The sequence below is a fragment of the Streptomyces tauricus genome, assembly GCF_014650955.1.
GTDB classification, from domain to species: Bacteria; Actinomycetota; Actinomycetes; order Streptomycetales; family Streptomycetaceae; genus Streptomyces; species Streptomyces tauricus.
Genome location: NZ_BMVY01000014.1, coordinates 57,672 through 173,014, shown reverse-complemented (window position 1 = coordinate 173,014; position 115,343 = coordinate 57,672). Strand labels below are relative to the sequence as shown.

The following is a 115,343-nucleotide window of genomic DNA, read 5'->3' as shown; positions in this document are numbered from 1 at the left end:
CAGATCGGCGAAGGACGCGTCGTGGTTCGAGGTGAAGCAGACGACCTCGCACCGCCCGGAGTCCCCGGCCAGCGACGGGAAGCGGTTCTCGAACACCGCGACGTCGTACGAGGAGTCCGGGATCTCGCTCAGCCGGTCGCCCTGGGACGGGCACAGCGGACATTCGTCGGCCGGCGGGTGGTAGATGCGGCCCTGGCGGTGCGAGGCGATGGCCACCGCGTCACCGAGCAGCGGGTCGCGCCGTACCTCCGAAGTGGTGACCGTCCGATCGAGCGGGCGCCGGTCCACCGCGTCGCGCACGGTGTCGTCGCGCGAGTCGTAGTAGATGAGCTCACGACCGTCGGCCAGCCGGGTCGAGGTCTTCTTCACGCCGGACTCCCCATCCCTAACCCGATCAAACCAATAAACAGAATCAAACACATCAAACCACAAACCCCCACGTACGTCACCACCACAACCGAACAAAGAACACCAAGGTGAAGTGAGAGCAGGATGCAGACCCCCACAAACCTGACCACAGACCCGGCCGCACACCTGGCCGCAGACCTCGCCGCGGAGCTGCGGCTCCCCACCAACTGGCTCGACTACACGATCCTGGCGATCTACTTCGTCGTCGTGCTCGGCATCGGCTTCGCCGCCCGGCGCTCGGTGAGGACCAGCCTCGACTTCTTCCTCTCCGGGCGTTCACTGCCCGCCTGGGTGACCGGACTGGCCTTCGTCGCCGCCAACCTCGGCGCCACCGAGATCCTGGGCATGGCCGCCAACAGCGCGCAGTACGGCGTCTACACCGTGCACTGGTACTGGATCGGCGCCATCCCCGCCATGGTCTTCCTGGGCCTGGTGATGATGCCCTTCTACTACGGATCGAAGGTCAGATCCGTCCCCGAGTTCCTGCTGCTGCGCTTCGACAAGGGCGCGCACCTGCTCAGCTCCGTACTGTTCGCCTTCGCCGCCGTCCTCATCGCGGGTGTGAACCTCTACGCGCTCGCCATCGTCGTCGAGGCGCTGCTCGGCTGGCCGGAGTGGGTGTCGATCGTCGTCGCGGGCGCCTTCGTGCTCGCGTACATCACCCTCGGCGGTCTGTCGTCGGCGATCTACAACGAGGTCCTGCAGTTCTTCGTCATCCTCGCCGCGCTCATCCCGCTCACGGTGCTCGGCCTGAAGAAGGTCGGCGGCTGGGACGGTCTGACCGACTCCCTCACGGCGAGCCACGGCAGCGACTTCACCACCGCGTGGGGCGGCACCGGCATCGGCAGCGACAACCCGCTCGGCGCGAACTGGCTGACCATCGTGCTCGGCCTCGGCTTCGTGCTCTCCTTCGGCTACTGGACGACCAACTTCGCCGAGGTGCAGCGTGCCCTGTCCGCGAAGAACCTCTCCGCGGCCCAGCGCACCCCGCTCATCGCCGCGTTCCCGAAGATCTTCATCGTGTTCCTGGTCATGATCCCCGGGCTTGTCGCGGCCGTGCTCGTACCGAAGATCGGGACGCCCGGCTCGGACCTCCAGTACAACGACGCGATCCCGTACCTGATGGAGGACCTGCTCCCCAACGGCGTCCTAGGCATCGCGGTGACGGGCCTCCTCGCGGCGTTCATGGCGGGCATGGCGGCCAACATCTCGTCCTTCAACACCGTCTTCACCAACGACATCTGGGGCAAGTACGTGAAGCGGGACGAGGAGGACGCGTACTACGTGCGCTTCGGCCGTCTCATCACGGCGATCGGCGTGCTGGCGTCGATCGGCACGGCGTTCCTCGCCTCGTCCTTCTCGAACATCATGAGTTACCTCCAGACGCTGTTCTCCTTCTTCAACGTGCCGATGTTCGTCGTCTTCATCGTCGGCATGTTCTGGAAGCGCGCGTCCATGAAATCCGGCTTCTGGGGCCTGCTCGCCGGCACGACGGCCGCGATGGTCAACTACTTCGTCCTCTACAAGCAGGACATCATCGGCATCCCCTCCGACCAGGGCGCCAACTTCGTCTCCGCGATCGCCGGTTTCGTGGCCGGCGCGGTCGTGATGTTCGCCGTCTCCCTCTTCACCGCGCCGAAGCCGGAGGCGGAGCTGCGCGGGCTGGTGTACGGGACCAGCTCGCCCGGCATGGAGGAGCCGGCCGGGTCGGGCGACGAAGCCTGGTACCGCAGCCCGGCGCTGCTTGGCTGGGGCGCCATCATCCTGGCCGCCGCCTGCTACATCCCGTTCTCGTTCTGACCACGGACCACGGACCACTGACAACCGACAACCGATCACCGACCACTGACACTGACACTGACACTGACCACTGGAGGATCGGCAGCACATGAGCGAGCACTCCGAGCGTGACGTCCACCGCGAAGTCACCGATCTGCAGGGCAAGTCGGCCACCGCGGCCCGGCTCTTCGACATCCGCCGCATCATCGGCGGCCTCTTCGTGGTCTACGGGATCATCGTGACGATCGCCGGGATCACCGCGTCCGACGCCGACATCGACAAGGCCGAGGGCGTCAACATCAACCTCTGGACCGGGCTGGGCATGCTGGCCCTCGGGCTGTTCTTCCTGGGGTGGCTGTGGCTGCGGCCTACGGCACCCCCGGTGCCGGACGAATCCTCCGCGGACGGGCCCACGGCGGTGTGACGTTCGGCGGGGGCCCTCCGCCGTCCGGCCCTCCGCCGTTCGTCTTACGCAGGCCGGTGAGGCTGAGCGCACAGTTCCCCGCGCCCCCTCGGGGGCGCGGTTGCGCGCCGGCCTCAACCGCAACCCCGACCCCAGCCCCAACCCCGGCCCCAACCGCAGCCCGGGTGCTCAGAGGTCCTGGGCCTGGCCCGTCTCCGAGTGCTGGGAGACCGGGCCCGCCCGGTCCAAAAGGCCCGTGCGGGCCGCCAGGGCCGCCGCCTCCAGTCGGGAGCCCACGCCCAGCTTCATCAGTACCCGCTGCACATGCGTGCGGGCGGTGCTCGGCGCTATGCCCATACCGGCCGCGATGAGCCGCGTGTCCTCGCCGTCGGCCACCCGCACCAGCACCTCCACCTCGCGGGGCGTCAGCATCTGGAGCAGCCGCTGCCCCTCGTCGTCGGGCTGCGCGGCCGGGTTGAGGAGCTCGCTGAAGGCACCCTGGAGGAGCTGCGGCGCCACCGCGGCCTCCCCGGCGCGTGCCTTCATGATGGCGCGCTCGACACCCTCTATCCGCTCGTCGTGCCGTACGTAACCGGAGGCGCCGGCGGCGAACGCGGCGGCGATGCCCCGCGGGTTGGGCACCGGCCCGAGGACCAGCACCGCGACCTGCGGGCGCTCCCGTTTGATCTTCACCACCGGGTCGAAGATGCCCGGTTCGGCAGGCGTGGCCGTGCCGATCAGGCACACCTCCGGCGCCCTCGTGATGACCAGCTCCGCCGCTCCCGCGGCAGGCGCGGCCGCGGCCAGCACGCGGTGCCCGCGCAGTTTCAAGGCCGAGGCGAGCGCCTCGGCGAGCAGTCGGTGGTCGTCGACCACCATGAGCCGCACTCCCATCGAGCCCAACCCCCCAGTCCCCCCAGGATCCCTACTGGTACCCCATGGATAGGAGCCCCCCGGCTCTCCATCCCCCGGAAGCTACACGCTTGTTCGACGTTGCGCTCCCCCCAGTGAGGAGAAGTGCCCCGGATTGTCAATATTCATCTCTTTTGTGGAACGCCGCACAGGGAGACAACCTCCCCGCGCCGACACACGGGTATACACCCGGAGTTTCCTTTGATCATGGGTCGCCGTCGAGAGCGGAGGAGCAACTTGCCACACTCCGCAGCGAACACGTCTGACCCGGATCACTGCGTGACCGCCCCGTACCGCCCTGTATCGCCTTTGGACCATTTCACGGCTGCCTTTTTTCCCCGTGAATCACCCGAATCGGATCAGCCGGAGCGGATCAGGCGGAGCGGATGAGGCGGACCAGACGGATCTGCGCCGGGGGCGGCGCGAGAAACCCGGAACGCCCCTGCCACCCGGTGGGCGGGTGACAGGGGCGTTCCGTGGACCGCGGCCGGTGACCGCGGACCGTGGACCGCGGGGGCGTCGCGCGTCCTACTTCGCGCCGAGCCCGATCGCCACGTAGTCCTTCTCGTCCTTGGAGTACGGGGCGCTGACCAGGTCCTCGGCCATGAAGAGCCGGCCGCCGGTGTACAGCATCTCCGACGACTTGGGCACCATTCCGCTGATCGCGCTGCGGACCTGGTCGGTGGCCGGGGTCTCCAGGAGCTTGGTCTCCTTGAAGGTCTTGCCGTCGATGGAGACGACCTGGGAACCCTTGTCGTAGGGGCCGTTCTTGTACGCGATGATGTCGGTGCCGTCCATCCGGACCGGCCAGATCTCGTAGCCGTCACCGGCGTCGGCCCGGTCGCTCGTGGACTTGCCGGTGGCCAGCGAGAAGGACACGATCTCGTTGACCCTGCTGTACTTCTCGGTGCCCTCGTGCTGCTTGGTGGGCACGTACAGCTTGTCGTTGCCGACCGAGATCGCCTTGCAGTCGTGGACCTTGTTCACAGCGCAGTCGTGCTCGTACTTGCCGTCCTCCAGCGTGATCTTCGCGCGCAGCTTGCCGCTGTCGTCCAGCGAGAAGACGTCCGTCGCGCCGGACGCGGTGATGGAGTCGAGTCCGTCACCGGAGTCCACGCCGAAGACGACCGGCTTGGTGGAGATGATCTTGGCGTTGTTGATGCCCGTGGGGAGCTTGAAGCTCCACTTGACGGTGCCCGTCTTCGGGTCGAGCCGCTGGACCTCGTACGCCTCCTTGCCGTAGGCGCCGCACTTGCGGACCGCGACCAGCTGCTCGCCGCCCGCGTAGCCGACGTCCTCGCACGTGCCGACCTTCGGCTGCCACAGGACCTTGCCGTCGGCGATGTCGAAGGCGGCGCCGCCGTCGAGGCCGGAGCCCACGGCGACCGTGGTGCCGGAGATGCTGGCCTCCTTGAACTTGGCCTTCTCACCGCCCCCCGGAGCCACGGACTTCGTCCACAGGGCCTTGCCCGTGTTCACGTTGAAGGCCGTGACCTCGGTGCACGACGGGTACGGGTCGGCCTTGGTGCGCTTGGCGTCCTCCGCGACCACCACGGCGACACCGTCCTTGGTCACCTCGGGCGAACCGGCGCAGGTAAGGCCCGTCAGCGGCAGGGACCAGATCTCCTTGCCGGTGTCCGGGTCGTGGCCGACGACCTCGCGCACGCCGGCCTTGGCGTACACCTTGTCCGTCAGCCAGGAACCCTCCACGCTCCAGACGTCCTTCTTGGGGACCTCGGGCGCGGGCAGCTGGAAGAGGACCTTCGCGCTGGTGCTGGACGGCACCTTCTCCGAGCCGCCGCCACCGCCCGCGCCGTCGTCGCCGCTGTCGCCGTCCTTGCCCTCGGTGCCGCCGGGGCCCGCGGAGGTGTCCCTGTCGTCGTCCTTGGACGAGTTCGCGTAGTAGACACCGCCGCCGACGATCAGCGCGATCGCCACCACGGCCGCGACGATGATCGCCGCCTGGGCACCGAACTTCTTGCCGCCCTGCGGGGCCTGCGGCTGCATCGGCATGGTGTTCGGCTGCGGATAGCCGTACGGGGGCTGCTGCCCCGGGTAGCCGTACCCCTGCGGCGGCTGCTGGCCCGGGTAGCCGTAGCCCGGCTGGGTCGGCGGCTGCGGGGGCCCCTGCGGGTAGCCGTACGGCTGCTGCGGCGGTCCCTGCGGCGCTCCGGGCGGGCCGGCCGGGGGCGGCGTCTGAGGGGGCGACTGAGGCGGCGGCGCCTGCGGGTAGCCGTAGCCGGGCTGCGGCTGCTGCGGGGGTCCGGCGGGCGGCGTGGGCGGACCGAACCCACCCGGGGGCGGGTCCTGCGGGGCGCCGAAACCGCCTCCCTGCGGCGGCTGGTTCGGCGGCGGGGGCGGCGGCTGGCTCATGACGTGAGTACCTCGATACGAAGGGGACGGAAGGGAAGCGGGAGGCGCGAGAGACGCAGGTGGGACGGACGCGGACGTGCACGCGACACGCGCAGAGGTCGGAGGCGGAGGCGGGCACGGTCACTTGCCGTAGGCCAGCATCAGCTTCTCCTTCGACTCGTCGTTGCCCGTCAGCCGGGTGGTGGAGAGGTAGAAGCGCCCGTCCACGTAGTCGACGGCCTTCGAGAAGAAACCGTTCTCCACATCCGCCGCGCCCTGCGGGTTCTGCAGCAGCGTCTTCGGGGTGTGCGAACCGCCGCCGGTCGGGACCGAGACGATCCGGCCGCCCGCGTCGTACGAGGGCTCCACGTACGCGACGAGGTTCGTGCCGTCCATCCTCAGAGGCAGCATCGTCTCGTCCGCGGGGGACTTGACGCGCCACTTCTCCTTGCCGGTCTCCAGGCTGACCGCGACGACCTCGTTGGCCCCGCTCTTCGCCTCGGTGGGCAGATAGAGGGTGTTGGCGTCGGCCGCCACGCCCACGCAGCTCTGGAGGTCACGCGAGAGGATCGCCCAGCCGCACTGCGGCGCGAACGACTCGTCGACGTCGAGCTGCGAACGGGCCGTGCCGTCGTTCTTCAGCGTGGTGACGTTCCACTGCTTCTTGTCCGCGTTGGTGAGGTAGAGGACGACGGGGTCGACGGAGTAGGCGCGCTCCACGCGCCAGCCCTTGGGGATCTTCTTGGTCCACTTGGCCTTGCCGGTCGCCGGGTCGAGCTCCTGCACCTCGTCGTGCTCGTCGTCGCCGCCCGCGCCGCAGGAGGAGACGGAGAGCAGCTTGGCGCCGCCCGCGAACGCCGACGGGAAGCAGGCGTTGCTGTACCTCTTCTTGTCGAAGAGCTTGTCGCCGCTGTCCGTGTCGTAGCCGAGGCCGGACTGGGAGCGGCCGACCATCAGGGTGTCCCCGGAGATGTTCAGGCTCAGGGAGAGGGAGCTGTCGAACAGCTCACCCTTCGGGATCTCCTTCGTCCAGCCCTTCTTGCCGGTGGCGAGGTCGATCTCCACGAGCTGGTTGCACTCGGCGGTGTCCTTGGTGCCTTCCTTGTACGCCACGAAGACCTTGTCGTCGGACGTCTTCTGGGCGGACGCGGCACAGATCGGCTGCTCGAACGTGATCGCGGGCCAGCTGACCTTGCCGTCGTCGACGTTGTAGGCGAGGAGCTGCTTGTACGCGGCCTTCACGGCGACCTTGTCCGTGATCCACATACCGGGGGCGTCGGCGCCGGAACCGGGCGCGTCGGGCGCCTCCTTGTACCAGAGCACCTTCGACTCGCCCGCCTGGCGGCCCGCGTTGAGGTCCTCGGAACCGGCGTTGCCGTCGCCGTCGCCGTCGCCGGGGTTGATGGGCGCGTCGGACCCGGAGGGCTTGGCGTCCTGGCTCTTGTCGGCGACGGGCTTCTTCTCGCTGCCGCCGTCGTCACCGCCGGTGAGGGCGACGACCGTGCCGCCGACGACGAGCACCGCCGCCAGCGCGGCCCCGATGATCACGGCGGGCTTCCCCTTGAAGGGACCGCGTGAGCCACCGCCGGGCGGAGTACCGGGCCCGCCCGGGAACTGCGGCTGCGTCGGGTAGCCGTAACCGGGCTGCTGCTGGCCGTAGGGGCCCGCCTGCTGACCGTAGGGCCCCGGCTGCTGCTGACCGTAGGGACCGGGCTGCGCGTACGGGCCCGGCTGCTGCGGATAGCCGTACGGCCCCGGCTGCTGCGGCTGTCCGTACGGGCCGGGCTGCTGCTGCTGCTGCGGATAGCCGTAACCGGGCGCGGGCGGCGGCGGGGAGCCCGGCGCGCCCTGCGGAGGCGGGGGCGGCGGTGTCTGCGGGGCGCCCTGGGGTGCTCCGTGCGGGGGCGGCGGGCCGGCCGGCGGCTGAGCGGGCGGCGGAGGCGTGGCTCCTTGCGCATCCCGCGGGTCCTGCGGGCCTTGCGGAGGCCCGAAGCCGCCCTGCGGCGGCGGATCCTGCGGCGCTCCGAACCCGCCCTGCTGCGACGGCTTTTCAGGCGGCTGAGTCATCAGCGCGTTCCCCCTCTTCACTGATTTTTAGCCATGCCCTGCAGTACGCACCGCAGCGGGCGATGCACTCACAGTGGTTGTCATAGAGCCTGAGAGTGTTCCCAGACGGCTCTTTCTATCACCCTGGAGCGCTCGAACACCGGGCCGGTTCTTCCCTGTTTCCAAGGGAGAACCGGCCCGTGATGCCCTCGTTACGCTTGTTCACGCGCTCTTCACGCGTCGTCGGCGAGCTCCAGCCAGCGCATTTCCAACTCCTCGCGCTCGGTGGCCAGTTCGCGCAGCTCGCTGTCCAGTTTAGCCACCTTCCCGAAGTCCGTGGCGTTATCGGCGATTTGAGTGTGGAGCTTGCTCTCCTTCTCGGAGATCTTGTCCAGCTGCCGCTCGATCTTCTGGAGTTCCTTCTTCGCGGCGCGGTCCTCCTTGGCCGACGCGGCGGCGGGGGAACCACCCTTTTCCGCCACCGGGGCCGAGGCCGCGGCGGCCTCCTCCATCTTGTGGCGTCGCTCCAGGTACTCGTCGATACCGCGCGGCAGCATCCGCAGGGTCGCGTCGCCGAGGAGCGCGAACACCCGGTCGGTGGTGCGCTCGATGAAGAACCGGTCGTGGGAGATCACGATCAGGGAGCCCGGCCAGCCGTCGAGGAGGTCCTCCAGCTGGGTGAGGGTCTCGATGTCGAGGTCGTTCGTCGGCTCGTCGAGGAAGAGGACGTTCGGCTCGTCCATCAGCAGCCGCAGGATCTGCAGCCGCCGGCGCTCACCACCGGACAGGTCACCGACGGGCGTCCACTGCTTCTCCTTGTTGAACCCGAAGGTCTCGCAGAGCTGGCCCGCGGTCATCTCCCGGCCCTTGCCGAGGTCGACCCGGTCGCGGACCGCCTGGACGGCCTGCAGCACGCGCAGGTTCGGGTCGAGTTCGCCGACCTCCTGGGAGAGGTAGGCGAGCTTGACGGTCCGGCCGGTGACGACCCGGCCCGCGGCGGGCTGCGTCTCACCGTCGGAACGGGCGGCCTCGGCCATGGCGCGCAGGAGAGAGGTCTTCCCGGCGCCGTTCACCCCGACCAGACCGATCCGGTCGCCAGGACCGAGCTGCCAGGTCAGATGCTTGAGGAGCACCTTGGGCCCGGCCTGCACGGTGACGTCCTTCAGCTCGAAGACCGTCTTGCCGAGCCGGGACGAGGCGAACTTCATCAGCTCGCTGCTGTCGCGGGGCGGCGGCACGTCCGCGATCAGCTCGTTGGCGGCCTCGACGCGGAAGCGCGGCTTGGACGTACGGGCGGGGGCGCCGCGGCGCAGCCAGGCCAGCTCCTTGCGGACCAGGTTCTGCCGCTTGACCTCCTCGGTGGCGGCGATGCGCTCCCGCTCGGCGCGCGCGAAGACGTAGTCGGTGTAGCCGCCCTCGTAGTCGTAGACGGCACCCTTCTGCACGTCCCACATGCGGGTGCAGACCTGGTCGAGGAACCACCGGTCGTGGGTGACGCAGACGAGGGCGGACCGGCGCTCGCGCAGATGCTGCGCCAGCCAGGCGATGCCTTCCACGTCGAGGTGGTTGGTGGGCTCGTCGAGGATGATGAGGTCCTGCTCCTCGATGAGCAGCTTGGCCAGCGCGATGCGCCGCCGCTCACCGCCGGAGAGCGGTCCGATCACGGTGTCGAGGCCCTGCGGGAAGCCGGGCAGGTCGAGCCCGCCGAACAGGCCCGTGAGTACGTCCCTGATCTTGGCGTTGCCCGCCCACTCGTGGTCGGCCATGTCCCGGATGACCTCGTGCCGGACGGTGGCCGCGGGGTCCAGGGAGTCGTGCTGGGTGAGCACGCCGACATGCAGGCCGCCCGAGTGCGTCACACGCCCGGAGTCGGCCTCTTCCAGCTTCGCGAGCATCCGGATGAGCGTGGTCTTGCCGTCACCGTTTCGGCCGACCACCCCGATCCGGTCCCCTTCGGACACGCCGAGGGAGACTCCGTCGAGCAGCGCACGGGTTCCGTACACCTTGCTGACCTGCTCGACATTGACCAGATTGACGGCCATCGCACTCCTGACAAGGGGGATCGATCGACCTTCCAGGGTAGTCGCCCGGAAGGATGATCCTTCCGCCCTCCCAAAAGGGACGGCGGCACACGGTGGGGAACGCCCCATGGAGGGCGCCCGATAGGGGCGCGGGGAACGGCGCAGTCTTTCGCCTTTAGGGGCGCGGGGAACGGCGCAGTCTTTTAGGGGCGCAGCCCCAGGGGCGCGGGGAACGGCGCAGTCTTTGCCTTCAGGGGCGCGGGGAACGGCGCAACCGGCCCCCACCGACCCACAGCCGACACGACCGTGCAGGTCACAGCACGACGGCTCCCGGCACGGGCCCCACAGCCACGCGCGCAGCGCGACAGACCCCGGACGCCAGCAGCGCCTCCGCCACCTTCCCCGCCGACTCCCCGTCCGAGACAAGAAACGCGGTGGTGGGCCCGGACCCGGAAACGATCGCGGCCAACGCCCCGCCCTCGACCCCGGCGGTCAACGTCGATTCCAAGGACGGCCGCAAGGACAACGCGGCACCCTGCAGATCATTGGACACGGCCCCGGCCAACGCCAGGGCGTCCCCCGAGGCCAACGCCTCGAGAAGCGCCCCGGAGGCAACCGGCTCAGGCACCGCCACCCCCGCATGGAGCCGGTCGAACTCCCCGTACACCGCCGGCGTCGATAGCCCCCCGTCGGCCACGGCGAACACCCAGTGGAAGGTCCCCCCGACCTCCAGAACCCGCAGTTTCTCCCCCCGCCCGGTCCCGAGCGCGGCCCCGCCGACGAGGCTGAACGGCACATCGCTGCCGAGCTCGGCGCAGATCTCAAGAAGCTCGTCCCGCGAGGCCCCCGTACCCCAGAGGGCGTCGCAGGCGACGAGCGCGCCCGCGCCGTCGGCGGAACCGCCCGCCATGCCTCCGGCGACCGGGATGTCCTTCGCGATGTGGATGTGCACGTCGGCCCGGCGCCCGTACCGCGCGGCCAGCTTCTCCACGGCCCGCGCCGCCAGATTCGTACGGTCGAGCGGCACCTGGTCCGCGTCGGGCCCCTCGCAGGTCACCCGGAGGGCGTCGGCGGGGGTCACCGTCACCTCGTCGTAGAGCCCGACGGCGAGAAACACATTGGCGAGGTCATGGAACCCGTCGGCCCGCGCGCCCCCCACGGCCAACTGAACATTGACCTTGGCGGGAACCCGTACGGTCACGCCACCCCGCACGTCACCCGTCACAGCACCCGTCACGCTCACTGCTTGTTCTCCGCGATCCGTGCGAACTCCTCCACCGTCAGGGACTCGCCCCGCGCCTGCGGCGAGACCCCCGCGGCGACCAGCGCGGCCTCGGCGGCGGGCGCCGAACCGGCCCAGCCGGCCAGCGCGGCCCGCAGCGTCTTGCGCCGCTGGGCGAAGGCGGCGTCCACGACGGCGAAGACCTCGCGCTGGGAGGCGGTCGTCTTCACCGGCTCCGCGCGGCGGACGAGCGAGACGAGCCCGCTGTCGACGTTCGGGGCGGGCCAGAAGACGTTGCGGCCGATGGAGCCGGCCCGCTTGACCTCGGCGTGCCAGTTCGCCTTCACGGAGGGCACGCCGTAGACCTTCGAGCCGGGCGGCGCGGCGAGCCGGTCGGCGACCTCCGCCTGCACCATCACGAGCGTGCGCTCGATGGTGGGGAAGGTGTCGAGCATGTGCAGCAGCACGGGCACGGCGACGTTGTACGGGAGGTTCGCGACCAGAGCCGTCGGGGCGGGGCCCGGCAGTTCGGTGACCTGCATGGCGTCCTCGTGGACGAGCGAGAAGCGCTCGGCGCGTTCCGGCATGCGGGCGGCGATCGTGGCGGGCAGCGCGCCCGCGAGGGTGTCGTCGATCTCGACGGCGACGACGCTCTCGGCCGCCTCCAGGAGTCCCAGGGTCAGGGACCCGAGGCCCGGTCCGACCTCGACGACCACGTCCTCGGGACGGACGCCGGCGGTCCGGACGATGCGCCGCACGGTGTTGGCGTCGATGACGAAGTTCTGACCGCGCTGCTTGGTGGGCCGTACGCCGAGCGCTGCCGCGAGTTCGCGGACGTCGGCGGGACCCAGAAGGGCGTCGGAGGCGGGGCTGGTCACGCCCCAAGGGTAAGGGTGCCCACCCCCACCCCCCGCCCACGGGTGTTACGCCCGCACTGCAGAGCCGGGCCACACCCCCCCTCGCCAGGGACGCGGGGACCGGCGCGCCCAGCCCTCACCGCACGCGCGGACAAAACCCCGCCCACCCGCGGCACAGCCCGCTTTCAAGGGGCGCGGGGAACTGCGCGCCCAGCCCTCACAGGGCGCACGGGCAAAACCCCGCCCACCCAGGGCGCACCCCGCTTTCAAGGGGCGCGGGGAACTGCGCGCTCAGCGCTCACCGCGCCGCGGACAAAACCCCGCCCACCCAGGGCGCAGCCCCGCCTTTCAGGGGCGCGGGGAACTGCGCGAACGCCCCCACCGGGCCCGCGGACGACGGGGGTTCGGGGGCGGAGCCCCCGTAGCGATGCCCCCTACAAGCGCCCTCCACAGTGGGGCCACGGACTCGCCCCCCGCCGCACATACAACTTCTTCGCCCGAAACGTCTGCTCCGCCGCGGAAGCGTCCTGCGGCCTCCCCACCCCACCCAACGCCTGCCAGGTCCGCGTATCGAACTGATACAGCCCCCCGTACGTCCCGGACGCGTCGACCGCCCCCGGCCGCCCCCCGGACTCACAGTGGGCGAGCCCCTCCCAGTTCAGGCGGTCGGCGCCCTCCACGGACGTGGGAAGCGGCTTCGTCCCCACCTTCACCACCTGCGCACGCGGCTCGCGCACCACCTCGGACCGCAGCCGCCGCGGCTTCTGCTCGACACCGTTGACGGTCCGCAGGGAGTACGTGACGCGCCGCAGCCCGGGCCGCCCCGCCTGCTCCACCACCTCGGTGCCCCGGAACAGCCCGGGATCCTCGGTCCGCCGTACCTCGAAGGGCAGCGACTCCTCACGGATCTCCTTCGTGCCGGTGATCCGCATGACCGTCACCGTCTGCCCGTCACGCGGGAAACTGTCGGCCGGGACGGAGAGGGTGTCCTGGCCGTGCAGCGTGATCCCGGCCTCGTCCACGGTCTCGCGGACCGTCGCCGCGTTCGTACGGACCGTCCGCGCCTGTCCGTCCGCCATGACCGTCACGGTCCGCTCGGTACGGACGTCGAGCGCGAGCCCCGCCCGCCCGATCCGCCGGGCGCGCGGCACCGACAGGTACGCGCCCTCCGCGCGCACCCCGAGTTCCCGCAGCGCCTCGTCCACGGTGTGCGCGGTGGTCCACTCGTGGCTCGACCGCCCGTCCAGGGTGAGCCGCAGAGGCCGCCCGTACCGTACGGCGATCTCCTCACCGCTGGTCAGCGCGGTGCCGGGGGCGGGGGCCACCACGTCATGGGCGCCCACCCGGACCCCTTCGTCGGCGAGCAGCTCACCCACGTCGTCCGCGAAGGTGTGCAGGGTGCGGGGCTTGCCGTCGACGGTCAGTTCGATCGCCTTGTCGTCGGCGACGAAGGCCGAGGTGCCGCCCGCGAGGAAGGCCACGACCAGCGCCTGCGGGAGCAGTTTCCGTACGTCGGGCCGCTCCGCGCTCCTGCGACGCCGCGCGGCCCGCCGGGCCTCGGCACGCCCACCGGACCGGCTCGACCCGCCGAACGGTTCGCCGAACAATTCCGTGGCCGGTTCCGTGGCCGGTTCGGGGGACGGATCCACGGGCAGTTCGGTGGTCGGCGCGAGAGGCACCGCCTGCCGCGGAAGCGTCGGCGCGTCCGGGAACCAGGCCTCACCGGGGCGCACGTGACCGTAACCGTGCCCGTACTCGTGTCCGTACGCGGGCCCGTGATCGAGCTCGTACGCGTACACAGGCCCGTGCCTGCTCCCGTGCTCGTACGCGGGCACGTGCTCATGCTCGTGCCCCTGCTCGTACGCGGGCCGATACGTGTCCGGATATCCGTGGCCGTACGGCTCGTGGCTGCCGTACTCGGCGTGCCCGTGCGCCGAATTCAGGTACGGGTTCGAACTCAGGCTCGGACTTGGGCTCGGACTCGGGCTCGGACTCGGACTCGGGCCATACGTCTCGTACTGCGGACTGCTCACGACGACACGCTCCAGAAGACCGGTGGAGAGAGGTACGCCCGCGGGGCTCCTTCGGGTTGAGGGGAGGCGGGTGGGCGGACAGAACCTAGCGGAGCGTTCGTCACTCTCCAAAGCAGCGCGACTACAGCGGGTGGCGAAGCGCCCTGGGCCGGGCCCTGGGAGCGCGATGTCCGTTATGGGTCAGTAATCGAACGCCCGGGCAGTGTTCGCCGAGAGCGCCGTCGCCAGCACGTCCTCGTCGAGCCCCCGTACGGCGGCCATGGCGCGGACCGTGACCGGAATGAGATAGGGGGCGTTGGGCCGTCCGCGGTACGGGACGGGAGTCAGGAAGGGCGCGTCGGTCTCGACGAGGACGAGTTCGAGCGGCGCCACGGCGAGGGCGTCGCGCAGCGGCTGCGCGTTCTTGAAGGTCATGTTCCCGGCGAACGACATGTAGTAGCCGGCGCGGGCGCAGACCGCCGCCATCTCCGCGTCCCCGGAGTAGCAGTGGAAGACGGTCCGCTCGGGCGCGCCCTCCTCCTTCAGGATCCGCAACACGTCGGTGTGGGCGTCCCGGTCGTGGATGACGAGTGCCTTGCCGTGCCGCTTGGCGATCTCGATGTGCGCCCGGAAGGACCGCTCCTGCGCGGCCATGCCCTCGGGTCCGGTGCGGAAGTAGTCGAGGCCGGTCTCGCCGACGCCCTTGACCTGGGGCAGGGCGGCGAGCCGGTCGATCTCGGCGAGCGCCTCGTCCAGCGCGCCCGCGCCACCGGCCACCCTGGCACCCTGCCGGGACCATCCGTCGGGATCGCCATGCACGATCCGCGGCGCCTCGTTCGGGTGGAGGGCGACGGTCGCGTGGACGGCGTCGTACGCGGCTGCCGTCTCGGCCGCCCAGCGCGAGCCCTTCAGGTCGCAGCCCACCTGCACGACCGTCGTCACGCCGACGGACGCGGCCTTGGCGAGCCCTTCCTCGACCGTGCCGGACTGCATGTCGAGATGGGTGTGCGAGTCGGCCACCGGTACCCGCAGCGGGTCCGGCAGGGGCGGGGCTTCGGCGTTGGAAGGCATACCCCGATCCTACGAAGGGGCCCTCCCGGCGACGGAACGCCGGGTCCCGCCTCGCGGGGAAGCGGTCCGCGAGGCGGGAACCCGGCGCCCGTGCCGCGGGGTTGCCGCGCTCCCGGGATGCCGTGCCGCCGGGCGCCCTGGAGTCACCCCGCCTTGCGGTGGTGGAACGGGTGCAGCAGATCGGAGAGGTGCCAGTGGTGCGCGGCCTTGGGCATCGCGCCCGCCTCCGGCAGCTGGGCCGCGCCCGGCGACTGCGCCGCGTCCGCCGGCATCGCGGCAGCCGTGGCGGAGGCCGTGGTGGCGGGGGCCTTCGCGGCGGCCGGGGCGCGCTTCATCGGCGGTACGGACAACGCGCGGCGCATCGAGTTCTGCGCCGAGGACACCTGGCCGGCCCGCATGATGCGCAGGATGTGCCCGTCGCAGTTCACGCAGCTCGGCCGGCTCAGCGGCGACGGCACGACCAGGCCGTCCGCCACGTACGTCACGAACTCGGCTCCCTCGGCGTCGAAGTGGTGCTCGATCTCGTACGACTGCTCCCAGCCGTGCCCGCAGCGCATGCAGGCGAAGGAGTACGACTCGTGGACCGTGTCGGTGGCCGTGACGGCGTCGGCGCGGTGTGCGGGTCCGCCGGTGATCCGACCGGGCTGTCCTGCGATCTCGCTCATGCCGGCTCCTCTTGCCGCTGGACGAGGACGGGTCTGTCCTTCCTCCAGTGGACGCCTCCGCCGACGTGAACGCACCGGACCTGTCGAGTGTTGGAGCCGTCTTGGCCGTTCCTTGTCGGAGGGCCCCCGATACCCGGTCCGGGCTTTGCCTTGGACGGCGGTCCTTTGCCCGCGCATGGGCCGGTGCGCTCCCCTGTGAAATCGTGCGCTCCCCTGAGGACCCGCGCGCTCCCTCAACTGGGCCGGCCCCGCCCTCTCTCAGCAGGTCACGCCCTCATTCGCGCGCTCGTCGCGGGGGTCGCTCAGAAGGTCGCTCCGGGGGCGCGGGGCGTCGCTCCCGGGGGGCCTGGGCGGTCAATTGGGACGCCGCCCCCGGGGGCGCCGGAGGTCGATCAGGACGCCGCTCCCGGCGGGCCCAGCGCTCGGATCAGTGCGCCGCTCCGGAAGGGCACAGAAGCTCGATCAGGGCGCCGCGCGTTCGGCGTTCTTCGCCGCGACGACCGCGTCGAAGACCTCCCGCTTGGGTACGCCCGCGTCCGCGGCGACGGCGGCGATCGCCTCCTTGCGCCGCTCCCCCGCCTCCTCGCGCACCCGCACCCTGCGCACCAGTTCGCCGGCGTCCAGCACCTCGGTCTTCTCCGGGGCGCCCTCGACGACGACGGTGATCTCGCCGCGTACGCCCTCGGCGGCCCAGACGGCCAGCTCCCCGAGGGGCCCGCGCTTGACCTCCTCGTACGTCTTGGTCAGTTCGCGGCAGACGGCGGCCCGCCGCTCGGCCCCGAACACCTCGGCCATCGCGGCGAGCGTGTCGTCGAGCCGGTGCGGGGCCTCGAAGAAGACGAGCGTGCGGCGCTCGTCCCCGACCTCCCGCAGCCGCGACAGCCGTTCGCCGGCCTTGCGGGGCAGGAAGCCCTCGAAGCAGAACCGGTCCACGGGCAGCCCGGACAGCGCGAGCGCGGTGAGTACGGCGGACGGCCCCGGTACGGCCGTGACCTTGATGTCCTTCTCCACGGCGGCGGCGACGAGCCGGTAGCCGGGGTCGGACACGGACGGCATCCCGGCGTCCGTCACGAGCAGCACGCGCGCGCCGCCCACCAGCGCCTCGACCAGTTCGGGCGTACGGGCGGACTCGTTGCCCTCGAAGTACGAGACGACCCGTCCGGTCGGCTGTACGTCGAGGCCCTGGGTCAGCCGGCGCAGCCGCCGGGTGTCCTCGGCGGCGATGACGTCGGCGCCCGCCAGCTCCGCCGCCAGCCGGGGCGGTGCGTCCGCGATGTCCCCGATGGGCGTGCCTGCGAGTACGAGGATTCCTGCCGCGGTTCCATCGGTTCCTGTCACGGTTCCATCCTCGCAGGGGCGGCCCGCGGGACTCACACAGACCTGTTCCCTACGATGGCGCGGTGACAAGTACCGCGTCCTCCACGGACACCCGGCAGGGACAGGGCGTCGAAGAGCAGCGGCCGCCGTGGCAGCAGCGGCTGCGCAGGTTCGGCTACGCGGCCGGATCCAGAGACGACGTCCGCGACCGCCTCGTGCCCGCGTACACCGAGCCCGGCCCACGTCTGTGGGCGGCGATCGGGCTCCGCCAGGAGGCCGCCGAACGCATCGTCCGCTGGTCGGCATGGGGCGGCCCGCTGCTCATCACGCTGCTGGCGGGCCTGATGCGGTTCTGGAACCTGGGCAGCCCGAAGGCGGTGATATTCGACGAGACGTACTACGCCAAGGACGCCTGGGCGCTCATCCACCGCGGATTCGAGGTCAACTGGGCCAAGGACGCCAACGAGCTGATCCTGCAGAACGGCGGGGACGTCCGCATCCCGACGGACGCCGCCTACGTGGTCCACCCCCCGGTCGGCAAGTACGTCATCGGGCTCGGCGAGTGGATGTTCGGGTTCACGCCGTTCGGCTGGCGGTTCATGACGGCCCTGCTCGGCACGCTGTCCGTGCTGATGCTGTGCCGGATCGGCCGGCGCCTGTTCCGCTCGACGTTCCTCGGCTGCCTGGCCGGCGCGCTGATGGCGGTGGACGGCCTGCACTTCGTGATGAGCCGCACCGCGCTGCTCGACCAGGTGCTGATGTTCTTCGTCCTCGCGGCGTTCGGCTGCCTGGTCGTCGACCGCGACAAGACCCGAGAACGGCTGGCCGCGGCGCTTCCGCGGGACGCCGACGGAGTCGTACGCCCGAACGCGGAGGCAGCCCGGAACACCCTTCTCGGCCGCCGCCCCTGGCGCCTGCTCGCGGGCCTGATGCTCGGCCTCGCCATCGGCACCAAGTGGAACGGCCTGTACGTACTGGTCGCGTTCGGCCTGATGACGGTCCTGTGGGACGTCGGCTCACGCCGCGTGGCGGGCGCCCGCCGCCCCTACCGGGCAGTCCTCAAACACGACGTGGGCTGGGCGTTCCTCTCGACGGTCCCGGTAGCGGTCATCACGTACCTCGCCTCCTGGACGGGCTGGTTCTTCTCGGCCACCGACGGCAAGGGCGGCTACTACCGGAACTGGGCCACGGCCGACGGCCGCACCAGCGACTGGGGCTGGCTGTTCCCCGACTGGTGGCGCAGCCTGTGGCACTACGAGACCCAGGTGTACGACTTCCATGTCGGCCTGCACTCGCCGCACACGTACCAGTCGAACCCGTGGAGCTGGATCGTCACGGGCCGCCCGGTCTCGTACTTCTACGAGTCGCCGCTGCCCGGCAAGGACGGCTGCCCGACGGACGCGGGCGAGAAGTGCGCCCGCGAGGTCCTGGCCCTCGGCACCCCGCTCCTGTGGTGGGCCGCGGCCTTCGCGATCCTCTACGTCCTGTGGCGCTGGCTCTTCCGCCGCGACTGGCGGGCGGGCGCGATCGTCTGCGGCATCGCGGCGGGCTACCTCCCGTGGTTCCTCTACCAGGAACGCACGATCTTCTTCTTCTACGCGGTGGTCTTCCTCCCCTTCCTGTGCCTGGCGGTGGCGATGATGACCGGCGCGATGCTGGGCCCCCCGGGCGCGACGGAACGCCGCCGAGTCATCGGCGCGGCATCCGCGGGCGTCCTGATCCTCCTGATCGCCTGGAACTTCATCTACTTCTGGCCGATCTACACGGGCGAGGCCATCCCGATCGACTCGTGGCGGGCCCGGATGTGGCTGGACACGTGGGTGTAGCCGGCCCATTACCCCCGGAGTAATCGACCCCTCCTCCCGCCCCCGGCAGGATCGGACACATCGACGGGGCCCCGCTCGGGGCCCCGGGATCCGGTCGCAGCAGCGAGGAGATCGTCATGTCCGTCACGTCTACTGCCGGCGACGCGAGTTCGGGTGTCAGTGACTCGTCCGTCGCCGACGCCACCCGGGCCTGTGTGCAGGAGTATCTTGCCGCTCGGCTCGCCGGGGACACCGGGCGGCTGGTCGCGCTGTTCGCCGATCGGGTCGACTGGCAGCTCGCCGCGAATCCGGTCGTGCCGTGGATCCGGCCGCGGTCCACGGCCGTCGAGTGCGGCGAGCAGTTCGAGGACATCATGAAGTACACCGTGCCCGAGGACGCGCGGGCCTCCGTCGACGTTCTCCTCGTCGACGGCACGGACGCCGTGCTGATGGGGCAGCTGTCGGGGACCGTGCGGGCGACGGGGAAGTCCTTCGAGGGGCCGTTCGCGCTGCGGCTGACCGTCGAGGACGGCCGGATCACCCGGCACCACCTCTACGAGAACAGCCTGTCGATCGCCGAGGCGTGCACCGCCTGACAGCCGGGCCCGTGCCGTCCGGCGCGGTCCTGCAGCCGAGGTTCGCGCGTTCGACGCGTCTAACGATCGGGGAACACCGCCCCCATCCGTCACTCTCCCCGCATACAGTGCGACGCAGGGACACCATTCTGAACGCGTTCAGAACGGTGCGCGGGGAGGATCGGGGAGGGGACGCGAGATGCGGAACGGGGTCAAGGTCGGCATCGTCGGCGGGGTGTTCGCCGTGATGGTGGGGGGCGCGGGGTACGGCGCGTACAACATCGTGAGCGCCGTCAGCGGGGACGGCGGATCGGCGGCGGCCGGTGCCGAGAAGACCGGGCCGCCCTCGGACGACGAGGTCGCGGAGACCTCCGAGAAGTTCTTCACGGCCTGGGAGCAGGGTGACGCCGCCACCGCCGCGGACCTGACCGACAACGCCCTCGCCGCCAAGGAACTGCTCATCGCCTACGGCGGCCAGGCACACATCGGGAAGGTGAAGATCACGCCCGGTACGGCAACGGGCGCGTCCGTGCCGTTCGAGGTGTCGGCCACCGTCTCGTACGAGGGCAGGAGCAAACCGCTCACGTACAAGAGCGAGCTGGGCGTCGTACGCGGGAAGACCACCGGGCGGGCGCTCGTCGACTGGCGGCCCTCCGTCCTGCACCCGGATCTCAAGACCGGTGACACCCTGCTCACGGGCGAGGCGGCGAGCCCGCCCATCGAAGCGGTGGACCGTGACGGCACCGTCCTGACGAAGGAGAAGTACCCCTCCCTCGGGCCCGTGCTCGACACCCTGCGCGACCGGTACGGCGACAAGGCGGGCGGCTCCCCCGGGGTCGAGCTCGCGATCCGGCACGCGAGCGAGGAGGCCGGTGACAGCCCGCTGGTGACGCTCGCCAAGGGCAAGGCGGGCAAGCTCCGTACGACGATCAGCGCGGGCGCGCAGGCCGCCGCGGAGAAGGCCGTCACGCGGTACGCGGAGTCGTCGGTCGTCGCCGTGAAGCCGAGCACCGGAGAGGTGCTGGCGGTCGCGAACCACCGCGGGGACGCCTTCAACGCGGCGTTCCAGGGCAAGGTCGCCCCCGGCTCCACCATGAAGATCGTCACCGCGGCGATGCTGATCGACAACGGCGTGACCGCGATGAACAGCCCGGCGCCCTGTCCGGCGACCGCCACCTGGCAGAGCCAGACATTCAAAAACCTCACGGGCATGGCGCCCGACGAGAAGGCCACGCTCGCCAACAGCTTCATGCGCTCGTGCAACACGGCCTTCGTGAAGCTCATCGACGGCTCCGACGAGCGGCCGCTCACGGACGAGTCGCTGACCACCGAGGCGCAGGAGCGGTTCGGTCTGGGCAAGGACTGGAAGACGGGCATCGTCTCCTTCGACGGGAGCGTCCCCGCCTCCGGCGGCCCGAACCGCGCCGCCAACGCCATCGGCCAGGGCGAGATCCAGATGAACCCGCTGAACATGGCGTCGGTCACGGCCACCGCTATCACGGGCACGTTCCGCCAGCCCTACCTCGTGTCGCCGAAGCTCGACGACCGTACGCTGGCCACCGCCCGCGGGCTGCCGTCCGGCACCGCCGCCCAGCTGAAGCAGATGATGCGCCTCACCGCGACCAGCGGCACCGGCGCCCAGGCCATGTCCGGGCTCGGCGGTGACATCGGCGCCAAGACCGGCTCCGCGGAGGTCGACGGCCAGAAGACGTCCGACAGCTGGTTCACCGGTTTCCGCGGCGACATCGCCGCCGCCGCCATGACGGAGGAGGGCGGCCACGGAGGGGACGCGGCGGGTCCGATTGTCGCAGCTGTGCTACGGACAGGTGGCTGAACTCACCCGCACAGGCCGGGACTCTAGGGTGGTGGCTCTCGTTCTAGTAGAGCCGGTGGGGATGCGGGAACCGTGCGGGGACTCGTGGAGCCGGCGAAGACTCGTAGAGAGCCGTTGAGGACGTCGGGGAAGCAGCGAAGGAACGGAAGCCGTGGGGAACAGAAGGCGCGCGACTGAGCGCGGCAGGACGAAGCCCGCCGTCATCGGCGGGATGATCGCCGTTGTCGTGGGCGGTGCGGGGTTCGGCGTCTACGCGCTGTACGGCGGCGGAGCGGTGGCCGACGCGGGTTCGGCCTCCGGCGCGAAGGCCGTGAAGAGCGGCCCGCTGTCGGCGGCCGAGGTGAAGTCCGCGGCCACCGCCTTCCTCACGGCCTGGCAGAGCGGTGACGTCGACAAGGCCGCCGCGGCGACGAACGACACCACGGCGGCGCGCGCCCTGCTCACGGGCTACGGCAAGGAGGCGTACGTCGAGGACGTGACGCTCACCGCCAAGAAGCGCTCCGGTGACACCGTGCCGTTCTCCGTCAAGGGCACGGTCGCGTACAAGACCCTGACCAAGCCTCTCGCGTACGAGTCCGAGCTGACCGTCGTGCGTCGCGCCAAGGACGGGAAACCGCTGGTCGACTGGCATGCGGCGGTCGTGCACCCGGAGCTGGAGGACGGCGACAAGCTGGTCACCGGCGAGGCCGGGACACCCCCGGTCAAGGCCCTGGACCGGGACGGCGGCGAGCTGACCACGGCCGAGTACCCCTCCCTGGGGACGGTCCTGGACGGTCTGCGGGAGAAGTACGGCAAGAAGGCCGGCGGCAAGGCGGGTGTCGAGCTGCGGGTGGTCCGCGCCGGCTCCGAGGACGCCGAGGACAGCAAGGGCACGGAGAGCACGAAGAAGACCGGCTCCTCCGACAAGAACCCCGACAAGACGCTCCTCGAGCTGAGCGAGGGCACCCCGGGCACGGTCCGTACGACGCTCAGCCCGGCCCTCCAGGCGACCGCCGAGAAGCAGGCGGCCGCGAAGTCCAAGGCGTCGGCCGTCATGATCAAGCCGTCCACGGGCGAGATCCTGGCCGTCGCGAACTCGGGGCACGGCTTCAACACCGCGTTCCAGGGCTCGCTGGCCCCCGGCTCGACGATGAAGATCGTCACGGCCTCGTTGCTCATCGAGAAGGGGCTCGCCTCGGTGAACAAGGAGCACCCCTGCCCCAAGTACTCGACGTACGGCGGCTGGAAGTTCCAGAACGACGACAAGTTCGAGATCAAGGGCGGCACGTTCAAGGCGAGCTTCGCGCGCTCCTGCAACACGGCCTTCATCAGCCAGGCCAAGAAGCTGAGCGACGACGACCTGACCAAGCAGGCCCAGCAGGTGTTCGGCCTCGGCATGGACAACTGGGCGATCGGCGTGCCGACCTTCGACGGCTCGGTGCCGGTGCAGTCGCAGGCCCAGATGGCGGCCTCGCTGATCGGGCAGGGCGGGGTGCGGATGAACCCGCTGAACATGGCGTCGGTCGTCGCCACGGCCAAGACGGGCACGTTCCACCAGCCCTACCTGGTGCCTCCGACCGTCGACGACCGGACCCTCGCGAAGGGATCCCGCTCGCTGTCGGCCGACACACAGGCCCAGCTCAAGGAACTCCTCCAGTACACGGCCGCGGCCGGTACGGCGGCCGAGGCCATGGCGGGGCTCGGTCCCGACTTCGGGGCCAAGACCGGTTCCGCGGAGGTCGACAACCAGAAGAAGCCCAACGGCTGGTTCACGGCCTGGAAGGGCGATCTGGCCGCCGCGGGCGTGGTCCAGCAGGGCGGCCACGGCGGCGAGACGGCGGGTCCGATCGTGGCGGCGCTGCTGAAGGCGGGCAGCTGACGGGCGTACAGCGGCTCAGCTGGTCACGGGGGTGGCCGTGTACGTCCGGCGCAGGAAGCGGATCAGCGTCTTCGCCTCGAACTGCACGACCGCCACTCCGTTCGCCGAGTGGAACTCCATGACGGCCTGGACCCGGCCGCAGGGCCAGATGCGTACGTCACCGGCGGCGGCCGGCGCCCGTAGCCCCCGTTCGAGCAGGTCGCGGGCGAACACCCACTCGTGATGGCCGGGCAGCATGATGTGCACCCGTCGGGGGTCGGTCTCCGGGTCGTATCGAAGGGCCACCGGCACGGCGGGCGGATCCTGCGCCTCGTCCGTCACGATGTGGGCGCGCGCGTACTGCTCAACGGCGGACATCGATCGCTCCCTCTTTGAACTGATCCTTATCTAATGTCGCATATTTTCCGATATGCACCCCCAGATGAGTCGTCGTCGCATTCAGGGTCACCTCGCTCTTGCAAACTGTTCGCATTAAGCCACTATCATCGAACGGTTATCGCCAGTCGGCCTGCCCCCGGAAGCGGAGCCCTCCATGCACGTGCCCGACGGATTCATCAACGCGCCCGTCTCCGTCGCCGCCGGCGTCGTGGCCGCCACGGCGGTCGCGGTGAGCCTGCGCGGCGCCCGCCGTGAACTGGACGAGCGCACGGCACCGCTCGCGGGTCTGGTCGCCGCGTTCATCTTCGCCGTGCAGATGCTGAACTTCCCGGTCGCGGCCGGGACCAGCGGACATCTGCTCGGAGGCGCGCTGGCCGCGATACTCGTGGGCCCCTTCACCGGGGTCCTGTGCGTGTCGGTCGTGCTCCTCATGCAGGGCATCCTCTTCGCGGACGGCGGCCTCACCGCGCTGGGCGTGAACATCACGGTCATGGCGGTGGTCACCACGGTCGTGGCCTACGCCGTCTTCCGCGGCCTCGTAAAACTCCTGCCCAGGAAGCGTCGGTCCATTACCGTCTCGGCGTTCGTCGCCGCTGTGATCTCCGTCCCGGCCGCCGCCGTCGCCTTCACGCTGATCTACGCGGTCGGCGGCACCACGGACGTCCCGATCGGGCAGGTCTTCACCGCCATGGTCGGCGTGCACGTCCTCATCGGCATCGGCGAGGCCGCGATCACCGCCCTGACGGTCGGCTCCGTCATCGCCGTACGCCCGGACCTCGTGTACGGGGCCCGCGGCCTGACCACGCCCCTGAAGCTGCGGGTCAACGGCGAACTGGTCGACACCCCCGCCGCCGGACCCGCCCCCGCCCCGGTCGCGGCCCGGTCCCACCGCAAGGTGTGGCTGGCGGGGCTCGCCACCTCCCTCGTCCTCGCCGGCTTCGTCAGCTTCTACGCCTCGGCGAACCCCGACGGCCTGGAGAAGGTCGCCTCCGACAAGGGCATCGACTCCAAGGTCGAGGACCACGCCGCCGCCGACTCGCCGCTCGCCGACTACGGCGTCGAGGGCCTCACCGACAGCCGGATCTCCGGCGGCCTCGCGGGCGTGATCGGCGTGAGCGTCACGATCGTCGCGGGCACGGGCGTCTTCTGGGCCGTCCGCAGGCGCCGTACGCCCGAGACCTCCCCGTCGCAGACGTCGTCCGCGCGGCTCGGGAAGTCCCTCTGACATGGGGGCAGGCCACGCGCACCGGCTCTACCGGCACGGACACTCGCCCGTGCACGGCCTGCCGCCGCACACCAAGCTCGCCGCCGTCTTCGCCTTCGTGCTGGTCGTCGTCTCGACCCCGCGCGAGGCGATGTGGACCTTCGGGCTGTACGCGCTGCTGCTGGCGTGCGTGGCGTACGCGGCCCGGGTCCCGGCCGGCTTCGTACTGAAGCGGCTGCTGATCGAGGTGCCGTTCGTGGCCTTCGCCGTGCTGATGCCGTTCGTGGCGCAGGGTGAGCGGGTGGACGTGCTCGGTCTTTCCCTGAGCGTGAACGGCCTGTGGGGCGCCTGGAACGTCCTGGCCAAGGGCACCCTCGGCGTCGCCGCGTCCGTGCTCCTCGCCTCGACGACCGAGCTGCGCGAACTCCTCCTCGGCCTCCAGCGGCTGCGGCTGCCACCCCTCCTCGTACAGATCGCGTCCTTCATGATCCGGTACGGGGACGTCATCGCGGACGAGATGCGGCGGATGAAGATCGCACGGGAGTCGCGCGGCTTCGAGGCCCGGGGCGTCCGTTCCTGGGGCGTCCTCGCCAAGTCCGCCGGCGCCCTGTTCATCCGCTCCTACGAACGCGGGGAGCGGGTGCACCTCGCCATGGTCAGCCGGGGGTACACCGGTTCCATGCCCGTCATCGACGAGGTGACCGCGTCGCGCGCGCAGTGGTCGTACGCCTTCGCCCTGCCGTGCGCCGCGCTCGTCGTATGTCTGCTGGGATGGACCCTGTGACCTCGCCCTCTCCCGTGCCCCCGCGTCCCGCCCCCTCGCTTGAAGTGGCTGGGCTGGCCTTCGCCTACCCGGACGGCCATCAGGCCCTCTTCGGGGTGGACTTCTCCGTCGGCCGGGGCGAGCGCGTGGCCCTGCTCGGCCCGAACGGTGCCGGCAAGACGACCCTCGTACTCCACCTCAACGGCATCCTGACCGGCGGCGCCGGCACGGTGACGGTCGCCGGGCTGCCCGTCGGCAAGAAGCACATGGCGGAGATCCGGCGGAAGGTCGGCATCGTCTTCCAGGACCCGGACGACCAGCTCTTCATGCCGAGTGTGCGTGAGGACGTGGCCTTCGGGCCCGCGTCCGCCGGTCTGAAGGGGCCCGAGCTGGAGGCCCGGGTGCGTACGGCGCTGGAGCGGGTCGGCATGGAGGCCTTCGCCGACCGGCCGCCGCACCACCTCTCCTTCGGCCAGCGGCGCCGGGTGGCCGTCGCGACCGTACTGGCGATGGAGCCGGAGATCCTCGTCCTGGACGAGCCGTCGTCCAACCTCGACCCGGCCTCGCGGCGCGAACTCGCCGACATCCTGCGCTCGTTGGACGTGACCGTGCTGATGGTCACGCACGACCTGCCGTACGCCCTCGAACTGTGCCCCCGCGCCCTGATCCTCAGCGAGGGCGTGATCGCGGCGGACGGGCGGACCGGCGAGCTGCTCTCGGACGACGAGCTGATGCGCGAGCACCGCCTGGAGCTGCCGTTCGGCTTCGATCCGCGCTCGGTGACAATGGGCGCGTGACGCTCGCGCGGCGAAGGGTACGGACGTGGTGAAGGTGAACGGCACAGTGGCCGAGGGCTTCGAGCCGGTCGAGGCGGCGTTCGTACGGAACTTCGAGACGCTCGGGGACCGGGGCGCGGCGGTCACCGTGTACCGCGACGGCCACAAGGTCGTCGACCTGTGGGCGGGCACGAGGGACATCGACGGCAGTGATCCCTGGCAGCACGGCACCGCGCAGATCGTGCGCTCGGCGACCAAGGGCGTAGCGGCGGCGGCGCTGCTCCTCCTCCACCAGCGGGGGCTGCTGGACCTGGACGCGCCGGTGGGTGAGTACTGGCCGGAGTTCAAGGCGGCGGGCAAGGAGCGGGTACTGGTCCGGCACGTGCTCTCGCACCGGGCCGGACTGCCGGTCCTGGACCACCCGCTCACCCCTGAGGAGTCGCTGGACCCGCTGCGGGGCGCGGAGGCGGTCGCCCGCCAGGCCCCGGTGTGGGAGCCCGGCACGGACCACGGCTACCACGCGCTGACGTACGGCTGGCTGGTCGGCGAACTGCTGCGACGCGTGACGGGCGCCGGCATCGGTGACTGGATCGCGCGGGAGACAGCGGGGCCCGTGGGCGCTGACCTGTGGGTCGGGCTGCCGGAGAGGGAGGCGGGCCGGGTGGGCAGGGTGGGCCGCGTGGAGACTCCGGAGAACGGCGGCGGGGCCCTGCGGGCACGCCCGAAGCGGTCGGTCACGGAGGCCTACGAGGATCCGGCGTCCCTCACCCGACGGGCCTTCGCGGCGATCACCCCGTTCCCGGACCAGAACGACCCGGCGTACCGGGCGGCGGCGCTCCCCGCGACGAACGGCATCGCGACGGCGGACGGGCTGGCCCGCTTCTACGCGTCCCTGATCGGCGAAGTGGACGGCGGTACGCGCCTGTTCACCGCGTCGACCCTGGCGGCGGCCCGCACGGAGGAGTCGGCCGGCCCGGACCGCGTCCTGGTGATCAACACCCGCTTCGGCCTCGGCTACATGCTCCACGGCTCGGCCTCCCCGTTCCTGTCCCCCGGTTCCTTCGGCCACCCGGGCCGAGGCGGCTCCCTGGGCTTCGCCGACCCGGAGTCGGGCATCGCGTTCGGCTACGTGACGAACGGCTTCCGCAAGACGGTGACGGCGGACCCGCGGGCGCAGGGGCTGGTACGGGCGGTACGGGCGGCACTGCAGGCGTAGCAACTCCCGTATTTCACGAGCCCTCCCGGTGGACGGTCGGCTACCTTCTGCACATGACGGTCGAACGGGTGGGGGGCGTCTTCGTCGCGTCGATCACGGGCATCCTGTGCCTGCTCTTCGCATCCATGACGCTGATCCGCTGCCTGCTGAGGCGGCGCGGTGTCAGCACGACGGCGGAGCTGGTGAGGTTCCGCACGAAGGTGGCGGAGGACGGCGAGTTGCTGTACTTCCCCGTGGTGACCTTCACGCTCCCGAACGGCGAGAAGGTCAGAGCGGAGGGGGAGGGCATGTCCCACCCGCCCCGCGGCACGGGCGAGGGCGACCACACAGAGGTGGTGTACGACCCGGTGGCCCCGACCAGCATGACCCTGCCCTCCCTCCAACCGGGCAGACTCAAGACGGGCGAGATCCTCGCGCATGGCAGCGCGTCGCTGGCCTTCGCATTCCTGACGTACCAAATCCTCGCCGACACGTTCTGACGACGGACGCCGGACGACGCCGGTGGATCACTGGTGAGTCCTGCGGCCTCGCGAAGCAGCCGGAGGCGGTGGCGGCGACGGAGGCGTTCTCGGTCTGGAAGAGGCGGTACAGGTGACTGCGTGAGATGTGGTGCGCGGCGGCGATTTGGGCCGGGGTCAGCTCCGGGTCCGCCAGGTGCCGGTGGACGTACGCCTTGACGCGCAGGGACAGCGTCCGGTCGTGGGTCTCGGGCGGCAGCCGGATGTCCTCGTCCACGGCGTGCGCGAAGACCGCGGTGACCAGGTCGGCGACGACCGTGCCGAGCCGGGGCGCGTCCGAGGGCCGGTACGGGTTGGTGTCCGCGGCCAGTTGTACGAGGAACTGGGCGAGCAGCGCGCCGGTCCCCTCGCGTCCCGATATCCGGCGCCCGATCGCCTGATCGGCGTGGCCCGTCGGCAGGGCCACGAGCGTCCGCGGTATCTCCACCCCGACGATGGTGACCGGGTCGGGGCCGGTGGTGATCTCGTACGACCGCGAGGAGCAGTTGATGTGGAAGTCGCGTATCCCGTACGCGGCTTGCTGTCTGCCCCAGGCCGCTTCGCCCTCGCCCCGCAGCAGCAGGGAGAGGTGGAAGGCCTCCGGGTCGGACTGGCGGACGAGTTTCGGGGTCCGGCGGAAGACGAGGTGGTCGAAGGTCGCCGGCCACACCGTCACGTCGCCGAGCCCGATCACGCGCTGGTGCCCGCGGTAGTCCGCGGCGCGGTCGCTGGCCAGGTCCATGGGCGCGTGCGTGTGCCCCAACTGCTGCGTCCACGCCTCGAACCGGTCGGCCACCGGCAGATCCAGGGTCCGCAGGACCGATTCATGCAGCATGCAATCAGTCAATCACAGAGGTTTCCGGTGGGTGTTGCCCGCGCGACGGCCACTTCCTCCGCGTGGCCGGTGTCGAAAAACGGAGTGCTGGGCGCGTACCGCACGGGAGATGATCCGGCTCGTGAAGAAGCCCGTGAAGGAGACAGCAGAGGCGGGTACTGGCAACGACCGTGCGTGGATCGAGCGTTCCTCGTGGGCTTATGGACTGGTGTCGCCGGATCCCGTCGTACGTTCCGCCGCGCTCGACCGTCAGGCCAGGGGGCAGAGGGAGGTCGAGGCCGCTTTCGACCGGATGTACCAGGGCCCTTCGCTCGCCAGGATGCTGCTGTTCCCAGTCAGGAACCGGGCGCGCACCAGGGCCATCGACCGTTGTCCGCCGGGGGCGCTGGGGAGCGGGAGCGGGTACTCGTACGCCCGCGGGAGCATCAGTTCGTGGCCTCGGTTGCCCCTCGCGTTGCTCTTCCTGGAGTGGGAGGCCCGGTATCCGCGGGAGTGGACCGAGCACGCCAAGAGCTGGGGCGTGAAACAAGCCCTGATCCGTGACCTGGCCGCCACCGATCACGATCAGCAGCTGAGAACGGAACTCGTCGAGCTGGTCGACCTGGTGGTCCGGCGGGCCTACCGGTGCAAGGACCGCGAGTACGTGCGCGTCGCCCGCGCCGTGGACGGGGACGAGCTGCGCGAGAGGCTGCACGACGCCCGGGGCTCGGAGGACCCCACGGCGCGGCTGCACGCCGGCTACGTACTCCGGCTCCTCGATCGTCCGGAAATCCCGAACACGCGGCATGTATGGCGTACTTGGCTGGCAGGAACGCTCTAACCCGCGTGCAGCATCAGGCCTATGCCGATCACCAGCAGGCCCGCCGCCGCGATGCGTGGTGCTCCGAACCGTTCCTTGAAGAACACCGCTCCTATGGCCGCGCCGACGATGATCGACGATTCGCGCAGGGCCGCGACCGGGGCCAGTTCCGCTCGGGTCTGGGCCCACAGGACCAGGCCGTACGCGGCTACCGAGAGGGCGGCGCCCAGGAGGCCGACTCCGGCGAACGGCCGTAGTACGCGGAGGAGTTCGCCTCGCCAGCGGTACAGCGCGTACGCTGGGACGGCCACCCCCTCCACCGCCATCAGCCAGGCGATGTAGCCGAGGGAGGATCCCGAGGCGCGTACGCCCAGGCCGTCGACCACCGTGTAGGCCGCGATGGTCAGGCCCGTCGCCAGTGCCGCGACGATCGCCGCCCAGTTCGGCCGGTTGCCGCGCAGGCCCCACAGGGCGACCCCGGTCAGCCCCGCGCACGACACGGCGATGCCCGCGGCCGCCCAGCCGTCGGGGACCTCATGGGCGAAGAGGGCCGCGAGCAGCGTGACCACCAGGGGCGCGGTGCCGCGCGCGATGGGGTACGCCTGGCCGAAGTCACCCAGCCGGAAGGACCGCATGAGGAGGACGTAGTACGCGACATGGATGACCGCCGAGGCGATCAGGTACGGCCAGGCCCTCGCGGCGGGGAACGGCACGAACGGCACCATCGCCAGGCCGATGAGCGCTCCCCCGCCCGCTATCAGCGTGAACCCGACCAGTTTGTCGGTGATCCGGTGGGCTATCGCGTTCCAGCCGGCGTGGGTGACCGCCGCGACCAGGACGGCCGCGGTGACCAGCGGGGTCACGCGGTCTGCTCGCGGACGTCCACGAGGGTGCCGCCGGCGTGGTCGATCAGGGTCCTGGGGGCCATCGGGAACACGGAGTACGGGGTGCCCGCGGCGGCCCACACGATGTCGTGGTCCAGCAGCGAACGGTCGGCCAGGACACGGGTCTTGCTGCGGTGCCCGAAGGGCGGCACGCCGCCGATCGCGTACCCGGTCGTCTCCCGTACGAGATCCGCCCTCGCCCGGGTGACCTTCTCGGCGCCCAGCGCGTGCTGGACGAGTTCGACGTCCACGCGGGAGGAGCCGTCCATGAGGACGAGGACCGGGACGCCGTCCGCGGCGAAGATCAACGACTTGCAGATCTCGCTGAGTTCGCAGCCGAGTGCCGCGGCGGCCTCGGCGGCGGTGCGGGTCGCCTCCGGGAAGCGGCGGATCCGCGGGAGCAGGTCGTCCAGACCCAACTTCCGCACGGCGTCGGCGAACAGGGGGTGGGCTGCGGTTGGTTCTTCGGCGGCGGTCATGAACAGCACGCTAGTGGGTGGGGGCGGGGCCGCGCCGGTGCGTCGAGTCCGCCGCCCCCGGGCATACGGCTGCCTGCTGCCCTGGTGAGGCGGGTCGGGAAGGGCTACGCGGCGGACTCGACGTACCGGCACGGCCCCTTCCGTCCGTACGTTCCGCTCCCGTGACGGCCCCTTCCGTTCGTATGTTCCGCTCCCGTGACGGCCCCTTCCGTCCGTACGTTCCGCCCTCGTGAGAGAGGAAGCCGGTGAGGGGCGCCCGTCCCCACGGGCCCCTCACCGGCTGGTCATGGCCGACCTCGTCGGCCGGCGGTCAGGCGGTCAGGCGGTCAGGCGGGGATCAGTTCCCGGTCCTCGTCCGCCGTGCCCTTGGGCCGGTTGTCGTCGAGTGCCCGCAGGCCCTCGCCCTCGACGTCCACGTTCGGCAGGGCGCGGTCCAGCCACCTCGGGAGCCACCAGGCCTTCTTGCCCAGCAGGGCCAGGACCGCCGGGACGATCGCCATGCGGACCACGAACGCGTCGAAGAAGACGGCGATCGCGAGCCCGAAGCCGATCATCTTGATCATGGAGTCGCTCGCACCGATGAATCCGCCGAAGACCGCCATCATGATGATCGCCGCCGCGACCACGACGCGGGCGCTGTGCCGGAAGCCGGTCACCACCGCCTGGCTCGGGGACTCACCGTGTACGTACGCCTCCCGCATCCGCGTCACGAGGAACACCTCGTAGTCCATCGCCAGGCCGAAGACCACGCCCACCATGAAGATCGGCATCATCGACATGATCGGGCCGGTCTCCTCGACGCCGATCAGTCCGGCCAGCCAGCCCCACTGGAAGACCGCGACCACCGCGCCGAGCGCGGCGAGCACGCTGAGCAGGAAACCGAGGGCCGCCTTGAGCGGGACCAGGATCGAGCGGAAGACCACGATCAGGAGGAGGAAGGCCAGGCCCACCACCAGGGCCAGGTACGGGACCAGGGCGTCGTTGAGCTTCTGCGAGAAGTCGATGTTCATCGCGGTGGTGCCGGTGACCAGTACCTCGGCGTCCGTGTCCGCCTTGATGTCGGCGCTCTGGCCGCGGATCGCGTGGACCAGGTCCTCGGTCTGCGTCGAGGACGGCTTGGAGTCCGGGATCACCGTGATCGTCGCGGTGTCGCCCGCCTTGTTGGGCGTCGGCGGGGTGACCGTCACGACGTCCTTGAGGCCCTTGATGCCGTCCGCCACCGACGTGAAGGCGGCCGTCGGGTCGTCGCTCTTCTTCGCGTCGACCACGATCATCAGGGGGCCGTTGAAGCCGGGGCCGAAGCCCTCCGAGAGGAGGTCGTACGCGCGGCGCTGTGTCGTGGACGTCGGCTGCGAGCCGTCGTCGGGCAGGCCCAGTTCCAGCTGGGTGGCCGGCACGGCGATCACGCCGAGACCGACCACACCGAGCAGCAGTACGGCCGCCGGGCGGCGGATGACGAAGCTCGCCCAGCGCGTACCCATGTTGGGCCTGGCCGGCTTCTTCGGGCTGCCGGTGACCTTGGCCTTGTTCTTGTCCTCGACCTTGGCCTTGTCCTTGCGCTTCTCGTTCGCCGGGCGGATCTTGCCGCCCGCGTAGCCGAGCATCGCCGGGATCATGGTCAGCGCGATCAGGACGGCGACCACGACCGTGCCCGCCGCGGCGAGGCCCATCTTGGTGAGCATCGGGACGTTGACGACCGCGAGGCCCGCCAGCGCGATGACGACCGTCAGACCCGCGAAGACGACCGCCGAGCCTGCGGTGCCGGTCGCGCGGCCCGCCGCCTCCTCGCGACCGCGGCCCTCGGCCAGTTCCGCCCGGTAGCGGGAGACGATGAACAGCGCGTAGTCGATACCGACCGCGAGGCCGATCATCAGCGCGAGCGTCGAGGTGGTGTCGCCGAGGTCGAGCGCGTTGGCGAGCGCGGTGATGGTGGAGACACCGATGCCGACGCCGATGATCGCCGTCAGCAGCGGCAGTCCGGCCGCGACCAGCGAACCCAGGGTGACGACGAGGACGACCGCGGCGAGGGCGAGGCCGATGACCTCGCCGGTCGCCCCCATCTCCGCCCCGGCCTCCAGCGCGTCGCCTCCGACGTCGACGGTCAGCCCGGTGTCCCGGGCGCTCTCCCCGGCCGCCTCCAGGGCGTCCCTGGTCGAGTCCGCGAGTTCCATGCGGGGGACGTCGTACCGCACCGACGTGTAGGCGACCGTGCCGTCCTTGCTCACGGCGTTCGTCGTGTACGGGTCGGTGACGGAGACGACCTCGGAGCCGTCGCCCAGTGCCTTGACGGTCTTCGCGACGGTCGCCTTGTTGTCGGCGTCCGTCATCTTCTCGCCCTCGGGCGCCTTGAAGACGATGCGCCCGGTCGCTCCGTCGGCGCTGGCGCCGGGGAAACGCTGCTCCAGCAGGTCGAAGGCCTTCTGCGCCTCGGTGCCGGGGATGGAGAAGGAGGTGGTGCCCGCGGCGGGCGCGGAGGCCGCGCCGACGCCTGCGAGCGTCAGCAGCGCCACCCATATCAGGACGACGAAGTGCCGTCGCCTGAAGGCGAGCCGGCCGAGTTTGTAGAGGAACGTTGCCACGAGGGCGTACTCCCGATCAGGTCGGTGATGCGGATCGTGATGCGGGTCGTGACGCAGGTGGGGTGATGGCTGGCATCGGCGTCGGCATCAGGGCAGGGATCATCGGCCCGACGACGTGAGCGATCGCGTCAGGTGCGTGTGCGTGTGCGTGTACGGGTGTGGGTGTGGGGCGGGTGCGTGTGGGGCTGGGGGTGGCCGGGGGTCAGGCGACGAGGGCGGGGATGACCACTGCGTCGATGTACGAGGCGAGGAAGGCCTGCGTGGGTGGTTCGTCGTCGATCATCGTCCGGGCCGCGAAGGCACCGATGATCATGTGCAGCAGGTAGCCGATCGCCGGGTTGTCCGCGCGGACCTCGCCGCGGTCGACGGCACGCTGCACCACCTGGCGCATCTCATCCAGTTCCGGTTCGACCAGCCATTCCCGCAGGGCGGCCAGCAGGTCGGGGTTCGTGTGGACCGCCGTCCCGAGGGCGCGCATGAGGGAGGAGTTCTGCTCCATCTCGCAGTCGTCCTGGCGGGTCGTCATCGCGTGGAGGTCACCCCGCAGGGAACCGGTGTCCACGCTGGCGATGTCGACCGGCTTGTGATGCCGGACCGACCTGGCGACCAGTTCGGCCTTGCCGCCCCACTGGCGGTAGAGCGTGGCCTTGCTGGACCGGGTGCGGGCCGCCACGGCGTCCATGGTCAGGGAGTCGTAACCGACCTCCCGGAGCAGTTCGAGCACGGCCTCGTACAGCTCGGCCTCGCGCTCGGGCGTGAGCCGGCTGCGACGCGTCGTTGCTGTCTCAACCATCTCGTTCACCGCTTCCGCCGTTGCGAAACTGTCTCGTACTCCTCTGAAGATACCCTGCGCGTCAACGAAACGAAACCGTTTCGTACGTGTGCTGGGTCACGCGTTTCCGGACGACCACGAGTTGCCGGGCCCCGCCCACCGGAAAAGCATGGGTGAGTGAACGACGAGGACGAGCACGAGCACGAGGACGAGCCCGCGTACGAGGAGAGGGCGGCCTCGTACGCCGAGACGACGGCCGCGTACGAGGGGACGGCGGCCGCGCACGCCGAGACGGCGGCCGGGGTCCGGTCGGCCGCCCGCGAACCGGCCGGAGGAGGCAACGGCGGCGGTTGCCCCTCCTACCTGCGGTTTCCGCATCTCAGTGGGGACCGGCTCTGCTTCGTGGCTGAGGACGATCTCTGGGTGGCACCCCTCGGCGGGCCCGGCCGCGCCTGGCGGGTGACCGTCGACCGGACCAAGGTGAGCCACCCGCGCTTCTCCCTCGACGGGCGGCACCTCGCGTACACGACCTGGCGCAGTCTCGTCCCCGAGATCCATCTCGCCCCGGTCGACGGCGGCCCGGCCCGGCGGCTCACCTACTGGGGCAACGCCGACACCCAGGTCTGCGGCTGGTCGCCCCCCGACGCCGAGGGCAACTGCGACATCCTCGCCGTCGCCTCGCACGGCGAGCCCTTCTCCTACTTCACCTGGGCCTACAGCGTGCCGATCGGCGGCGGCCCCGGCCGCAAGCTCCCCTGGGGCCCGGTCTCCGACCTCGCGGTCGCGGACTTCGACGGTGAGCGCAGGACGCTGCTCCTCACCGGTACGCCCCCGCACGAGCCCGCCGCCTGGAAGCGCTACCGCGGTGGCGCCACCGGGCGGCTCTGGCTGCACGGGCAGCGCCTCCTCGCCGACCTCGACGGGCATCTGGACTCGCCGATGTTCGTCGGTGACCGGATCGCCTTCCTCTCCGACCACGAGGGCGTCGGCAACCTGTACTCGTGTCTGCACGACGGTTCCGGCCTGCGGCGCCACACCGACCACGACTCCTTCTACGCCCGGCACGCGTCCAGCGACGGCACCCGGGTCGTCTACCAGTGCGCGGGCGATGTGTGGATCGTCGACGATCTGGCCGCGGACGCCCGGCCCCGCCGTCTCGACGTCCGGCTCGGCGGGCCCCGCGCGGGGCGTCGCCCCTACCAGGTGCCGGCCGCCCAGCACGTCGACGGGATCTCCGTGGACGAGACGGGCCGGGCCGGCGCGGTCGTCGTCCGCGGCAGCCTGTACTGGCTCACGCACCGCGACGGCCCGGCCCGCACCATCGCCGACACCCCGGGCGTCCGCGTCCGGCTGCCGGAGATGCTCGGCTCCGGCGGGCAGGTGGCGTACGTGACCGACGCGGAGGGCGAGGACGCCGTCGAGATCGCTTATCTGCCCCGCGCGACGGGCGCGCGCGAGCCCCGCCGGCTGGCCGCCGGAAAACTGGGCCGCGTCCAGGAACTCGTCTCCGACCCGCAGGGCGACCGGCTCGCGATCGCCTCGCACGACGGCCGCCTGCTGCTGATCACAGTGAAAGGGGAGGAGGAGAGTGAGGGGGAGGGCGAGGAAGCGGGCGCGGCGGGCGCATCCGATGCCGGTGCGGTGGTCACGGAACTCGTCCGGTCCGTCAACGGGCCCGTGCGCGACCTCGCCTTCTCCCCCGACGGGACCTGGCTGACCTGGTCGCACCCGGGTATCGGCCGCACGCTCCGCCAGATCAAGCTGGCGCGGATCGAGGGGCCGGGCGCCCGCACGGTCGTCGACGTCACCAACGGCCGCTTCGAGGACGAGAACCCGGTCTTCACCCGGGACGGCCGCTTCCTCGCCTTCCTCTCCTGGCGCGGCTTCGACCCGGTGTACGACGTCCACACCGGCGACCTCTCCTTCCCGCTGGGCTGCCGCCCGTACCTCGTACCGCTGTCCTCGGCGACGCCGTCCCCGTTCGCGCTGACCCCCGAGGGCCGTCCGGCGGCGGGGGGTCTGGACGACGAGGGAAGCGGCGACGAGGGCGCGGGCGGCGGCACGGTGACCGTGGAGACCGAAGGGCTGGAGAGCCGGGTGACGCCGTTCCCTGTCACTGCCTCCAAGTACTCGGCGCTGTACCCGGTCGCGGGCGGCGGCCTCGTCTGGCTGCGCTGGCCGATCTCGGGGGCGCTCGGCGAGACGTTCGCGAACCCGGACGACACCAGCGGCAGGCCGACCCTGGAGTACTTCAACATCTCCAAGGCGAAGAAGTCCGAACTCGTCGAGCACCTCGACTGGTTCGCGCCCAGCGGCGACGGCAGCCGGCTCGTCGTGGTCGACGAGGGCGAGCTGCGGGCCGTCCCGTCCACCGAGTCCGGCGACGGCGACTCGACCGTCTGGATCGACCTGCGCCGCATCCTGCACGAGGCCGACCCGGCCGCGGAGTGGCGCCAGGCGTACGCCGAGGCGGGCCGTCTCATCCACGCGCACTTCTGGGAACCCGGCATGTGCGGCATCGACTGGCCGGGCATCCTGGACCAGTACCGTCCGCTGGTCGAACGGGTCGCGTCCCCCGACGAGTTCGCGGACCTGCTCCGCGAGGTACTGGGCGAACTGGGCACCTCGCACGCGTACGTGGTCGCCGCACGACGCAACGAAGGACCCCCGCACTATCAGCGGCCGCAGGGGCTGCTCGGCGCCAACTTCGTGTGCAGGGACGGTGATTGGATCGTCAAGCGCATCCTCCCCGGGGACTCCTCCGACTCCAAGGCGCGTTCCCCGCTGGCCGGTACGGGCATCCGCGAGGGCGCGCGGCTCACCCATGTGGACGGCCGCCCGGTGGATCCGGTCACCGGTCCGTTCCCGCTGCTCGCGGGGGCGGGCGGTACGACGGTGGAGCTGACGTTCGCCCCGGCGGAGGGCTCGGGGAGCACCGGGTGTTCGCGCCGGGTCGCGGTGGTCCCCCTCGTCGACGAACGGCCCCTGCGCTACCAGGACTGGGTGGCCAAACGCCGTGAGGTGGTACGGGAGCTGAGCGGCGGCCGGTGCGGCTATCTGCACATCCCCGACATGGGCGGCTCCGGCTGGGCCCAGTTCAACCGCGACCTGCGGATGGAGGTGTCACGGCCCGCGCTCATCGTCGACGTACGCGGCAACGCGGGCGGCCACATCAGCGAGCTGGTCATCGAGAAACTCACCCGTACGATCATGGGCTGGGACCTGACCCGCGACGCGCAGCCGGTGTCGTACATGTCCAACGCCCCGCGCGGGCCCGTGGTCGCGCTGGCCGACGAGATGACGTCGTCGGACGGGGACATGATCACGGCGGCCTTCAAACTGCTCGGGCTGGGGCCGGTGGTGGGGCAGCGCACATGGGGTGGGGTGGTCGGGATGACCGGGCGCCATGTGCTGGGTGACGGGTCGGTCATCACGGTTCCGATGAACGCGGCGTGGTTCGACGCGTACGGGTGGTCCGTGGAGAACCACGGCATCACGCCTGACCTGGAGGTCCTTCGCACGCCGCTGGACTGGGCGGAGGGCCGCCACGCCCAGTTGGACGACGCGGTCCGCCTTGCCCTGGACCTGCTGGCCCTCCACCCGGCGGCCACACCCCCGCCTTACACCAACCTCCCGAACCGCTCCCGCCCCCGGCTACCGCCCCGACGCTGACGGGCGTCGCCCGGCGGGGGACGCCCCCGGCTGTCGCACCGTGACGCGCGCCGCCCGGCGGCCGCCTCCGGCGGGAGTGGCAGGACTGACCGAGGTGTGTACGGCCCGCCGCGCCGTCGTGGTCGTCGCGCAGTTCCCCGCGCCCCTGAAAGCCCGGGCCGGGGCCCCGTCAGGGGCGCGGGGAACTGCGCAACCAGCCACGACGCGACCGCAGCCGACAACGAAACGTCGCCGACGGCAGCAAAAAGCGTGGGGCGCCCCAGAGAAGAGGGCGCCCCACGTCAATTCCGGCCAAGGCCGAACAAGGCGGTGGCTCAGACGTCGAACTCGTCGAGCCGCTCCCGCGCGCCTTCAGGCGAACGCCGCTCCGGCCGCTCACGGTCCGGACGCTCGCGGTCCGGACGCTCCCGCTCGGCGGGCCGCTCACGCTCCGGCATCTGCTGCCCACGCTCGCTCGCCTGGTCGCGACGCTCGTTGAGCCGCTGCTTCGCGTTGCGCTGAAGCTCTTCGGTCTTGTCCTGGAACTGGTCCTTCATGGCCATGAGGTTCACTCCCGTTTTTGGGTGAGGGGATCGGGCCTCGACCAGCGTGACACGCCCGGACATCAGACGCATTTCGGACAGTCACGGTCGGTGACGCACCGTGTTCCGACCCGCCTCGTCAGCCTCCCCACCTGCACCGACGAGCCCCGTACCGACGCTCCCCAGCCGTGCACCGAACCGCTTCATCTCCCGCTGCCCGACCGTTCCGATGAGCGCGGGAAGATATCCTCGTACGCCCTGCATGCCCCGCAGCCACCACTGCCCGTACACATGGCTGGAGCGGCGCTCGATCCCCGCCACGATCCGGTCGACGGCAGGACCCAGCGGGTACGTCTTGTTGGCGGGCCACGGCAGCCGCTGGCGCAGCTCCCGCATGACGTCGTCCTGGTCGGCCCCGCGCACCATGTCGGTGTCGGTCCAGGAGAGGTACCCGACCCCGACGCGTACGCCCTGGTACCCGACCTCGGCGCGCAGGCTGTGCGCGTACGCCTCGACGCCCGACTTGGACGCCGTGTACGCGGTCATCATCGGCGCGGGCGTGATCGCGGCGAGCGAGGCGATCTGCAGCAGATAACCGCGGCTCTCCATGAGGGCGGGCAGGAAGGCCCGCGCGGTGACGGCCGATCCGATGAGGTTGACCTCGATGACCCGCCGCCAGGCGACCGGGTCGGAGTCGACGAACGGCCCGCCGTTGGCGACCCCGGCGTTGGCGACGACGATGTCGACCTTCCCGAACCGCGCCTTCACCTCCCGCGCGACCTCCGCCATCGCCTCGTGGTCGGTGACGTCGGCGTGCCAGTACCCGCTCTCGCCGTGCAGCCGCTCGGAGACGGCCTTCAGCTCCTCGGGCTCCAGGCCGACGAGCGCGACGGTGGCGCCCCGGGCGGAGAGTTTGCGGGCGAGGAGTTCCCCGACCCCTCGCGCGGCCCCCGTGACGACGGCGACCTGTCCTTGAAGTCCGACCCTGCTCATGCGCCCTCCTTGATCACTGCGTATGTGGCGACGAGTTCCCGTATCCGGGTGGTGACGAGGTCGGGTGCCTCGATGGGGGTCATGTGCCCGATCCCGGGCAGCTCGGTGGAGCCCACGCAGTTCGGCAGCGCGGCGACCAGGGAGCGGGCGTGCACGGCGGGCGTCAGCCGGTCGGCCGTCCCCACGACGACCGCGGTGGGCACGCGCAACTCCCTTACCGCGTGGTCGAGATCGAGCAGGTCGAGCACCTTCGACCAGGAGTACCGCACCTGCCGGGGACACGCGTGCACGATCCGCGCGCACGCCTCGACCATGGCCGGCGCCGAACCGGGCCCCATGGTCCCGTACTTGAGGATCCGCCGGGCGAGCGGTGTGACCGGCCCGAGCGGCGCCCGCGACCCGAGGATCTGCTTGGTGAGCCAGGTACGCGCCCGTCCGGCCCGCATCGGCAGCACCAGCGACTCGGCGACCAGCCGTGAACTGCCCGTGCTGCACAGGAGTACGGCGGCGGCGTGCTCCCGGAACCCGGCCCGCTCGGACGCGGCGATGAGTGTCATCCCGCCCATGGAGTGCCCGACGAGGACGGCCTTCTCGCCCGGTGCGAGGGTGGCCGCGAGCACCGCCTCCAGGTCGTCGGCGAGCCCGTCCGTGCTGCACGCGGGACTCGCGGGGCTGCGTCCGTGCCCGCGCTGGTCGTAGACGATCACCCGGTGGTCGGCGGCGAGGTCCTGGATCTGCGCCGCCCAGAAGGCGGTCGAGCACGTCCAGCCGTGCGCGAGCACCACCGCGGGGGCGGTGGGGTCGTCCACGGCTCCGTGCACCTCGACGTGCAGCCGTGCCCCGTCGGCGGAGACCGCCGTCAGCTCGCGCGCGGGAACGGGCGGCGCGTAGGGGCCGGAAGCCTCGCGCGTCAGTCGGCTCATGCGTCTGCCTCGGCTTTCTTCTTCGTAGGGCGGTGTGCGGGGTGCGCGACGGACGCCGGTTCCGGTTCCGCTGTCGGGGCCGGTACGGGGGCCGGGGCCCGCAGCAGGTCGTACTCCGCCAGGTCCACGTGCCTGGTCGCGCCGCGGAACTCGGTGGTGGTGCCCGGCCAGACCGTCGTGTTGACGCCGTTCTCGTCGAGGTACCAGCTGTTGCAGCCGCCGGTGGACCAGACCGTGCGCTCCATGCGCTTCTGGACGCGGTCGTTCCAGGCGTCGACCGCGGCGGGGCGGGCGTCGAGGGCGGCCCGGCCGCCGAGCACGTCCAGCTGCCGTACGTAGTCGGCCAGGTAGTTCAGCTGGGACTCGATCATCAGGATCATGCTGGAGTTCCCGAGGCCCGTGTTGGGGCCGATGATCGTCATCCAGTTGGGGAACCCGGCGGCGGTCGCGCCCCGCAGCGACCTCATGCCCGACTCCGACCACGCCTCGGCGAGCGTTCTGCCCTCCGCGCCGACGACCCGGTCGGCTATGGGCATGTCGGTGACATGGAAGCCCGTACCGAAGACGATCGCGTCGACCTCGGCCTCGCTGCCGTCGGCGGCGACGACCGTGGAGCCGCGGACCTCGCGGAGTCCGCTCGCGACCACGTCCACGTTGGGCTGCGCGAGGGCCGGATAGTACGTACTGGAGAGCAGGATGCGCTTGCAGCCGATGCGGTAGGACGGGATGAGCTTGGCCCGCAGGCCCGGGTCCTTGATGGCCCGGAACATGTTCCGCTTGGCGATCTGCTCGACCAGGCCCAGCTCGTTCGGACGCTTCGTGAACGCCTGGACCTGCAACTCCCGGATGCCCCACAGCAGTCCGCGCCGCAGCCGGGCCGTGACGGGCAGCGTCCGGTGCAGCAGGCGCTCGGCGCCGCTGACGGCCCGGTCGACGCGCGGCATCACCCAGGGCGGGGTGCGCTGGAAGAGGGTGAGCTTCGCGACGTCGGGCTGGATCGCCGGCACGATCTGGATGGCCGAGGCCCCCGTGCCGATCATCGCGACCCGCTTGCCGCGCAGGTCGTAGTCGTGGTCCCAGCGCGCCGAGTGGAAGACCTTGCCGGGGAAGGTGTCGAGCCCGGGCACGTCCGGCACCTTGGGGTCGGAGAGCGGCCCGGTGGCGGACACGACGAGGTCGGCGGTGAGGGTCCCGCTACTGGTCTCGATCACCCAGCGCAGCCGCTCGCCGTCCCAGGTCATCAGCTTGACCTCGGAGTTCAGCCGCAGATGCGGCCGCAGTCCGAAGACGTCGGTGACGTGCTCCAGGTAGGCGCGGATGTGTTCCTGCCCGGAGAAGGTGCGGGGCCAGTCGGGGTGGGGCGCGAAGGAGAACGAGTAGAGGTGGGACGGCACGTCGCAGGCGCAGCCGGGGTAGCTGTTGTCCCGCCAGGTCCCGCCCACGCTGTCGGCCCGTTCCAGGACGACGAAGTCGGTGACGCCCTCGCGGCGCAACCGCACGGCGGCTCCCAGCCCGCCGAAACCGGAGCCGATCACCGCCACCCGTACATGTTCGTGCTCGGCCATCCCGATGCCTCCATGCCACGTACGACCGCGCCAGTGAACACTGGCACAATGGGGAGACTAGAACAGCTCCGTACTGATGGGTAGGGGTTGCACGCAGGAAAGTTACCGGCGGTACGACATAGGGTGCCGATGTGGCGGACAAGCGGGAGTACCGAATGGAGGAGCTGGCCCAGAAGGCCGGCATCACCGTGCGCACCCTGCGCTTCTACCGGGAGCGGAAGCTGATACCGCCACCGCGCCGCGAGGGCCGCATCGCCTGGTACGACGAGGACCACCTCGCCCGGCTGCGCACGATCGCCGCCCTCCTGGAGCGCGGCCACACCCTCAGCGGCATCGCGGAACTGGCCGAGGCGTTCGACCACGGCCGTGACGTGGGCGAACTGCTCGGCCTCGGCGCGCCCACCGAGGAGACCCCGGTCCGCCTCTCCCCCGAGGAACTCGCCGACGTCTTCGCGGGCCAGGCCACCTCGGAGAACCTCGCCGCGTCCCTGGACCTCGGCTACCTCGCCACCGACGGCTCGGACATCGTCCACATCAGCCGCCGGCTCCTGGAGACCTCGGCGGCCCTGGTCCGCGAGGGCATCCCGCTCGCGGACATCCTCTCGGCCGCCCGCCGCGTACGCGAACACGCCGACGCGCTGGCCGAGTTGTTCACCGACGTGGTCCTGACCGCCGACCGCACCCCGGAGGACCTCCAACGCCTGCGCCCCCTGGCGAAGAGCGTGGTGGAGGCGGAGCTTTCGATGGCGCTGGACCGCCGCCTGCAGAAGCGGCCGTAGGCGCCTCGGGCACCCTCGGCCGTCATGGCCTCCACGAGCGCGCCGCGCGGGTGATCGGCCGCGTCCCGCCGATGATCGGCCGCGCCGCGCCGGTCATCGGTCGCGTCGCGCGGGTGGTCGGCCGCGCCCCGCCGGTCATCGGCCGCGCGTCACCTGTCGTAGACCACGGTCACCGGCGCGTGGTCGGACCAGCGCTCCCCGTGGGTCGCCGCCCGCTCCACGAAGGCCTTGACGGCCCGGGCCGCGAGTCCGGGCGTGCAGACCTGGTAGTCGATCCGCCATCCCGAGTCGTTGTCGAAGGCCCGCCCGCGGTAGGACCACCACGAGTACGGCCCGTCCACGTCGGGATGGAGCGCGCGCACGACATCCACGTACCCGCCCCCGCCCGCGCCCCCGTTGCCATCCCCGTCCCGGTCCCCGTCCTTCGCCGCGTCGTCGAAGACCCGGCCCAGCCACGCCCGTTCCTCCGGCAGGAAGCCGGAGTTCTTCTGGTTGGCCCGCCAGTTCTTGAGGTCGGCCGGCTGGTGGGCGATGTTCCAGTCGCCGCACACGACGACCTCGCGCCCCTCGGCGGCGGCGCGCGTACGCAGCCCCTTCAGATAGGGGAGGAACTCGTCCATGAACCGGATCTTCTCGTCCTGCCGCTCGGTCCCGACCTCACCCGAGGGCAGGTAGAGGCTGGCGACGGTGACGCCGGGCAGGTCGGCCTCGACATAGCGCCCGCTGCCGTCGAACTCGGCCGACCCGAAGCCGACCTGGACGCGGTCGGGCTCGCGGCGTGTGTAGAGGGAGACGCCGGCCCGCCCCTTCGCGGCGGCGGGCGCGTGCACGACATGCCATCCGTCGGGCTGCCGTACACCCGCCGGGAGCTGCTCGGGCTCGGCCCGTACCTCCTGGAGGCACAGGACGTCGGCGGAGGTCTCCGCCAGCCACTCCACGAAGCCCTTCTTGGCGGCGGCCCGGAGCCCGTTTACATTCACAGAGGTCACAGTGAGCACCCGGGCACGATACCGGCACACTGGACGAGCACAGCGCACCCCTCCAGTCCCGCCTACTGCATAGAAGTACGATACTCAGCATGGATATACGTCCGGTCGCCTTCGACCATCCCGACGCCGTCAAGCTCAACGACGAGGTGCAGGCGGAGTACGCCGTGCGCTACGGCGACGAGGGCGATGTCACCCCGCTCGACCCGACGATGTTCGAGCCGCCGCTCGGCCTCTACCTGATCGCGTACGACGCCGAGGACAGGCCCGTGGCCACCGGCGGCTGGCGCACCCAGGACGAGAACGACGAGGGCTACTCGGACGGCGACGCCGAGCTGAAGCGCATGTTCGTGATCGAGGGGGCCCGCGGCAACGGCCTCGCCCGCCGCATCCTGGGGGCCCTGGAGGCCGACGCCCGGGCGGCGGGCCGCACCCGCATGGTCCTGGAGACCGGCAACAAGCAGCCCGAGGCCATCGCCCTGTACGCGTCCAGCGGCTACGAGCCCTGCGTCAAGTTCGGCCACTACCGCTTCCACGAGGACAGCCGCTGCTTCGCGAAGCGTCTGTAATCGGACGATGTCGCGATCAGTGGACGGGCACACCGCCGACCCGTGCCCCCGGTGCTCCGTGGAGGCGGTCCGCCTGGGCCGCCCGCTGTCCGTCGGGGGACGCGACATGGTCGGCCACACCTGCGACCACTGCGCGCACACCTGGTCCCGCCCGGTGGAGACCGACGTGGAGGTCTACGACATCGTCAGGGTGGACCTGCCGCACGCCACGCTCTACGGCACCGTCTGGCAGGTCCAGACCGACCGCATCCAGGTACGCGGCTCGGGCGGCGAGTGGCTGCGCTGGGTGGAGCGCTGGAGAGTCATCATCTACTGACACCGCCGCACCCCCACACACCGAAGGGCACGCTCAAAGACACACCAAAGAACCCCCGCCGGATCTCCCCGGCGGGGGTTCTGAGCTGCGGTGGACCTGTGGGGATTTGAACCCCAGACCCCCTCGATGCGAACGAGGTGCGCTACCAGACTGCGCCACAGGCCCTTGCAACGAGTGAAACTCTAGCATCCCGATCCGGGTGCTTGGAAATCCGTTCCCGGTGGCTCTCCCGCTGGTCAGGGGCAGGGCCTCCGGGGGCGTTCTGAGGTGTCGTCACTCGTTGGCGGCGCGCGGCCGGTCGCCGTCCTCGTACTGGTCGAAGAGCGGCGTGCGGCCCCGTTCGCGGGCCCGGCGGGCCGAGGCCGCGCGGCGGGCGTCCGCGGCGCTGTCGGAGGTGTCGCCGCAGTCGTCCCCGTCGTCGGCGTCGGACTCGCCCAGCTCCTCCCGCGCCTCGGCCGCCCCCGCTGCGTCGGCCGCCGTGCGGTCCGCGTTCGGCTCGGCCGTGCTGGACCGGGCCGAGCTCCACGCGTCGGGCGCGCCCAGGTCGACGTCGGACGTCGCCCGCGGGGCGACCGGCGCCGTCACGTACGTCGGCAGGGGCACCGGCACCGGGTCCCAGCTCTCGCCGCGGGCGGGGCCGTTGCGGCGCTCGCGCTGCTGGTCGACCCACTCCGCGTGATCGGTCTGCTCGACGAGGGCACGGCGGTCGGCGGCGAGCGCCGACACACCGGGATCCGTGTCGGGCTCGGGTCCGTCCTCCGGCTCGTCGGCGGCGCCCGGGTCGGCCGGGGGCCGCCGGCGCGGCTGGCGCTCGCGCAGCCGCTGCGCCGCGGCCTCGGCGTGCCTGCGGTCCATCACATAGGTGAAGCGCCGACGCTCCTGGGAGCGCAGATACGCGATGTAGATGCTCAGCATCACGGCGGGCACCCCGGGCGCCCACAGGAACGCGAGTCCGCCGACGGCCGCGACGATCGCGCCGAGCGTGAAGGCGATGAAGAGCATGACGGTCGTACGCCGTCGGCGCGCGAGCACCTTCGAGCGCCGGGCCCGGGCTGCGGCCTCCGCCGCGGCCGCCCGGCGCGCGGGGGACGACCCGGCCGAACCGTTCGACGTGTTGGACCCGTTCGACGCCTTGGACGCCTTCGAGCCGTTCGCCGACGGCTTGGTGGCCTGCTGGGGCACGGGCCGGCCGCCCGTCGCGCGCCCCTGCTTCGGCGCCGCGTGGGTCCCGGACTGGGACTGGGCGCCGGGCTTGGGGGCCGTCGCGGCCGCCTGCCGTGCCGCCTGCCTGGCTTCTTGTTCCGACGCCTGCCTCGACGCCTGTCTGGAAGCCTGCTGCGCCTGCGCCTGGGCCTGCTGCGCCTCGGAACGCGCGTCGCGCGCGTCCCGCGCCTCGTCGACGTTCGCCCGTACTTCACGGCGCGTCGGAGGCATGGCGAAGGCCCGGACGTCCACCGAGTCGGTGACGCCGTCCGGGTCGGCGCGGTGCTCCCCCTCTTCGGCGGAGCGCGCCTGCAGGTCCTTGGCGTATCGGCGCTCCATACCCGCTCGTCCGGACAGAAGCCGGATGGCGGTGCTGAAGCGTTCCGTCGGACGGGCCTCATTCAGCTCGTCCTGCCTACGGAGCCACATCGGCACCAAGTAGGCGGCCCAGGCCCCGACAATGACTGCGTAGATGAGGCCGCTGCTGCTCACGCCTCACACGGTAGAGGGGTTTGCATGAGGCCATCTGCCAATTGAGCCGGTGTGTCGCACGATCTGGCTGATATTTCGAGCTTTTTTTGTGACCGATGCGATCAGCAGGCTGCCGAGAGCACGAAATTAATGCCCGAGGATGGTCGATCCCCGATCATTTTCGAACACCTATTTCATTTACGCGGTGTTCCGGGGTGTGTCCCGTGGTGAGTTTTCGGACGCGTTCCTCGTGCGTGTCCGGCGCCAGCGGGCCAGCAGTCCTTCGGGGATCTCCTCGGCCGTGAGGGCGAAGACGAGGTGGTCGCGCCAGGCTCCGTCGATGTGGAGATATCGCGGACGGAGACCTTCGTCACGGAATCCGAGTTTCTCCACGACCCGTCGGCTGGGTCCGTTCTCGGGCCGAATGCAGACCTCGATGCGGTGCAGACCAACGGTTCGGAAGCAGTGGTCGGACACAAGCGCCACGGCCGTCGGCATCACTCCGCGTCCGGCGACCGCCTCGTCCACCCAGTAGCCGATATGGCCCGAACACATGGAGCCCCAGGTGATTCCGGCAACCGTCAGCTGTCCGACGAGCCGCCCCTGGTACTCGATGACGAACGGCAGCATCCGTCCCGCGTTCGCCTCGGCGCGCAGATGCCGGACCATCTGCCGGTACGTCGGCCGGTGGGCGATCGGCCCGCTGGGCGTGGGCGGCGGGATGGTCGCCTCCCAGGGGCGCAGCCAGTCCCGGTTGCGCCGGTTGACGTCACGCCAGGCTCGCTGGTCGCGCAGCTTTATGGGCCTGAGGACCACATCGCCGTGCACCAGCTCGACCGGCCAGGATGGGCTGTTCAGCTCGCACCCCCACTGCCGCTGGGTCTGGGGTGGTCGCCGCCGCGGAGCTGGTCGACGGCGTGGATCAGGAGGGGTTCGAGGACGGCCAGACCGTCCTTGACCCCGCCGGTGGAACCCGGCAGGTTCACGATCAGCGTCCCCTGCGCGACCCCGGCGAGGCCCCGGGAGAGCGCCGCCGTGGGCACCTTCTCCCGTCCGAACGCCCTGATGGCCTCGGGAATGCCCGGCACCTCGTACGCGATCACCTTCCGCGTGGCCTCCGGGGTGCGGTCGGTGGGTGAGATGCCGGTGCCGCCGGTGGTCACGATGACGTCGTAGCCCGCTGTGACACCCGTCCGCAGCGCGTTCTCGACCGGGTCGCCGTCGGGCACCGCCCAGGGGCCGTCGACGGCGAAGCCGAACCTCGCGAGCCCCTCCGCGATCAGGGGCCCGCCCCTGTCCTCGTAGACACCCGCCGCCGCGCGGTTCGAGGCCGTCACGACGAGCGCGCTGTACGGGGCGGTCAGCGCGGCACCGATCGGCGGCCCGGCCGGCTCCGCCGGGGTCTGGCCGGACGGGTGGGACTGGGGGGACTCGGGGGTCTGGGGCGCGCCCGTCATGGCCGGCTCCAGTCGCCCGACTTGCCGCCCGTCTTCTCCTCCACGCGCACGTCCGTGATGACCGCCCCCTTGTCGACCGCCTTGACCATGTCGATCACGGTCAGAGCCGCCACGGTGACCGCGGTGAGGGCCTCCATCTCGACGCCCGTGCGGTCGGTGGTCTTCACGGTGGCCAGGATCTCGACGGCGTCGTCCGCGACCGACAGGTCAAGCTTGACACCCGACACCGACAACGGGTGGCAGAGCGGGATCAGATCCGGTGTGCGCTTGGCGCCCATGATGCCCGCGATCCGCGCCGTGGCGAGGGCGTCGCCCTTGGGCACCCCCTCGCCGCGCAGCAGCTCGATCACGCGGGGCGAGACCAGGACGCGGCCGCTCGCGCGGGCGGTGCGTGCCGTCACGTCCTTCTCGGACACGTCGACCATGCGGGCGGCACCCGCCTCGTCGATGTGGGTCAGTCTGTCCTGCGTACTCATGCCGTACTCATGCTGTGGCGGCGCTCCCGGTCGTGCCTGTCGTGCGCGACACGGTACCCCCAACTCGGAGCCCTCAGCCCAGGAGGACCACGTCGACCTCGGTGCCGGGCTCCACGGACTCGACGGTCTCCGGGACGACGATCAGCGCGTCGGCGTGCGCGAGGGCCGCGATCAGATGGGATCCGGCGCCGCCGACGGGCGTCACTTCCCCGTCCGCGTACCGGCCGCGCAGGAATTGACGGCGGCCTGCGGGCGAGGTGAGTGCCTTGTCCGTGCGGAGCGTCGCCCTGGTGGTGGGCCGGTGGACGTCGTCCAGGCCCGCCAGGGTGCGGATCGCGGGGCGCACGAACAGTTCGAAGGACACGTACGAGGAGACGGGGTTGCCCGGGAGGGCGAGCAGCGGGGTGTGGTCGGGGCCGATGGTGCCGAAGCCCTGGGGTTTGCCGGGCTGCATGGCGAGCTTGCGGAACTCGATGCCGCCGCCCGCCTCGTCCTCGTCGCCGACCGAGGAGAGCGCCTCCTTGACGACGTCGTACGCGCCGACGCTGACGCCGCCCGTGGTGACCACGATGTCGGCGCGGATGAGCTGGTCCTCGATGGTGGCACGGAGCGTCTCGGCGTCGTCGGCGACGGCGCCCACCCGGTAGGCGATCGCTCCGGCGTCCCGGGCCGCGGCGCACAGCGCGTAGCTGTTGGAGTCGTAGATCTGGCCGGACTCCAACTCGCCGTCGGGCTGGACGAGTTCACTGCCGGTGGACATGACCACCACGCGCGGGCGGGGCCGGACGCGGACGGTCCCCCGGCCGATCGCGGCGAGGAGTCCGATCTGCGGCGGGCCGAGGACGGTGCCCGCGGCCAGGGCGCGGTCGCCGGCCTTCACATCGCTGCCCTTCGCGCGTACGTGCGCGCGTGCTCCCGCCGGGCGGTGGACGTGCACCTGTCCTGAGGCGCCCTCGGGGGACGAGCTGCGGGCGCGCATCCCGGAGACGGGGCCCTCGCCGAGGCCGCCGTCGGTCCACTCCACGGGGACGACCGCCTCGGCGCCGGGCGGCAGCGGGGCGCCCGTCATGATGCGGGCGGTCTGTCCTGGACCCACGTGGAGCAGTTCGGACTGGCCCGCCGCGACGTCGCCGACGACCGTGAGGACCGCCGGGTACTCCTCGCTGGCGCCCGCGACATCGGCGACCCTGACCGCGTACCCGTCCATCGAGCTGTTGTCGAAGGGCGGCAGGGACACCGGCACCATCACGTCCTCGACCAGGACACAGCCCTGGGCGTCGAGGATCTGCAGCTGGATGGGGTCCAGGGGCCGCACGGTCGCGAGGATGTCCTCCAGGTGCTCGGTCACCGACCAGAGGTGGTCCTGGCCGGTGGCACGGGTCGCGGCGGTGCTCAAATTGCTACATCTCCTCGGTGACGTAACTGCGAAGCCAGGTCCGGAAGTCCGGGCCCAGGTCTTCACGTTCGCACGCGAGTCGGACAATGGCACGCAGGTAGTCCCCGCGGTCACCGGTGTCATAGCGGCGGCCCTTGAAGACGACGCCGTGCACGGGGCCGCCGATCTTCTCGTCGTCCGCGAGCTGCTGGAGGGCGTCGGTGAGCTGGATCTCGCCGCCGCGGCCGGGCTCGGTCGTGCGGAGTATGTCGAAGACGTGCGGGTCGAGGACGTAGCGGCCGATGATCGCGTAGTTGCTGGGGGCGTCCGCCGGGTCGGGCTTCTCGACGAGGCCGGTCACCTTGACGACGTCGGCGTCCTCGGTGACCTCGACGGCCGCGCAGCCGTAGAGGTGGATCTGCTCGGGCTCGACCTCCATGAGCGCGATGACGCTGCCGCCGTACTGCTCGTGGACGTCGACCATGCGCTTGAGCAGCGGGTCGCGCGGGTCGATCAGGTCGTCGCCGAGGAGGACGGCGAAGGGCTCGTGGCCGACGTGCGGCGCGGCGCACAGCACGGCGTGGCCGAGGCCCTTGGGGTCGCCCTGGCGGACGTAGTGCATGGTGGCGAGGTCGCTTGACTCCTGCACCTTGGCGAGCCGGCCGGCGTCACCCTTCTTCTGAAGGGCCGACTCCAGCTCGTAGTTGCGGTCGAAGTGGTCCTCCAGCGGGCGCTTGTTGCGGCCCGTGATCATGAGGACGTCATCGAGGCCGGCGGACGCGGCTTCCTCGACCACGTACTGGATCGCCGGCTTGTCCACGACCGGCAGCATCTCCTTGGGAGTGGCCTTGGTGGCCGGCAGGAACCGGGTGCCGAGACCTGCTGCGGGGATGACAGCCTTGCTGATCCTTGGGTGCGACTGAGTCATGCCCGACACCATATCCGGTGCCTTTGTAGTGAATCTGTGGCTCCGGTTAATTCGCTCTCATATGAGCGCATTATGAAGGGTACGGGACAAGTCTATGAGCCACCTGAGACCTGAAGAGGACTCTGGCAAGCGTGCGTTGCGGCGGGGGATCCTCATGGTGAGGAACAGGTTGACGGCCGATGACGTGGGGGAAACGGAGGCCGCGCTCGCGGCCCGCGCGCTGGAACTGCCCGAACTGGCGCGTGCGCGCACGGTGGCGGCGTACGTCTCCGTGGGGAGCGAACCGGGCACCCGCGCGCTCCTCGACGCGCTGCACGCGCGCGGTGTGCACGTCCTGCTCCCCGTGCTCCTCGCCGACAACGACCTCGACTGGGGCACCTACGACGGCCCTGACTCGCTCGTGTCCGTCCAGCTCGGGGGCAGGATGACCCTCCTGGAGCCCGCGGGCGGGCGCCTGGGCCCTGAGGGCGTGCTCGGCGCCGACGCCGTGCTGCTGCCGGGGCTGGCCGTGGACGGGCGCGGGATGCGGCTCGGCCGCGGCGGCGGCTCGTACGACCGGGTGCTCGCGCGACTGGAGCGGGCGGGCGCGGGTCCGGCCCTGGTGGTGCTGCTGTACGACTCCGAAGTGGTGGGCCACGTACCCGAGGAGCCGCACGACCGGCCGGTGCACGCAGCGGTGACGCCGTCGGGGGTGCGCCGCTTCCGCTGACCCGGCCGGAACACCGAGTACGTGAAAGGGCCCTCCACGCGCGCGTGGAGGGCCCTTTCACCGCTGCGTGTCAGGGTTGCAGCACGAGCGTGTCCGACGTGGCCTTCTCCACGGCCCGGTCCGTGGAGACCCACGGGAGCAGTTCGCCCTTGACCCACTTGCTCGTCTGGTCGATGTAGTGGGCGCTGTACGCGTGGCCGGAGGCCCCGGTCAGGTTGATCCACCTGGACTTGTCGAAGTTGTCGAGGTTCACCACCATGCGCATCGACGGCACCCAGACCACCGAGTAGCCGCCCGCCGCGTTCCAGCCGGTGGCGTTCACCGCGGCCTCGCCGCCGCCCATGTTGTACGGGCCGCGGTTGAGCATGTACTGGAGGAAACCGGGGCCTTCGGTACCGAGGGTCTGGTTCTTCAGGTACAGCCGGTGCAGCCGGCCCCAGCTCCAGGTGTCCAGGTCCTTGCCGAGCTTGGCGGTCAGCTCCCAGCGGGCGTCCGCGAGGGCCCGCCCGAAGAGCTCGTCACGGGTGTCGGCGGCCTTGTCGTTGCGCGTCCTGGGCGTCGACCACCAGTCGTTGTCCTCGTCGTCGAGGATCTTGCGCACCACCTCGAACCAGCGGTCACCGCCGTCCGGCTGCGCGCTGTCCGCGTCACGCTGGCCGCACTCGCGCACCTTGTCGTCCTCGTCGTCCACCGGGGTGGTGGAGTCGGCCGGTTCGACGTACAGGCACTGGCCCTTGACCCGCAGCTCCTTGGGGAGCTTGTTGCCGAAGGCGAGCTTGAGGATGTTGCGCCAGGTCGCGTTGAAGTACGCGGCGGCGGCCGAGTCGGCGTCCTGGGTGTAGTTCCAGCCCTCCAGGAGCTTCTGCGCCTCACGGACGTCCTTGTCGGCCACGTCGATCTTGAGCAGCTTGGGCACCAGCAGCTTGGCGATCTCGCTGCTGTTGTCGAGCTGCATCTGGCGCATGTCGTCCGTGGAGACCTTGCCGCCGTTCTTGATCTTCGACGCGATGAGGTCGGAGATCCGCTGGCTGCGGGTGCCGTAACCCCAGTCCGTGGTGAGCGTGTAGGGGTACTTGTCCTTGTCGACCACGGCCTGGTTGGCGGTCACGATGTAACCGCGCTTCGGGTTGTACTCGTTGGGCAGCTCGTCCTGGTCGATGTAGCTCTTCCAGCGGTACTTGGAGTCCCAGCCGGGCGAGGGGAGCGAGCCGTCGCCCTCGCCGCGGATCGGGATCCGGCCGGGCAGCTGGTAGCCGATGTTGTCCTCGCGGTCCGCGTAGACGAGGTTCTGCGAGGGGACGTCGAACAGGGTGGCCGCCTTGCGGAACGACGTCCAGTCGGTGGCCTTGTTGATCGCGAAGACGGCGTCCATCGAGGTGCCCGGGTCCAGCGCGGTCCACCGCAGGGCGATGCCGTAGCCGTCGCCGCGGTCGGGGGCGGCGCTGTCGACCCCGGCCTTCTTGCCGACCTTCACGAGCTCGTCGTCACGGTCGGACAGCAGCGGTCCGTTGTTGGTCTCCCGGACGACGATGGTCTTGCTCGTACCGCCCGCGACGTCGATCTTCTCCTTGCGGGTGGTGAAGGGCAGCACCTTGTCGTCGTACTCGTAGCCGTCCCCGGTGAGCTTCTCCAGGTACAGGTCGGTGACGTCGGCGCCCGAGTTCGTCATGCCCCAGGCGATCTCCTTGTTGTGGCCGATGACCACACCGGGCATGCCCGCGAAGGTGTACCCGGAGACGTCGTACTGGCACTTCTCGGAGAGGCTCTTGCAGTGCAGGCCCATCTGGTACCAGACCGACGGCAGCGAGGGCGACAGGTGCGGGTCGTTGGCCAGCAGGGGCTTGCCGCTGATGGTGTGGTCGCCGCCGACGACCCAGGAGTTGGAGCCGATGCCGTTGCCGTTCACTCCGACGGCCTCGGGGACGTCGTCGAGCACGCTGTAGAGGCCCGACAGCTGGCTCTCCAGCCCCGCGGGCGCCTCGGTGCCGTTCGTGAGGCCACTGCCCGCCGCGGACTGCGTACCACCGGTGCCCGTGCCCGTGCCCGTGCCGGCACCCGTGCCTGTTCCTGTGCCCGTGCTGCTCTGCGAGTACTCGCCGGTGAGGGAGTCGTACTGGCCCTCCTGCACGATCGGCTTGTTCCGGTCGTACGGGTACTCCGGGTACAGGTCGGCGATCTGCTTCGGGCCGAGCCTGCTGGTCATCAGGGAGCGGTCGATCTCGTCCTGCATGTTGCCGCGCAGGTCCCAGGCCATCGCCTTGAGCCAGGCCACGGAGTCGACCGGGGTCCACTCCTTGGGCTTGTAGTCGTTGGTGAAGCCAAGGGCCGCGTACTCCAGGGAGATGTCCGCGCCGTCCTTGCCCTTCAGGTAGGCGTTGACCCCCTTGGCGTACGCCTGGAGATACTTCTTGGTCTCCGCCGACAGCTTGCTCTTGTACTCCTTCTCCGCCACCCGTTCCCAGCCGAGCGTGCGCAGGAACTCGTCGTTGTCGACCTGGCTCTTGCCGAACATCTCGGAGAGCTTGCCGGCCGTCATGTGGCGGCGGACGTCCATCTCGTAGAACCGGTCCTGCGCCTGGACGAAGCCCTGCGCCATGAACAGGTCCTCGTCGGTCGAGGCGTAGACCTGCGGGATGCCGTAGCCGTCCCGCTTGACGTCCACGGGCCCCGACAGGCCGTCGAGGGTGATGGAACCCTTGGTCTGCGGGAAGGAGGCGCGGACGGTGCTGATGCTCCAGAAGGCCCCGTAGGCGACACCGCCGACAATGGCCAGAACCAGGATGATCAGGACCAGACGGGCTCTGCGCCCCTTCTTCCTGCCGGACTTGCCGGGCTTTTGACCGGAAGATGCGGTGGTGTTGGGGGGCATCGCTGTCCTTGCTGTCCTCACGCGAGCGGCAGACGGGCTTGTCCATTTGACTGAACGCTGGAGCAACCATAGGCGCAGGGCCAACCCCGGCTTGACGCGGTGTCGGGAACCCGTGCGGACGAAAGTTCGATCTTGCCCTGGCAAGTGTCAAGAAAGCGTCAAGAGTTAGGTAAGGTAACGAAGTAGTTGCGCTGCTAGAACCGATCGAACCCGAGCCACTCGGAACAGCAGGATCGGAACGACGAGAAGGGAACAGCCGCTGACTGTCCACCACCTCAACCAGCTCTTGCTCGTCTGCTCGCTCGTTCTGCTCGTCGCGGTGGCAGCGGTTCGGATCTCCTCGCGCAGCGGGCTCCCCAGCCTGCTCGTCTACCTGGGCATCGGCGTCGCCATGGGCCAGGACGGCATCGGCGACGTCCACTTCGACAACGCCGAACTGACCCAGGTCATCGGATACGCGGCCCTGGTCGTGATCCTCGCCGAGGGCGGGCTCGGCACGAAGTGGAAGGAGATCAAGCCGGGACTCCCGGCCGCCTCCTCCCTGGCGATCGTCGGGGTCTCGGTGAGCGTCGGCGTCACGGCGACGGCGGCCCACTACCTGATCGGGCTGGAGTGGCGGCAGGCGCTGATCATCGGCGCGGTGGTGTCCTCGACGGACGCGGCAGCTGTTTTCTCGGTCCTGCGGAAGGTGCCCCTCCCCTCGCGCGTGACGGGCATCCTGGAGGCCGAGTCGGGGTTCAACGACGCCCCGGTCGTCATCCTCGTCGTCGCGTTCTCCACGGCCGGTCCGGTGGACCACTGGTACCACCTGGTCGGCGAGATCGCGCTGGAGCTGGCCATCGGAGCGCTCATCGGGCTCGCGGTGGGCTTCCTGGGCGCGTACGGGCTGCGGCATGTGGCGCTTCCCGCCTCCGGCCTCTACCCGATCGCCGTCATGGCGATCGCGGTCACCGCGTACGCGGCCGGGGCGCTGGCCCACGGCAGCGGCTTCCTCGCCGTGTACCTGGCGGCGATGGTGCTCGGCAACGCGAAGCTGCCGCACTGGCCCGCCACCCGCGGCTTCGCCGACGGGCTCGGCTGGATCGCCCAGATCGGCATGTTCGTCCTGCTCGGCCTGCTCGTCACCCCGCACGAGATGGGCGACGACATCTGGCCGGCGCTCGTCATCGGGCTGGTGCTGACCATGGTGGCGCGACCACTGAGCGTCGTGCTGGCCCTGCTGCCGTTCCGGATGCGCTGGCAGGAACAGGCCCTGATGTCCTGGGCCGGACTGCGCGGCGCCGTGCCCATCATCCTGGCGACGATCCCCATGGTGAGCGGCATCGAGGAAAGCCGTCGCATCTTCAACATCGTCTTCGTCCTTGTCGTCGTCTACACCCTGGTCCAGGGGCCGACGCTCCCCTGGCTGGCCCGGACCCTGGGGCTGTCCACGTCCGACTCGGAGACCGCCGACCTGGGGATCGAGTCGGCGCCGCTGGAGCGGCTGCGCGGGCATCTGCTGTCCCTCGCCATCCCGGACGGGTCGAAGATGCACGGCGTCGAGATCAACGAACTGCGGCTGCCCGCGGGGGCCGCGGTCACGCTGGTCGTACGCGGTGGAGAATCGTTCGTCCCTCTGCCCACGACCGTGCTGCGGCGCGGCGACGAACTGCTCGTCGTGGCGACGGACCCCGTCCGGGACGCCGCCGAGCGGCGACTGCGCGCGGTCGGCCAGGGCGGCAAGCTGGCGGACTGGCTGGGGACCGGCGGGGATCGGGCCGAGGGCTGGGGCTGAGGCCCCGTCTTGAGGGGCGGGGCCGAGGGGTGGGGTCGGGGGCTGAGGTCAGGGGCTGGGGTTGAGGGTGCCCGCTGTCGGCTTGGCCGGAAAACCCAGGCCTCGGGCTTGAAGGTGCTGGTTTTCACAGGTGTGGCCTGCGTGAGCCCTGTATCATCAAGGCACACCTGATCGAACCAACTCTGCCTGACGCAGTGCTGGCGCGACCGTATGGCGGCCGCGGCGCCCCTCTCAGTGGGCGGCCCGGTATCTACCGCAGTTCCGCGCAAGAGGACAGCTCTCGGCGCCCCGCGCCCCGCCACAGGGGCCGCGCTACCAGGCGGCAGAAAGGCACGGCCGTGGCATCCACGGTCACCAAGGGGACCGGCGGTACGCCGGATTCCACCGGAACCCCGGCCTCCACCGGCACTCCGGTCTCCGCCCGCCCGGGATACGGGCAACTGCTGCGCACCCGCGGCGCCTGGACGTTCCTGCTCCCCGGCTTCGCCGCGCGCCAGCCGTTCGCGATGCTGACCATCTCCATCGTGCTGCTCGTGCAGCACACCACCGGCTCGTACGGGACCGCGGGCGCCGTCGCCGCCGTGACCGGTGTCGCCATGGCCCTGTTCGCGCCGTTCACCGGCCGTCTCGCCGACCGGCACGGCCAGCGGGCCGTACTGCTCCCCGGCGTCGTCGTCCACGCCCTGGCGGGCCTCTCCCTGACCGCGCTGGCGCTCGCGGACGCTCCCCTGTGGGCCCTGTTCGCCGCCGCCGTGCCGACCGGCGCCTCCGTGCCGCAGGTCGGGCCCATGGTCCGGGCCCGCTGGGGCACCAAGCTCCAGGGCTCGCCCCTCATGACGACCGCGGCGGCCTTCGAGTCCGTCACGGACGAACTGACCTTCGTGTTCGGCCCGCTCCTGGCGACCGCCCTGTGCACGGCCGTGGACCCGGCCGCGGGGCTGCTCACCGAAGCCGCGCTGACCTTGGTGGGCGGCCTGCTGTTCGCCGCCCAGCGGAGCACCCAGCCGCCCGTGGGGCTCCCGGTCGGCGCCGCGGGTGGCTCGGGGGCAGGTGACGGCGGGCACGCACGCGTGAAGGCCGTTTCCGCGCTGGCCGTCCCCGGGGTGCGGGTGCTGATCGTGGCCTTCCTCGGCATCGGTGCCGTCTTCGGCGGTATGCAGGTCTCGCTGGCCGCGTTCAGCGAGTCGATCGGCGAACCCGGCCTGAACGGCGTCCTGTACGGGACGTTCGCCGCGGGCAACATGCTCTCCGGCATCGTCTGCGGCGCGATCGCCTGGAAGGTGGCCCCGCGCCGCCGCCTCCTCATCGGGTACGCGGCCCTGGCGCTGACCGCCTCCGGGCTGTGGGCGGCGCAGTCCGTGGTCGTCCTCGCCGGGGTCGGTCTGGTCGTCGGCATGTGCATCGCGCCCGCCCTGATCACCGGCTACACGCTGGTCGAGGGGCTGGTGCCGGCGGGCGCCCGTACGGAGGCCTTCACCTGGCTGACCGGCGCGGTAGCCCTCGGCCAGGCGGCCGCCGTCATGATCGCCGGACAGCTGGAGGACCGCCTCTGGGACGGGGCCGGTTTCCTGGTCCCGATGGGCGGCACGCTGCTCGCTCTGGCGACCCTGGTGGGCCTGCGTTCGCGGCTCGCTCCGCCGGCCGTGAGCCGTACCGTCGCACGTGGCGTGGGTCACCGCGTGCCGGTGGCAGTGGACTGATCCCGAGGAATAGGTCAGTATGGACCGTCGTTAGCACTCACTGAGTGAGAGTGCCAGGAGGAAGACACAGTGCCGACCTACCAGTACCAGTGCACCGAGTGCGGCGAAGGCCTTGAGGCGGTGCAGAAGTTCACCGATGACGCCCTGACCGTGTGCCCCAACTGCAGTGGCCGCCTGAAGAAGGTGTACTCCGCAGTAGGCATCGTCTTCAAGGGCTCCGGTTTCTACCGCAACGACAGCCGCGGCTCGTCGTCGAGCAGCAGTCCTGCCTCGGCCTCGAAGTCCTCGGGCTCGTCGTCCGACTCGAAGCCGTCCAGTTCGTCGGACTCCAAGTCCTCGTCCTCGTCGGACTCGAAGTCGTCGTCGTCGAAGTCGTCGTCCACGAGTTCGTCCTCCGGCAGCAACGCCGCCTGACGCTTTCTCGCGCCTCGTTTCTTACGGGACCCTGTCGTCGCGCCTCCCGCGCACGGCGGGGTCCTCGGCGTTTCCCGGCCCCGTCCGGGCCCGGTTAGGGTGCCGTCCATGGCGAACACGGACAACGTCGAGATCGGCGTCATCGGCGGGTCGGGCTTCTACTCCTTCCTCGACGACGTGACCGAGATACAGGTGGACACCCCTTACGGGCCGCCCAGCGACTCCCTCTTCCTCGGCGAGATCGCCGGGCGCCGGGTCGCCTTCCTCCCCCGCCACGGGCGCGGGCATCATCTGCCGCCGCATCGCATCAACTACCGGGCCAACCTGTGGGCGCTGCGTTCCGTCGGCGCGCGGCAGGTGCTCGGGCCGTGCGCGGTGGGCGGGCTCCGCCCCGAGTACGGGCCCGGGACACTGCTGGTGCCGGACCAGTTCGTGGACCGTACGCAGTCCCGGGCGCAGTCGTTCTTCGACGGGGTGCCGCTGGCCGGTGGCGGAACGCCGAACGTGGTGCACGTGTCGCTGGCCGACCCCTACTGCCCCGTCGGGCGCGAGGTCGCGCTCGCGGCGGCACGGGGGCGGGAGTGGGAGGCGGTGGACGGCGGAACGCTCGTCGTGATCGAGGGCCCGCGGTTCTCGACCCGCGCGGAGTCGCTCTGGTACCGGGCGCAGGGGTGGTCCGTGGTGGGCATGACCGGGCATCCGGAGGCGGCGCTCGCCCGTGAACTGGAGCTCTGCTACACGTCGATGACCTTGGTCACGGATCTCGACGCGGGGGCCGCCGCGGGTGAGGGCGTCTCGCACGACGAGGTGCTGAAGGTGTTCGCCGCGAATGTGGGGCGGTTGCGGGGCGTGCTGTTCGACGCGGTGGCCGGGCTGCCGGCCGCTGATGCGCGGGACTGCACGTGTGCTTCGGCGTTGGGCGGGATGGATCCGGGGATTGCGTTGCCGTAAGGGCTCGCACTGCTGATGCCCCGGAGGGAGTTCTGGGCGTCGGTCGTGGGGGGCCGGAATCTCTCCTTCGGGTGGTGGGGTTTTCCACAAGTGCGCGGCTGTCCACGGGCGTCGGCGGGAATCCTGGCGAGCCTGCAGTCTGGGGGTCGAAACCGATCTCCGACCGCAGGCGGTGGTACCCGTGTCGCAGCTGTCCTCCTTCCCGCGTCCATTGGGCACGGACGTTCCCGGCACGTGCCAGGTGCCGCACTTCGCTCCTGTACGGGTGCGCGGCGGGCGGTATCAGCTGCGGCGGCTGGTCCGGTATCGACGGCGGGCCGTGGCGGCGGGACTGGCGGTGACGGCGGCGGCCCTCGTCGCGGCCGGACCGAGGGATGTGGCGGCGCGGGGCGCGGGGCCGCCCCGCCCGGTGGTCGACTCCGTGCGGGAGCGGCGGCCGGTCGAGATGGTGACGGCGCCTGTGCGCATCGCCGACGGCGCGACCGTGCGGCTGCTCAGGCCCGGTGATCGGGTGGACGTGGTCGCGGCCGGGCAGTCGGCGGCGGGCGACGCGCGGGTGGTGGCCCGCGGGGTGCGGGTGACGAAGGTGCCGGAGTCCCCGGACAGCGTGTCCGAGGGTGGTGCGCTGGTCGTTCTGTCCGTCCCCAGGAGGACTGCCGCACGGCTGGCCGGGGCAGGCGTGACCTCGCGACTGGCGGTGACCTTGTGCTGAGCATGATCAGGCGGTGGGCGGCTCGGCTGTCAAGTCGCTCGTTGGAGTCAGGGAATTGGACAGGGCCGCCGCACCCTGACGTAGGTTGCGGAGCTGTTCATTCCACAATCTGTGCAACCGAGAAGGGTCCCCCTGGTGAGCGAGAAGAAGAAGGACCCGAGCATCTGGGACGGCTTCAAGGCCTTCCTGATGCGCGGGAACGTCGTCGACCTGGCTGTCGCGGTGGTCATCGGCGCTGCCTTCACCAACATCGTCAACTCCGTGGTGAAGGGCGTGATCAACCCGCTGGTCGGCGCCTTCGGCACCAAGGACCTCGACAAGTACAGCTCGTGCCTGAAGGACCCCTGCAACTTCGACGAGGCGACGGGGACCGCGACCAGCGGCATTCCCATCATGTGGGGCACCGTCCTCAGCGCGACGCTGACCTTCGTGATCACGGCCGCAGTCGTCTACTTCCTGATGGTGCTGCCGATGTCCAAGTACCTCGCCCGGCAGGCGGCCCGCCAGAAGGCGAAGGAGAACACGCAAGAGGTGATCGAGGTCACCGAGCTGGCAGTCCTGAAGGAGATCCGCGACGCCCTGGTGGCCCAGCGCGGCACCGGACCCAGCGAGCACTAGGGGCGGCGGTCCGGGCGGCGTTCCTGGCGGGGTGCCGGGCGGTGTTCCAGGGGGCGGCCGACGCGGTCCGGCCCGGACGCGGGGTGGTTGGCGGCCGGCCGGGACGCCGGCGCCGGCGGGGTCAGATGTGGTGGGGCGGCTTCTCGTCCAGGAAGCGGGCCAGGTCCGCGGCGCCGTCGGCGGGCGGCCTCTCCCCCCACCCGCGGTCCGTGTCGTCCGCGGACGGCCGGCTCAGCGGGTCGTCGAAGACCAGCGCGGCCTTGGGCTCACGCGGTTCGGGGGTGGACGCTCCGGCTTCACTCATACCTTCAGGGTACGCGCAGGCGAACGTGGGGCCGGGCGTCCGCCGAGGTCTCCTCTCCGGGTGGGGGCGGGGTCGACACTGGGCGCATGACTGTTGACGCTCTGACCGATGTGACCGGGCTGCGTGTGGGGCATGCCACGCGGATCGGCGACGGCCGCCTCACCGGAACCACGGTGGTCCTGGCCCCCGAGGGTGGTGCGGTCGCCGCCGTGGACGTGCGCGGCGGCGGACCCGGTACCAAGGAGACCGACGCGCTCGACCCGCGCAACGTGGTGCGCACGGTCGAGGCGATCGTGCTGACCGGCGGCAGCGCGTTCGGGCTGGACTCGGCGACGGGCGTGATGGCCTGGCTGGAGGAGCGGGGGCGCGGGGTGCGGGTCGGCCCCGATCCGCACCATGTCGTGCCGGTCGTGCCGGCGGCCTGCGTCTTCGACCTGGGCAGGGGCGGCGACTTCCGGGCCCGGCCGGACGCGGCGGCGGGCCGCGAGGCGGTGGAGGCCGCGGCGGCGAGCGAGGAGGGCGCGCCCGTACGGGAGGGGTGCGTGGGCGCCGGGACCGGGGCGGCCGTCGGAATGATGAAGGGCGGGGTCGGCACGGCGAGTGCCGTTCTCGCATCGGGGGTCACGGTGGCGGCGCTCGTCGTGGCGAACGCGGCGGGCTCGGTGCTGGAGCCGGAGACGGGGGCGCTGTACGGGGAGTTGGTCCAGGGGCGGCTGAGCTGTCCGGCCGCGGAGGTGCACCGGGCGGCCCGGGCGCGGCTGGCGGAGTCCGCGGCGAAGAACTCGGTCCCTCCGCTCAACACCACGCTGGCGGTGGTGGCCACGGACGCCGACCTGTCGAAGGCGCAGGCCCAGAAGATGGCGGGCACGGCACACGACGGCATCGCGCGGGCCGTCCGGCCGGTGCATCTGCTGCACGACGGGGACACGGTGTTCGCGCTCGCCACGGGGGCGCGCCCCCTCGCCGCCGAGGACCCCCTCGCCCTGAACGACATCCTCGCCGCGGGCGCGGACCTGGTGACGCGCGCGATCGTGCGGGCGGTACGGGCCGCCGAGTCGGTGGAAGGGCCTGGCGGAGTGTGGCTGTCGCACGGGGAGTTGTACGGGAGGGGGTAGGGGAGGGTGGGGGCGGGGGGGGCGGGCCCCCGGGAGGGCGGGCAGGGGCCCGTGGGTAAGTGGGGTGGTCGGAGCCGGGATTGTCCCGACTCTGTCACGTGATGGTGTTCCGGGCCGGCTGTGGGAACCCGGGCTGTCGGAGATTCCCTCCTTGTTCATGGATCTTCTGTTCGTGGATTTCCTCTTCGCGGATTTCCTGTTCATGGTCCGGAGCAAGTCGTCCCGCCCCACAAGGATTTGGAGCAGCCCGTGACTACGCCCGACACAGCAGCGAGGCGCACGCTGGTGGCCTGTGCCGCCCTGATGGTCGGCGCCCTGACTCTCACCGCCTGCGGCAGCGACGCCAAGGCCGACAACAAGGCCGGTGGGTCCTCCTCCGGAGTGGAGATCGTGATCTCCGCGAAGGACGGTTCGGCGGGGGCGTCGATCAACTCGACCGGTGTGAAGGTCAGCGACGGCAAGTTGACCGACGTGAAGATGACCGAGTCGGCGACCGGAGCCGAGGTAGCGGGGTCGGTCGCGCAGGACGGGAAGAGCTGGAAGCCCGGGAAGCGGCTTGAGCGGGGGACCAAGTACCGGATAGCGGCGACCGCCGAGGGCGAGAGCGGAAAGACCGCGAAGGCCGCTTCCACCTTCACCACCGTCTCCACGGACAACAGCTTCATCGGGACGTACACACCCGACGGCGGGGCGAAGGTCGGCGTCGGGATGCCGGTGTCCTTCACCTTCGACAAGGCGATCACCGACAAGAAGGACGTCGAGTCGCACATCGAGGTCACGTCCAGCAGCGGGCAGAAGGTGGTCGGGCACTGGTTCGGGGCGCAGCGGCTGGACTTCCGGCCCAAGGAGTACTGGAAGGCCGGCTCCAAGGTCACGACGAAGGTCGACCTGGACGGGGTCGAGGGCGCGAACGGCGTCTACGGGGTGCAGGACAAGACGTTCACGTTCACGGTGGGGCGTTCGCAGGTGTCCACCGTCGACGCCGACACGCAGACCATGAAGGTCGTGCGGGACGGGCGGACCGTGAAGACGGTCCCGATCTCGGCGGGCAGCGCGGACAACAGCACGTACAACGGGCAGATGGTGATATCCGAGAAGTTCCGGCAGACGCGGATGAACGGGTCGACGGTCGGCTACGGCGGTGAGTACGACATCGCGGACGTGCCGAACGCGATGCGGCTGACGACCTCGGGGACCTTCATCCACGGCAACTACTGGTACGACAAGGGCAATCCGCCGTTCGGGAGGCAGGGCACCAGTCATGGCTGCGTCGGCCTCGCGGATGTGCAGGGCGCCGGGAGCGACACGAACGCCAAGTGGTTCTTCGACAACTCGCTCGTCGGGGACGTCGTGACCGTCCAGAACTCCCCCGACAAGACGGTCTCGCCGGAGAACGGGCTCAACGGCTGGAACATGGCCTGGAGTGCATGGACCGCCGGAAGTGCCCTCTGACCTAAGGGTTTTGTGGTTTTCGCGGGCCGCGCGGGAACTCCTCCCGTCGCCACGGCGTTTTCTGTGTGTACGTTTTCTCGGTTCCCGGACATGATGTCCGACCGAGGGGCTACGGTATGCACCCACAAGGTGACATGCAGCAACGCCGGGAGAAGCCTTGAGCGTTCCGTACGAGACGGCAGCGTACGAGCCACCCGAGTCGCCCGAGTCTCCGGAGGAGCATCTCGCGCGACTCCTCGGTCGCGCCCTGAACTCCTTCGAGCTGCCGGACGACACGATAGGGCGGCTCGACCGAGCGCTGGCTCACGACAGTTCACTGCACTCCGCGCACCACAGCGCGGGGCTGCACCGCGAAACGTATCGTCATACGTGGCTGCTGGCCGATGGGAGCGCGCTCACGCTCTGGGAGCTGGTCCACAACACCACGCCGGGCCGTGACACCCAGCACGAGGTCTACGAGGACGAGGAAGAGCTGCGTACGGCGACCGCGCGCCTGCCGTTGCCGGTGGACACCCCCGACTTCGAACTGCCGCTGCTGGTACGGCTGTCGGCCATTCCGGAACCGCTGCACGCCTACGTTCCCGACGACTCGGCGGACCACGGCCGGCGGCTGCTGCGGCGCGCCGAGAACGCGGACCGGCCGGGCGAGGACATGGCCGAGCTGCTGCGCAGGGCGTTCGCGCACCAGATCACCCAGGCCTTCGGACGGCCGTGCCGGGCCGGCCGGAGGGGGCTGTGCTTCTCGCTCTACGAGCACGCGTTCCTGCTGCGGGACGGCCGTGAGCTGTCCCTGTGGGAGGTCGAGCACACGGCGACGCCCGACGGGCGGCACATGTGCGAGGTGTACGCGTCGGAGGAGGACGCCCGGGCGGCCATGGAGCGACGGGCGGCCAACCTGCGCTGACGGTCGCCCGCCGACGCCGGGCGACCGACAACTGGCGCCCGACCGCCGGTAACTGACGGCTGGCAACTGGCTGTCTGCGGCCGGCAGGTACGTACGGATGTAGGCGGAGACGGCCGTGGCCCGGGAGTGTGTCCCGGGCCACGGCCGTGTGCCGGTCGTCCTGCGGCCTGTGCTTACGCCGCCACCGGCTCCTTCGGCTGCGGCGCCGTCGCGGCCTCGGCTGACTTCTTCGTACCGCCGTCGGGAGCCTGCTTGCGCATGCCCTTCAGGATGATGACCAGGCCGGCCGTGACCGCCGTGCCGACCGCGATGGCCAGCAGGTAGAGGAACGGCTTGCCGATCAGGAAGGTGACCCAGATACCGCCGTGCGGGGCGCGCAGGGTCGAGCCGAACGCCATGGTCAGTGCGCCGGTGACCGCGCCGCCCGCCATCGAGGCGGGGATGACCCGCAGCGGGTCGGCGGCGGCGAACGGGATGGCGCCCTCGGAGATGAAGGACGCGCCGAGGACCCAGGCGGCCTTGCCGTTCTCCTGCTCGGCCGGGGTGAAGAGCTTCTTGCGGATGGTGGTCGCCAGCGCCATGCCGAGCGGCGGGACCATGCCCGCGGCCATCACGGCCGCCATGATCTTCATCGCGGAGTCGCTGGGGTCCTGCACGGCGATACCGGCCGTGGCGAAGGCGTAGGCGACCTTGTTGACCGGGCCGCCCAGGTCGAAGCACATCATCAGGCCGAGCAGGACGCCGAGCAGCACCGCGTTCGTGCCGGAGAGGCCGCTGAGCCAGTCCGTCATCGCCTTCTGGGCCTCGGCGATGGGCTTGCCGATCACGATCAGCATCAGGAAGCCGACCACGATGGACGAGATCAGCGGGATCACGACCACCGGCATGATGCCGCGCAGCACCGGCGGGATCCTGACCCGCTGGATGGCGAGGACCACCGCACCGGCCAGCAGACCGGCGACCAGACCGCCGAGGAACCCGGCGTTGATGTTGACCGAGATCATGCCGCCGACGAAGCCCGGTACGAGGCCCGGCCGGTCGGCCATCCCGTAGGCGATGTAGCCGGCGAGGACGGGGATCAGGAAGCCGAAGGCGACGCCGCCGATCTGGAACAGCAGTGCGCCCCAGCTGTCGACCTGGCCCCAGTCGAAGACCTCGGTGACCGGCTTGGCCTCGTTGATCTGGTAGCCGCCGATCGCGAACCCGAGCGCGATGAGCAGACCGCCCGCGGCCACGAAGGGGACCATGTAACTCACGCCGGTCATCAGCCACTTGCGGAGTTTGGTGCCGTAGCCGTCGCCGGGGTCGCCCGCCCGGTCCACCGGGGTGCCGCCGGGCTGGGCGGCCGAGGTGGACTCACCGCGCTCGGCCCTGCCGCGTACATCGGCGATCAGTTCTGCGGGCTTGCTGATGCCCGCCTTCACACCGACGTCCACGGTCGGCTTGCCGGCGAACCGGTCCTTCTCCCGTACGGGCACGTCGTGCGCGAAGATCACGCCGTCCGCCGCTGCGATGACGGCGGGGTCGAGCCGGGTGAAGCCGGCCGATCCCTGTGTCTCGACGACGATCTCGACGTCACCGGCCTCGCGGCCCGCGTTCTCCAGCGACTCGGCCGCCATGTAGGTGTGCGCGATACCGGTGGGGCAGGAGGTGACGGCGACGATCCGGAACGGCTGCCGAGCGCCGCCCCCGGCTGCGGGGTCGGGCTCGGTCCCGGGAGCGCCCACGGCGTCGGTCCCGGGCCCGGCAGCGGTGGCCGTAGAGGTAGCGGCTGCGGATCGGGATCCCGATCCCGATCCGGATCCCGATCCGGCGACTGCCGTCGTGGGCTGGGCGACGGCCGCGGGTTCGTCGGTGGCTTCGGGTCGGGCTCCGGCACCGGCACCGGCGTCGGGTCCGGCTCCGGCCTCGGGGGTCTCCTCCCCGCGGATGAGCGCCGCCGCGGATGCCGCGTCGTCCGCCGACCGCAGCGCGGACGTGAACTCGGCGTTCATCAACTGGCGGGCCAGCGACGACAGGATCGTGAGGTGGGCGTCGTCCGCACCGGCCGGAGCGGCGATCAGGAAGATCAGGTCGGCGGGGCCGTCCGGCGCGCCGAAGTCGACCCCGGCCGCGCTGCGCCCGAAGGCCAGGGTCGGCTCGGTGACGTGCTCGCTGCGGCAGTGCGGGATGCCGATGCCGCCGTCGAGACCGGTCGGCATCTGGGCCTCGCGGGCGGCGACATCGGCGAGGAATCCGTCCAGGTCGGTCACCCGCCCCAGAGACACCATGCGCTCGGCGAGGGCACGCGCCGCCGCTTCCTTCGTATCGGCGGACAGGTCGAGATCGACCAGGTCCGCGGTGATCATCTCGCTCATCGCGGGCTCCTTCGCTCGCGTATCGCCCGGGGAGAGTGGTGGGCGAGGGTGGGGACGGGGACGGGGACGGGGGTTACTGCGGCTGCTGGGACTACTGCGGTTACTGGGACTACTGCGGTTACCGCTGCGGGGTGGGTCGATGGGGTGCTCATGACGCCGGCTCCGTCAGTACGCGGTCGACCGGGATCTCCGCGGTGACCGTCACCGCGCCCGGGTCGAGGTTCGCCGGGCTCGGCATCACGCTGCCCGGCAGTTGGACGGCCGCCGCTCCGTGCGCCACGGCGGAGGCGAGCGCGCCGGGCCCGCTGCCGCCCGCGATGAGGAAACCGGCGAGGGAGGAGTCGCCCGCTCCCACATTGCTGCGTACGACGTCCACGCGGGCGCTCGCGAACCACGTACCCTCCTCGGCGACGAGCAACTGCCCGTCGGCGCCGAGGGAGGCCAGTACGGCCCGCGCGCCCAACTCCCGCAGTTCTTCGGCGGCCTTGACCGCGTCGCCCACCGTGGCGAGCGGGCGGCCGACCGCCTCGGCGAGTTCCTCGACGTTCGGCTTGACGACGTCGGGCCTTTCCCGCAGGGCCGCGAGCAGCGCGGGCCCCGAGGTGTCCAGCGCGATCCGGGCGCCCGCCCGGTGAGCCCGGGCGACCAGTTCCGCGTACCAGGAGGGTGCGAGGCCGCGGGGCAGGCTGCCGCAGCAGGCGATCCAGTCGGCGTCGCGGGACTGCTCGCGCACGGTCTCGAGGAGCGCTTCCTCCTCGGCGGAGGTGAGTTCGGGCCCGGGTGCGTTGATCTTCGTGAGGACGCCGTCCGCCTCGGCGAGCGCGATGTTCGAGCGGGTCGCGCCGGCGACGGGGACCGGTGCGACCTCGATGCCCTGTGCGTCGAGCAGGTCGGCGACGAGCGCGCCGGGGGCGCCGCCGAGCGGCAGGACGGCGACGGTGCGCCGGCCCGCCGCGGCGACGGCCCGCGAGACGTTGACGCCCTTGCCGCCCGGGTCCATGCGCTCCCCGGTGGCCCGGATGACCTCACCGCGGTCGAGCGCGGGGACCTCGTACGTACGGTCCAGGGACGGGTTCGGGGTGACGGTGAGGATCATGCGCGCACTACTTCCGTGCCGCCGACCCGCTCGATGGCGGTGGCGTCTTCGGGGCTCAGCCCGCTGTCGGTGATCAGGAGGTCCACCTCGTCGAGGCCGCCGAAGCGCGCGAAGTGCTCCTGGCCGTGTTTCGCGGAGTCGGCGAGCAGCACCACGCGGCGGGCCGCGGCGAGGGCGGCGCGTTTCACGGCGGCTTCGGCGAGGTCGGGCGTGGTCAGGCCGTGTTCGGCGGAGAAGCCGTTCGCGGCGAGGAAGACCACGTCCGCGCGGATCTCGCCGTATGCCCGCAGCGCCCAGGCGTCGACCGCCGCGCGGGTACGGTGCCGGACCCGGCCGCCGATGAGGTGGAGCTGGACGCCGGGGTGGTCGGCGAGGCGGGCGGCGATGGGGAGGCTGTGCGTCACGACGGTGAGCGAGGCCTCCAGCGGGAGGGCTCCGGCGAGGCGGGCGACGGTCGTGCCCGCGTCGAGGATCATCGTGCCCTCTGCGGGCAGTTCCGCGAGGGCCGCCTTGGCGATGCGGTCCTTCTCGTCCGCGGCGGTGGTCTCGCGCTCGGCGAGGTCGGGCTCGAAGTCGAGCCGCCCGGCCGGTATGGCGCCGCCGTGCACGCGGCGCAGGAGGCCCGCCCGGTCCAGAGCCTTGAGGTCCCGCCGGATCGTCTCGGCGGTGACCTGGAACTCCTCGGCCAGCGATACGACGTCGACGCGTCCACCGTCACGTGCGAGCCGGAGAATCTCCTGCTGCCGCTCAGGTGCGTACATGCCCGTTCGCCTCCACTCTGTGCCCGAACCTGTGGTTTCACTCGCAGGCTACGCCCGGGTTTCGTGAAAGTAAACAGGTTCGGGCACGGAGGTGGGCATGAACGGACATCGGGAGGGAGCGAGTGAGTCAGGGAGGGAGAGAGTGAGGGCGGCGCTCAGCCGACCAGTTCCGGCTCCGGATCCTGCATCGGCTCCGGGTCCTGCTTCGGCTCCGGGTCCTGCTTCGGCTTCGGCTCCTGGTCCTGCTTCGGCTCCTGCTCCGGCTGCTGCTCCTTGGCGGGCGGGGTGGCCGTGAGTGGGGCCTCCGCTCCTTCCACGTGCTGCGCCGGGCGCTTCGGGAGGGCGAACATCAGGAGGAAGATGACCGTCATCACGACGGCGACCCAGACCAGCGCGTGCTGGAAGGCGTCGACGAAGGCGGGGCCGACCTCCGGCGGGGTCAGCCGGTCGGACATCGCGCCGAAGAAGACGACGGAGACCAGGGCGAGGCCGAGGGCGTTGCCCATCTGCTGGACCGTGTTGATCAGGCCTGACGCCGAACCGGCGTGCTCGCGCGGGACCTCGGAGAGGACCGCGTCCGTCAGCGGGGCGACGATCAGGCCCATGCCCACGCCCATGACGACCAGCGGAAGGGCCATCTGCCAGGAGGCGATGGACAGGCCGTACCGCTCGGACTCCCAGATGTAGAGCAGGACACCGGTGGCCATGGTGAGCGCGCCCGCCTGCAGCACCTTCCGGCCGAAGCGCGGTACCAGCTTCTGCACCGAGAGACCTGCGGCCAGCGACACCGCGATCGAGAACGGTACGCCCGTCAGCCCGGCCCGCAGCGGGCTCCAGCCGAGGCCGGTCTGCATGTAGAGCGTCCAGACCAGGAAGAAGATGCCCAGGCCGATCCCGAAGACGGTCTGCACGGCGATGCCCGCCGCGAAGCTCTTCACCTTGAACAGGGAGAGTTCGACGAGCGGCGAACCGTCACGCGCCGTCTTGTGCTTCTCGTACGCCACCAGCGCGCCGAAGACGACGAGGGAGCCGCCCATCGACACGTATCCCCAGGTCGGCCAGTCCAGCTCGCGGCCGCGGATCAGCGGGTAGAGCAGCATCAGCAGACCGAGGGTGACCAGGGCTACGCCGACCAGGTCGAGCTTGAGGGCGCGCGGGGCCTTGGACTCGGTGATGAACTTCTGACCCAGGATCAGGCCCGCGATGCCGACGGGGAGGTTGATGAGGAAGATCGGCCGCCATTCCAGGCCGAAGAGGTTCCACTCCGTGAGCAGCGCGCCGAAGAGGGGGCCGGAGACCGCGCCCAGGCCCACGATCGCGCCGAACAGGCCGAAGACCTTGCCTCGTTCGTGCGCCGGGAAGGTGGCGTGCACGATCGACAGGACCTGCGGGACCATCAGCGCCGCCATCGCGCCCTGGAGGATCCGGGACGCGACCAGCATGTCCGGGTTCACGGCGAAGCCGCAGAGCGCGGACGCGAGGGTGAAGCCGCCGATGCCGATGAGGAAGAGGCGCTTGCGGCCGTGGATGTCGCCGAGTCGTCCGCCAGTGATCAGGCCCGCGGCGAAGGCGAGCGCGTAGCCGGCCGTGATCCATTGGATCTGGCTGAACGTCGCACCGGCGTCCCGCTGGATCGAGGGGATCGCGATGTTGACGATCGTCACGTCGACCAGGTCCATGAAGGCGGCCGTCATGACGATGGCGAGGGCGTACCAGCGGCGGCGGTCCGTCGGCGCGGTTGCCGTTGCCGAGGGAGTCGTCGACGGGGTGGCCTCCCGGCCGGGGGATTTGGGGGTGCTGCTTGGCGAGGTCATGTTTCGACGGTAGGGGGGATGTAGGTCAGGTCGTGTCCTAGTTCTGGGGCATGCTCGGGGTCGTCGGGAGGGACGGACTGCGCGTCCTCGACCAGTTCGACGAGCCAGCTAAACGGGCTAGTTGGACGGGCTAGTTCGACGAGCCAGTTCGACGAGAGGGAGGAAACCCATGAGTACGGACACTCCGGCGCGGTTGTTGCAGTTGTTGTCTCTTCTTCAGACTCCTCGGGAGTGGCCTGGTGGGGAGCTTTCGGAGCGGCTCGGGGTGTCCCGGCGGACCGTGCGGCGGGATGTCGACCGGCTGCGGGAGCTTGGCTATCCGGTGCAGGCGACCAAGGGCGCGGACGGCGGTTACCGGTTGGTCGCCGGTAAGGCCATGCCTCCGCTGGTTCTCGACGACGAGGAGGCGGTGGCGATCGCGGTGGGCCTGCGGGCCGGTGCGGGACACGCCGTCGAGGGCGTCGACGAGGCCTCGGTCCGGGCACTGGCCAAGCTCGAACAGGTCCTGCCGAGCCGGCTGCGCCACCGCGTCTCCACCTTGCAGGCCGCCACCACTCCCCTGACGACGGGTGACGGCGCCAGCATCGCGCCGGAGACGCTGACCACGATCGCCTCGACGATCGCGGGGCGGGAGCTGCTGCGGTTCGCGTACCGCGCGGGGGACGGGGCGGAGAGCCGGCGCCGGACGGAGCCGTACCGGCTCGTGTCGACCGGCCGCCGCTGGTACCTCGTCGCGTACGACCTCGGCCGCGAGGACTGGCGTACGTTCCGGGTCGACCGGGTGTCCGAGCCGTTCGCGACCGGTGCCCGTTTCCCGCCGCGCGAGCTGCCCACGGGGGACGCGGCCGAGTATCTGCGGCAGTCGATGTACCGGCGGCAGGAGACGTACGAGTTCGACGTGACGTTCGTGGCGCCGGCGGACTTCATCGCGGCACGGCTGCCCGCGTGGCTGGGGGCGCCCGAGCCGATCGACGACCAGCGGTGCCGGTTGCGTGCCTCGACGGGGGACGCGGTGGAGTGGATGGCGGTACGGCTCGCGATGGTGGACTGCGAGTTCACCGTGCACGGGCCGGCGGAACTCGTCTCCTGCGTACGGGACTTGGGGGGACGGCTCAGCCGGGCCGTCAAGAACTAGGGAGGTGGGCGAGTGGCGCGCGGGTGGCGGCCGGGGGCCCGTCCCGGCGAACGGTGTGTCCGTCGGCGCGGTTTGCCTCCGTGACACAATGTGCCGCCTGGGTCACCCCGGGGTTCAGGTTCGGGGTGGCCCAGTTCTCATACGTCGCCCGGGGGCGCCCCCGCGTCGGCGGCGTCGGCGGCGCCAACGTGCGTCGCCGAGTCCGTACGGTCGCGTGACCCCGTAGATGGAGTCGAGCCCCGGCGCCAGGGGGGGAGGCGCCGGAGCTCGACTCTGGAAGAGTCCCGGCACCGGGGGGAGTGCGTCGGGACTCGGCTTTGGGGGGTCCTGGAGTTTGTGCCCCGGGACCGATGTGTTGAAGCGGCTGTAAACGGACTTCTGTACGACCCGGTAAGCGGCTCTGACCAGCCATGCCGTCAGGCATGGCCGACACAGATCTGCTCGTCCGTCCCGCGATAGGCTCGCTTGCCCCCGAAAGGCAAACCCAATCCCCTCGACGAGGACCAGTTTTCCTCAGCCGGAACCAGACCCCGGAGCGGCCCCCGAGCGGGGCGCCGCCGGAGCTCGAAGACGGTCCATCTCCACGGGCCGGGCCCGGTCGCCGGAGGACTCCCGGAGGACTTCCGGGGCTTTCCCCGGCCCCGGAAGCCGGACGGCCGAGGCAGCCGAGGCAGCCGCCGGAGGGCCTGCGCCGCGGCGGCCGGAGGGCCTACGCCGCGGCGGCCGGAGGGCCTACGCCGCGGCGTCGAACCCCGTGGACCGGGCCAGCTTCTTCAGTTCCATCAAGGCGTGCTTCTCGATCTGGCGGATGCGCTCACGGGTGAGGCCGTGCTCCTTGCCGACCTCGGTCAGCGTGCGCTCGCGGCCGTCGTCGATTCCGTACCGCATCTTGATGATCGAGGCGGTGCGCTGGTCGAGGCGGCCTATGAGGTCGTCCAGCTCCTCGCTGCGCAGCAGCGTCAGCACGGACTGCTCGGGCGACACGGCCGAGGTGTCCTCCAGCAGGTCTCCGAACTGGGTGTCGCCCTCGTCGTCCACCGCCATGTTCAGCGAGACCGGGTCGCGGGCCCAGTCGAGGACGTCGATGACGCGCTCCGGCTTGCAGTCCAGCTCCGCCGCGATCTCCGTGGGCTCCGGATCACGGCCGTGCTCGCGGTTGAACTCGCGCTGCACACGGCGGATCCTGCCCAGCTCCTCCACCAGGTGGACGGGGAGCCGGATGGTGCGCGACTGGTCGGCGATGGAGCGTGTGATGGCCTGCCGGATCCACCAGGTCGCGTACGTCGAGAACTTGAAGCCCTTGCGGTAGTCGAACTTCTCGACCGCGCGCACCAGGCCGGCGTTCCCCTCCTGGATCAGGTCCAGCAGCGGGAGGCCGCTGCGGGGGTAGCGCCGCGCTACCGCGACGACCAGGCGGAGGTTCGACTTGATGAAGACGTCCTTGGCCCGCTCGGCCTCGGCGACCAGCGCTTCGAGCTCCTCGCGGGAGGCCTTCACCTTGGTGTCGGTGGCCTCACCTTCGAGCAGCTGCCGCGCGAAGACGCCGGCCTCGATGGTCTGGGACAGCTCGACCTCCTTGGCGGCGTCGAGCAGCGGTGTACGCGCTATCTCGTCGAGATACATGCCGACCAGGTCGCGGTCGGCGATCTCGCCGCCTACGACGCGAACACTGCGTGCCGCGTCGGTCTCGCCGGAGGCGGACTTACGACGGGCGACGGCACGGGTTGCCATGCGTGCTCCCTTGCGATGGTGGGCTTGCGGGTCCTAGTGGTGGCTTCGGTGGCTCGGACACCCTCCCGAGTGCCCTGCTTCCGATGGAAACAACGACTGGAATCCGGACAGAATTCCCAACCCGTCCCTCGATTTTTCTGATCTTGCAGTACCCTGTGCCGCCATAAAAGGAGGCGCGGTGCCGTCGGAACGTACAGAGGTCCAGGTCAGACCCGGAGTCGCAACCGACCTCGGCACCCTCACGGACATCTACAACCACTACGTCCGTGAGACGCCGATCACCTTCGACACGGCGGTCTTCACCCCGGAGGAGCGACGCCCTTGGCTGCTCTCTCACCCTGAAGACGGCCCGCATCGGCTGATGGTTGCCGTGGACGCGGACTCACAGCGGATTCTGGGCTACGCCACATCGAGCGCGTTCCGGCCGAAGCCCGCGTACGAGACGTCCGTGGAGGTGACGGTCTACCTCGCTCCCGGCGCGGGCGGGCGGGGCGTCGGCACGCTGCTCTACAGCGCCCTCTTCGACGCGCTCAAGGGCGAGGACATCCACCGGGCGTACGCGGGGATCGTGCAGCCCAACGAGGCGTCCGTGCGGCTGCACGAGCGGTTCGGCTTCCGGTACCTCGGTACGTACCGGGAAGCGGGCCGGAAGTTCGGCAGGTACTGGGATGTGGCGCGGTACGAGAAGGAACTCTGAGCCCCGTCTGCCGCGCCACTTGCTGACCCCTCCACCGACTCGCCGGTCGATCTGTCAGCCCATCCGTCAGCCGAACTGCACCGAGCGCTTGGCCAGGCCCAGCCAGAAGCCGTCGATCACGGACCGCTGGGATGCCAGGTCGCCTGAGGCGTCCGCCGCTCCCATGGTCACGAACAGCGGGGCGAAGTGCTCCGTGCGCGGGTGGGCCAGTTGCCCGGCCGGGGACTTGTGGAGGAAATCGAGGAGGCTGTCCACGTCCCCCGAGTCGAGCGCCTGGTGGCCCCAGGCGTCGAACTCGGCCGACCAGCCGGGGATGCCGCCCTGGCGGAGCGCGGCGAGGTTGTGGGTGAAGAAGCCGGAGCCGACGATCAGGACGCCCTCGTCGCGCAGGGGAGCCAGCTTGCGGCCGATCTCCATGAGGCGGACGGGGTCCAGCGTGGGCATGGAGATCTGCAGGACCGGGATGTCGGCCTCGGGGAACATCTCCACGAGCGGGACGTACGCGCCGTGGTCCAGGCCGCGGTCCGGGATGTCCTGTACGGGGCTGCCGGGGGCGCGCAGGAGCTTGCGGACGGACTCGGCGAGCGCGGGGGCGCCCGGGGCGTCGTACCGCACCTTGTAGTAGTGCTCGGGGAAGCCCCAGAAGTCGTAGACCAGCGGGACGGGCGTGGTCGCGCCGAGGGCGAGCGGGGCCTCCTCCCAGTGCGCGGAGACCATCAGGATCGCCTTGGGGCGCGGGAGGTCGGCGGACCAGGCGGCGAGCTGGCCGGGCCAGACCGGGTCGTCGGCCAGGGGCGGGGCGCCGTGCGAGAGGTAGAGGGCGGGCATGCGCTCCTCGGTGGCTGCGGACATGGCTGCGGCTCCCTCTCAGATCGCTTTGCTTGAAGTATCAAGCTTTCTGAGGCGGAGCCTACTCCTTACTTGTTTAAGATTCAAGAAGGGGCTCGTACAGTAGGTGTATGAACACGGCATCCGCTGACGAGCCGCGCTGGCTCAGTGACGAGGAACAGCGCACCTGGCGTGCGTTCATGCACGCGACCACGCTTCTCGAGGACCATCTCGACCGCCAGTTGCAGCGTGACGCGGGCATGCCGCACATCTACTACGGGCTGCTCGTACAGCTGGTCGAGGCGCCGCGTCGGCGGTTGCGGATGACGGAGCTGGCGATGCGGGCGAAGATCACACGGTCCCGGCTGTCGCATGCGATCGCCCGGCTGGAGAAGAACGGGTGGGTGCGGCGGGAGGACTGTCCGTCCGACAAGCGGGGGCAGTTCGCCGTCCTGACGGACGAGGGGTACGCCGTTCTCGAGCGGGTTGCTCCCGGGCATGTGGCGGCGGTTCGGCAGGCGCTGTTCGACCGGCTCACGCCCGAGCAGCAGAAGGCCCTCGGCGAGGCGATGCAGCTCATCGCGGAGGGATTGCAGCCGGAGGGGGCGGGGGCGGACCTGCCGTGGCTCCGGTAGGTGGGGGCGGGGAGGGCGCGTGCTTCGTGCGGGCACGCTGTGGCTGGCCGCGCAGTTCCCCGCGCCCCTGATCGGCGTGCTGCCCGTTGCCAGGTGCGGGCGGGTCTGGGTTGCCCGCACAAACAAGGCGGCCCCCGCCTCCCTAGGGGCGCGGGGAACTGCGTGGCCAGCCTCCACCGCCCGCACACACAAAGCGACCCCCACCCCCTAGGGGCGCGGGGAACGGCGCACGTAGTTCTTCATGTACCCACAGATCTGCCCCGGCTCCGTGTTTCGGAGTCGGGGCAGATCGGGGTCGTGCGTACGAAGGCGTCCCCACCCCTGCGTACGCACGAGGTCAGTGGGTGACCCAGTCAGTTCCGGGCCCGCGCACCGCGCAGCGGCTAGTGGGCGATGACCGGCACCTTCAGCTCGTCCTCGGCCCCGTCGACGGACTCGGAGGCCGCGTTCATGTCCACACTGCCCGCGTTGACGAAGGTGAAGACGATCGCCGCGGCGGCGACCAGGATGCCGACCGCGAACCAGATCGCGTTCGTGTACCCGTGCACCTGCGCCTGCAGCTGCACGAGCTGCTGCTGGGACTGCGTGGTGGCGCCGCCGATGTGGTCCTTGACGTACGCGGTCGTGGCCGACGCGGCGATCGTGTTCAGCAGCGCCGTACCGATCGCCCCGCCCACCTGCTGCGAGGTGTTGACCATCGCGGAGGCGACACCGGAGTCACGCGGCTCGACACCGAGCGTGGCCAGGGACATGGCCGGCATGAAGGCCGTACCCATACCGAGGCCGAGCAGCAGCATCGCCGGCAGGAGCAGCGCCGCGTACGAGGAGCCGATCTCCATGCGGGTCAGCAGCAGCATGCCGAGCGCCGCGACCAGGAAGCCGGGGCCCATCAGCAGCCGCGCCGGAACGCGGTTCATCAGCCGGGCGCCGATCTGCGTGGAGCCCGTGATCATGCCCGCGATCATCGGCAGGAAGGCGAAGCCGGTCTTGACCGGCGTGTAGCCCTTCACGATCTGCAGGTAGTAGGTCAGGAAGAGGAACAGACCGAACATCGCGATGATCGCGAGGCCGAGCGAGAGGTAGATACCGCCGCGGTTGCGCTCGGTGATGACGCGCAGGGGCAGCAGCGGGGCCTTGACCTTGGACTCGACGACGACGAAGGCGGCCAGGAGCAGCACCGACGCGACGAACAGACCGATCGTGGTGGAGTCGCTCCAGCCCTCGGACTCGGCACGCGTGAAGCCGTACACGAGCGAGACCAGACCGAGGGTGGACAGGACGACACCCGGGATGTCGAGCGGCGAGCGGTTGCGGCTGCCGACCGGCTCACGGATGACGAAGTACGCACCGGCCGCCGCGACGATCGCGAACGGGATGTTGACGAAGAAGGTCCAGCGCCAGTTCAGGTACTCGGTGAGGAAACCGCCGAGGATGAGGCCGACGGCGCCACCGCCACCGGCGATCGCCCCGTAGATGCCGAACGCCTTGGCGCGCTCCTTGGAGTCGGTGAACATCACCGCGAGCAGCGAGAGCGCGGCGGGCGCGAGCAGCGCGCCGAACGCACCCTGAAGTGCGCGGGAGCCGAGCAGCATCGCCTCGTTGGTGGCGGCACCACCCAGGGCGGACGCGCCGGCGAAGCCGATCAGACCGGCGACGAAGGTGCGCTTGCGGCCCCACAGGTCGGCTATGCGGCCACCGAACAGGAGGAGTCCGCCGAAGGCCAGGGCGTAGGCCGTGATGACCCACTGCCGGTTGCCGTCGGAGATCCCCAGGTCCTGCTGGGCCGAGGGGAGGGCGATGTTCACGATGGTCGCGTCGAGCACGACCATCAGCTGGGCGAGCGCGATGAAGACCAGCGCTTTCCAGCGGTTGGAATCGGGAGCCGGCGCCTTGGCGGCGTTGGCCTGGACTGTTTCAGACATGGGAGTACCCACTTCAGGACTTCGTGGCGAAAAAACGTGACGGAAGGGACGGCTCGTCACCGGTGACGTCTTCGTCGACTTCGTTGTCGACGCCCTCCTCGACGTCCTTGTCGATGACGACCGGTGGCTTGTGGTGTGAGTAGTGACTCTCGAAGTACGCGGATCTGATCGGTCGGTCCGACGGTCGCCCGCCGACCGCCGGCCGGTCACGGTCGCCCGGCCATCGATGACTCGACGGTCAATTCCCGACTGTCGATCGTTCGACGGTCAGTCGCTCGACAGTCAGTCGCTGGACGGCGAGTCGTTCACTCGGCCGGTCGGTTGTCGGTCGGTCGGTTGTCGGTCGGCCGCTCGGTCCGGCGGGCCGGGGCCCGGTCGTGCCGATCGTGCAGGTCGTGCAGGTCGTGCCGGTCGGCCCGGCGGGGCTGGTCGGTCAAGCTCGTCGCAGGTCCTCCATGGTCGCGGCCGCACCGGGCAGTTCGGAGCGGGCGGGTGCCCGTAGCCCGTCCAGGAACAGCTGCAGGTGACGGTGTACGAAGCGGTCCATGTTCGGGCACGCGGTACCGGGCAGCGGCCGGGTGAGCTGACTGATCGCGATCATCAGATCCCCGACGGCGACGTCGGGACGGAGCTGGCCCGCGTTCCGGGCCCGCCCCATGAGGGTCGCGATCAGCTCCTCGACCCGCTCGCGCGAGGCGACCAGGTCCGGATGGTTCGCGTCGAAGGCCTCCGAGAGCATCGGGCACAGGGCGCCGATCCGCTCGTCGGCCGAAGCGTGCACGAACCGGGAGAGTGCCTCGAAGGCGTCACCGGTCTCGGCGAGCATCTGCTCGACCTGTTCCGAGACGCGGTCCATGACCGAGCAGACGACCTCGCGCTGGAGGGCCGCCCGGTCCGGGAAGTTGCGGTACAGCGTGGCGTTGCCGATACCCGCCCGGCGGGCGATCTCGTCGAGCGGCACCTCGGCACCGAACTCGACGAACATCTCTCGTCCGGCGGCGACGATCCGCTCCCGGTTGCGCAGAGCATCGGCCCGCGGGCGGGGCACCTTGCGCTGAGCGACGGTTGCGGTTTCCACGGCGCACTCCTTCGACGTTCTCTCGGTGGTTTCTGCCGCCCGCCCGATCCGGGGAACGTCTCCCCGTTTCACGCGGACACAGGTCTAAACGGGGAGGGGGTCCCCGGTTATTTCCCGATCCCGAAGAGATTCACTGTGACCTGAGTCACACGGGATCGAGGGCTGTTCGCGCCGCCGAATCGGCCGCCTCCCACGATCGGTCTCCTCCAGCGCGCGCCCCCGCATCCGGCGGCACAGGGTGATCGGACAGGGTGCAGCCAGAAACGGCCGGCTGCCTGGAGCGAAGGGCTTCGTATGCAGCCGACCAGCCGCCGGATACGCCCGCGCCGCACCGCAGCCCTCGTCTCGGTCACCGCCCTCACCCTGGCTGTCAGCACCTCCGCCGGGTCCGGACAGCTGACGGCCGGCTCGACCTCGACGGCGGGCCCCGTGGCCCCGGCGGCCGGGACCTCCCCGCTCGGTCCCTGCATGATCAGCGGCCCGGCGGGCGTGCAGATGTCGGAGGGCATCCCCACTCCCCCGGGTTACGCCCGCTCCACCGGCACCGTCCGCGCCCTCAACCTGATGGTCGACTTCTCGGACGCCCCCGGCGAGGGCAAGGCCCTCGACCGCTTCGGTGAGTTCTTCCCGCAGACCACCGACTGGTTCCGCACCAGTTCGTACGGCCGTCTCGACTACCGCCCGCAGGCCCCGATAGGCGACTGGCTGCGGATGCCCAAGCCCTTCAAGGAGTACGGGATAGAACGCGGCGCCCCCTTCGACCCCGGCTACCGCGAGCTGGTCCAGGACATCGTGAGTACCGCCGACCCGAAGGTGAACTTCCAGGACTACGACCTGCTGAACGTCCTGATCACCCCGAACGCCGGCCCCTCCGCCCTCGACACGGTCCTGTCCGTCACCTTCGCGGGCAACACCGAGGCGCCGATCGCCGACGGGGTGCCCGTCGCCAACGCGTCCTTCGTCTACAGCCGCCAGGACGACGGGTCCGGTTCGTACGCCGAGACCGGCTACCGCGTACTCCCCCACGAGAACGGCCATGTCTTCGGACTGCCCGACCTCTACACCCAGGACGGCGGGGGCGCGGTCGGGCACTGGGACATCATGAGCGAGGACTGGGGGGCCGACAACGACCTGCTGGGCTGGCACAAGTGGAAGCTCGGCTGGCTCGACGACTCCCAGGTCGACTGCGCGGCCTCACCCGGTACGACCGAGCATCTGCTGACCCCGCTGACCGAGCCCGGCAAGGGCGGCAAGCTGGTCTTCGTCCCGGTCGACTCGAAGACGGGGTACGCGGTCGAACTGCGTACCCAGGCGGGCAACGACGACTCGGTCTGCAAGACGGGCGTACTGATCTACAAGGTGAGCGCGGACGTCGACACCGGCCACGGCCCGATATCGGTGGTCGACTCCACGAAGGACAGCGGCGGCTGCACCCGCAGCCCGAACGTCCACGCCGAACTCTCCGACGCGCCCTTCTCCCCCGGCCAGTACTTCAAGGACCTGGCATCAGGCATCCGCATCACGATCGCCGGCACAGACCCCAAGGGCAACCACCACGTATACGTAACCCACACCCCCAAGCCTTGAGGGCAGATCTTTCAGGGGCGCGGGGAACGGCGCAGTCTTTAATCCTTTGGGGGCGCGGGGAACGGCGCAATCTTTTGACCCCTTGGGGGCGCGGGGAACGGCGCAAGTTTCCGGGGGCGCGGGAAACGGCGCACCCCCACCGCCCGCACCGCACACACACCCCCATTCATTACCGTGGTCGGCACACCGTAATGGGGAGCCATGCCACCGACCCACCTCACCCGCCCAGAGCCCGACGCAGTCGAACCCGCCGAGGCGGTAGCCCCACTGATGCGCGGCATCACCGTGCTGCACCGCCTCACCGAGGCAGGCGGCACGCAGAGCCTCAGCGGCCTGGAGAAGGCCACCGGCCTCGCCAGATCCACGGTGGACCGCATCGCGGCGACCCTCGCCCGGATGGGATACCTGCGCCTGGACGGCCGCGACGCCGTACTCACCCCCCGCCTGATGGAGCTGGGCAACGCCTACCTCGGCGCCCTCCAGCTCCCCCGCCTGCTGGACACCCGGGCCGACGCCCTCGCGGACGAGCTGGACGAGTCGGTCTCCCTCGCGGTGGCCGACCGGGACGGCATCCGCTTCATCCACCAGGCCACGCGCCGGCGCGCGATGTCCCTGAGTTTCCGTATCGGCGACCTGCTGCCCGCCGAACGGACCGCGCCGGGCCCGCTGTTCGCCACCGAGTGGACGCTGGAGGACTGGGCCCGGTGGCGCGACAGACGGGCGGCGGACCCCCATGACCGCGGATTCCCTGCGGTGCCCCACCGCGAACGCCCCACCCGGGACGCGGAGTTCGAGGAACGGACCCATCAGGCGGGCACCCGCGGCTGGGCCCTCGACGACCAGCTGATCGAGCCGGGCCTGGTCGCCGTCTCGGTGCCCGTACGGGACCGGGGCGGCCACGTCGCCTGTGTGGTGAGCGTGGTGAGCCACACCAGCCGGCACAGCGCGGAGTCCCTGCGGGAGACCATGCTGCCCCGGCTGCGGGCGACCGTACGCGCCATGGAACGCGATCTGCGCGAGGCGCCCGCCCGGCCGCCCGCCGCCCCGGCCGGGCTCGCCACCTGGACCGGTGCCTCGAAACAGGAACTGGGCCGGGAGTTCGTCGAGTCGCTGGCGCGCGGGCTGACCGTGATCACGGCGTTCGGCGAGGGGCGGGCCGAGCTGACGCTCACCGAGGTGGCGCAGGCGACGGGCCTCGCACGGGCGACGGCACGGCGTGCGCTGATCACGTTGGAACACCTGGGCCTCGTCACGGCCCACGGACGGCACTTCACGCTGACGCCCCGCGTCCTGTCGCTCGGCTTCCCGCCCCTCTCCCGTACGACGCTGTCGCAGATCGCGGCGCCGCACCTCGCCGATCTGGCGGGCCGGCTGCACGACTCGGCGTCCCTCGCGGTGCTGGCGGGCGACGAGATCCAGTACACGGCCCGCGTCGCCACGAGCCGCATCATGAGCGTCAACATCACGGTCGGCACCCGGCTGCCCGCGTACGCGACCTCGCTGGGGCGGGTGATGATGGCGGACCTCTCCCCGGCCGGGCGGGCCCCGTTCCTGACCGGCCGCCTGGACACGCTGACCCCGCGCACGGTCACGGACCCGGCAGCGCTCGCGGCCACCCTGGACCGCGTACGGGAGGCCGGATACGCGCTGGTGGACGGCGAGTTGGAGGAGGGGCTGCGGTCGATCGCGGCGCCGGTCCGGGACCGTACGGGGGCCGTCGTGGCTGCTGTGAACGTGGCCATGCACAGTTCTCGGCGGACGGTCGAGCGGTGTGTGGCCGAGGTGCTGCCGGAGCTGTCGGCGACGGCCGCGCTGATCGAGGCGGATCTGCGGGTTGCGGGGCGGTTCACCCGCGTACCCGTCGCCTAGCCGGCGGGGGTTCGTTGCGGGTGGTCGGCGGGCGTGCTTGGGTCGGGTGATGAACCTTTTGTTGACCGCCAGCGGTCTGCGCAACGAGACGCTGCGGGACGCGCTGCGGGACATGCTGGGAAAGCCGTTCGGATCGGCGAACGTCGCGTACGTTCCCACCGCGTCGCTCGCCGAGCCCGGGGACCACGGGTGGTTCGTCGAGGACCTGAACCGCGTACACGGTCTCGGCTGGCGGGAGTTCGACGTCCTGGAGCTGAACGGCCTGCCCCGGCAGACGGTGCTCGACCGGCTGCTCCACGCCGACGTCATCTACGTCTCGGGCGGCAACCACTACCACCTCGCCCGCAGCATCACCGGCAACGGCCTAGCCGACGGCTTCCTGGAGGCGCTGCGGAGCCGGGTCTACGTGGGGTTCAGCGCCGGATCCATGATCTTCAGCCGTCATCTCACCGCGCACTCAGCCGACGTCATCGGCGACACCGCGGACCTCCACGTGCTCGGCGCGACGACCCTGGAACCGCCGTTCGGGCTCTTCGACTGGTACCTCAAGCCCCACCTGTACTCACCGGACTTCCCCGAGCGGGACGACGCCTGGGCCGATCGCATCACCGCGCGGGCGGACTTCCCGCTCTACTTCCTCGACGACGAAACGGCCGTCCGCGTCAGGGACGACAAGGTGGACGTGGTGACCGAAGGCCGCTGGCGCTTCCACCCCTGACGCGACAAGCAACGAAGCGGCGACCCCCGGAAGCCGGGCAACAACGGCCTGATGGCGATGGCTTGACGGGGATGGCTCGTTGTGGCTCATGGGGCGGGCGGGGCCGGCCGTGTCAGGGGCGCGGGGAACGGCGCAATCTTTGACGGAAACCCGGGCCACGCGCTCAGGCGGGTCACCGGCAGGCGGGGGCGCTTTTGGGGGCGCGGGGAACTGCGCAATCTTTGACGGCGACCCGGGCTACGCGGTCTGGCAGGTTACCGGCAGACCGGTGGCCGGGGTCGTTTCAGGGGCGCGGGGAACTGCGCCGTCTTTGAGCGGGCACCCGGGCTACGCGCTCTGCCGGGTAACCGGTCGGTGCAGGGGCGACGCCGCCTCCGGGACCGGAACCCCCTCCCGGCGGCGCCCGGAAGCCACCAGCTCCTTCAGCGCCGGCTCCGCCGCCAGCCGCGGCAACAGCAGCGCCCAGAAGCGCGTCAGCATGGACTGGGACAGCCACTGCGCGTTACGGCTGCCCAGCGCACCGAACCCGATCGTGGCCGCGACCACCGCGTGCGCGGCATCCTGCGGCGCCACGTCCCGCGCCAACGCGCCCTCCCTGGCCGCCTGCACCAGCAGACTCTCGACCCACGCCTGCCAGCGCCGCCGCAGATCCGCACCGGGCGCCACCGGCACGGGACTCTCGCTGAGGTCGAACCCGGCCCGCAGGATCACATCGTGCCGCAGCCCCCGCAGCAGGGCGTGCGTCGTGTCGACCAGCACCTGCAAGGCGCCCCCGCTCCCGGCGGCCTGCCCGCGCGCCGCACCCTCGTGGGTGATCTGGCGCAGCCGTTGCGCCGCCGCCTCCCACACCGCCGCGGTCAGCGCCGCCTTGCTGGCGAAGTGGAAGTGCAGCGCGCCGTTGCTGACACCGGCCCGGTTACTGATCGTGGACAAGGACACGACGTCGAAGCCGTCCTTGCTGAAGAGTTCGGCCGCCGACTCGATCAACGCGTTGCGCGTACGCACCGCTCGCTCCTGCTGGGCCATCAGAACGCTCCGTTGTGACGAGGGCTGCCGGAAAGGCGGTATCACGATAACAAACCGCATGCGCGGTTTCTATAGTGCCTGCGGAGCTGCCGAGAGCAGCACGGGCAGCGAGCCGTAGCCGTTGACGATGAAGGACTCCACGGGTTCGATTCCGTCGACCGGTACCGCCGGGGCCAGTCCGGGAAAGCGCTCGAACAGCGCGGCCACCGCCACCCCCGCCTCGATCCGCGCGAGCGGCGCCCCCAGGCACCGGTGCACCCCGTGCCCGAAGGCCAGGTCCTCGCGCCGGCCCGGCCGCAGCACGTCGAAGACGGCGACGTCGTCCCCGTACGCCTCGGGGTCGCCGGAAGCCGCGGCGAAGGAGACGAGGATGGGATCCCCCTGACGGATCACCACCGCGTCCGACCGGGACTCGGACCCGTTCCCGGACCCGGACCCGGACCCGTCCCCGTCGGACCCGTCCCCGTCCCCGTCCCCGCCCAGCGTGATGTCTTCCACCGCGAACCGCATCGGCGAGTACGCCGCCGGGCTGTGCACCCGCAGCGTCTCGTCCACCACGTCCGCCCAGGTCGCCCGTCCCTCGCGTACGTGGGCCAGTTGGCCAGGGTGCGCGAGCAGCGCGCCGACGGCGTTGGTGATGAGGGTGCAGGTCGTCTCCTGACCCGCGGCGATCATGAGGTAGAGGGTGCCGAGGAGTTCCTGCTCGCTGAGCCCGCCGTCCTGGTCGCGGGCCTCGATCAGCGCGGACGTCAGGTCGCCGCCGGGACGGGCCCGCTTCTCGGCGACGAGCTGCGCCAGCATGCCGAAGACCTCGACCTGCGCGGCGGCCATCTCCACGGCCGGTACCGCCGTGCCGAACACCAACTCCAGCGCGGTGCACAGGGGTTCGCGGGCCTCCTCCGCCACCCCGAACAGTTCGCAGATCACCCGCATGGGCAGCAGCTTGGCGAATTCGGTCCGCAGGTCGATCCGTTCACCGGCCGGGTGGGCGGCCAGCTCGTCGAGCAGCGCGGCCGTGAGTTCCTCGACGCGCGGGCGCAGTGCCTCGCTCCGGCGTGCGGTGAACGCGCCCGCGACCAGCCGCCGCAGCCGGGCGTGGTGCTCCCCGTACGCGAACAGCATGTTCTCGTTGGCGACCCACGGGTACAGCGGCCAGTCGGCGTCTATCCGTCCGTCGACGAAGGCGGGCCAGTGCTGCCGGGCGTCCTTGGACACCCTCGGATCGAGGAGGAGCTGCTTGACGTACTTCTGCCGTACGACCGCCCAGGCGGCCACCTTGCCCGGCAGTTCCACCGCGGCCACCGGCCCTCGCGAGCGCAGTTTCTCGGCCTCCGAGGCAAGGTCGCGTCCCGTCACGTCCAACGCGTACGGGCAAGCGGGCATGTCCATCCGTGCACTCCGTTCGGTAGGTCGTTCACACGCCCCGCCGACACGGGGAGGCGTCTTGCACGGGCAGGCGTCCTACTGGGGCTTCCCGTCGGGGGGCATCGGGGCGGCATGCCGGGGTCTCCCGCCGGGCGCGTCGCGGCCACCCCGGCCGGGGCGTCTCACTGCGCGGCGGTCACGGCCTCCGCGGAAGCCGCCGACACGGTCCGCGACGCCTGTCCGCCCCCGTCCACAACCTCCCCCACGGCCTCACTCCCACCCTCGCGCCGGACCTCACTCCCGGCCTCGCTTCCGGCCTCGCTTCCGGCCTCGCTTCCGGGGCCCGCCTCGGGGGCCGCCCCGGGGGCGCTCTCGGGGTCGAGACCGCCACCGACCCGCTCCACGACCCCAGCGCCCACCTCGCCCCCGACTTCCACCCCGCCCTGGGCCTCCGTCTCAGCCTCTGCCTCTGCCTCTGCCTCCGTCTCGGCCTCTGCTTCCGCCTCGCGCAGCCGCATGGCGTCCACGTAGACGCGGGCCGCCCGTTCCGGCGAGAAGTCCAGCCGTACGAGGATGCCGGGCACCGCGATCGACGGCATCAGATGCCGGTAGAGGTCGGCCACCCGCTCCGCCAGGTCGGCGCGGCCCGTCATGATCCGCGACAGCACCTGGACGCCGGTGAAGGCGCCGACGAACAGCTTGGCCAGCGCGTCCACGTCGGCGTGCGGCAGCACCTCGCCCTTGGCCTTCGCCTCCCGGAAGAGGGCGTGGGTGTGTTCCTGCCAGGCCTGCATGGGCACTCGGCGGTTGAGATGGTCCTTGGGAGAGCCCTGGTCCACGGTCAGCCGGACGCTGCCCTGGACGATCGGGTCCCCGGTGTCCTGCTTGAGCAGATACGCGAGCAGCAGTGCCTCGTCCAGTGACTGCTGGAGTTTCAGCTCCTGTTCGGGCACGCGCGGCAGGGAGTCGACCTGTCCGGCGAGGACCGCCTGGGCGAGCTCCTCCTTGGAGGTGAAGTGGAAGTAGAGGGCGCCTTTGGTCATGCCGGACTTCTTGAGGACGTCCGAGATGGTCGCCGCCTCGTATCCGACCTCGTCGAACACCTGGGCCGCCGCGACGAGAATCGCGCGTCGCGTCCGAATGGCTCGCTCTTGCCGCGCCACGGGGAACCTCCGTACCATCCCGCTCACCGGGAAAAGAGACCAAGAGGTCTGTACCGTACGCCTTCGACCTCAGGGCCTAGAATAAAACCAGCCGAACGGTTTCTCAAGGATCCCTCCAGCCCGGACTGGTTGCGCCCTCGCTGAGCTGCGAGAATGACGCACACCACCTTTCGCGCTTCTCTGCGCTCCCCGAGCGAGCCCCCGCACCTCCCCCAGGCACCTTGAAAAGAAAACCGGTTGGTACGTATCTTCGTGGGGCAGTGGTCCGCATCCGACCGGTCCCACACCAGGGGAGTTCGATGTCCGTGCCCGCACACACGAAGACCCACCCCGTCGCCGACGAACTGGCCCGGCTCCTCTTCGAGGACGCCGACCGCGAGCGCGTCCACGGGCCCTGGCGCCGGCTCGTCCGCCGCCAGGAGTTCGCCTACCGGGCGGAGCTGTCGCCGCAGGAGCGGACGGCACTCTCGTACGAGCGGCTGCGGCTGCTCAACGAGGCGGTGGGCGATCCGGTGGCGCTGGCGGCCGACCCGCACCGTCTCGCGGGTCTGCACGAATGGACGGGGCCGGTGGACGGCGGGCTGACCACGCTCGCGAGCATCCACTACAACCTCTTCCTCGGCAGCGTCCTCGACCATGACGGCGGCCGTGACAGGGACCTCTCCCCCTATACGTCCCTCCAGCGCACAGGAACGTTTCTGTGCACGGAGTTGGAGCACGGCAACGACGTGGCGTCGATGGAGACGGTCGCGGTGTTCGACCGGGTGACGGGTGGCTTCCGGCTGACGACGCCCACCGAGGGCGCGCAGAAGTTCATGCCCAACACCAGCCTGACCGGCGGGCCCAAGACGGCCGTGGTCGCGGCCCGCCTCCTCGTCGACGGCGAGGACCGGGGAACGTTCCTCTTCCTGACCCCGCTCAGCGACGAGAGCGGCCACCTGCCCGGCGTACGGGTCCGGCCGCTGCCGCAGCGCACCGGCACGCCGGTGGACCACTGCCTCACCGCGTTCGACCAGGTGTGGCTGCCGCGTTCGGCCCTGCTGGAGGCCGAGCACGGGCGGCTGGCCGCCGACGGGACCCTGACCAGCAGCCTCGGCAACAGACGCAAGCGCCTCCTGCGCTCGATCAACCGCGTCACCATGGGCAAGCTCTGCATGAGCGCCGGCACGCTCGGCATGTCCCGCGCGGCGCTGACGATCGCGGTGCGTTACGCCCACAGCAGGCTGGTCGCCGGACCGAAGGCGGGCGAACGCATCCCGGTGGCCGCCCACCGCAGCCACCACGGCCGACTGCTGCACGCGCTGGCCACGGCGTACGCGATGACGTTCCTGCACCGGTCGACGGTGAGCCGATTCGCCGCGCACGCGGCGGAGGAACGGGCGGAGATGGAGCGCGAGGTGGCCGTGGCCAAGGGGTGGATCACCTGGCAGGCACGGGCGATCACCACCGAGTGCCGCGAACGCTGCGGCGCGCAGGGGCTGTTCCCGGCGAACGGTCTGGCCGACCTGCCCCTCAACATCGAGGGCGGCATCACCGCGGAGGGCGACAACCTGGTGATCTGGGTGAAGGCGGCGTCGGAAATGGTCTTCGGCCACCAGGTGACGCGCCGGGCCGCCACCGGGGCCCTGGGGGATCCCGGCGGCCACGGTGGCACGGGGAACCCTGGAGATTGCGGTGACCACGGCGGTCCGGGGAACCCTGGAGATCCCGGCGATCACGGCGGTCCGGGGGACCCTGAAGATCCCCGCGCCCCTTACGCCCCCTACACCGCCAACGCCGCCAACGCCCCCTGCTCCCCCCGCGACCGGGAGATCACCGAGCTTCCCTTCCTGCGTGACCTGCTGGCCGATGTCGAGCGCATCTGGCAGGACCGGGCGCGTACCGCTCTGCGCGAGGGGCCCTCGGGTGACCCGGTCGGCCGCTGGAACGTCACCTCGGACGCGGCGCTGGAGATGGTCTCCGCGCACGCCCGGCTCCGGGCGGCCGACGCGTTCCTGGCCGCGATCGCGCGGACCACGGATCCCCGGGCCGGCCATCTGATGCGGAACCTGTGCCGGCTGTTCCTGCTGAGGGAACTCGGTCCGCACACAGGTGACTTGCTCGCGGAGGGCCGCCTCACGGCCGATCACGTACGCGGTCTGCCGAAGGCGGTCGACACGGTACTCGGCGATCTGGCGCCGCACCTGATGACACTGGTCGACGCGTTCGACCTGCCGGCGGAGGTACTGTCCAGCATCCCGATCGCCAGCGGGGGATCGGTCGGCGGGACCACGGCGAGCGACGACTTGGTGGGTGCGGCCCACTATTGAGGGCGAGTCGTCCACCTGCGGCCCGGTGGGGCCCGGGTGCGCCGTTCCCCGCGCCCCTAAAGGGCGCAGCCCCGCTTCCAGGGGCGCGGGGAACTGCGCGGCCAACCCCGACGCACCCGCACCCGAACAACAGAGCCAGGCCGCAACCCCGCTCTTTAGGGGCGCGGGGAACGGCGCAACAAGCCACGACGCAACCGCAACGAACAGCCGGGCCAGGGCACAGCCCCGCCCCTCAGGGGCGCGGGGAACTGCGCACCCAGGCACGACGCACCCGCAGTCAAAAACGCCGGCCCGGGGCGCAGGGGCGTAGCCCCGCCTCCTAGAGGCCCGGGGCGGACCCCGTCAACGAACCAGGCACGGCCTCTTCGCATCGAACCGCCAGTCAGGCACCAGATACCGCATCCCCACCGCATCGTCCCGCGCCCCCAACGCCTTCTCCAGATACAGCTCATGCGCAGCCATCACCCGCTCCATGTCCACCCGCACCCCCAGCCCACCCCCCTCCGGCACAGCGATCTCCCCGTCGACGATCCGAGGCGGGCTGACGGTGAGCCGTTCCAGCCCCTCCTGCCAGATCCAGTGCGTGTCCAGCGCGTTGTACTCCCCCGGCGCCGCCGCCCCGCAGTGCGTGACCATGGCGAGCGAGATGTCGAAGTGGTTGTTGGAGTGGCACCCCCAGGTCAACCCCATCGCGTTGCACAGTTGAGCCACCCGCACCGACCCCTGCATCGTCCAGAAGTGCGGGTCGGCCAGCGGAATGGACACCGACTGGAGCGCCAACGCGTGCGTCATCTGCCGCCAGTCCGTCGCGATCATGTTCGTCGCCGTCGGCAACCCGGTCGCGCGCCGGAACTCCGCCAGGATCTCCCGCCCGGAGTACCCGTCCTCCGCCCCGCACGGATCCTCGGCGTAGGCGAGCGTGCCGACCAGCGGTTTGCACAGTTCGACGGCCTCGCGCAGCGACCACGCCCCGTTGGGGTCGAGCGTGACCCGCGCCTGCGGGAAGCGGCCCTTCAGCGCCCGTACCGCCTCGACCTCCTCCGCCCCCGCCAGGACCCCGCCCTTGAGCTTGAAGTCCCGGAAGCCGTAGAGGTCGTACGCGGTCTCGGCCTGCCGGACGATCGCCTCGGGCGTGAGCGCCTCCTCGTGCCGGACGCGGTACCAGTCGACGTCCGCATCGGGCTCACGCACGTACTCCAGGTCGGTCCGGCCGGGGTCACCGACATAGAAGAGGTAACCCAGTACCCGTACGGACGACCGTTGTTGACCGTCGCCGAGGAGCGCCGCGACCGGTACGTCGAGGTGCTGGCCGAGCAGGTCGAGCAGCCCCGACTCGACAGCCGTCACGGCGTGCACGGTGGTGCGCAGGTCGAAGGTCTGGGCACCGCGACCGCCCGAGTCACGGTCGGCGAAGCGGTCCCCGATCGCCCGCAGAACGCGCTTGTAGTCGCCCACCTTCGCGCCGACGACCAGGGATTCGGCGTCCCGCAGTGTCCGGGTGATCTTCTCGCCGCCGGGCACCTCCCCCAGTCCCGTACGGCCTTCGGAGTCCTTGAGGACCACGATGTTGCGGGTGAAGTAGGGGCCGTGTGCGCCGGAGAGGTTCAGCTCCATGGAGTCGCGGCCGGCGACGGGGTAGACGGCGAACTCGGTGACGGTCGGCTGGCTCATGCGTATCGGAGTCCTTGGCTGAGGAGGGGAGGAGAGGGGGATCACTGGGCGGGGTGGCTCAGAGGCTGAGGAGGTCGAGGGTCCACTCCATCGCCAGGACGCCGCCCAGGCCGAGGACAGCGAGGACGGTCGTATAGGTGGTACGGACCTTGATCGCTTCGATGACCGAGAGGTTGAAGTACTCCTTGAAGAGCCAGAATCCCGGGTCGTTGACGTGGGAGAAGGCGATCGAGCCGCAGGACACGGCGAGCACCATGATCTCGGGGTGGATCCCGCTGCCCGCGAGGAGCGGCAGCACCACGCCGGAGGCGGTGACGACGGCGACGGTCGCCGAGCCGAGCGCGACGCGCAGGATGACCGCGATGAGCCACGCCAGGATGATCGGCGAGATGGACCAGCTGTCGGTGGCGTCCTTGATGTAGTCGGAGATGCCGCCTTCGACGAGGACGTTCTTGAAGGCTCCGCCCGCGCCGATGACCAGCAGGATCATCGCCATCGACTGGGCGGCGGAGGTGCAGGACGTGTTGACGTCCGCGAGGCTGCGCCCGATGCGCGGTCCGAACGCCCAGATCGCCAGGAGCAGGGTCAGCATGAGCGCGATGGGCGCCGAGCCGATGAAGGCGACGAAGTGCAGGAACGGGCTGTCTCCCGAGGCCACCATGTCGACGACCGCGGCGCCCGCGATCAGTACGACGGGGAAGAGCGCCACGGACAGCGACCAGCCGAGGCCCGGCATGTCGGCGTCCTCGAACTCCCGGTCGCTGACCAGTCCCTTGGGGATGGCCGGGTCCATGGCCCTGATGAACGGCAGCCGCGGCCACAGCAGGGCGATGAACGCGCCCACCGGCACGGCGATGAACAGGCCGTAGAACAGGGTGTGGCCGACGGAGGCGTGGAAGGTCGCGGCCACCGCGGTGGGGCCGGGGTGCGGCGGCAGGAAGCTGTGCATCGTGGACAGGGCGATCGACATCGGCAGGCCGACCCAGAGCAGCTTCGCCCCGGTGACCCTGACGAGGGTGAACGCGATCGGCACGATGATGATGAACGCGACCTCGTAGAACATGGTCACGCCGATGAGCATGGACGTGACCACCATGGCCACCTGGACCCAGCGCGGCCCGAACGCGTCCAGCAGCCGGCCGGCTATCCGCTGGGCGGCGCCGGAGTCCCCCATCACCCGGCCGACCATGGCGCCGAGCCCGATGGTGAGCATCGTGTCGCCGATCTGGCCCCCGATGCCCTCCGAGAGGACGTCCGGGATGTCGGCCACCGGAATGCCCTGGACCAGGGCGACGCCCACCGCCACGAGCAGCAGCGCGGCGAAGCCGTTGAGTTTCATCCGGGTCATCAGGAACAGCAGCACCAGAACGCTGATCCCGACTACGAGCAGAGGCATGCAGTTCCCCTTTGAACTGGCCGTGAGTCAAGCGGTGGATCGGGGGTGGTACGCCGGCAATAACGTCGGACGGTCGTACGTCAGGCGGCCGTACGTCGGACGGTCGTACGTCAGGCGGCCGTACGTCAGGCGGTGGCGCGTCGGCGGGGCGCTCCCACCAGGGCGAGGCCGGTGTCGAGGATCGCCTCCAGCTCGGCGAGGTCGGCGGCGCCGGGATCGGTGAGCGGGGCCCGTACGGTTCCGACCGGCAGACCGCGCAGCCGGGCGGCGGCCTTGACGAGGGACACGGCGTATCCCGGTACGCGGTCACGCAGTTCGACGAGCGGGACGTAGAAGTCGCGCAGGAGCTTGGTGAGCGTGGCCTCGTCGTTCCCCCGCAGCGCGGTGAAGAAGGCGCTCGCGATCTCGGGGGCGAAGGCGTGGACCGCCGACGAGTAGGCGGGGACGCCGACGGTGGCGTACGCGCGGGCCTGGATCTCGGCGGTGGAGGCCCCGTTGAAGAAGAGGAAGCCGTCGGGGGCGGCGAGCGTGAGCCGCTGCAGCCGGTCGAGGTCGCTGTGCCCGTCCTTGAGGCCGATGACGGTGGGGATCTCCGCGATACGCCGCAGACTGTCCGCGGTGAAGGCGACCTGCCCGCGCTGGTACGCGATGAGCGGCAGCCGGGTGCCTGCGGCGATCCGGCGCAACTGCCCGACCAGGCCGTCCTGCGGGGCGCCGACCAGGTAGTGGGGCATCACGAGCAGGGCGTCGGCGCCGGCCTCCTCGGCGATCCGGGCGAAGCGCAGGGCCTGCGCCCAGCCGTAGCCGATACCGGCGACCACCGGCAGACGGCCATCGGCGATCTCGACCGTGGCCTCGACGACCGCGCGGTACTCGTCCTCGTCGAGCGAGAAGAACTCCCCGGTCCCGCAGGCGGGAAAGACGGCACCGGGGACGACGACGCCGGGCCCGGAGGCCAACTGCCCGGCCAGATAGCCCCGGTAGCCCTCCAGATCGAGCCCGCCACTACTCCTCCCGCTGACGGTGCTGCCGTCACCCTCGCCTCCCTCGCCTCCCTCGTCGCGGAAGCTGGTGAGAGGAAAGGACAGCACTCCGTCCGCCATACCGTCGCGCAGCCGCTGGACCACGGCTTCGATCTCCGCGCTGTACCGCATTACTGATCTCTCATCTCTATATGCAGATGACGTACATGTATGAGAACGGAGGTTAGGTCGGTGAACCGGAGCCGGTCAATGGGTGCGACAGCGCGGATTTACGATGAGGCCATGCCGGAGAGCAGCGGGGGCCGCGAGGTACGGCGGGCACAGGGAGCGCGGGAAGAGGGATCGCCGGCAGGAAGGGCACAGGGGGCGCGGGGAGTGCGCGGGGTGAAGTCGGCGAGCCGCACGGTCGCGCTGCTGGAACTGCTCGCCGCACGCGGTGACCGCCCCGCCCGCCTGGACGAACTGGCCGAGGAGCTGGACGTACCGCGCAGCAGCATGTACCAGCTGCTCCAGACCCTCATCGACTGCGGCTGGGTGCGCTCCGACACGACGGGATCCCTGTACGGCATCGGGATCCGCGCCCTGTTCACGGGCACGAGCTACCTCGACAGCGACCCGCACGTCCGCCTGGTACGCCCCTACCTGGACCAGGCCTCGGACGCGCTCGGCGAGACGATCCACCTGGCCCGGCTCGACGGCCCGGACGTCGTGTACCTCGCGACCCGCGAGTCCCACGAGTACCTCAGGACCATCAGCAGGGTCGGCCGCCGGATCCCGGCCCACGCGGGCGCGCTCGGCAAGGCCCTGCTCGCCGAACGCCCCGACGCCGAACTCCCCCTCCCCGACGGCCCGTTGCCCGCCCTCACCGAGAACACGCACACCACCAGGACCACCCTGCTCACCGACCTCGCGGAGGTACGCGCCCGCGGTTACTCCATCGACCGCGAGGAGACGGTGCCCGGCATCGCGGGCTTCGGCTTCGCCCTGCGCTACGACTCCCCGGCCACGGACGCCATCAGCTGCTCGATACCGGTGGCCCGCCTCAACGAGACCCACGAGTCCCGGGTGATCGCGGTCATGCGGGAAACCCGCACAAAGATCGAAAACGCGCTTCCGTCGACTTCGGGGGCACCGGACTGGCGGTGACGGGGGTACGGACGCGCGGCACGGCGACTGTGACGACGACCGACATCCACACGGAGGGTCACGCAGGTACTGACTGACCGCTACCGAGCCCTCGGGTGACCGGGTGCCGGGTGGCCCGGTGGCCGGGTGGCCCGGTGGCCGAGTGGCCCGGTGGCCGAGTGGCCGGGTGGCGGGTGGCCGGGTGGCCGGGTGGCGGGTGGCCGGGTGGCCGGGTGGCGGGTGGCCGGGTGGCCGGGTGGCCGGGTGACCACCCCACCAGATCCTCGCCCGCGCCCCACGGGTTCCGGGCCCGGTGGGCCACCCCAAGACCTTCCACCCATCACCCGCCTGAGCCCGATCCGGTACCCTGTGGTGCGAGCGTCCTGGCAGGCGCTGCGGCACGTGGCGCGGTCTCCCGCACCTCGTACCGCGGCAAATGATCCAGACCGCTCAGGGCTTGACCGGGAGACCTGGCCACGACTCATCACCGAGTCCGACGCAAGGCCTCACACAAGCCCCGCCTTCGTAGCTCAGGGGATAGAGCACCGCTCTCCTAAAGCGGGTGTCGCAGGTTCGAATCCTGCCGGGGGCACAGCGCATTACGCCGCTGACCTGGGGTTTACCTCCCAGGGAGGCGCTCTACTCGGCCTCGGACTCCTCGTCCGGGGCCGTTTGCGTGAGCGGTGCGTGAGCGGACGGAGAGTTGATCTCCCGGATATCGCCCAACGGATCAGCATCACCCGGCACGCACTCTGGACCAGGATCCTGCGCTTCTTCGGGCTCGGCCGGCGCTTCAGGGACGGTTTTTTCGGACGTAGCGCGGGCGCGCGGGACGAGCCGGGCTGCGGCCTCGGCGATCGCCAGGTCCGCTTCGGGGAGCAGGCTCGTGTACGTGTCGGCCGTGATGGTGATCGAGGAGTGGCCGAGCATCTCCTGGATGTCCTTCAGGTCGGCCCCGGCCGCATGGGCAAGAGTCGCGGCACCGTGGCGGAGGTCGTGGAGCCGAACCGGCGGAAGGTCGATCTCCTCGTACAGCTCGATGAACCGCCGTGTGACGTTGGCGGGGTGGAGCATCTCACCGTTTTCTTTGGTGAAGACGCGACCGGTCTCCACCCAGGCGCTCTCCCACTCCTTACGGTCCTTGTCCTGCTGGGCACGGTGGCGTCGCAGAGCCTGGACCGTGTCGGAGTCCAACGCGATGGTGCGCGCGCCAGCGTCGGTCTTGGGATCGTCCTCGTAGACCTCCCAGCCGTTCACGACAAGTTGCTTGGCGACGGTGATGAGACCGGCATCTAGGTTGGTGTCGGTCCACTTCTGCCCGCACGCCTCGCCCCTCCGCAGCCCGCGGAACGCGATCAGGTGGAACAACGCGTATAGGCGGTCCTCCGCGACATGGTCGAGGAAGAGGCCGGCGTGCTCCGGCGTCCAGACCATCACCGCCGACGGCTTCTCGCCAGTGCGCTTCCAATGAAGGATGCGTTCCTCGGTCCATACGAGGGCCTTGGGTCGCTTGCCTGCCTCCAACTCGACGTGAGCAGCCGGGTTGAAGGTGATGAGCTGCTGGGCGATCGCGGCGTTCAGCGCGGCCCGCAGGGTGGAGCGGACGCGCTGGCGCGTGGCCGGGCCGACGATGCGGCGGTAAGGCTCCATTTCGGCGATGGCCGCCTTCATCACCTTACGGTGGGCACGGTGCTCGCGCCCCTTCCAGGGAATCTGGGCCAGATCCTCGAACGCCTTGCGGCGGGCTGCATTGCCTTCGGCGATCTCGACATTGGCCTCGGCGATGGCCTCGAACGTCTCCGACAGGTGGGCGACCCGGAGGCGGTCGAGCCGGTAGTGCCCGATCCGCGGTTTGAGGTGTACCCGGATGTTGCTCTCGTCGCGGCTGATGGCGCTCTGCCGCCCCTTCTTGCCCGCCAGCCACATGTCCAGCCATTCGCCGACCGTGAGTCGGCTCGTCAAGTCCAGGCCGTGGCTGAGGCGCTTTCGGGTCGCCTCAATGTCCGGCAGCGGCGATTTCTCATCGGCCACCTTCTCCAGTAATTCCGCTATCTGGGTCAAGCCCTCGGGGTCGTCGGCGTCGGCGAGGCCGAGAAGCGCTCGGACGTGGTCGAGGTCGCTCTGGGCGGCTTTGAGGGAGTCGTAGCCGGCGCGGCTGAAGGAGCGGCGGGTGCCGTCTTCGCGGGGCGGAAGCTCCTGACGTATGGAGTACGAGCCGTGCTTGCGGGTGGAGAGCTTGGGGCAGTTCTTGCCGAGTGGCTTGCCGGTGTGGGGGTCGCGGCAGTAGCAGCGGCGGTGGGTGGAACCCTTCAAAGATCGTTCTCCTCGGTGAGGTCGGTATCGGGCGGGTCGACGTCGGCGAGTTCCGGTGGCAGGTGCGGTGGGGTGCCGCCGCCTTCGCGGATGAAGGCGCGGGCGCTGCGGAGCCGGTATTTGGCGTCCAGCGCCCTTTCGGCGTAGTCGGCTTGGTCGAGTACGGCTTCCTCGCGTTCGGTCTGGTTGGGCGCTGTCGCAGCTTTCCAACGTTCGTGCTTCTCGCCTTTCAGAGCGACCAGGGCGGCGCGCTCGTGGCGGACGTGGGCGCGGAAGGAGCGGAGCATGTCGTCTTCCATGCCGAATTCCTCGCTGTCGCCGGTGAACCAGCGCATGGCATCCCACGTCGGGTCGGAGTGCTGAAGGGGGAGGCGCTGGACTCGGTCGACGTAGCCGACGGGGTAGAGGAGGCAGATGGGGTAGGTGTGCAGGGCTTCGGCGAGGACGAGGACGTCGACCAGGGGCAGGCTGGCGCGGCGGCCGGATTCCATGTTGGCGATCACGTTGCGCGGGATCGGATGGCCGATCTCTTCGCAGCGGTCGGCCAGGTCCTGGGCGCTCATGCGCAGCTCCTTCCTTCGTCTGCGGACCTCGGCGGCCACTGTGGCCATCACCTGATCCGCCCACTCCGGGACGTCGTCCTCGTCATCTCCAGGATCGAAACCGCGTTGTGTCATGAAGACACATTAGCTCGCTCATGATGGTTGGTGATCGCTTGGAGCCGGACGTGATGCCGCGTTCGCCGAGGGCTCACTCATGGACGGAGCACCGCATGCGCAACAACGAGACGGCCGAGCAGCCCAAGGGCATGGCAAGGGAGGAGCTGCTTGCCCTGCCTGTCTCCGTTGACCTGGAAACCGGCAACCGGGCACTGGGCTTGGGGCGGAGCAAGGGTTACGAGCTGGCCAAGCGCGGCCAGTACCCGTGCAAGGTCCTGCGCCTGGGCAAGGCGTACCGGGTGGTGACCGCCGACCTGTTGAACCTGCTGGGCCTGGCCGCATGACCAGCCGTCCCTGTAGCAGATGCTTCTGCGCTGAGCTGACACAGAAACGCTGGACTGTGGCTGGGCGCGGACGTACTGTCCGTGTTCCCTCGCCCCGGCCAAGGAAGCGAGAAAGCCCCCGGCGGGCCAACGCCGGAGGCTCAGCACACTCCACTGCCCGCATTCCAACGAACGACCTGCGTGGGTCGGGCCTGCAAGCCCGACGTCACCGGATAAGGAGCTGCCCTGTGCAACCTACGACACCCGAGCCGCATTCCGCACCCGGCAAGGCGGTATGGCCGGCGGTCGCGGTGCCCGGCCGGCCCGGCCAGGCGACCCTAGCCGCCCCGGTGGCCGACGACGGGGCACCGGATACGCTCCCGGCGGCTCAGCCCGCCGAGGAGACGGTGCCGGACCCGGAGCCGACACACGGCTCCGAGCTGCTCGACGAACTGCGTGCGCAGGTAGCCCAGTTCGTGATCATGCCCTCCCAGCCTGCGCTGGACGCGGTCACGCTATGGGTGGCGGCGACGCACCTGCAGCCCGCGTGGCAGCACGCCCCGCGCCTGGCGGTGGTCGGGCCGGCGAAGCGGTGCGGCAAGTCACGGCTTCTGGACGTGCTCACCGAAACGGTCCACGAGCCGATGCTCACCGTCAACACCACACCCGCGGCGATCTTCCGCTCGATCACCGACGAGCCGCCCACCCTGCTGGTGGACGAGGCGGACACCATCTTCGGCACCCCGAAGATGGCGGAGAAGAACGAGGAGATGCGCGGCCTGCTCAACGCCGGTCACCAGCGCGGCCGGTACGTCACCCGTGTCGTCGGAAACGACCACACGCCCCACAAGTTCGCCACCTTCGCCATGGCGGCGCTCGCGGGGATCGGCGACCTGCCCGACACGATCATGGACCGGTCCGTGGTCATCCGCATGCGCCGCCGGGCCGAGGGGGAGAGCGTCAAGCCCTTCCGTTCCCGCCGCGACACCCCGGCCTTTCACGACCTGCGCGACCGGATCGCCGCATGGACACGGCCGCTCCTCGACGAGGCCGCGGACCTGGAACCGGCCATGCCGGTGGAGGACCGCGCCGCCGACACCTGGGAGCCCTTGGTGATCGTCGCCGGCCTCGCCGCCGGACGATGGCCCCGCCTCGCCCGCGCGGCGTGCGCGCAGATGGTCACGGCCGAAGCGGCAGCCGAGGAGGACCACCCCAGCTCAGCGCGGATCCTCGCCGACATTCGGCGGGTCTTCGTCGCCCAGCGAGAGGTCGACAGCCTCTCCACGGACGAACTCCTCCATCACCTGCGCCAGGACCTGGAAGGTCCCTGGGCGGAGTGGGGACGCAACGGGCTGAGCCCGCGTGAGCTCGGCTCGCTGCTGCGCGACTTCGACATCAGGCCCGGCAACGTCCGCCTCGTCGACGGCACCCAGCGCAAGGGCTACACGCGCAACAAGTTCCTCGACGCGTGGCGCCGCTACTGCCCGAGCGTTCACCCGGTCGGCACCGGCCCCGCCAGCAGCGAGGGCTGAGACTCCACCCCGCCCCCGGTTGCCGTCCTTGCCGTCCCTGCAGTAATCCCGCAGGTCAAACGGCATACGTGCAAGACGGCAACCGGGGCCAAGACGGCAACACGATCATGGTCGTCCTGCTGTGCGCAGGGACGCCGTCCGTATCCGTCTCGTGCCGTCCCGGACGTCCCCGCCGTATCGGCGCAGGTCACAGTGCATGCCGCCGGGACGGCACGACGGAACCGATCCGTCCCCGGCCACCGAACCGCAGCCCTCACCACCCGTGCGCGCCCCAAGACGCGTCGGCGCCTCCGGGACGGAACACCGAACCCTCTGCCGTACCGGCCCTGACCTGCGCCTGCAACGGCAAAGACGGCAAAGACGGACCACGCCACCACCCCAGGAGAACCCCGCTTGACCACCCTCTCCACACCCACCCACCGAGACCGTCATCTTGGCGAAGCACCGCCGATGACGACCAAACAGACCGCGGAGCGATACACGCTCATCGCAGCGGGAACCGTCATCGTGGCGCTCACCGCCGGCGGGTTCTGGCTCTCCTACGCGCACCTCGCCGAGGTCGCCGGACAGCACGGCCTCAAGAACTCCCCGGTCCGCCAGTGGGCCTGGCCCGCGACCCTGGACGCCTTCATCATCGCGGGCGAACTCCTCATGCTCCGTGCGGGCCTGCGCCGCGTCACCGACGGCTGGGCCATCGCCCTGACCGCCACCGGATCGGCCGGCTCCATCGCGCTCAACGTGGCCGGGGTTAGCGGCACGGGCAACGCAGACACCGTGCCTCTGCTCGACTACGTGGTCGCCGCGGTTCCCCCCACCGCCGCCCTGCTGGCCTTCGGAGTCCTCATGCGGCAGATCCACCAGCTCGTCGACCACTCGGACCCAGCACCCGTCCAGACGCCGAGACGACCGGTCACGGCGCCCGCCAAGCACGCCGAGCCACCGGCCGAGGCGATCCAGCTCGCTGAACTTCCGGTCGCCGGATCCGTCCAGCCGTCGCAACCGCCACCCACGGTTTCGGAGAGCAGGCCACGCGGTGGCCGTCCGCCAAAGGCCACCCTCGCAGAGCTCGTGGAGATCGGCCGGATCACCCTCACAGAGCACGGCACACTCAGCCGCTCCCTTCTCCGGAAGGCCGTCAAGGACAGGGACTTGACGATCGGCAGTGAGCGGCAGACCGAGGTCATGGAGATCCTCCGGCCCGACATAGAAGCCGCCGCCCAGACCGGTCCCAACAGCGGCTGACCGGAACCCCTGCTGGGGTGACCGGAACCCTTCCGGTCACCCCAGCCAGCCGGCTGGCCGCCACCCGCTCGCCGCTGCTCATCCACACCTGTGGACGGCGCGCTGACCGCCGGCCCTCAGTCCGCCCTTGCCCACCGACGCCCCTGCCTCGCCCCTTCCGGAGAACCGCCTGTGACACACGCCCCGTACCAGCCCGACCACACCCCCGACGAGCCGCCGCCAGCGAAGTCCCCTACCCTGATCGGGCGTTTGCAGCAGGTGTTCGGACGAGCTGCCCCTGGCGGAGCCAGTAGTACCCCGAGTCCGACTCAAGGCCGGACTTCGGGGGTCTCCGCCCCGGGGGTGGCGGAGACGGCCCGGCACCAGGGGGCGCCGGAGCAGGGGGTCAGAGTCGGGAGCGGCTCCGACCCGGACACCCTTCACTCAGTCCAGCGAGCCGTCCTGCGCTCCGAAGACGTCCCAGCCATCGCCGCCGGCGAGCCTGCCGTTCAGAGCGTGCAGCCCACAATCCGTCGCTTCACCGGCACCAAGCGCAACGACCGGGTCGGCCCACTGCGTTTCACCGGCGATCAGCGAGCCCGTCTCCAGGAGGCCGCTGCCGAGCACGGCTACAAGGGCGACTCCGGCTTCGCCGCCGACATCGTCCTCGCCTTCATCGTCGGCCGGTTCACCGCCAACCTGCCCCTGTCCGAGGACCGCCGCCGCACCCATATGTTCCGCGCCCAGGTGTTGCGCCAGCTCAACCGGATCGGCGTCAACGTCAACCAGATCGCCCGTGCCCTCAACAGCGACCACACCCCACCCGACATACGTCAACGCCTGGACGAACTCCATCACCTGCTGGAGCTGATCGCCGAGGCCCTGCGCGAGCCCACCGACCGGCGAGAGGACTGACCAGCGTGATTGCCGCCATCAAGCCCGCAGGGACCAAGACCCGGGGCCTGCTCGCCTACCTCTACGGCCGCGGCACCCACGACGAGCACTTCGACCCGCACGTCGTGGCCGGCTTCGCAATGCTCGGCATGCCCGACCCCGGCCGCGACGAGAACGCCACCCTCACCGAACTCGGCCGCTACCTCGACGAGCCGGTCGCCTTGCGCAACGGCGAGTTCGGCAAGCCGGTCACCGACCACGTCTGGCACTGTCCCATCCGCGCTGCACCCGAGGACCGCTACCTCTCCGACGCCGAGTGGGGAGAGATCGCCCAACGCATCGTCAAGGCCGCCGGCATCGCTCCGGCCGGTGACGACCTGGCCTGCCGCTGGATCGCCGTACGCCACGCCGACGACCACATCCACATCCTCGCCACCACTGTCCGTGAAGACGGCCGCCGCCCCAAGCTCCACGACAGCGGTCTCCGCGTCGGCGACGCCTGCCGCGAAATCGAGAAGGACTACGGGCTGCGCCGCCTGAAGAAGGGGGACCGCACCGGTGCCCGGCGCCCCACCCAGGCCGAGATGCACAAGGCCGAACGCCTCGGCTGGGACCAGCCCAGTTCCGAGTGGCTCCAGGACCGTATCCGTGCCGCCATCCCCCACGTGTCAGGCGCCGAAGAATTCATCGCCTACCTCGAAGCCAGCAGCATCGAGGTCCAAGTCCGACGCGGTCCGTCAGGAGACCTCCTGGGATATGCCGTCGGCCGCCCCGGCGACCTCAACGAGGCCGGCGAGCAGATCTACCACCCCGGAAGCAAGGTCTCCCCCGACCTCTCCCTGCCCAAAATCAAGGCCCGTCTCGAATCCAGCCGGCCCGAAGAACACCCCACCGCCCGCCGCAGCCACTCCAGCACCCCCTGGCACCAAGCCGCCGACGCCCTGGACGCCCTCCACACCGACCTCGCTGACGACACCCACGTCCAGGCCCACATCACCGCCCTCGGCGAACTGATCGAAGCCACCGCCCAGAAGGCACCCGTCCATCTGCGTACCGAACTCCAGGCCGCCTCGAAGGCGTTCGCACGGGCCCAGCGTTCCCAGATCCGGGCGGAAGACCGTGCCGCCCACGCCCTGCGCCGTGCGGCACGCGACATCGTGCACACCGCCACCGGACCCGATAGCAGCGCCTTGGCCGCCCTGGTCGCAGCGCTTGTCTGGGCTGCCATCGTCGCCGGGCGCTGGCACGAAGCGAAGAACCACGCCCACCAGGCCGATGCCGCTCGCCAGGCCATCCAGCACCTCCAGACGGTCGCCGACCGCGCCCTTGCTCCGACACTCGCCGAACTCACAGCCCGCCTGCCCAAGGAGGAAGCCCGCCGCGTTCTGGCTGGCGACGTACGAGCAGCGGTCCCCGATCACGCCGAGCGAATCCTCGCCGACCCGGCCTGGCCCGCGCTTGCCACCGTTCTCGCCGACGTCGAAGCCCACGGCCACCGGCCCCATCAGCTCCTCAAGGAAGCCGCTGCCCAGCGCGAACTGGCCACCGCTCGCCAACCCGCCCGTGTACTCATCACCCGCATCCAGCACACCGGCCGAAACCCGGTGCCCAACCGTCGTGCCGAAGCCGCCCGCCGACGCTCGACCACCGCAGGTCCGGTCTCCACCCAGCAGACCCATAACGGTCACCTCCCATCGGCAACTACGACGCCTACCGAACAGCCGCACCGACAGCGCCGATAGACACCGTCAGAGCCGCAGGGGTTGCGTTCCTGCGGGATCGGAGGAACGCGCGAGGCTTTCCCGGATCACACGGTCGCTGGCACGCAGAGCTGTCGTCAGTTCTTCTCGCAGCTCGTCCGGGAGGGTCCCTGTGCCGAGGGCGCAGGCGTGCACCAGCATGTGACAGTCCTGTACCTGCCGGTCTGTGGCGATCTCGGTGAACAGAGGATGAGTCAAGTTCTCGCGGGCCGCGTAGCCGTCCTCGGCGTCCGTCGTCCTGCGGTGGAGGTCCTCGACGATGCGGTGCGCGGCAAGCGCCTCGGCGGAACCGATCGCGTCGAGGACTGTGAGTCCGAGTCGGATGTCGAAGACGGTCATCCCGGGTTCGGTCTTCCGTTCGGAGTAGGCCGTCACCAGGTCCGCCAGATGGCCGTCGATCGGCTGTCCGGCGTCGCGGCGGCACAGAACGGCCAGGCATGCCGTGACGGCTTGCTCCCATTGATCGCCGGGCATCGTGTCGGCAAGAAGGAGAGCGGCCCACGCTGTGTCACCTGCGGCGAGGGCGGCGAGGAGTACGCGCCACAGCCACGCGCGAACCTCTTGGCGGTCTTCGTCGGTAGCAGTGAGGTCCGCGGGTACGTTGACGCTCTCGAACCGGGCGGCTGTGCCCGTCTCGACGGCCTTGTACAGGTCAAGCAGTCGCTGGCGCCCCTCATCTGCGTTGCCGGCGCGGATCTGGAGACGGGCCAGGTTGACGACGGGTTCCAATCCCCGGATCGCGCTCATGCCGGGGAGGGGGCAGGCGTGGAGGTAGGCGGCGGCGTGCTGGTGGCACATCTCGCGGGCTTGATCGGGAAGGTCAAGATCGGAGGCGATGAGCGCGGCCTGGTTGTAGACGGCCGATGAGAGCCCTTGATCGCTCTTCTTCACAGCGGAGTCGGCGAGTTCGACGAGGCTGCGCACACGCTTGGGCAGAGGCAGGCAGGCAGGCCGGAATCGGGCGACGAGCGGGAAGCGCTGCGCTGTGGGGCCGTGCGGATCCATGAGTCCCCCCATGTGCGGGTGAGGGCTGGTGGGGCGACGGTGCCCGCGTGCCGCGGGCACCGTCCGCTACGCGTGGGGCGTCATCGCCAGTCGACGACGATGCGGTTCAGCGGGGTGTCGAGGGCGAAGAGACCGGGGCGCTGCTCAGTCTTGGGGGCGTCGAGGAGATGGATCTCGAACGTGGCCTCACAGTCGCGGTAGTCGCGGTCCCAGGTGCGGATGGCGTCCGCGACCTTCGCGACCAGCTCGTCGCTCCCGGGCCCGTGGCCGATGACACCGAACTCCCAGAGCTTGTCGCCCTCGGCGGTCTTCTCCTTGGACACGCGCCGGGCGAGGTAGGTGACGGCACCCTTGTCGACGACCGCAGTTGACGAGGGGTAGGGGTCCTCCGTGAGCAACGTGCCCTTGGCGCTCTGGGGGAATAGCATCCGGATCAGACCGGAGGGAAGGGAGCAGGCGACAAACAGTTCCATCCACTCCGGCGACTCCATGGCGCGGACCGTCATGCCGGTCCACTCCTCGGTGCGCGGCTGATCAAGTACACCTGCGAGGGCCTCGGCGTCGATGCTGAGGCCGGCGGGAGCCTGGAGTCGTACGGCGCCGTCCGTACTGAGCGGGATCACTCGGCGGTCGTCATCGGCGATGCCCCGCCGAAGCGGCATGAAGGTGTTCATCTCGCTGCCGACAGATACCCACCGGCCGTCGCGCTGCTCGTAGGCGATGGAGCGGGACACCGTGCCCTTGAGGCGCTGGGGGACGAGAAGACGGCCGCCGGGGACGAGCTGCTGCAGCCAGGCGTGTGGCACGCCGTGCGCGCCCACGGTGGCGATGATCCGGTCGTACGGCGCGGCTTCGGCGTAGCCGAGAGCCCCGTCCCGAGTCAGGGCTTCGACGTTGGTGATCCCGGCGGCGGTGAGGTGTGCGCGGGCACCTTCCACGAGGTCGTCGTCGACGTCGAGGGTGGTCACGTGCCCGTTCTCGCCGACCAGGTGGGCAAGGAGCCCTGCGTTGTAGCCGGTGCCGGCGCCGAGTTCGAGGATGCGTTCGCCGGGCTGGGCTTCGAGCTGGTCCAGCATGAGACCGACGACGCCCGGCTGGGAGGCGCAGGAGATGGATGTGCCGTCGGTGTCGTACTTGATGTGCACCGGTGCGTTGGCATAGGCGTCTTCGAGCGACGCGTCGGGCACGAACACATGGCGGGGCACAGTCCGCAACGCGGTCTCGACGGCGGGCATGCGGGCATGTCCGTCCGCACGGAGCTGGTCGACCAATGCGTTGCGGAGGCGCTCGGCGTCCGCCGTGAGGGTGGTGATCGTGTCGATGTTCACCGCGCCGACGCTATCGATGCCGGCCGTCGCCTCGATGGGCGACTCGGTGTGGTCACTCGTTCCCATGACTACCTCTCGTGCGATGTGGGACAGGGCGCTCTGGTCGTCCCGGAGGAGACCGGCGCGGTTGGCGTGGAAGATCATGTGGTGGGCGATAACGGCTCGCAGACCCCGGGTGAGAGCGCCCCGGTCTGCGAGGTCGACGAGCATGCCGCCGGCCCGTTCGAAGGCGGTCACCCATTCCTCGTGCGCATCGAGTGGGCCACCCGGGCGGCAGAGGCTGTGGGCATCGGCGGTCATGAGTTTCCGCATGGTCGGGACCAGTTCGGCAGCTCGCTCGGGCGCTTGCGGAGCGGAGGCCGGTCGAAGAGCCGCCACCTTCGTCCATACGTCGCCCTGTTCGAACCAGTCGAGTCCGGCGCCGCGCATCATGGCGCTCGCCAGCAGGACGGCGGTCTCCCGGCGTCCCAGGTGCTTCGGACTCGTCTGATAGGTGAGCAGGTGGCGGGAGTCGCTGTGGAACAGTTCGTGGGCTGCGGCCATGGCTTCCGGGCCGCCGAAGGCGTCGGTCTCGGGCTCGTAGACGCAGGGCAGGCACGACACGGCCATGCCGTCGTCGATGAGATCGCTTAAGAGCGACTCAATGGCTGGTGAGGGCTTGTCCGCGAGGTACCGCAGCGGCCAGGGCTGCTTGTTCATGAACCACCAGCCGGTGAGCTGCCCGTCAGCCTCGGCTTCGATCAGGGCGGGGCCGAGGCGCTCGGCGATGGTGTGCCGGGCGCTCTCACGGTCGACGAAAGTGATGTTGTGCTGCTGCCAGTGGTCGGGAGACATGGAGGTCCTTCGGTCGGTGGATCAAGCGATCAGGAGGCACGCGTCCCAGGCAGAGCGGGGTGGTGCGGCGGTGCTGGGCGCCAGGAGGGCCAGGGCTATGCCGGCGGCTCCGTCGAGGAAGCCGGGGCCGCCGTCCTCGTCCTGAATGAGCGCCGTGGCCATGAGGTCGGGGTCGGTGCCCGGTGGGATGACCGCGGCCAGGAGGGCGGGGATCGCGGCGCGGAGTCTTCCCGCGGTCGAGGGGTGGGCGTCGTCGGCCGTACGTGCGGCAGCGTGGGCGAGGCCGGCGAACCCGTGGCAGAGACCGTTGTCCGTCGTGGCCTTCAGCTGCCCGGGATCGGTGAGGGCGGCCACGAGCGTGTTCTCCGCGTCGATCTGGCGGCTGGCATCGCCGAGCGCGAGCGCCGCGAGTTGCTGGGTACGGGCGAGGCCGACGGTGCCGTAACACCAGGAGGGCCGCCTGGGTACCGACGAGCCGAGACGCCCGCTGCGTAGCGCTTCCCGCGTGACCCAGTACGGCCAGACCGGTCCGCCGCCGGTTTCTTCCTTCCAGCGGTCCAGCCAGGCCAGGATGGTGCGCAGTGCCGCATGGTGTTCGTCGGTGACGGAGCCTTTCCAAGCGGCGAGGGCCAGAAGTGCGAGCACGCCGCCGATGCCGTGTGCCATACCGGTGTTGGCGTGCCCGCCGGGGAATCGGTCGTCCGGGTTGCCCGAGGGCCCGGTCTGCGCCCACCAGCCCGGCAGGGTCTCGCCGTGGTGGGTGATCGGTTCGGTGAGGCGCACGCAGTAGTCGAGAACGGCGCGCATCGTGGAGCTGCCGGGGGCTCGGCGCAGTAGGTAGGCGCCGTATCCGGTGAGGCCCCGGATGGTGTCGAACTCCGCGAGCTGGGTCAGGCGTCCGGCGTCGATGCGGCGGTGCGCGGTGTCGAGACGGCGTCCGACGTCGACTGCGATCTGTCTGTCCATCGCGTCGAGGGCGCGCTGGTAGGAGCTGGGTAGGTGGTCGGCGGCACAGCTCAGGGCGTGGGCGAAGGCCGGCGCTCCGTAGAAGGGATGGCTGTCCGGGCCGCTGGTGAGCGGCTGCCGGGAGGCAGCGGCGAGCCAGTCGTGGGCGCGCTGCCAGGGGCCAAGGCCGTTCGCGGCGAGCTCGATGTGCAGGAGCGCGATTCCGGGCGAGCCGTGGGCGAGGTGCTGTCGGTCCGCGGGCAGCACCCTGGAACCGAGGGGCACGGCGTCGGGGTCGGCGAGCTGAGCGGCGATGGCGTCGACCAGGCCGAGCGCGGGATGGGTGGTCACGAGGCGCTCCTCCTGGCGCGTGCGGTCCAGGCAAGGGCGGCGGCGCGCGCCAGGTAGAGGCACACCTCTTCTTCCGGGAAGTTCACGGCGACGTGGCGCACGAAGTGGACGTGCAGCAGGGAGGTGAGGGCATCGTTGACGGCGATGCCCTGGGTGTCCGGGCCGGGCAGGTGTGGCCGGTAGGCGGCGAGCGCTGTATCCCGGTCAGTCCATCCGGACACGATGGCGTTTCCGCCCGGAACGCCGCGTAGGGCAGACCAGTCGGCGCTCGGGTCGGCGAGCCGTACGGCCTCGGTGAACTGCGGGCGTGGGACGGACACGGGGGCGGTCAGCGGGATGTGGTCGATCAGCCACTGCATCCCGGCCTCGGTGGTACCGAGGAAAGCGGAGGCGATGGCGACCGTATGGGCCGCCACCAGCGTTCGCCGGCCCGGAAGCCGTGACTGCGCGAGCTGGGCCAGGATGGCGCGCGAATCCGTCCGGAACACCTTCTCGGCCGCCTCCCATGCCATACCGGAGCCCCAGCGGCCCATTTCTCGGTAGGAGGTGGGATAGCGCAGGTCGGCCAGCAGGCCGATACTTCGCAGCTCGTCAGCCCAAGCGCTCACCGTTCGGGCCGTGTCGGCGAAGGCATCCGGGTCGGGGAGGGTGATGCGTACGCGGAGGTGTTGGTCCGGGTCGCGGAAGCGGATGAACCACCACGGCGGGTTGCCGAGTTGTTCGAGGAGGCCGGGCAGGTAGCGGGAGAGCAAGATGTCTTGTCGACGGGGATCGCCGTACAGGGCGGCCAGAAGAACCGGGGAAGCGGCAGGCGTCTGCATCTGGGCCGCAGACAGCGCACGGGTACGGCTGGGGGTCGGCAGCGGCGGCCATGCCGACGGCCTGGTTGCTTTGAGGGGCACCACGACCTCGTGTGCTCGCCCGCCGCACCAGCCGTACGCCTCAGGTGCTGGAGCCTCGACGAGCACGGCCAGGCGTGAATGGTCCAGGTGCCGGCGCAGGAGTGCACGGTGGCCGGACTCGTCAAGGTCGAGGAAGAGGCGCCGGTCGTCCTCTACGAGGTGGACGCGGCGCGGCAGTCTCCGCTGGGCACGCCAGTCGCTGAGCGCGGCGTCCCACTCGGCCCGAGGTTGGGCGTGGTCGGGCATTTCGGACACTTCCAGCCGCCAGCGCGCCGGGGCCAGCACGATCCGGCCGTACCGCAGACGTGGCAGGAACGGCATCGCCGCTGCAACGCCCCAGTCGAAGACGGTGACCTGTGCGCACTGGGCGCGGGACAGTTCGGTGAGGAACCGCACCAGCGGCGGGGTATGGGTGTGGAGGCTCAGCGCGTGCATCCCGATGGCCTCTACGCGGTGTCCGCGCTCGGGGACGGCGAGGTACATGCGGCGGCCGTCGCACCCCACGGCCAATTCCTCCGGGGTGAGGACGGTGTTCTGCGGGGCGCGGTGCTCCTGGAGGCTGATCACCGTGGGTAGAACCTGTGGGGAGCGGGTGACGTGGGCGCTCTCGGGGAGCAGCGGCGGGAAAGAGAGCTGCGCGGGCACGGTGTTGCCGTCTGCGGCCGGGAGGTCGGCAAGCTCTGTGACCAGGGCCTTCCGGTCGGAGGGGGCCAGCACGCTGAGGAATCTGCCCGTGGAGACGCCGGCACCGCGGGACACGCTCATGACCTCCAGCTGGAACCGCCCGCGCTGCAACTCCTCCAAGCTGGCCGCGTGCACCCGTACCCCGATCTCCAGGTGCGGCGGCAGCCGAGGCTCGTCGGGACTCACGTTCAGGGCCTCGATCTGTTCGTTCGTAAGGATCACTTCGTCACGGCCGTCGAGCGCAGCGGTCTGAGCCAGCCGTACGAGGGCGTCATCCCGAGCGGAGACGCGGGGCCTGCGTGCACCGGCCGGAGCACCTGGATAACCGTCGGGATAGCCGGCGCCGCTGTCCGCCACGGCTTCCATGAGCGGAACCATGGTGCCGATGCCGTACCGCTCGTAGAACCGCTGGTGATACTCGTTCCACGCGGCGGTCCCGTAGGGGCGAATACTCAAGCGGGTCAGGATGAGAGCGGCACGTTCGATCTCTCGGGCGACCGCTTCCGGCAGAACGATCTGCGCGTCCAGACGGAGGTCGAGCGCGATGGGGTGGCGACGCAGGCCAGGGACGAGGTCTCGCGTCCGCGCCGCGACGCTGTCCCGGCCACCGTGCGTGGCGCACTCCTCCAGACCCGCCCGGACCGCGCGGAGTTCGCGTACGGTCTCCGCGGCCGGGGCGAGGCTTCCGGCGTCAATCGCGTCGAGTTGGCCCAGCAGATACTGAAGGGCGTCGGTCTCGGTGCTCGGAGCGTGCAGGCTCGTGATCAGCACCCGCCGCCGGATCAACTCCGCCAGCAGTTGACGCGCCTTCTCGGGACCGGCCTCGGGGAACTCCGCCTGGAGCTTGTCCACGAGGGTGCCGAACCGGATCGGCAGTCGGGTCGCGGCAAGGACCGCGCGCACCGGTCCGGTCAGGGCCAGGGACGCCTCGACCGCGCGAGTCCGGTCTTCCTCGACGTCAGGTTGGAACGGCACGACGAGCCGGTCTCCCCGGTACGTCACGGTGTTGTTGATGACGACGGGCAGCCGTTCGAGGAGGTCCGGGCACGACTCCAACCGTGCGACCAGGGCCGCCAGCCACTCTGCCCCCGCGCGGCCCACGGCCACGTGCTCCTCGCCCCAGTCGGCTCGCGCCTGCGGTCCGAACTCCGCAGTGGCCACGCCGGCGAACAGGCCGAAGGGGGTCGCCCGGTGCTGGGCCCGCAGCAGGTAGCGGGCCACGGACAGCACCGCGCGCTGCACATCACGGAGGGCGGGGTGGTCGGCCGTGCACAGGGCCCGTACCTGTGTGGCCAGGACCGGGCTGGAGTATTGAAGCGCCTCAGCGACATCCCTGTTTGCCCAGACCATACGCAGCCACGCCACACGGACAGACGAACTACTGGGCGAACGGTCATCGAGGTCAGGACAGGGAGGAATCGGCAGCGAGGGCCGGGCCACGGCGCGCACGAGAGCGGTGGAACAGGTGTGGAACGCTGCGGGCGGAGCAACCACCCAGTACCTCCATAAGTGAGGGAGCCGGCGGCTGGTGCCGCCGCGCGGAGACGCGGCGGCACCAGACCGGAGTGAACCCGGGGGCCGGGTCAGGCGACGTTGGTGGTGCAGGCGCCACAGGTGGACCCGCAGTTGTCGTCGGTCAGGTTGACCAGGCCCGCCGGGTCGGCGATCTCGACGAGGGAGACGTCCAGGTCGAAGCCGTCCGATGCCCCCGGGATCTGCGGGCGTACTTCGGTGCGGCTGGGAACTACGGTGCTGCGCGTCATGCTGCAACTCCTCGCATCGTTGTGTTGTTACTGGGCTGGAGCGCCCACCAAGTGCCGCCTCGGAAGCGTCGCCAGACGGCTGCTCCCCGGACGACTCCTGGCCGCCCGGCACGAGGGACGTGCTCCGCGGGGGAAGTTCCTCGCGGGCCGCTTGCCTCATGCTGGGAAGTCGTGTGCCGGAAGACTGATCAAGCGGACGTCGGCCGCTGCTCCATGAAGTAGGCGAGCGCCTGGGCCTTGAGGCGATCGAGGCACGGCTCGCACGCGTAGAAAGGAGCGTGCTGCCCGTCCCACTGCACCGGACCGAGCCAGATCACCAGGACTCCGGTACGCCTGCAGCCGAGCCAGCAGTCACCGGTGATCCACGGCCACTCCATGGAAGGACGCCCCTTCTCTCAGCTGATCGGGGCAGCCGATCTGGCAGCCTGGCAGTTGGGAGCGCAGGCCCAGAGGGAGAACGGCAGGTCCCGGTGCCGTATCTCGCCCAGCCGTCGACCGCTCGCTCCCAGCGGCCGGGCGCAGAGGGCGCAGTCGATGGCCATCTGTTGGCGGGGCCGGAGCCGGACCAGATCCGGAAGGGACGAGGGTGCCGTGGTCGAGATGCTCACTTGCCGCCCTCCGTGCGAAGTTCCGCCCAGACCTCTTTGCCCCAAGGGCGTCTGTCCGCGCCGCGCAGGTCGTAGCCCCAGCGGTCGGCGACAGCATCGACGAGGAGCAGTCCGCGCCCCGACTCGTCGTCGTCGGTCACCTGGCTGAGTACGGGCAGGCGCGATGGTTCCCGGTCCACGACCCCGACACGCAGTCGAGTCGAGCTCGGCCGGCCAACCGTGAGGCGGATCTCGGGACACAGAGTGTGTCTGGAGGCGTTCGCGATGAGCTCTGTGATGATCAGTGCAGCATGGTCAGCGAGATCATCGAGATGCCACACGCCGAGGACGTCCCGAACGAGATCGCGACCGAGCTCGGCTGTGGACGGCTCGCACGGGAAGGTCTGGCTGTACGTGGGGTGGCCGGCGGAGAGGGCCTCAACTGGTGTTCTCAGACTCGTCATCGGGGTGGAGCCTTCGTGTCGTCTCGGCGCCCGGCCCTCCCCTGCGGGGGAGCTTCAGGGGCGGGCTGGGCCGTCAACAGCCGCCCGCACGGTTGAGCGCGGCGGGCGACCAGCACCCAGACAACTCCCCTTCACGGGGCCTTGGTTAGGACGTTCAGGCACTCAGCCGACGGAGTCACCTAGGGTGTTTTGACCTCTCCTTTACCTGGTGGGCGGGGATCGCGCGGGCTACCGTGCCCGTATGGACACCACCCGCAACACCGTTCTTGAGGCGTGGATGACCGAACACGGCTACAGCTCCAACAGCCTCGCCGAGGCCGTGAACAGGGCCATTGAACGGTTGACCGGGCGTCCTGGAGGACTCGACGGCTCATCGGTGCGCGCGTGGAAAGCGGGCCGGGTCATCTGGCCGAAGTCAGCCGCCCGCAAGGCACTTGAGGACGTCACCGGATTACCCGCCGTCGCTTTAGGGTTCGTGCCACGGAGCCGGCCTTCGTCCACCCCGGCCCCACCGCAGCAGGAGGACCCCGACATGAAGCGCCGTACCCTCGTCGGCAGCATCGCGGCGGCTGCCGCAGCAGCAGCCGCGCCCGGCGCCGCGTCACCGCGCCGTATCGGCATGAGCGACGTCAACCGCCTGAACAAGCGCTTCGCCGAGATCATCGCCAGCGACCACCGCCACGGCGGACAACTCGGCATCGAGCAGCGGGCCGCCGCCCTCGCCGACGAGGCCCTCAACCTCCAAAACGCGGGCAGCGCCACCCAGCGCGTACGCAGCAACCTCTACGCCTCCGCAGCCGCCTTCCGCTCCTCCGCGATGTGGGCCGCCATCGACGGCCGGCGCTACGACGTCGCCAAGGCGCACATGCGCGAGGCTCAAGCCCTCGCCGAGATGTCCGGCGACCAGACGATCAAGTTCCGCATCTGGAGCCACGCGGGCACCATGTACCGCCACATGGGCCGACCGGCGGACGCGTTCGCCGCCAACGACGTCGCCCGCAACCTGCACCTCACACGTCGGGATCCCCTGTTCGCGTCCCTCGGCCTGGCCCGCCAGGGCGCCATCCACGGGGCAGCACAGGACCGCACCGGCACCCACCGAGCCTTCGAGCAGGCACAGGACGCCATGCTGCGCGCCGATCCCGCCGACTACCGGCCGGTGTGGATGCTCGCCTTCTACGACCAGGCCGAACTGGATTCCCTGGCCCTCTCCGCGCACTTGGCGCTCGGCGACTACTCGACCGCCGAGTACCACGCCCACCGCTGCATGTCCACGCTCCGGCCTCACATGATCCGTTCCCGGGCCATCACCACCACCCGGCTCGCCCACGCCCAACTTGCCCAGGGTGCCCCCGACGCCGCCACGGCCACCGCGATGAAGGTCCCCGCCGAGGCCGCTACCCAGCACGCCCGGGTCACGCGCATGCTGCAGGAGTTCGGGGCCGCACTGCGAGCCACCGCGCCGGGCAGCTCCACCGCGCAGACCTGGACCGATCACACCGCCACCTGGAGGATGGCCGCATGACCACGGCTCCCGCCATTGAACTGCGCACGTTCACCACCCTCGACACCGCCCGCGGCGACCTCCTTGACGTGTACGCCGACGTACGCGCACCACTGCTCCACCTGCCGAACTACGCCGTCACCGCCTTCGGCGAGCGCATTGACCGACACGGCACCGAGCCAGGGTTCACGGCCGTTCTTGCGTATGCGGACGGACATCCGGTCGGCTACGCCTACAGCAACACCATCGAGCACGGTGACCGCTACTGGCAGCGCACCAGCCCGACGCCGGCGGAGAAGTACACCGAGCGTCCGGCCGTGGCCCTAAAGGAGATCGGCGTCCGGCCGACCTGGCGGAAGACAGGCACCGCCCGCCGTATCCATGACGCCCTCCTCGCATCCCGCGACGAGCCGTTCGTCACCCTCATGGTCAACCTGGCCGCCGGAGATGGGAAGGTCCACACGCTGTACAGATCATGGGGGTACGAGGACATCGGGCGCAGCCAGCCGTCACCGGCCTCGCCGGTTCTCACCGTGATGATCCGCGCCATCCGCTGACCGGCCTCGAATCTGCACTGACACAGGAAGCAAAAGTCTCAATCGAAGTTCAACGAAAATCTATCGACACAAAAGACTGAGCAGCTTCAAACTAATTACGCGGCGCGCTTCGATTCCACCATTCAATAAGCGGGGGACGCTGAGAAGCAGGGCAAATCTCCGAATAGTCATTTTTCAATAGGGTATTTATCGGCGGGACGTTCCACGCGACTTTGTCGTCAGCCACCCAGCGATCATGCCAATCCCGGACACCTCGCACGTCGATGCGCCATTCAGCACGCACCCCGCCATTCAGCATTTCGGCCTGAAACCTTCGGAAATCCCTCATCGACTTGTCCGATACGACATTTTCCGCATCACCCGACAGAATGCGAACCTCCGAAACAACCTCGCCGTTCAACTCCTCGGCAAGCTCTTCCAAGGCGCGGGCACCAAAGTGAGGGTCAGCCCACCAGATAATACCCTTCAGCGGTCGGAGGATTCGCCGCAAACGAACGATATTCAAGAATGGAGTTCTGGGAGAAATCATTGAAGCAATGCCCTGAATCTCACCCGCCAAAGCCGCGTCAGGAGCAGGCATCAAGCTCCTAACGGTCTTTAGCTTTGTCGAATAGACGAGCACCCCAACCCCATTGAGCCAGCGCAAGGTCGGTCGAATGTCAGCAACAGTCAGGGTGGACCCGACCGCCCTGTGCTGACGCAGAAGATCGAGAACTCCCTCCTCTGGAACCGCACCGAGACCCCGCAACTCTTGTTCGATGACCTGAATTGGCGTCATCCGCCTAAGTGCATTCCCAAGTGCACGCCCAGCCTCGTCCGATCTACGAAGAACCCATGCAAGCTTGAATAGAGCTCGGCCAGCTTCGGTAAGTTCGCCATCAGACAAAAGGCCGCAGCGAACGAGGAGGTAAGTAGCGGAGATGTCCGCCTTCGCCTCCTTCTCTACAGCCGCCCTGCGAATGGATTCCAGGATAACTTCGGGAGATACGATGAAAACTGCCTCATCGTCCAGAGTATCCTCAGTCGCGACCATCGAACCCAAGGACACCAAGAATCCTCACCACCTCATCAGCTCGAAAATTAGACAGGTCGAGCGTCAAAGAAAGTGACAAATTCGGCACCTTTCCGCTCTTTACGTTGCGCTCCACAAGCATGGAACCCACTTCGGAAGGTTCGACAACGTTTGCGTCTTCCTCAAACGCGCGATCAATCTCGGCAGCGTCTCCCTGGTCGCTATTCTGATCAGACTCGTCGACCGTCTCGCTTGTGGGCACTAGGGAGACAATCGGTGCAACATTGACGACACCCTCCTTGCATACAACGTTTTCCGGGTCAATCATTTCGGCATGTTTGAGTGATTCGATAAAAGACTGCGCAGCTCGCGCCGCGAACTTCTCCGTCTTGCCATACTCGAATTGGAGCTTAGTGGCCAAAACAGAGAGATCCGGAAGCGCCGTCTGATTGAAAGATTCAACCAGTTCACGGTACGCTTTCAGGTTCATGATCGCTTCCCTGCGGGCATCCAATTGTGCCGCAGGATCCGAAGAGTTGACGATTTTCTGCCCCAATTCGGACAGCCCGAGCTGCTTCCCCTCGGCGCGGATGAGCTTGAATCCACGCAGCATCGCCAAGCGGCGGTCCCAACCACTGCCCGAAGCCTTAGCTTTTTCCCCGAACTGACGCGCGAATGCCTCGGGAGACACCGTGCCCAGTCGCGCGACACCCCAGAGTTTGACGGCCGCATCCTCAGCGGCCGGGAGTCCGACGAAGGGAAGCCCTTGCTTCACGCCCTTATTAGGGGCTGCTACCGACGCATTCGGCGACGTGTTCGATTCTGTCACGGGCGGTGACCTCCTTTTGGCCAGAGACTCTAGTTCAACACGCAAGGAAATACAGGGGGGTTACTATCCGGAACGCATCCCCGCGAGACACCGTCCCGCGAAAATGATCAAGGAGAACTCCGCCCAGTTGCATCACAATTACGTCTGGTTAGCCCCCCCTCTTGGCCGAGCTACGGGTTTTTGATCATGAATCTACGGGTCCGCTGCCACCCGTTCGACTGGAGGGCAGTAGAGCAGGATAGCCGAGAAATTGGATCTGCCGCCCTCGGATAGTTGCTACTCCGCACTGCCGTTCGAGCGATCAACGAAACCTGCTCTCTCAGACCGCGCTTGAGATCTGACATGGGACGATCGGTCGGTGACTCGACTCGTGAACCCTGACCTCTCCCTTGAGGAGCTTGAGCGCGACCGCTGGTCGGCCCCATCGGGCGGCGAAACCCGGCTGATGGCAACGGCGCGTGAGCTTCGGCGCAAGCCGATCGGCAGCCTGACGGTCGAGGACATGCGGTTGCTGATCAGGCAGGACGTGGGCCTT

General features: G+C 70.3%; 96 protein-coding genes, 2 tRNA genes and 2 pseudogenes (2 of these 100 cut by a window edge). 43 read left to right on the top strand and 57 right to left on the bottom strand.

Annotated features, from left to right (window positions below; genetic code table 11):
• Positions 1-369 carry the 5' portion of a galactose-1-phosphate uridylyltransferase gene (galT, locus tag IE278_RS22520; RefSeq protein WP_189775037.1) on the bottom strand. It extends 693 nt beyond the left edge of the window, so the window shows 369 of its 1,062 coding nt (coding positions 1-369); it begins with the start codon at positions 367-369; its stop codon lies beyond the left edge, outside the window.
• A gap of 123 nt (positions 370-492) precedes the next feature.
• Here galT and IE278_RS22515 point away from each other — a divergent pair, with 123 nt between their 5' ends.
• Positions 493-2,208, top strand: coding sequence for a sodium:solute symporter family protein (locus tag IE278_RS22515; protein ID WP_189775035.1), 1,716 nt, complete (start codon positions 493-495; stop codon positions 2,206-2,208).
• An 88-nt stretch (positions 2,209-2,296) separates the two neighbouring features.
• Complete coding sequence (locus tag IE278_RS22510; protein ID WP_189775033.1) at positions 2,297-2,611, top strand: hypothetical protein; 315 nt, start codon at positions 2,297-2,299, stop codon at positions 2,609-2,611.
• 168 nt (positions 2,612-2,779) lie between these two features.
• Here the strand turns inward: IE278_RS22510 and IE278_RS22505 are convergent, their stop codons facing one another.
• The 10 genes from IE278_RS22505 to rsmI form a co-directional block, all read right to left on the bottom strand.
• Positions 2,780-3,484 (bottom strand): helix-turn-helix transcriptional regulator, encoded by a 705-nt coding sequence (locus IE278_RS22505; protein ID WP_189775031.1) that lies wholly within the window; start codon positions 3,482-3,484, stop codon positions 2,780-2,782.
• Positions 3,485-4,030: 546 nt separating this feature from the next.
• On the bottom strand, positions 4,031-5,875 hold the full coding sequence (locus IE278_RS22500; protein ID WP_189775029.1) for an outer membrane protein assembly factor BamB family protein: 1,845 nt from the start codon (positions 5,873-5,875) through the stop codon (positions 4,031-4,033).
• A 120-nt stretch (positions 5,876-5,995) separates the two neighbouring features.
• Positions 5,996-7,921 carry an outer membrane protein assembly factor BamB family protein gene (locus IE278_RS22495; RefSeq protein WP_189775027.1) on the bottom strand — a complete coding sequence of 642 codons (1,926 nt, stop codon included), beginning with the start codon at positions 7,919-7,921 and terminating at the stop codon, positions 5,996-5,998.
• Between the two features lie 212 nt (positions 7,922-8,133).
• Complete coding sequence (locus IE278_RS22490; RefSeq protein ID WP_189775025.1) at positions 8,134-9,942, bottom strand: ABC-F family ATP-binding cassette domain-containing protein; 1,809 nt, start codon at positions 9,940-9,942, stop codon at positions 8,134-8,136.
• 292 nt (positions 9,943-10,234) lie between these two features.
• A complete protein-coding gene (locus IE278_RS22485) occupies positions 10,235-11,134 on the bottom strand; it encodes a 4-(cytidine 5'-diphospho)-2-C-methyl-D-erythritol kinase (protein WP_189775069.1) in 900 nt (299 codons plus the stop codon).
• Positions 11,135-11,160: 26 nt separating this feature from the next.
• A complete protein-coding gene (gene rsmA / locus IE278_RS22480) occupies positions 11,161-12,021 on the bottom strand; it encodes a 16S rRNA (adenine(1518)-N(6)/adenine(1519)-N(6))-dimethyltransferase RsmA (RefSeq protein WP_189775023.1) in 861 nt (286 codons plus the stop codon).
• Between the two features lie 413 nt (positions 12,022-12,434).
• On the bottom strand, positions 12,435-14,033 hold the full coding sequence (locus IE278_RS22475) for a resuscitation-promoting factor (RefSeq protein ID WP_189775021.1): 1,599 nt from the start codon (positions 14,031-14,033) through the stop codon (positions 12,435-12,437).
• Between the two features lie 180 nt (positions 14,034-14,213).
• Positions 14,214-15,083 carry a TatD family hydrolase gene (locus IE278_RS22470; RefSeq protein WP_189775019.1) on the bottom strand — a complete coding sequence of 290 codons (870 nt, stop codon included), beginning with the start codon at positions 15,081-15,083 and terminating at the stop codon, positions 14,214-14,216.
• A gap of 143 nt (positions 15,084-15,226) precedes the next feature.
• Complete coding sequence (locus IE278_RS22465) at positions 15,227-15,748, bottom strand: hypothetical protein (RefSeq protein WP_189775017.1); 522 nt, start codon at positions 15,746-15,748, stop codon at positions 15,227-15,229.
• Between the two features lie 462 nt (positions 15,749-16,210).
• On the bottom strand, positions 16,211-17,086 hold the full coding sequence (rsmI, locus tag IE278_RS22460; RefSeq protein WP_189775016.1) for a 16S rRNA (cytidine(1402)-2'-O)-methyltransferase: 876 nt from the start codon (positions 17,084-17,086) through the stop codon (positions 16,211-16,213).
• A gap of 62 nt (positions 17,087-17,148) precedes the next feature.
• On the opposite strand from rsmI, the gene IE278_RS22455 reads away from it, so the two are divergent.
• The 4 genes from IE278_RS22455 (at position 17,149) to IE278_RS22440 (ending at position 23,137) form a co-directional block, all read left to right on the top strand.
• The gene (locus IE278_RS22455) at positions 17,149-18,891 is read left to right on the top strand and encodes a dolichyl-phosphate-mannose--protein mannosyltransferase (RefSeq protein ID WP_189775014.1); all 1,743 of its coding nucleotides are present in this window, start codon (positions 17,149-17,151) and stop codon (positions 18,889-18,891) included.
• 116 nt (positions 18,892-19,007) lie between these two features.
• Complete coding sequence (locus tag IE278_RS22450; RefSeq protein WP_189775006.1) at positions 19,008-19,466, top strand: nuclear transport factor 2 family protein; 459 nt, start codon at positions 19,008-19,010, stop codon at positions 19,464-19,466.
• A 178-nt stretch (positions 19,467-19,644) separates the two neighbouring features.
• Positions 19,645-21,279 carry a penicillin-binding transpeptidase domain-containing protein gene (locus tag IE278_RS22445; protein WP_189775004.1) on the top strand — a complete coding sequence of 545 codons (1,635 nt, stop codon included), beginning with the start codon at positions 19,645-19,647 and terminating at the stop codon, positions 21,277-21,279.
• Positions 21,280-21,430: 151 nt separating this feature from the next.
• Positions 21,431-23,137 carry a penicillin-binding transpeptidase domain-containing protein gene (locus IE278_RS22440; RefSeq protein WP_189775002.1) on the top strand — a complete coding sequence of 569 codons (1,707 nt, stop codon included), beginning with the start codon at positions 21,431-21,433 and terminating at the stop codon, positions 23,135-23,137.
• A 15-nt stretch (positions 23,138-23,152) separates the two neighbouring features.
• On the opposite strand, the gene IE278_RS22435 is transcribed toward IE278_RS22440, so the two are convergent.
• Positions 23,153-23,494 carry an SsgA family sporulation/cell division regulator gene (locus IE278_RS22435; protein WP_189774999.1) on the bottom strand — a complete coding sequence of 114 codons (342 nt, stop codon included), beginning with the start codon at positions 23,492-23,494 and terminating at the stop codon, positions 23,153-23,155.
• Positions 23,495-23,527: 33 nt separating this feature from the next.
• On the opposite strand from IE278_RS22435, the pseudogene IE278_RS22430 reads away from it, so the two are divergent.
• The 5 genes and pseudogenes from IE278_RS22430 to IE278_RS22410 all read left to right on the top strand — a co-directional run bounded on the left by IE278_RS22430 (position 23,528) and on the right by IE278_RS22410 (position 27,953).
• Positions 23,528-24,740, top strand: a pseudogene (locus tag IE278_RS22430) (energy-coupling factor ABC transporter permease).
• A gap of 1 nt (position 24,741) precedes the next feature.
• Positions 24,742-25,503, top strand: a complete 762-nt coding sequence (gene cbiQ / locus IE278_RS22425; RefSeq protein ID WP_189774995.1) for a cobalt ECF transporter T component CbiQ — start codon at positions 24,742-24,744, stop codon at positions 25,501-25,503.
• Positions 25,491-26,279: an energy-coupling factor ABC transporter ATP-binding protein gene (locus IE278_RS22420; protein WP_189774994.1), complete on the top strand. Its 789-nt coding sequence runs from the start codon at positions 25,491-25,493 to the stop codon at positions 26,277-26,279. Before cbiQ ends, IE278_RS22420 begins: the two co-directional genes overlap by 13 nt.
• Positions 26,280-26,307: 28 nt before the next feature.
• Complete coding sequence (locus IE278_RS22415; protein WP_189775068.1) at positions 26,308-27,474, top strand: serine hydrolase domain-containing protein; 1,167 nt, start codon at positions 26,308-26,310, stop codon at positions 27,472-27,474.
• A gap of 53 nt (positions 27,475-27,527) precedes the next feature.
• On the top strand, positions 27,528-27,953 hold the full coding sequence (locus tag IE278_RS22410; protein WP_189774992.1) for a DUF3592 domain-containing protein: 426 nt from the start codon (positions 27,528-27,530) through the stop codon (positions 27,951-27,953).
• Here the strand turns inward: IE278_RS22410 and IE278_RS22405 are convergent.
• Positions 27,868-28,806 carry an AraC-like ligand-binding domain-containing protein gene (locus IE278_RS22405; protein WP_189774989.1) on the bottom strand — a complete coding sequence of 313 codons (939 nt, stop codon included), beginning with the start codon at positions 28,804-28,806 and terminating at the stop codon, positions 27,868-27,870. The two genes, IE278_RS22410 and IE278_RS22405, sit on opposite strands and share 86 nt — an antisense overlap.
• Positions 28,807-28,927: 121 nt before the next feature.
• Here IE278_RS22405 and IE278_RS22400 point away from each other — a divergent pair, with 121 nt between their 5' ends.
• Positions 28,928-29,626: a hypothetical protein gene (locus IE278_RS22400; protein WP_246570525.1), complete on the top strand. Its 699-nt coding sequence runs from the start codon at positions 28,928-28,930 to the stop codon at positions 29,624-29,626.
• On the opposite strand, the gene IE278_RS22395 is transcribed toward IE278_RS22400, so the two are convergent.
• The 4 genes from IE278_RS22395 to IE278_RS22380 all read right to left on the bottom strand — a co-directional run bounded on the left by IE278_RS22395 (position 29,623) and on the right by IE278_RS22380 (position 34,340).
• Complete coding sequence (locus IE278_RS22395) at positions 29,623-30,468, bottom strand: EamA family transporter (protein ID WP_189774987.1); 846 nt, start codon at positions 30,466-30,468, stop codon at positions 29,623-29,625. The two genes, IE278_RS22400 and IE278_RS22395, sit on opposite strands and share 4 nt — an antisense overlap.
• Positions 30,465-30,968, bottom strand: a complete 504-nt coding sequence (locus tag IE278_RS22390; RefSeq protein WP_189774985.1) for a YbaK/EbsC family protein — start codon at positions 30,966-30,968, stop codon at positions 30,465-30,467. Before IE278_RS22390 ends, IE278_RS22395 begins: the two co-directional genes overlap by 4 nt.
• 326 nt (positions 30,969-31,294) lie before the next feature.
• The gene (locus IE278_RS22385) at positions 31,295-33,547 is read right to left on the bottom strand and encodes an MMPL family transporter (protein ID WP_189774983.1); all 2,253 of its coding nucleotides are present in this window, start codon (positions 33,545-33,547) and stop codon (positions 31,295-31,297) included.
• Between the two features lie 202 nt (positions 33,548-33,749).
• Positions 33,750-34,340: a TetR/AcrR family transcriptional regulator gene (locus IE278_RS22380; protein WP_189774981.1), complete on the bottom strand. Its 591-nt coding sequence runs from the start codon at positions 34,338-34,340 to the stop codon at positions 33,750-33,752.
• A 342-nt stretch (positions 34,341-34,682) separates the two neighbouring features.
• Between IE278_RS22380 and IE278_RS22375 the strand changes: the two genes are divergently transcribed.
• Entirely contained in the window at positions 34,683-37,991 is a 3,309-nt protein-coding gene (locus IE278_RS22375) for a S41 family peptidase (RefSeq protein ID WP_189775066.1), read from the top strand.
• Between the two features lie 314 nt (positions 37,992-38,305).
• On the opposite strand, the gene IE278_RS22370 is transcribed toward IE278_RS22375, so the two are convergent.
• The 4 genes from IE278_RS22370 to IE278_RS22355 form a co-directional block, all read right to left on the bottom strand.
• Positions 38,306-38,533, bottom strand: a complete 228-nt coding sequence (locus IE278_RS22370; RefSeq protein ID WP_189774979.1) for a hypothetical protein — start codon at positions 38,531-38,533, stop codon at positions 38,306-38,308.
• A gap of 81 nt (positions 38,534-38,614) precedes the next feature.
• Positions 38,615-39,505 carry an SDR family oxidoreductase gene (locus tag IE278_RS22365; protein ID WP_189774977.1) on the bottom strand — a complete coding sequence of 297 codons (891 nt, stop codon included), beginning with the start codon at positions 39,503-39,505 and terminating at the stop codon, positions 38,615-38,617.
• Complete coding sequence (locus tag IE278_RS22360; protein ID WP_189774975.1) at positions 39,502-40,428, bottom strand: alpha/beta fold hydrolase; 927 nt, start codon at positions 40,426-40,428, stop codon at positions 39,502-39,504. Before IE278_RS22360 ends, IE278_RS22365 begins: the two co-directional genes overlap by 4 nt.
• Positions 40,425-41,993, bottom strand: a complete 1,569-nt coding sequence (locus tag IE278_RS22355) for a flavin-containing monooxygenase (RefSeq protein WP_189774974.1) — start codon at positions 41,991-41,993, stop codon at positions 40,425-40,427. Before IE278_RS22355 ends, IE278_RS22360 begins: the two co-directional genes overlap by 4 nt.
• A 155-nt stretch (positions 41,994-42,148) precedes the next feature.
• On the opposite strand from IE278_RS22355, the gene IE278_RS22350 reads away from it, so the two are divergent.
• Entirely contained in the window at positions 42,149-42,772 is a 624-nt protein-coding gene (locus IE278_RS22350; protein WP_189775065.1) for a MerR family transcriptional regulator, read from the top strand.
• A 149-nt stretch (positions 42,773-42,921) separates the two neighbouring features.
• Here the strand turns inward: IE278_RS22350 and IE278_RS22345 are convergent, their stop codons facing one another.
• Entirely contained in the window at positions 42,922-43,791 is an 870-nt protein-coding gene (locus IE278_RS22345) for an exodeoxyribonuclease III (protein ID WP_189774971.1), read from the bottom strand.
• Between the two features lie 59 nt (positions 43,792-43,850).
• Between IE278_RS22345 and IE278_RS22340 the strand changes: the two genes are divergently transcribed.
• Both IE278_RS22340 and IE278_RS22335 read left to right on the top strand, forming a co-directional pair.
• Positions 43,851-44,327 carry a GNAT family N-acetyltransferase gene (locus tag IE278_RS22340; protein WP_189774969.1) on the top strand — a complete coding sequence of 159 codons (477 nt, stop codon included), beginning with the start codon at positions 43,851-43,853 and terminating at the stop codon, positions 44,325-44,327.
• Positions 44,328-44,334: 7 nt separating this feature from the next.
• Complete coding sequence (locus IE278_RS22335) at positions 44,335-44,643, top strand: hypothetical protein (protein WP_189774967.1); 309 nt, start codon at positions 44,335-44,337, stop codon at positions 44,641-44,643.
• 91 nt (positions 44,644-44,734) lie between these two features.
• Here the strand turns inward: IE278_RS22335 and IE278_RS22330 are convergent.
• The 7 genes from IE278_RS22330 to galU all read right to left on the bottom strand — a co-directional run bounded on the left by IE278_RS22330 (position 44,735) and on the right by galU (position 50,553).
• Positions 44,735-44,808: transfer RNA gene (locus tag IE278_RS22330), tRNA-Ala, on the bottom strand.
• Between the two features lie 108 nt (positions 44,809-44,916).
• On the bottom strand, positions 44,917-46,338 hold the full coding sequence (gene sepX / locus IE278_RS22325; RefSeq protein WP_189774965.1) for a divisome protein SepX/GlpR: 1,422 nt from the start codon (positions 46,336-46,338) through the stop codon (positions 44,917-44,919).
• Positions 46,339-46,515: 177 nt separating this feature from the next.
• Positions 46,516-47,145 carry a GNAT family N-acetyltransferase gene (locus tag IE278_RS22320; protein ID WP_246570523.1) on the bottom strand — a complete coding sequence of 210 codons (630 nt, stop codon included), beginning with the start codon at positions 47,143-47,145 and terminating at the stop codon, positions 46,516-46,518.
• Positions 47,146-47,171: 26 nt separating this feature from the next.
• Complete coding sequence (locus IE278_RS22315) at positions 47,172-47,774, bottom strand: MogA/MoaB family molybdenum cofactor biosynthesis protein (RefSeq protein ID WP_189774963.1); 603 nt, start codon at positions 47,772-47,774, stop codon at positions 47,172-47,174.
• Positions 47,771-48,250, bottom strand: coding sequence for a cyclic pyranopterin monophosphate synthase MoaC (gene moaC, locus IE278_RS22310; RefSeq protein ID WP_189774961.1), 480 nt, complete (start codon positions 48,248-48,250; stop codon positions 47,771-47,773). The genes IE278_RS22315 and moaC overlap by 4 nt, the downstream gene beginning before the upstream one ends.
• Before the next feature lie 73 nt (positions 48,251-48,323).
• Entirely contained in the window at positions 48,324-49,646 is a 1,323-nt protein-coding gene (gene glp / locus IE278_RS22305) for a molybdotransferase-like divisome protein Glp (protein ID WP_189774959.1), read from the bottom strand.
• A gap of 4 nt (positions 49,647-49,650) precedes the next feature.
• Positions 49,651-50,553 carry a UTP--glucose-1-phosphate uridylyltransferase GalU gene (gene galU, locus IE278_RS22300; RefSeq protein ID WP_189774957.1) on the bottom strand — a complete coding sequence of 301 codons (903 nt, stop codon included), beginning with the start codon at positions 50,551-50,553 and terminating at the stop codon, positions 49,651-49,653.
• 94 nt (positions 50,554-50,647) lie between these two features.
• Between galU and IE278_RS22295 the strand changes: the two genes are divergently transcribed.
• Positions 50,648-51,262, top strand: coding sequence for a 5-formyltetrahydrofolate cyclo-ligase (locus IE278_RS22295; protein ID WP_189774955.1), 615 nt, complete (start codon positions 50,648-50,650; stop codon positions 51,260-51,262).
• A 70-nt stretch (positions 51,263-51,332) separates the two neighbouring features.
• Here IE278_RS22295 and IE278_RS22290 read toward each other — a convergent pair whose 3' ends face one another.
• Complete coding sequence (locus IE278_RS22290; RefSeq protein ID WP_189774953.1) at positions 51,333-54,131, bottom strand: penicillin acylase family protein; 2,799 nt, start codon at positions 54,129-54,131, stop codon at positions 51,333-51,335.
• Between the two features lie 232 nt (positions 54,132-54,363).
• Between IE278_RS22290 and IE278_RS22285 the strand changes: the two genes are divergently transcribed.
• The 6 genes from IE278_RS22285 (at position 54,364) to IE278_RS22260 (ending at position 60,300) form a co-directional block, all read left to right on the top strand.
• The gene (locus tag IE278_RS22285; protein ID WP_189775063.1) at positions 54,364-55,905 is read left to right on the top strand and encodes a potassium/proton antiporter; all 1,542 of its coding nucleotides are present in this window, start codon (positions 54,364-54,366) and stop codon (positions 55,903-55,905) included.
• Positions 55,906-56,243: 338 nt separating this feature from the next.
• Positions 56,244-57,605 (top strand): MFS transporter, encoded by a 1,362-nt coding sequence (locus IE278_RS22280; protein WP_189774951.1) that lies wholly within the window; start codon positions 56,244-56,246, stop codon positions 57,603-57,605.
• Between the two features lie 69 nt (positions 57,606-57,674).
• Positions 57,675-58,019, top strand: coding sequence for an FmdB family zinc ribbon protein (locus tag IE278_RS22275; RefSeq protein ID WP_189774949.1), 345 nt, complete (start codon positions 57,675-57,677; stop codon positions 58,017-58,019).
• A 108-nt stretch (positions 58,020-58,127) separates the two neighbouring features.
• Positions 58,128-58,970, top strand: a complete 843-nt coding sequence (locus tag IE278_RS22270; protein ID WP_189774947.1) for an S-methyl-5'-thioadenosine phosphorylase — start codon at positions 58,128-58,130, stop codon at positions 58,968-58,970.
• Between the two features lie 181 nt (positions 58,971-59,151).
• Positions 59,152-59,682: a CpaB family protein gene (locus tag IE278_RS22265; RefSeq protein ID WP_189774945.1), complete on the top strand. Its 531-nt coding sequence runs from the start codon at positions 59,152-59,154 to the stop codon at positions 59,680-59,682.
• Between the two features lie 189 nt (positions 59,683-59,871).
• Positions 59,872-60,300 carry a large conductance mechanosensitive channel protein MscL gene (locus IE278_RS22260; protein ID WP_373312054.1) on the top strand — a complete coding sequence of 143 codons (429 nt, stop codon included), beginning with the start codon at positions 59,872-59,874 and terminating at the stop codon, positions 60,298-60,300.
• Positions 60,301-60,421: 121 nt separating this feature from the next.
• Here IE278_RS22260 and IE278_RS22255 read toward each other — a convergent pair whose 3' ends face one another.
• Positions 60,422-60,604, bottom strand: a complete 183-nt coding sequence (locus tag IE278_RS22255) for a hypothetical protein (RefSeq protein ID WP_189774941.1) — start codon at positions 60,602-60,604, stop codon at positions 60,422-60,424.
• A gap of 86 nt (positions 60,605-60,690) precedes the next feature.
• Here IE278_RS22255 and IE278_RS22250 point away from each other — a divergent pair, with 86 nt between their 5' ends.
• The 3 genes from IE278_RS22250 to IE278_RS22240 all read left to right on the top strand — a co-directional run bounded on the left by IE278_RS22250 (position 60,691) and on the right by IE278_RS22240 (position 64,075).
• Positions 60,691-61,719, top strand: coding sequence for a P1 family peptidase (locus tag IE278_RS22250; RefSeq protein ID WP_189774938.1), 1,029 nt, complete (start codon positions 60,691-60,693; stop codon positions 61,717-61,719).
• 249 nt (positions 61,720-61,968) lie between these two features.
• The gene (locus IE278_RS22245) at positions 61,969-63,171 is read left to right on the top strand and encodes a L,D-transpeptidase (protein ID WP_189774936.1); all 1,203 of its coding nucleotides are present in this window, start codon (positions 61,969-61,971) and stop codon (positions 63,169-63,171) included.
• 157 nt (positions 63,172-63,328) lie between these two features.
• Complete coding sequence (locus IE278_RS22240) at positions 63,329-64,075, top strand: DUF6227 family protein (protein ID WP_189774934.1); 747 nt, start codon at positions 63,329-63,331, stop codon at positions 64,073-64,075.
• A 173-nt stretch (positions 64,076-64,248) separates the two neighbouring features.
• Here IE278_RS22240 and IE278_RS22235 read toward each other — a convergent pair whose 3' ends face one another.
• The 4 genes from IE278_RS22235 to IE278_RS22220 form a co-directional block, all read right to left on the bottom strand.
• Positions 64,249-66,432, bottom strand: a complete 2,184-nt coding sequence (locus tag IE278_RS22235; RefSeq protein WP_189774932.1) for a PTS fructose transporter subunit IIABC — start codon at positions 66,430-66,432, stop codon at positions 64,249-64,251.
• 148 nt (positions 66,433-66,580) lie between these two features.
• Complete coding sequence (pfkB, locus tag IE278_RS22230; protein ID WP_189774930.1) at positions 66,581-67,528, bottom strand: 1-phosphofructokinase; 948 nt, start codon at positions 67,526-67,528, stop codon at positions 66,581-66,583.
• Complete coding sequence (locus IE278_RS22225; protein WP_189774928.1) at positions 67,525-68,289, bottom strand: DeoR/GlpR family DNA-binding transcription regulator; 765 nt, start codon at positions 68,287-68,289, stop codon at positions 67,525-67,527. Before IE278_RS22225 ends, pfkB begins: the two co-directional genes overlap by 4 nt.
• A 155-nt stretch (positions 68,290-68,444) precedes the next feature.
• Positions 68,445-70,103, bottom strand: coding sequence for a DHA2 family efflux MFS transporter permease subunit (locus tag IE278_RS22220; RefSeq protein ID WP_189774926.1), 1,659 nt, complete (start codon positions 70,101-70,103; stop codon positions 68,445-68,447).
• Between the two features lie 169 nt (positions 70,104-70,272).
• On the opposite strand from IE278_RS22220, the gene IE278_RS22215 reads away from it, so the two are divergent.
• Positions 70,273-71,238, top strand: a complete 966-nt coding sequence (locus IE278_RS22215; RefSeq protein ID WP_189774924.1) for a helix-turn-helix transcriptional regulator — start codon at positions 70,273-70,275, stop codon at positions 71,236-71,238.
• A gap of 732 nt (positions 71,239-71,970) precedes the next feature.
• On the opposite strand, the gene IE278_RS22210 is transcribed toward IE278_RS22215, so the two are convergent.
• The gene (locus tag IE278_RS22210; RefSeq protein ID WP_189774922.1) at positions 71,971-72,969 is read right to left on the bottom strand and encodes a sigma-70 family RNA polymerase sigma factor; all 999 of its coding nucleotides are present in this window, start codon (positions 72,967-72,969) and stop codon (positions 71,971-71,973) included.
• A gap of 178 nt (positions 72,970-73,147) precedes the next feature.
• Here IE278_RS22210 and IE278_RS22205 point away from each other — a divergent pair, with 178 nt between their 5' ends.
• The gene (locus tag IE278_RS22205; protein WP_189774920.1) at positions 73,148-73,666 is read left to right on the top strand and encodes a GNAT family N-acetyltransferase; all 519 of its coding nucleotides are present in this window, start codon (positions 73,148-73,150) and stop codon (positions 73,664-73,666) included.
• 66 nt (positions 73,667-73,732) lie between these two features.
• Here IE278_RS22205 and IE278_RS22200 read toward each other — a convergent pair whose 3' ends face one another.
• Complete coding sequence (locus tag IE278_RS22200; protein WP_189774917.1) at positions 73,733-74,518, bottom strand: dioxygenase family protein; 786 nt, start codon at positions 74,516-74,518, stop codon at positions 73,733-73,735.
• Between the two features lie 107 nt (positions 74,519-74,625).
• Here IE278_RS22200 and IE278_RS22195 point away from each other — a divergent pair, with 107 nt between their 5' ends.
• Positions 74,626-75,129, top strand: a complete 504-nt coding sequence (locus tag IE278_RS22195) for a MarR family winged helix-turn-helix transcriptional regulator (RefSeq protein ID WP_189774916.1) — start codon at positions 74,626-74,628, stop codon at positions 75,127-75,129.
• A 383-nt stretch (positions 75,130-75,512) separates the two neighbouring features.
• Here the strand turns inward: IE278_RS22195 and IE278_RS22190 are convergent, their stop codons facing one another.
• The 3 genes from IE278_RS22190 to IE278_RS22185 form a co-directional block, all read right to left on the bottom strand.
• Positions 75,513-77,051, bottom strand: coding sequence for an MFS transporter (locus tag IE278_RS22190; protein ID WP_189774914.1), 1,539 nt, complete (start codon positions 77,049-77,051; stop codon positions 75,513-75,515).
• A gap of 305 nt (positions 77,052-77,356) precedes the next feature.
• Entirely contained in the window at positions 77,357-77,488 is a 132-nt protein-coding gene (locus tag IE278_RS42965; protein ID WP_281403187.1) for a hypothetical protein, read from the bottom strand.
• Positions 77,485-78,129 carry a TetR/AcrR family transcriptional regulator gene (locus IE278_RS22185; protein ID WP_189774912.1) on the bottom strand — a complete coding sequence of 215 codons (645 nt, stop codon included), beginning with the start codon at positions 78,127-78,129 and terminating at the stop codon, positions 77,485-77,487. Before IE278_RS22185 ends, IE278_RS42965 begins: the two co-directional genes overlap by 4 nt.
• Before the next feature lie 294 nt (positions 78,130-78,423).
• Between IE278_RS22185 and IE278_RS22180 the strand changes: the two genes are divergently transcribed.
• From IE278_RS22180 to IE278_RS22170, 3 genes are all read left to right on the top strand, one after another.
• The gene (locus IE278_RS22180; protein ID WP_189774910.1) at positions 78,424-79,716 is read left to right on the top strand and encodes a M6 family metalloprotease domain-containing protein; all 1,293 of its coding nucleotides are present in this window, start codon (positions 78,424-78,426) and stop codon (positions 79,714-79,716) included.
• 201 nt (positions 79,717-79,917) lie between these two features.
• Positions 79,918-81,585, top strand: a complete 1,668-nt coding sequence (locus IE278_RS22175; RefSeq protein ID WP_246570521.1) for an IclR family transcriptional regulator domain-containing protein — start codon at positions 79,918-79,920, stop codon at positions 81,583-81,585.
• A gap of 49 nt (positions 81,586-81,634) precedes the next feature.
• Entirely contained in the window at positions 81,635-82,303 is a 669-nt protein-coding gene (locus tag IE278_RS22170) for a Type 1 glutamine amidotransferase-like domain-containing protein (RefSeq protein WP_189774908.1), read from the top strand.
• A gap of 327 nt (positions 82,304-82,630) precedes the next feature.
• Here IE278_RS22170 and IE278_RS22165 read toward each other — a convergent pair whose 3' ends face one another.
• The 3 genes and pseudogenes from IE278_RS22165 to IE278_RS22155 form a co-directional block, all read right to left on the bottom strand.
• Positions 82,631-83,329, bottom strand: a complete 699-nt coding sequence (locus IE278_RS22165) for a ScbR family autoregulator-binding transcription factor (protein ID WP_246570519.1) — start codon at positions 83,327-83,329, stop codon at positions 82,631-82,633.
• A gap of 69 nt (positions 83,330-83,398) precedes the next feature.
• Positions 83,399-84,718 (bottom strand): cytochrome P450 family protein, encoded by a 1,320-nt coding sequence (locus IE278_RS22160; RefSeq protein WP_189774906.1) that lies wholly within the window; start codon positions 84,716-84,718, stop codon positions 83,399-83,401.
• A 467-nt stretch (positions 84,719-85,185) separates the two neighbouring features.
• Positions 85,186-85,857, bottom strand: a pseudogene (locus tag IE278_RS22155) (ScbR family autoregulator-binding transcription factor); the annotation flags it as partial.
• A gap of 299 nt (positions 85,858-86,156) precedes the next feature.
• Here IE278_RS22155 and IE278_RS22150 point away from each other — a divergent pair.
• On the top strand, positions 86,157-88,166 hold the full coding sequence (locus IE278_RS22150; RefSeq protein WP_189774904.1) for an acyl-CoA dehydrogenase family protein: 2,010 nt from the start codon (positions 86,157-86,159) through the stop codon (positions 88,164-88,166).
• Between the two features lie 342 nt (positions 88,167-88,508).
• Here IE278_RS22150 and IE278_RS22145 read toward each other — a convergent pair whose 3' ends face one another.
• The 3 genes from IE278_RS22145 to IE278_RS22135 all read right to left on the bottom strand — a co-directional run bounded on the left by IE278_RS22145 (position 88,509) and on the right by IE278_RS22135 (position 92,387).
• Entirely contained in the window at positions 88,509-89,837 is a 1,329-nt protein-coding gene (locus tag IE278_RS22145; protein WP_189774902.1) for an enolase C-terminal domain-like protein, read from the bottom strand.
• A gap of 58 nt (positions 89,838-89,895) precedes the next feature.
• Positions 89,896-91,233, bottom strand: a complete 1,338-nt coding sequence (locus tag IE278_RS22140) for a gluconate:H+ symporter (RefSeq protein WP_189774900.1) — start codon at positions 91,231-91,233, stop codon at positions 89,896-89,898.
• Between the two features lie 125 nt (positions 91,234-91,358).
• Positions 91,359-92,387 carry a 5-dehydro-4-deoxyglucarate dehydratase gene (locus IE278_RS22135; protein ID WP_189774898.1) on the bottom strand — a complete coding sequence of 343 codons (1,029 nt, stop codon included), beginning with the start codon at positions 92,385-92,387 and terminating at the stop codon, positions 91,359-91,361.
• 213 nt (positions 92,388-92,600) lie between these two features.
• Between IE278_RS22135 and IE278_RS22130 the strand changes: the two genes are divergently transcribed.
• Together IE278_RS22130 and IE278_RS22125 are read left to right on the top strand one after the other, a co-directional pair.
• Complete coding sequence (locus tag IE278_RS22130) at positions 92,601-93,362, top strand: IclR family transcriptional regulator (protein WP_246570516.1); 762 nt, start codon at positions 92,601-92,603, stop codon at positions 93,360-93,362.
• 498 nt (positions 93,363-93,860) lie between these two features.
• Positions 93,861-93,933 (top strand) — tRNA-Arg (locus IE278_RS22125).
• A gap of 47 nt (positions 93,934-93,980) precedes the next feature.
• Here the strand turns inward: IE278_RS22125 and IE278_RS22120 are convergent.
• Entirely contained in the window at positions 93,981-95,654 is a 1,674-nt protein-coding gene (locus IE278_RS22120) for a site-specific integrase (RefSeq protein WP_189774894.1), read from the bottom strand.
• Complete coding sequence (locus tag IE278_RS22115) at positions 95,651-96,331, bottom strand: helix-turn-helix domain-containing protein (protein WP_189774892.1); 681 nt, start codon at positions 96,329-96,331, stop codon at positions 95,651-95,653. Before IE278_RS22115 ends, IE278_RS22120 begins: the two co-directional genes overlap by 4 nt.
• 95 nt (positions 96,332-96,426) lie before the next feature.
• Between IE278_RS22115 and IE278_RS22110 the strand changes: the two genes are divergently transcribed.
• The 5 genes from IE278_RS22110 to IE278_RS22090 all read left to right on the top strand — a co-directional run bounded on the left by IE278_RS22110 (position 96,427) and on the right by IE278_RS22090 (position 102,025).
• On the top strand, positions 96,427-96,657 hold the full coding sequence (locus tag IE278_RS22110) for a hypothetical protein (protein ID WP_189774891.1): 231 nt from the start codon (positions 96,427-96,429) through the stop codon (positions 96,655-96,657).
• Between the two features lie 227 nt (positions 96,658-96,884).
• The gene (locus IE278_RS22105; RefSeq protein WP_189774889.1) at positions 96,885-98,168 is read left to right on the top strand and encodes a DUF3631 domain-containing protein; all 1,284 of its coding nucleotides are present in this window, start codon (positions 96,885-96,887) and stop codon (positions 98,166-98,168) included.
• A gap of 450 nt (positions 98,169-98,618) precedes the next feature.
• Entirely contained in the window at positions 98,619-99,410 is a 792-nt protein-coding gene (locus IE278_RS22100) for a DUF2637 domain-containing protein (protein WP_189774887.1), read from the top strand.
• A 342-nt stretch (positions 99,411-99,752) separates the two neighbouring features.
• Positions 99,753-100,304 (top strand): MobC family plasmid mobilization relaxosome protein, encoded by a 552-nt coding sequence (locus IE278_RS22095; protein ID WP_189774885.1) that lies wholly within the window; start codon positions 99,753-99,755, stop codon positions 100,302-100,304.
• A gap of 5 nt (positions 100,305-100,309) precedes the next feature.
• Positions 100,310-102,025: a relaxase/mobilization nuclease domain-containing protein gene (locus IE278_RS22090; protein WP_189774883.1), complete on the top strand. Its 1,716-nt coding sequence runs from the start codon at positions 100,310-100,312 to the stop codon at positions 102,023-102,025.
• Positions 102,026-102,031: 6 nt separating this feature from the next.
• Here IE278_RS22090 and IE278_RS22085 read toward each other — a convergent pair whose 3' ends face one another.
• The 7 genes from IE278_RS22085 to IE278_RS22055 all read right to left on the bottom strand — a co-directional run bounded on the left by IE278_RS22085 (position 102,032) and on the right by IE278_RS22055 (position 110,906).
• Positions 102,032-103,048 carry a hypothetical protein gene (locus tag IE278_RS22085; protein ID WP_189774881.1) on the bottom strand — a complete coding sequence of 339 codons (1,017 nt, stop codon included), beginning with the start codon at positions 103,046-103,048 and terminating at the stop codon, positions 102,032-102,034.
• 80 nt (positions 103,049-103,128) lie between these two features.
• A complete protein-coding gene (gene fxlM, locus IE278_RS22080; protein ID WP_189774879.1) occupies positions 103,129-105,210 on the bottom strand; it encodes a methyltransferase, FxLD system in 2,082 nt (693 codons plus the stop codon).
• Positions 105,211-105,231: 21 nt separating this feature from the next.
• Positions 105,232-106,506, bottom strand: coding sequence for a lanthionine synthetase C family protein (locus IE278_RS22075; RefSeq protein WP_189774876.1), 1,275 nt, complete (start codon positions 106,504-106,506; stop codon positions 105,232-105,234).
• A complete protein-coding gene (locus tag IE278_RS22070; RefSeq protein WP_246570513.1) occupies positions 106,503-109,442 on the bottom strand; it encodes a lantibiotic dehydratase in 2,940 nt (979 codons plus the stop codon). The genes IE278_RS22075 and IE278_RS22070 overlap by 4 nt, the downstream gene beginning before the upstream one ends.
• A 233-nt stretch (positions 109,443-109,675) precedes the next feature.
• A complete protein-coding gene (locus IE278_RS22065; protein ID WP_016825826.1) occupies positions 109,676-109,855 on the bottom strand; it encodes an FxLD family lanthipeptide in 180 nt (59 codons plus the stop codon).
• Between the two features lie 188 nt (positions 109,856-110,043).
• Positions 110,044-110,232 carry a hypothetical protein gene (locus IE278_RS22060; protein WP_189774872.1) on the bottom strand — a complete coding sequence of 63 codons (189 nt, stop codon included), beginning with the start codon at positions 110,230-110,232 and terminating at the stop codon, positions 110,044-110,046.
• A 227-nt stretch (positions 110,233-110,459) separates the two neighbouring features.
• Complete coding sequence (locus tag IE278_RS22055; protein ID WP_189774870.1) at positions 110,460-110,906, bottom strand: ATP-binding protein; 447 nt, start codon at positions 110,904-110,906, stop codon at positions 110,460-110,462.
• Between the two features lie 241 nt (positions 110,907-111,147).
• Here IE278_RS22055 and IE278_RS22050 point away from each other — a divergent pair, with 241 nt between their 5' ends.
• Together IE278_RS22050 and IE278_RS22045 are read left to right on the top strand one after the other, a co-directional pair.
• On the top strand, positions 111,148-112,431 hold the full coding sequence (locus tag IE278_RS22050) for an NsdA family TPR-like regulatory protein (protein ID WP_189774868.1): 1,284 nt from the start codon (positions 111,148-111,150) through the stop codon (positions 112,429-112,431).
• Positions 112,428-112,967: a GNAT family N-acetyltransferase gene (locus IE278_RS22045; protein WP_189774866.1), complete on the top strand. Its 540-nt coding sequence runs from the start codon at positions 112,428-112,430 to the stop codon at positions 112,965-112,967. The genes IE278_RS22050 and IE278_RS22045 overlap by 4 nt, the downstream gene beginning before the upstream one ends.
• Positions 112,968-113,058: 91 nt before the next feature.
• Here the strand turns inward: IE278_RS22045 and IE278_RS22040 are convergent, their stop codons facing one another.
• Entirely contained in the window at positions 113,059-114,000 is a 942-nt protein-coding gene (locus IE278_RS22040) for a hypothetical protein (protein WP_213089737.1), read from the bottom strand.
• A complete protein-coding gene (locus IE278_RS22035; RefSeq protein ID WP_189774862.1) occupies positions 113,987-114,808 on the bottom strand; it encodes a hypothetical protein in 822 nt (273 codons plus the stop codon). The genes IE278_RS22040 and IE278_RS22035 overlap by 14 nt, the downstream gene beginning before the upstream one ends.
• 358 nt (positions 114,809-115,166) lie before the next feature.
• Here IE278_RS22035 and IE278_RS22030 point away from each other — a divergent pair, with 358 nt between their 5' ends.
• Positions 115,167-115,343, top strand: partial view of a contact-dependent growth inhibition system immunity protein gene (locus IE278_RS22030; RefSeq protein ID WP_246570512.1) — the start only. The gene runs 219 nt beyond the window's last position; 177 of the gene's 396 nt are visible here — the first part of the coding sequence; it begins with the start codon at positions 115,167-115,169; its stop codon lies off the right edge, out of view.

Coding starts and splice junctions, on each gene's coding strand:
- IE278_RS22515 (WP_189775035.1), top strand. CDS start 493: ATGCAGACCCCCACAAACCTGACCACAGACCCGGCCGCACACCTGGCC.
- IE278_RS22510 (WP_189775033.1), top strand. CDS start 2,297: ATGAGCGAGCACTCCGAGCGTGACGTCCACCGCGAAGTCACCGATCTG.
- IE278_RS22505 (WP_189775031.1), bottom strand. CDS start 3,484: ATGGGAGTGCGGCTCATGGTGGTCGACGACCACCGACTGCTCGCCGAG.
- IE278_RS22500 (WP_189775029.1), bottom strand. CDS start 5,875: ATGAGCCAGCCGCCGCCCCCGCCGCCGAACCAGCCGCCGCAGGGAGGC.
- IE278_RS22495 (WP_189775027.1), bottom strand. CDS start 7,921: ATGACTCAGCCGCCTGAAAAGCCGTCGCAGCAGGGCGGGTTCGGAGCG.
- IE278_RS22490 (WP_189775025.1), bottom strand. CDS start 9,942: ATGGCCGTCAATCTGGTCAATGTCGAGCAGGTCAGCAAGGTGTACGGA.
- IE278_RS22470 (WP_189775019.1), bottom strand. CDS start 15,083: ATGCCTTCCAACGCCGAAGCCCCGCCCCTGCCGGACCCGCTGCGGGTA.
- IE278_RS22465 (WP_189775017.1), bottom strand. CDS start 15,748: ATGAGCGAGATCGCAGGACAGCCCGGTCGGATCACCGGCGGACCCGCA.
- IE278_RS22450 (WP_189775006.1), top strand. CDS start 19,008: ATGTCCGTCACGTCTACTGCCGGCGACGCGAGTTCGGGTGTCAGTGAC.
- IE278_RS22445 (WP_189775004.1), top strand. CDS start 19,645: ATGCGGAACGGGGTCAAGGTCGGCATCGTCGGCGGGGTGTTCGCCGTG.
- IE278_RS22435 (WP_189774999.1), bottom strand. CDS start 23,494: ATGTCCGCCGTTGAGCAGTACGCGCGCGCCCACATCGTGACGGACGAG.
- cbiQ (WP_189774995.1), top strand. CDS start 24,742: ATGGGGGCAGGCCACGCGCACCGGCTCTACCGGCACGGACACTCGCCC.
- IE278_RS22420 (WP_189774994.1), top strand. CDS start 25,491: ATGGACCCTGTGACCTCGCCCTCTCCCGTGCCCCCGCGTCCCGCCCCC.
- IE278_RS22410 (WP_189774992.1), top strand. CDS start 27,528: ATGACGGTCGAACGGGTGGGGGGCGTCTTCGTCGCGTCGATCACGGGC.
- IE278_RS22405 (WP_189774989.1), bottom strand. CDS start 28,806: ATGCTGCATGAATCGGTCCTGCGGACCCTGGATCTGCCGGTGGCCGAC.
- IE278_RS22390 (WP_189774985.1), bottom strand. CDS start 30,968: ATGACCGCCGCCGAAGAACCAACCGCAGCCCACCCCCTGTTCGCCGAC.
- IE278_RS22380 (WP_189774981.1), bottom strand. CDS start 34,340: ATGGTTGAGACAGCAACGACGCGTCGCAGCCGGCTCACGCCCGAGCGC.
- IE278_RS22370 (WP_189774979.1), bottom strand. CDS start 38,533: ATGGCCATGAAGGACCAGTTCCAGGACAAGACCGAAGAGCTTCAGCGC.
- IE278_RS22365 (WP_189774977.1), bottom strand. CDS start 39,505: ATGAGCAGGGTCGGACTTCAAGGACAGGTCGCCGTCGTCACGGGGGCC.
- IE278_RS22360 (WP_189774975.1), bottom strand. CDS start 40,428: ATGAGCCGACTGACGCGCGAGGCTTCCGGCCCCTACGCGCCGCCCGTT.
- IE278_RS22355 (WP_189774974.1), bottom strand. CDS start 41,993: ATGGCCGAGCACGAACATGTACGGGTGGCGGTGATCGGCTCCGGTTTC.
- IE278_RS22350 (WP_189775065.1), top strand. CDS start 42,149: ATGGAGGAGCTGGCCCAGAAGGCCGGCATCACCGTGCGCACCCTGCGC.
- IE278_RS22340 (WP_189774969.1), top strand. CDS start 43,851: ATGGATATACGTCCGGTCGCCTTCGACCATCCCGACGCCGTCAAGCTC.
- IE278_RS22335 (WP_189774967.1), top strand. CDS start 44,335: ATGTCGCGATCAGTGGACGGGCACACCGCCGACCCGTGCCCCCGGTGC.
- IE278_RS22315 (WP_189774963.1), bottom strand. CDS start 47,774: ATGACGGGCGCGCCCCAGACCCCCGAGTCCCCCCAGTCCCACCCGTCC.
- moaC (WP_189774961.1), bottom strand. CDS start 48,250: ATGAGTACGCAGGACAGACTGACCCACATCGACGAGGCGGGTGCCGCC.
- galU (WP_189774957.1), bottom strand. CDS start 50,553: ATGACTCAGTCGCACCCAAGGATCAGCAAGGCTGTCATCCCCGCAGCA.
- IE278_RS22295 (WP_189774955.1), top strand. CDS start 50,648: ATGAGCCACCTGAGACCTGAAGAGGACTCTGGCAAGCGTGCGTTGCGG.
- IE278_RS22290 (WP_189774953.1), bottom strand. CDS start 54,131: ATGCCCCCCAACACCACCGCATCTTCCGGTCAAAAGCCCGGCAAGTCC.
- IE278_RS22270 (WP_189774947.1), top strand. CDS start 58,128: ATGGCGAACACGGACAACGTCGAGATCGGCGTCATCGGCGGGTCGGGC.
- IE278_RS22260 (WP_373312054.1), top strand. CDS start 59,872: ATGCGCGGGAACGTCGTCGACCTGGCTGTCGCGGTGGTCATCGGCGCT.
- IE278_RS22255 (WP_189774941.1), bottom strand. CDS start 60,604: ATGAGTGAAGCCGGAGCGTCCACCCCCGAACCGCGTGAGCCCAAGGCC.
- IE278_RS22250 (WP_189774938.1), top strand. CDS start 60,691: ATGACTGTTGACGCTCTGACCGATGTGACCGGGCTGCGTGTGGGGCAT.
- IE278_RS22235 (WP_189774932.1), bottom strand. CDS start 66,432: ATGAGCGAGATGATCACCGCGGACCTGGTCGATCTCGACCTGTCCGCC.
- pfkB (WP_189774930.1), bottom strand. CDS start 67,528: ATGATCCTCACCGTCACCCCGAACCCGTCCCTGGACCGTACGTACGAG.
- IE278_RS22225 (WP_189774928.1), bottom strand. CDS start 68,289: ATGTACGCACCTGAGCGGCAGCAGGAGATTCTCCGGCTCGCACGTGAC.
- IE278_RS22220 (WP_189774926.1), bottom strand. CDS start 70,103: ATGACCTCGCCAAGCAGCACCCCCAAATCCCCCGGCCGGGAGGCCACC.
- IE278_RS22215 (WP_189774924.1), top strand. CDS start 70,273: ATGAGTACGGACACTCCGGCGCGGTTGTTGCAGTTGTTGTCTCTTCTT.
- IE278_RS22210 (WP_189774922.1), bottom strand. CDS start 72,969: ATGGCAACCCGTGCCGTCGCCCGTCGTAAGTCCGCCTCCGGCGAGACC.
- IE278_RS22200 (WP_189774917.1), bottom strand. CDS start 74,518: ATGTCCGCAGCCACCGAGGAGCGCATGCCCGCCCTCTACCTCTCGCAC.
- IE278_RS22195 (WP_189774916.1), top strand. CDS start 74,626: ATGAACACGGCATCCGCTGACGAGCCGCGCTGGCTCAGTGACGAGGAA.
- IE278_RS22190 (WP_189774914.1), bottom strand. CDS start 77,051: ATGTCTGAAACAGTCCAGGCCAACGCCGCCAAGGCGCCGGCTCCCGAT.
- IE278_RS22180 (WP_189774910.1), top strand. CDS start 78,424: ATGCAGCCGACCAGCCGCCGGATACGCCCGCGCCGCACCGCAGCCCTC.
- IE278_RS22175 (WP_246570521.1), top strand. CDS start 79,918: ATGCCACCGACCCACCTCACCCGCCCAGAGCCCGACGCAGTCGAACCC.
- IE278_RS22170 (WP_189774908.1), top strand. CDS start 81,635: ATGAACCTTTTGTTGACCGCCAGCGGTCTGCGCAACGAGACGCTGCGG.
- IE278_RS22165 (WP_246570519.1), bottom strand. CDS start 83,329: ATGGCCCAGCAGGAGCGAGCGGTGCGTACGCGCAACGCGTTGATCGAG.
- IE278_RS22160 (WP_189774906.1), bottom strand. CDS start 84,718: ATGGACATGCCCGCTTGCCCGTACGCGTTGGACGTGACGGGACGCGAC.
- IE278_RS22150 (WP_189774904.1), top strand. CDS start 86,157: ATGTCCGTGCCCGCACACACGAAGACCCACCCCGTCGCCGACGAACTG.
- IE278_RS22145 (WP_189774902.1), bottom strand. CDS start 89,837: ATGAGCCAGCCGACCGTCACCGAGTTCGCCGTCTACCCCGTCGCCGGC.
- IE278_RS22140 (WP_189774900.1), bottom strand. CDS start 91,233: ATGCCTCTGCTCGTAGTCGGGATCAGCGTTCTGGTGCTGCTGTTCCTG.
- IE278_RS22135 (WP_189774898.1), bottom strand. CDS start 92,387: ATGCGGTACAGCGCGGAGATCGAAGCCGTGGTCCAGCGGCTGCGCGAC.
- IE278_RS22115 (WP_189774892.1), bottom strand. CDS start 96,331: ATGACACAACGCGGTTTCGATCCTGGAGATGACGAGGACGACGTCCCG.
- IE278_RS22110 (WP_189774891.1), top strand. CDS start 96,427: ATGCGCAACAACGAGACGGCCGAGCAGCCCAAGGGCATGGCAAGGGAG.
- IE278_RS22100 (WP_189774887.1), top strand. CDS start 98,619: ATGACGACCAAACAGACCGCGGAGCGATACACGCTCATCGCAGCGGGA.
- IE278_RS22085 (WP_189774881.1), bottom strand. CDS start 103,048: ATGGATCCGCACGGCCCCACAGCGCAGCGCTTCCCGCTCGTCGCCCGA.
- fxlM (WP_189774879.1), bottom strand. CDS start 105,210: ATGTCTCCCGACCACTGGCAGCAGCACAACATCACTTTCGTCGACCGT.
- IE278_RS22070 (WP_246570513.1), bottom strand. CDS start 109,442: ATGGTCTGGGCAAACAGGGATGTCGCTGAGGCGCTTCAATACTCCAGC.
- IE278_RS22065 (WP_016825826.1), bottom strand. CDS start 109,855: ATGACGCGCAGCACCGTAGTTCCCAGCCGCACCGAAGTACGCCCGCAG.
- IE278_RS22060 (WP_189774872.1), bottom strand. CDS start 110,232: ATGGAGTGGCCGTGGATCACCGGTGACTGCTGGCTCGGCTGCAGGCGT.
- IE278_RS22055 (WP_189774870.1), bottom strand. CDS start 110,906: ATGACGAGTCTGAGAACACCAGTTGAGGCCCTCTCCGCCGGCCACCCC.
- IE278_RS22050 (WP_189774868.1), top strand. CDS start 111,148: ATGGACACCACCCGCAACACCGTTCTTGAGGCGTGGATGACCGAACAC.
- IE278_RS22045 (WP_189774866.1), top strand. CDS start 112,428: ATGACCACGGCTCCCGCCATTGAACTGCGCACGTTCACCACCCTCGAC.
- IE278_RS22040 (WP_213089737.1), bottom strand. CDS start 114,000: ATGGTCGCGACTGAGGATACTCTGGACGATGAGGCAGTTTTCATCGTA.